The sequence below is a fragment of the Nocardia implantans genome (assembly GCF_035544775.1).
GTDB classification, from domain to species: Bacteria; Actinomycetota; Actinomycetes; order Mycobacteriales; family Mycobacteriaceae; genus Nocardia; species Nocardia implantans.
Window position 1 is genome coordinate 342,133 of the sequence record NZ_JAYKYQ010000007.1, and the last position, 81,031, is coordinate 423,163.

Genomic DNA, 81,031 nt, shown 5'->3' on the forward strand with positions numbered 1-81,031 from the left:
CGCCGTGGTCACCGTGGTCGTGCAGGCGATCCACCGGCCGGTCGGCGGCGAGACGACCGAGTACCACGCGGAATTCGGCGACGTCTTCGGACTGCAGCAGAACGCGGACGTGCGGCTGCGCGGCGTTCAGGTCGGCAAGGTGACCGGCATCTCGCTGACCGCCGATCATCGCGCCACCGTCCGCTTCACCCTGCTGTCGCGGTATCGGCTGCGCAGCACCGACCGTATCGCCGTCCGCTTCCAGAATCTCACCGGTCAGCGGTATCTGGCGGTCACCGCCGAGGGGCGAGGAGCGTTCCTCGACCCGGCCCAACCGGTGGTCGACACGGTCGACTCGTTCGACATCACCACCGTGTTCAACGGATTGCGCCCGCTGCTGCGTGAGGCCGATCCCCAGGTGTACAACAGGTTCGCCGCCCACCTCGTCGCGATGGTCGAGGGCAGCGACGGCGACATGGCTCCGCTGCTGCGCGATCTCGCCACGCTGACCGCCTACGCCGAGGACCGCACCACCGTCATCGCGACCATCGTCGCGAATCTCGACGCGCTGTCGCAGCGGCTGCGCGGACGCTCGGCCAATCTGGAGAACATCCTGCGCGTCTTCCACTCCATCTTCATGCCGGTCGCCAGCCGGATGGAGGAATTCCTGAGCCTGATGGACAAGGGTTCGGTCGAGATGACCGAGATCGTCCGCACCGCCGAGGCACTCGCGCGGCTGCTGCTCGGCGCCCGTGACAGCTCCGACGCGCTCACCGAACGCATCCACCAGGCCATCCCCGACACCACCGCCGCCGTGCGCGCGCTGTCGGCCCTGCCCGGCCTGCTGGAAGCGCTCAACGCGCTGATCCCCCGCTCCGAGCCCTCCCGGCACTGTTCGAACGGCACGGTCGCACTGCCGATCACGGCGGCCGTGCTGCTCCACGGCCGCCCCTTGACCGTTTGCGAAGGGAGTCGGTGATGCGATTGGTCCCGGCGCGTCCCGTCGTCTCGCTCGGGCCGGAAACCCCTTCTCCCCGAACGCAATTGACGTGGGCGCTGATCAGCGTCATCGCTGTCACACTGGCTTTCACGACGGTGGGCGTGCTGTATCTCCGCCCGCCGGACTCTGTGACCTATCGGCTGCACTTGCCGGAAACGGGTGGACTGACCACCGGCGACAGCGTACGGATCGCCGGCGTGAAGGTGGGCCGGGTGCTGTCGATCCGACTGGGCGAGGATCACGTCGAGGTCGAATTCATCGTGCGATCCGAACAACGTCTCGGTGACCGCACCGCCGTGGACGTGCGGATGCTCACCCCGGTGGGCGGGCTGTACCTGGCGCTGCTGCCAGCGGGCGCGCAGCCGTTGCGCGCGCCCATTCCGATGGAGCGCGCGCACCTGCCGTTCCTGGTGAACGAGCTGATGCCGGAAACCGTCAGGGTGACCGACCAGATCGACACCGAGTCGCTACGCAAGACGCTCGACGCCGCGGCGCACGCGCTCACCGACGCCCCCGGCGCGGTTCGCCAGGCGGTGTCCTCGCTCGGTGCGGTGGTCGGCGCGCTGGCCGAGCAGAAGGATCAGGTCCGAGGGCTGCTGGCCCTGTCCAACGAATACCTGGCGACCGCGCGGGACAACGAGATGCTGGCCACCGAGGTGATCCGCGCCTACGCCGTGCTCGGACCGCAGATCGTGGCGGCGCGATCCAAGGTCGAGATCTTCGCCGACAAAGTGACCGCCGTGGTCGGGCTGCTGTTCGACTTCCTCGCCGGTCCCTACGCCGAGAAGCTGGAACCGCTGTTCTTCCCACTGGAGCAGAGCCGCGATCTGAGCCGCGAGCTGCTGAGTTCGACGGACGCCGTCATCGCCGCGATGACCCACACCATGGAAGAACTCGCCGGACTGGCCGGACCGGAGGGTCGAGCGCTCATCGATCAGAGCGGCCTCACCGTGCGCCGCCCCGACGTCTGTCTTCCGGTCCCGGGAGCGGGGTGCTGATCATGTGGCCGATGCAGAGCGGACGACGCCGGGCGCCTGCGATCCTGATCGCGACCGCGGTGGCGGTGACCGCGGTGGCCGGCGCGGCGATCCACGACGCCGAGCGCCACACCCGTGCGGTGTGCGCCTTGTTCGACGACACCTTCGGGCTCTATCCGGACGCGCCCGTGACGATCCGCGGTGTCGCGGTCGGGAAGGTGCGAGCGCTCGTGCCCGACCACCGACACGTCCGGGTGGAGATGACCATCGGCGAGCGCCCGCTCTCGGCTCGTATGCGGGCCGTGGTGATGAATTCCTCGATACTCACCGACCGTCGCGTAGAACTGGTGGACACGCCGGTGCGGGATGGACCGGCGCTGCCCGCGGATCACTGCGTCGCGCCCGACCACACGGCCACGCCGGTGAGCGTCTCCGACGCGCTCGGCTCCTTCACCGGACTCCTCGACGATCTGACCCGTCCCGGACCGGACGGCGCGACGCCGTTGCGGGCCCTGCTCGACGGTACGGACCGCGAACTGCGCGGACTCGGCCCCGCCGTCGACCAGCAGCTGCGGCAGCTGTCCGACCTGCTCGCCGCGCCGGACGCGTTCCTGGCCCAGCTCGGCGAACTACTGGACAACTCCGCCGAGCTGAGCCGGTTCGTCGCCGCGGAATGGAGCGACATCAAGACCTCGCTGATCACCTTCGGGCCGGGGCTGGAACTGCTCGAACGCACGCTGGTGATCGTCAAGATCCTGGTCGGCAAGCTCGCGGCGGCGATCGGCCCGCTCGACCGGCTGTTCAACCACCACTTCCCCTACCTGATGGAGATCCTCGAATCCTCGGTGCCGATAGTGACGCTCGCGCGCACCAGAGCCGAGGAATCCCGTGATCTGCTCGCGGCCATACCGGGGGTCATGACGATGTTGCGCAGCATGATCGAAGACGGGTCCGGCCTCAGCTTCGACTATCGTCCGCCCGCCGTCGTTCTCGGCGCGGCCGATGCGACGGCGCTGTGCGCATCGGTGCCGGATCCGCCTACCTGTCAGGCGCTTTCGGCGCACGTGGCCCAGCTGCCGTTGCCACTGGCCGTTCTCGCGACCGTCGGAGGCGCACGATGAACGGATGGCGACGGCCGAGTGGTCCGCGGCTGCTGCTCGCGGGCATCGTCACCCTGCTGCTCACCGCCTGCGGCTGCGGTTTCGACCCCAGTGACCATGCCCTGCCCGGCACCGGCGTCGACGGACCCGCCTATGGCCTCGCGGTCGAGTTCGAGTCCGTGCTGAGCCTGCCCGCGGGCGCCCGGGTCAGCAGCGACGGCGCCGACGTGGGCCGGCTGCGGTCGATCGATCTCCTCCCGCACGCCGCGGTCGCGCACATCGACGTGCGTTCGGACGTGCGCCTGCCCGTGGGAACGCGCGCCGAACTGCGGCAGAACACCGTCCTCGGCGACATCTACCTCGCACTGCTGCCGCCGCCCGGCGACGCGGTCGCACTGCTGCGCGACGGGGACACCATTCCGTTGCGCGACACCGACACCGGCCCGCAGATCGAGCAGATACTCGAGCGGATGGCGGCGTTCGTCAACGGCGGCAGCGCCGCCAGGATGCAGGACGCCGTCGAACAACTCGACCGCGTCCTCCCCGCTGATCCGGCCGAGACCAGTGGACTGGCGGGCCGCGTAGCCACCGACCTCGGCGCCGCGGCCGACGGTGTCGGCGACATCGACCGGATCGTCGCCGCCACCGATCAATTGGCGCGGCGGCTGCACCAGATGCGCGAGGAGGTCGGATTCCTCTTCTCGGAAACGGCTGCGCGGCGGCTCGGCCGTGTCCCCGAATTCATGACCGCGGTGCTCAACGTCGTGATCGACGTCAACACGCTCACCACCGGGCTGGACTGGCTCATTCCCCGGCTGCCCCACCTCAACGACGCGCTGGAGCGAACGGCCGTGCTGTTGCGGGACCCGTCGCCCGATGCCGCCGTCTGGACCGGCAACGGCGCGCTGCTCGCGGAGTTGCTGTCCGGCAAAGTGGTTCCGTTCCTGGGCAATCCGGCGCTGGAACTGCGGCGGGTCGGACTCGCGGGCAGTCCAGACCGCGATGTGGACGCGCTGATCCTGCTCCGGCTGATCGGAGTCCTGCCATGACCAGGATTCCCGCCTGGCTGTCCGGCGTGGCGCTCGCGGTGGTCACCGCGCTCGGCAGTGGCTACCTGGTGCTCGGTGTCCTCGACCTGGAACCGATGGCCGCGCGCGACCATGTCACGGTCCGGATGGACCACGCCGCCGGCCTGCGCCCCGGCTCGGCCGTCGTCTACCGCGGCGTGGACATCGGCACCGTCGACGAGGTGCGCAGCGTGCCAGGAGGTGTCCGGCTGCGGCTGTCCTACGACCGTGCCCGCCCGATCCCGGTGAACAGCGTGATGAAGATCGAGAACCTCTCCGCGCTGGGCGAACCGGTCTTCGCCTTCCTACCGGGCGAGCCCGGCCGCGCCGGCTACCTGCGCGACGGCGACGAACTCGCCGGCTCGGTCGACACGCCCGCCACCGTGCCGGAACTGCTGGCGGCTTCGGCGCGGCTGCTCGACCAGGCCGACGCGGCCGCGATCAGCCGGTTGGTGGACACGTTCGCCGCGGCGGTCGAGCACGCCCCGCAGGTGGCTCCGGCGATCGAGCGGGCCGCCGGACTGCTCGCGGTCACGCTCGCTCGGCACGAGCCGTCCCTGGAAACGGTGTTGCGCAATCTGCTGCGGCTCATGCCCGACGCCGACTGGGTGCGGCCCGCGCTGACCGCGGCGCCGCCGCAACTCGACCGGTTCGGCGCGACGCTCGGCGTGTCCTACCAGTACCTGTTCGAGGGATCGGCCCTGCTGCGCGGCCGTGAAGTGCTCGGCTCGTGGCGGGAAGAGGAACAGCAGTTCGTCGACTTCCTGAGCCGGCTCGCGCCCGAACTCGGCGCGCTCGGGGTGGCGCTGCGGCCGGTGTCCTCAGCCGCCGGGCCCGCGCTCGGGGCGGTCGACATGGCCACCCTGCTCGACCGCGCCCTCAGCGCACTGCCCGGCGACCGCCTGCGGATCACCCTCCGGACAGCGCAGGCCGACGAAGGAGAACGATGAGCACCACGGACCGGATCCGCCGGACGACGCCGGACGGCACGACATCCGAAAGCGCCGCTGCCGACGATGCGGAACCGGCGGATACTTCCAGCGAACCCGCGGGACCACGAGTCGGGCGCATTCGCGGGATACGCGCACTCCGTCGATGGGCCCGTCCCACCGCCGCCGTGGTCGCGGCCGCCGTCGTGACCGCGGTGGCTTTCGCCGCCGGGCGGCTCAGCGCCGGTTCCGATGACGAACTGGCGTCGTTGCGCGCGCAGCTGGCCGTGGACGCCGCCGCCGAACAGGCCGCCTCGTCGTACGCGCTCAATGTCTCGCAGGTACGCCCGGGTGACATCGAGGGATGGCGCAAAGCCTTGCAGGCCGGCGTGAGTCAGCAACTCGCGCCGAAGCTCTCGGCTGCCGTCGACGTCGTCGGGCCGTGGTTGTCGCAGATGGAATACACCGCGACCGCGAAACTGCTCGCCGCGAAAGTCTCGCGCCGCGACGGCGATCTGTTCGTGGTCCAGGTGTTCGTCGACATGAATTCGCGCAGCAGACAGACCCCGGAGGGCGTCACCGCCACCGCCGCCTACACCGTCACGCTCAACCGCGCGGCCGCCTGGACCATCACCGACGTCGGCGGCGTGACTCCCGATCTGCCCGCACCGACCCCCGCGCCTGCACCGGCGCCCCGATGAAGCGCGATCCGCTTTCGCAGTCCATGAGACAGGAGAAGATGATGACCAGAGCCTCACGCGATTCCACCAGCACGATAGAAGCCGCGCGCCCCGGTGCGGCCGCCGCAAGGGTGGTGACGGTCGACGGAGAACCCATCGAACTGGTGTCGCCGGACTCCATGACCGCCGAAATGGTCGGCCATTGGACCTATCTGGTGGTCGAGGGCGCCGCGTTCGCGATGCAGGGGCTGCATCCGGTGATCCGCGATGTCGTCGACCGGTATTCCGTCGCCCGCACCGATCCGCTCGGCCGCGCTATCCGCTCGGTCGACTCGGTGTTGCGCTGGACCTACGGCGGCATGGAGGCCATCGACGAGGGCAAACGGCTGCGTTCCCTGCACGAGCCGCTGACCATGCGCAACGCGGAGGGCAGACATATCAGCGCCCTCAACCCCGAGGCGTACCAATGGGTCATCGCGACCGCTTACGTCACCACCGCCAAGGCGGGGCCGTTGCTGATCGGACGCGAGTTCACCGCGACGGAGCTGGACGATCTACTCGCCGACAACATCCGCATCGCGCGGATCCTGCGCGTGCCGATGAAGGGCTATCCGAAGACCAGGGCGGAATTCGACGCCTACTACGAGCACATGGTGTCGGATGTCCTGTGCGCCACCGACGACGTCCGGCAGCAGTTCGCCGACCTGCGCTCCGGTGACAGCGAGCAATTGCGGGCGCTGCCCTTCCCGGTCCGCTCCCTGGCGCGTGGGCTGGCTCGTCCCCTGCTGCGGTTCAACTATCTCTCGATCGTGGGAATGCTCGATCCGCGCCTGCGGGCCATGATCGGGGTGGAATGGAGCGAGCAGGAGCAACGACGACTCGAACGGATCTACGCGGTCATCCGCCTCGCCTACCGGGTGCTGCCGGAGCGACTCACCTACTTTCCCATCGCCTACCACGCCAGGAAGCACCACCGGTGCATCGAGCGGATGAAGCAGCGAGAACTGAAATCCGCGGCGTATCGCGTGCGTCCCAAGCAGTAGCCGCTGCCGGAACGGGCTAACCGCCGCCGGGATGCGGGAAAAGCAACGGGGCGAGGAAACGCCGGGCGAACTCCTTCGCCGCCGCGGTGTCGGCCAGCGGCAGCGCGCCGTGCGGGTTCGAGATGAACGACATGGTCAGGCGGACGAACAGCTCGGCGACCACCTCGGCATCGAAGACACCCAGTTCGCCGCGTTTCTGCCAGTGCACGATGAAGCGCGCGACCAATGTCCTTCCCTGCTCGATGAATTCGTCGCCGGTGAGGAAGCGGGTGAGTTCCCCTGCGGCGGACGAGACGCGGAGGCTGCGCGTCAGCAACCGTGGGGCCTTCGCCTCGCTCACGAACGCCGAGAACATCTCCGCCAGTGCGCTCACCGGCCCCGCCGAGCGCTGCACCGCCTCCGCCACGATGATCCCGACGCGTTGCGATTCGGCCATGAGGGCATAGCGGACCAGGGCCGATTTGGTGCCGAAACGGCGATAGACCGTGGCGACGCCGACGCCGGCCTGCTCGGCGATGCGGACCATCGTCGTCTCCTCGAAGCCGACCTCGGCGAAACAGTCGCGGGCGGCCTCGACGATGCGACGGGATCGGGCATCCAGCGCGGTGAGATCGGCCCACGCGTCGCCCACCGCGTTCAGGAACTCCGCGACCGCCTGTTCACCGCCGCGTCCCTGCGGGCGCACGGAGGCGTGCGGGCCGGCCGGGCCGACGTCATCCGCGGCCTTGTCCCGCCGGGTGCTCGCCTCGGGCTTGCTCGAATCGTTTCGCTGCGCCCTCATCGGCGTGAGCCTACCGCGCATCGTTCGCGTCACCTCGCCACCACCATCGGCTCTTCCACCGCCCCCGTCGCAGCGGATCTCGTCGTACCACTCCAGAAATGATAGTCTTGAAGCTATGTCACTATCACCCGTAGTTCAGAGGTGACCCATGGCAACGAACGCAGAGCTGCCCGTTGTTTCCGAGCCCGCCACCGCAGCGGCGCTGTCCGATCGGGTGCGCCCCGAGGTCATCGCCGAGTTCCGCAAACACACCGGCAGTGTGCTGTCGGGCGTGTTCGCCGGCGCCGCCTTCGATCAGGTCGCGCTCGTCCCCGTCGCCGCCGCCGTCGACCGCACCGGTCGCTTCGCCGCGAACTTCGCCGACCGGGGCGTGCGTTCGGGTTTCTCGGCGCTGCTGGCGATGTGGGGCGATCCGGCCGACCGGCTGGCCGAGGCCGAATGGCTCAAGCAGCGCCACCGTGACGTGCACGGCCGGGGCCGCGGCGACTATCGGGATGTCCGCTACAGCGCCCTCAATCCGCAGACGTGGATCTGGGTGGGGGTCAGCGGAATGTTCGTCGCGCTGAACACGTTCACCTACTGCACCGGGACGGTGCTGCGGCCGGAGGAGAAGGAAGCCGCCTATCAGCTGCTGCGGGAAGGGTTTTCCGGGCTGGAACTGGCCGCGCGGTCGGGCAAGCTGCCGCAGGACCTCGCGTCGGCGACCGAATACTACGACGCGATGGTGGAGCGGGAACTGGCCGCGAACCCGTTCCTGGTCGAGCAGTTCGCCGGCCTGACCCGGCTGCCGTTGCCGACCCTCGGGCTGCCGCCGCTGGCTCGTACCGTGCTCATGCCGTTGTGGCTGCTGCTGCGTCCTCTCGCCGGTCACGTGATCCAGGTGTGCTCGGCCGAGGTCATGCATCCCGGCGTCCGTGACATGGTCGGCTTCGAGCTGAAACAGCGCCATCACCGGGAGTTCGCGGTGTACGTCTGGTTGTTGCGGGCGGCGTGGCGGCTGCTGCCGGATCGCCTGCTGCTGCTCCCGCTGGCCTACAACCGCCTGCAGTACGAGAAACTGGTCCGCTACCACCGAAGGTTCGCGCTGGACTCCTTCGCGCCGCCCACGAGCACGGCGGGCGGCTGCCCGATCTGAGGCGGGGCCACCGCGCCGATGGCCTGATGATAGTCTCAGGAAATCTGACTATCGCTACGCTGAGCCGTCCCCAGCTGCGGCACCGCGGAAGCATACGGGCATGGTGTGCCTGCGTGGAACACGATGGTCCGCAACACAATCGGGCCCGTCCCGGTAGGAAGCCCCGGCGATTCAGCGGCTCGGGAGCGCCGCGTGGCGGGTAGCGTGTGCCGCTATGGCGACCCCTGTGGTGTACACGGCCACCTACTCCCATTCGGCCGAGGCGCTTCGCGCGGCGTTGTCCGACGAGCAGTACTGGAAAGACCGGGTCGATGAGGTCGGCGGAGTGCTCGTCGCCTTCGACGCCGCCGACGACCGTGTGCGCGTGCGCATGACGCAGACCGTCGCGGCGGCGGAGTTGCCCGGCGTCGTCACGGCGGTGCGACCGGAGGGCCTGGTCGTGACCCGCACCGAGATCTACGCCCGCGACGGCGGCAGTTTCGACGCTCGCGTCGAAGGAGTGCCCGCGCGGGTGAGCGGCACCGTCCGGCTCACCGAGTCCGGCACCGCCGCGGTGGCGATCGTGGACGGTGCGGCCGAGGTCGGCATCCCGCTGTTCGGCAGGAGGATCGAAGGCGCGGTCGTCGCCCGGCTCCGCGACGTGCTCGCCGCGGAAGCGGAATTCACCGATACCTGGATCACCGGCCACCGCCGCGTCGATCGGTGACCGTCACGCAAGCCCGCGGACACAACCGATCAAGCGGTCGCGGTCACCGCACCGGCGTCGTGCTCGGCTCCGGTCGTCGGCCGACGGCCCAGAGCGGGGGCGATCAGCTTCACGGTGTCGTGCAGGATCTGCTCGTAGTCGGCGCGTTGGAACTCGTACGGCAGTTCCAGCCGCAGCTCCGAGGTCTGCGCGAGCACCGGATCGGCGCGCAGCCGGTCGACGATCTCCACGGCGGGTCCGACCAGATCGGGCGCGAACAGGACGCGCCGCTCCCCCTGTGGCGCGAGGGTGCGCTCGTGCCTGCTCGCCGCGTATCGGCGGTACCGCTCGCGAGTGGCGCGGTCGGCGCTGTCGAACGGGACGATCACCCGCCCCACCGCTACCCGGGCGGGCCCGGCCGGATCCACCAGCCGGCGATACTCGGTGACCAGGCTCGACTGAGTAGTGGCGAAATCGTCGCTGTGCTCGCCGAAGACGATGTTCCCCGTCAGCAGGTTCAGGCCGTTCTCCCCCGCCCAGCGCACCGAACGGCCGCTGGCGCCGCCGTACCAGAGCCGGTCGATCAGGCCCGGATTGTGCGGCTGTAGCCGGGGCCGCTGAGTGTTGCCCGGGGAGTGGATCACCGTATCGGAGGCACCGAGGTAGTCGCCACGCAGGTTCTCGATCAGCCGGGCGATCCGCCCGTAGGACAGATCGTAGGTACGCCAGTCCCCGTCGAAGACCAGATCGCCGATCAAGTCGGCGTGCGGCGGTGTGCCCGCGCTGAATCCGGCCTGCAAACGGCCCCGCGACAGCACATCCGCCAGCGACAGATCCTCGGCCAGCCGGAACGGGCTTTCGTAGCCGATGGGAATCACAGCAGTGCCGAGCTCGATTCGACTCGTGCGCTGACCGGCGGCGGCCAAGAAGACCGCCGCCGACCCGACGCCGTGCTCGAGATGACGCTGCCGGATCCACGCACCGTCGTAACCGAGGCTTTCGCCGTACTCGAACAGCCGCAGTGTGTCCTCGAGCCCGGAGTAGGGGTCGTCATCGGGATAATTGCCCGGCGTCAGGAACGACAATGTCCTGATCCGGGGCGTCGTGTCGCTCATCGAACTCCGCCGCGTTCGTACGGCAGCTTCTCACCGGCTTCGATCGCGAGCGGGAGCCGGTTTTCCGCGGGCGGCAACGGGCAGGTCGCCAGATCGGTGTAGGCGCAGGGCAGGTTCGCGGCCCGATTGAAGTCGAGCCGCACCGATCCGTCGGCCTCCGGCGGCGACAGTTGCAGCACGCGGTTGGCGGCGTAGGTGGTGACCCCGGAGGTCTCGTCGGTGAAGAGCACGGTCAGGCCGCCCGGGTCTTTGCCGGGGAAGGCGGTCAGGCGCAGCGGCCGTCCGTCCAGCTCGAACTCCACCTGGCCCGGCGCCTCGTAGACATGTTCCAGTCCTTCGACAGCGGCGCCGACCGTGGTCGGCCGCGGCTGCGGGAAAGCGACATACCGCCCGGTGACCACCCACTCGGGATGTGGCGGGTACGCGGGCGTGCCGCGGAACGCCGTGCGCAGCGGGTTGCCGGGGTGCCGCGGGCGGACAATGTCGTGCCCGCCGCGCTTGGCGACCTCGATCACCGCGTCACCCCAAACGGCGTTCACCCCACCGCGTTCCGGGATGACCCCGAACACATGCCTGCCGCGCACGGGTGTGCCGTCGACCACCAGTTCGTCACCGTCGTCGAGAACCACCGTCACGCCATCGGCGCCGGTGGACCAAGCGCCCGGCGCGTCGGGGAATCGCTGCGGCGTCTCCGAAAGCCAGTGCAGATTCGTGATGGCCAGGAAACCGTGCGGGTCGGCCAGCCGCGCTTCTTGCCCGCGGTGCCAGTCCTGCCAGTCGGCCACGAAGGCGTCGGTCGGAGTTGCCGCGGCGGCCTGCGCTGTCATGTGGTGCTCCTCGTCTGCAGCCGTGCCCGTCCCCGGTCCGGTGCCGTTCACGATTCGAGCCGAAATGTCGTGGCACCACTGCGGACGGAGGTGATACCGGATTCAACCGCAGGCCGCGGCGCACCGACAGGATTGCGATCAGCGCGAACGCAACCGGCCCGCGCGCCGGTTCTCATCTCGTCGTGTGCGCGCCACCGTTGACGTGAATGGTCTGGCCCGTGATGTGCCTGGCGTGCGGCGAGGCCAGGAACTCGATCAGCCCGGCGACGTCATCCGGATCACCCGCGCGTTTGTCATGGGTGGCCTCGATCAACGAGGTGCGTCGTTGCTCGCTCAGCTGCCCCTGGAAGAAGTCGGTGTCCTCGATGTAGCCGGGCGCGACCGTGTTCACCGTGACGCCGCTGGGCGCCAGCTGCGCCGACAGCCCGGCCGACCATGCCGCCAGCGCCGCCTTCGCGGCGCCGTAGGACCCGGCGGCGTACTCGGCGCCGATCGAGCCGACGTTGATCACCGCCCCGCCGGGTCGCAGTCGCTCCCGCAGCGCCGAGGTCGTCAGGACCGCGCTCAGGAGGTTCGCCGACAGGTTCGCCGTCCATCGCTCGGCCACCTCCGCCAGCGACGCCGCATCGGCGCTTCCCGCGGCGAGATCGGTGTTCCCGCCGGCCATGTTCACCAGCACATCGACTTCGGGCCCGACCGACTCGGCGAAACGCTCCACCTCCGACGGAACCGCCGCGTCGCAGACGATCCCACGCGCTCCGAGCTCGCGTGCCGTCCGCTCGACCCGTTCCGGCGATCGCCCGGTGATCACCACGTCCGCCCCACTTGCGGCGAACCGCTGGGCCACCCGGCGGCCGATTCCCCCGCTGGCCCCGGTGACGACGACCGTTCCGCGCATTCTCGTCTCCTCTCGCTATATTTAGCACTAAATGTAACGAGGAGAGCGAATTCCGGCAATGACGTACGAAACACACGACGAGATACCGTCACCCGCACAGATCGCCTCCGCTTGGCGGCGCGAGCTGCCCGGCGCGCGGGTCGAGTCGATCGAGATCCTGACGCCGCTGTGGCGGGTAGCCAAGCTCCTCACCGACGAGCGCCAGCGCACCCTCCAGCGGCTCGGCATCGACGAATCGACCCTCGACCTGCTCAGCACCCTGCGCAGATCCGGGCCGCCCTACCAGCTGACCACCCGCCAGATCGCCGCCCGCAGCCTCGTCACCGCCGGCGCCATCTCCCAGCGCCTCGCCCGCGCCGAAGCGGCCGGGCTGATCATCCGCGAACCGACCTCGGCCACCCGGCGCGGCGTGCTGGTCACGCTCACGCCGGACGGCCATCGCCGCATCGAACGAGTCGTCCCCGCCCTGCTCGAGCACGAGACCGCGTTCACCGACCGGCTTGCCGCCGACGAACGCGCCGTGCTCACCGCGGCATTGCGCACGCTCGAGGCGGCGATCCGATCCGCCGAACCGGCCTAGGCCACCGTGGCGCGCCCGAACGGATCAGGTTCCGGACAGATCCGCGGACAGATCCCTGGCTTCCACACCCTCGGGCAGCCGCACTTCCGCCACCGGTTCCGGCCGGTCGTCGTATTCCAGGCGCAGCGCCCGGCAGATGGTGGCATGCATGTCGTAGAGAGTGGTGATGTAGGTGAACTCCATGATCTCCCTATCGGTCAGCTCGGCCCGCAACACCGCGAACACCTCGTCCGGAACGCGCCCTCCGTCGTAGACGAGAGCGTCGGTGTAGGCCAGCAAAGCTCGTTCCAGCGGGGAGAAGCAATCGCTGATCTGCCAGTGCGGGATCGCCGCGATCTTCTCCTCGGGCACGCCAAGCGATCGCATCTGCTTGCAGTGCTGAGAGAAGACGAACTGGCTGCCGCGGGCGTATCCGGCCCGGCTCTGCCCCAATTCGCGCAAGGCCGGATCGAGGGTCGCGTTGCGGTAGACGGCGAAACCGCGCACGGCGTGCCGGAATACCTCCGGCGATTGAGCGAACACCGTCCACCAGTCGCCGGGCGTGGCGTGGATCGTGCCGTGATCGACGGCTGGGTCCTTGTCGGGGCCGAACAGGCGGTCGTAGAAGAACAGGATCCGCTCGTCGGTGACTTCGGCGCGGGGCACTTCACGCAGTCGGGGCATGACGCTTCTTTCGGTTCAGCGCGACGCGGGGACGCGGCGGTCGGCGGCGGTCTTCGGCTCGTGGGAGACGTCGGCCTCGGTGAACGTCCGCGTCCAGCAGGCGAATTCGAGCAGCACGCCGTCGGGATCCTGGAAATAGAACGAACGCACGAACGTCCCCGGGTGCACGTCTCGCGACACACCGGCCGGACTGTCGTCGTGGTTGAGCACGCGGCTGACCTCGATGCCCTCCTCGCGCAGCCGCTGGTAGTACTCGTCGAACCGCTCCGGCGGAACGGCGAAGGCGACATGATTCATCGAGCCGACCGCGCTGAGGAGTTCCCCCGCGTCGGGCAGGCCCCTGGGCGCCGCCACGCCCGGTGCGGCGTCGGGGGCGTCGGCCAGCCAGAAGAAGGCCAGGGTGTTGCCGTTACCGCAGTCGAAGAAGAAGTGCTGCCCCAGATTTCCGGGCAGCTCGATGGTCTTGATCAACGGCATCCCCAGCATTCCGCTGTAGAAGTCGATCGTTCGGCGCATATCGGAGCACACCAGGGCCAGGTGATTGATTCCGCGCAGTTCGTATTTCGAATTGGGAGCGTTCATGGCAATCCTTCCGATGAGCGACAATGGTCGCCGACGCAACCGATCCGGCACCGATGGCCGGACAAAAGATGACTTGACAGTCATGTCATCTTCGGGAATAGTCTGTCTCGTGGCGAAGTCATCTGTCAATAGTTCCCCCGCCCCGGTGGACACGCTGACCCCGCGAGGACGCAAGACGCGCGACTCGCTGCTGGACGCGGCGCGGAAGGTCTTCGAAACAGTCGGTTTCCTCGACGCCAGGGTGGAGCACATCGCCCAGGAGGCCGGGGTCTCCTACGGCACCTTCTATCGCTACTTCGAATCGAAGGAAGATGTCTTCGGCGAGCTCAGCAATCGGCTTTTCGAGGACATGCACCGCCGCGAACCGGCGGAAGGCAATCTGTCGCCCGCCGAGAAATTGATCGCGTCCAACCGGTCGTATTACCGGGCATACCGGCGCAACGCGCTGATGATGGCGATCATCGAGCAGGTCGCGACCATCAACGACGACTTCCGCCTGCTGCGGCACGAGCATCGCCGCCAGCTGATCGACCGGACCGCGCGCGCGATCGCCCGCTGGCAGTCCGAAGGCCTGGTGCGCGCGAATCTCGACCCGGAGCTGGCCGCCCGCGCGATGGCCGCGATGGTCGATCACACCTTGTATCTGTGGTTGATCCAGGGCGACGACGCGAACGAAGAGGCGCTGCTGGAGACCCTCGACCAGATGTGCGTCGGCGCGCTCGGCCTCGATCAGGAGCGCTGACCGACCCTCGCTCTATCCAAGAACCCTTACTCGAGTGGGCTTTTCGGTGCCTGCGAGCCGACCGGCGCGTCGCTTGCCGCGACCGATCCCACCATGTCGCCATTCCCCGAGGAGGCATCATGACAACGGAGGCTCAGCCCGGCGCGGACGCGCCCCCCGGCGCGCTCGACGGGTACCGAGTGCTCGAGCTGGGAACCTTGATCGCCGGTCCGTACTGCGGCCGCCTCCTCGGTGATCTCGGCGCGGACGTCATCAAGATCGAAGCCCCCGACCGCCCCGATCCGCTCCGCGAGTGGGGGCAGGCCGCGGGCGGGCACCAGTACTTCTGGTCGGTGCACGCGCGCAACAAGCGGTGCGTCAGCCTGGATCTGCGCACCGAGGCCGGGCGCGAGGTCTTCCTGGAACTCGTGCGCACCGCGGACGTGGTGGTGGAAAGCTTCCGTCCGGGCACCTTGGAGCGCTGGGGGCTCGGCTACGACGTCTTGTCCGCGATCAGTCCCGGGCTGGTGCTCGCACGGGTATCGGGCTACGGGCAGACCGGCCCCTATGCGTCGCGACCGGGTTACGCCTCTGTCGCCGAGGGCGTCAGCGGGCTGCGGTACCTCAACGGCTTCCCGGGACAGGCGCCGCCGAGGATCGCGCTGTCCCTGGGTGACAGTCTCGCCGGGCTCTTCGCCTGCCAAGGCGTTCTCGCCGCGCTGCTGGTGCGGGAACGCACCGGGCGCGGGCAGATCGTCGACGCCGCCCTGACCGAGTCGTCGCTCGCCATTCAGGAATCCACCGTCCCCGACTATCACAAGACGGGACACGTCCGGCAGCCGTCGGGCACCCGGCTCGACCGGATCGCGCCCTCGAATCTGTACCGCTCCAAGGACGGATTGTGGGTCATCATCGCGGCCAACCAGGACACCGTGTTCGGGCGGCTGGCCGCGGCGATGGAGCGGCCGGAGCTGGCCACCGACCCCAGATACGCCAACCACACCGCGCGCGGCGAACATCAGGACGAACTCGACGAACTGATCGCGCAGTGGGCGGCGGGATTCACCGCCGCCGATCTCATCGACCTGCTCGCCCGCTTCGGTGTGGTCGCCGGTCCGGTCAACACCGTCGCCGAAGTGATGACCGATCCCCAGTTCATCGCCCGCGAGATCTTCGTCGACCATCGTGATCCCTCCGTCGGGCCCGCCGACGAGGAGTTCGATCCGGTCCCGGTGAAAGGAGTCGGGGTGGTCCCCAAACTCAGCGACACACCCGGCGGTGTGCGGTGGGGCGGTCCCAGCCGCCCTGGCACGCACACCGACGAGGTCCTCGCCGGGCTGCTCGGCTACGACCGGGACCGGCTCGCCGCGCTGCGCGCCCAAGGCACGATCGCGTGACCGCGCCCGCGCAGGTCGAGATCCGGGAGGTGGCGCCGCGCGACGGCCTGCAGATCGAAGCGCCCATCCCCGCCGAGGCCAAACTCCAGCTGATCGATGCGCTCGTCGCGACGGGCGTCGGCCGTATCGAGGTCACCTCCTTCGTCTCGCCCCGGGCGGTTCCGGCACTCGCCGATGCCGAGACCATCGCCGCCCAGCTGCATCGATGGCCCGGTGTCGTCTTCTCCGCGCTGGTGGCGGGGGTCGGCGGTGTCCGGCGAGCGCTCACGGCGGGCATGACGCGGCTCGAGTACGTAGTCTCGGCCTCGGACGGGCACAGCGTGGCGAATGTCGGTCGCACGAGCGAGGAATCGGTTGCGCTCATCGCGCCCATCGCCGATCTGGTCCACGCCGCGGGTGGCGAGCTGGAGGTGATCATCGCCATCGCTTTCGACTGCCCGTTCGACGGCCCCACCCCGCCGGAGCGAGTCGCCGCGATCGCCGCCCGCGCGATAGCCTCCGGCGCCGACAGCCTCTCCATCGCCGACACCGTCGGCACCGCCACCCCGCGCCGCACCGGCGCGGTGATCGATCTGGTGCGCGCGGCGGCCCCCGGCATCGACCTCGGTCTGCACCTGCACAACACCCGCGGCCAGAGTTCGGCCAACGCGTGGTCGGGCTACTTGCACGGCATCCGCCGGTTCGACTCGTCCGTAGGCGGTTTCGGTGGCTGCCCTTTCGCCCCGGCCGCCAGCGGGAACCTCGCCACCGAGGAACTGGTCTACCTGTTCGAAGACAGCGGCATCGCCACCGGCATCGACCTCGAGGCGACCCTCGACGCCGCGCGTCTGCTCTCCCGCCTGCTCGGCAAGCCCGCCGACAGCAACCTGCTGCGCGCGGGCGGACGCCTCGCCCCATCCTCCGCCGCCGGGCGCTGACCCGCGCGGCACGTGCTCGAAGAAGAGGACACCCCATGAATGAACTGGCCGATCGTTTCTTCGCCGCCGTCAGCGCAGGCGACGCGACGGCGCTGACCGACCTGTACGCGCCGGATGCCAGGATCTGGCACAACGACGACGGCACCGAACAGACCGTCGCCGAGAATCTGCGCGTGCTGCGCTGGCTGTCGCGCACCGTCGAGAATCTGCGCTACGAGGACATCCGCCGCTACGCGCTCCCCGACGGCTTCGCCCAGCAGCACGTTCTGCGTGGTCATCTGCCGGGCCACGGCGCGCTCGAGGTTCCGGCGAGCCTGTTCGTCCAGGTCCGGGACGGGCGCATCACCCGGATCGACGAATATGTCGACTCGGCCGCGACCCGGCCGCTGCGCGAGGTGTCCACCGCTGCCGGGGAGCGTCGCGCATGACCCACGACCGACCCGCGGGCCGAGTAGCCGAATTGGCCTCGCGGCTGCGTTCTTTCATCGATGACGAGGTCATCCCGCAGGAGGCCGTTCTCGCCGTGCCCGGCGCTGCCGCCGCGGCGGTGCTGGCACGGCTGCGAGAGCGGGCCAAGGAGCTCGGTCTGTGGGCGCTGGGCCATCCGGCGGAAGTCGGGGGCGGCGGCCTGCCGTTCCTCGATTTCGTCTACCTCAACGAGATCATCGGCCGTTCCGAGTTCGGCCAGCTCGCCGTCGGCTCGGTGTCCATGCAGGACACCCTCATGCTGCACCGGCACGGCAGCCGAGAGCAGCGCGACCGGTGGATCGAACCGATGGTGTCCGGGGACATCCTGCCATCGGTCGGATTGACCGAGCCGGATGCCGCCGGTTCCGACCCCACGCTGATCGAAACCCGCGCCGAACTCGACGGCGACAGCTGGGTGATCAACGGGCACAAGTGGTTCACCACGGCTGCCGAGCAGGCCGCGTTCTGCACCGTGTTCGCGCGAACCGAGCCCGGCACCGCGCCCAGGCACGAACGCATCAGCGCGATCATCGTTCCCACCGACACCCCCGGGTTCGAGATCGTGCGCGCCATCCCGACCATGGGGCACGACCCGAGCGATCATTACGAAGTCCGGCTGACCGACGTCCGGGTGCCAGCGGCGAACCTGCTGGGCGAACGCGGCAAGGGATTCGTGGTGGCGCAGGACCGCCTCGGCGCGGGCCGGATCTTCCACTGCATGCGCTGGCTCGGCCAGGCCCAGCGCGCCTACGAGCTGATGTGCGCCCGCGCGAACACCCGCTTCGCGCACGGGTCGGTGCTGGCGGAGAAGGGCGAGATCCACCGATACATCGCCGAGTCCGCAGCGCAGATCCACGCCGCGCGGCTGATGACCCTCGACGCGGCGCGCGCGATGGACGCCGGAGCCGACTACCGCGTCCGGGTGGGGCTGGTGAAGTTCTGGGGCGCCCGCATGCTGCACGACGTCATCGATCGCGCCATCCAGGTGCACGGCGCACTGGGCCTGACCGCCGATACGCCATTGGAACGTATGTACCGGCAGGCTCGCTACGCCCGCGTGTACGACGGTCCGGACGAGGTTCACCGCATGTCGACCGCGCGGCGGCTGCTGCGCGACCCCGGGGCCGCACCGTGGCTGTGACGACCTCCGCGGTGACCTTGGCCGACGGCGTGCGCGCTGTCCTGAGCGAGGCGACCGGCGCGCGCCTGGCCGCCGCCGAGGTACGCAGGCTCACCGGCGGCGCGAGCCGCGAGGTGTACGCGGTCCGCGCCACGGACGAGACCGGACGACAGCTCGCCGCGGTGCTGCGCCGTGATCCGCCGGGCCACGGCGACATCGGCCGGATGCGCGCCGAGGCGGCCTGCTTGCGGGCCACCGCGGCGGCCGGGGTCCCGGTACCCGAAGTCCTCGCCAGCGGCGACTCCGCACCGGGCATCGACGCGCCCTATCTGCTGATGAATATGATCGATGGCGAGTCGATCCCCCGGAAATTGCAGCGGAATACGGAGTTCGAGAACGTTCGCGGCCATATCGCCGAAGACTTCGGTTATGTGCTCGGCCTGATCCACCGCACTCCCGTCGACACGCTCACCATGCTCGACGATGCCGATCCCCTCGACGCCATCGAGCGGGTCTATCGCGATATCCGCGAACCCCGCCCCGCCGTGGAGATCGGCTTGCTCTGGTTGCGCGAACACCGCCCGCCGGGCCGGCCCGCAGGCTTGGTACACGGCGACTTCCGGCTCGGCAACCTGCTGATCGACCCCACCGGCATCCGGGGCGTCCTCGACTGGGAACTCGCCCATCTCGGCGACCCCATCGAGGACCTCGGCTGGCTGTGCGTCCGGGCCTGGCGCTTCGGCGCGCCCGCGCCCGTGGCCGGTCTCGGCACCCGCGAACAACTTCTCGACGGCTACCAGCGCGCCACCGGCGACCGTCCGTCGGACGCGGAACTGCACTGGTGGGAGGTGTTCGGCACGCTGAAGTGGTTGATCCTCAGCAGGTTTCAAGCCGAACGTCACCTCGGCGGCGCGGAGCGGTCACTCGAGCTGGCGGCGATCGGCCGCCGGGTCTGCGAATCCGAATACGACCTCATCGACGCGCTCGATCTGCTCGACACAACCGCTCACGGCAATCGCCCCGCGACTACCGAGGCCAGCGTCCACGACCGCCCCGGCGTGACGGAGATACTCGACCTGGTCGCGGAGACCTTGACCGATGACATCGGCCCGGCTCTGACCGAAGACCGCGAGCGGCAGCGCTATCTGTTGCGGATCTGCGTCTCCCTGTTGCGGATATCCGGCCGCGAACTACGCGACGCCGGCGCCACGTCCCGGGTGGCGGAGCTGCTGGATGGGCTACATTGCGCGTCGGAAGCGGAACTGGCCGAGAAACTGCGTGCCGGGGAACTGCCGTACCGGGCCGAGGCCGTTCGCCGGACGGTCTCGGCCGCCGTGCTCTCGCGTCTACGAGTCGCGAATCCGCAACACCACCGGACCCCTTCCGACGAGCTGCCTTCCGAGCGCTGACGCCGGCCAACTGCGCGACGGGGAAGAGGCGCGTACAGGTGGCGGAGGTACGGCGCGATCTCGCGGCGACCTCCACCACCGCGCCGCCTTCGATCCACCGATACGGCGGCCGGATCGCGGTGTCGCCGGTCGGCGAGGAAAACTCGCCGGCTTCCGGGGCGGCAACTGCCTACCGTGAGGCGATCGTCCAGACGAACTCCGACGCGGAGACGACGCGCATGGCCGTGAACGACAGCACCCGCACGCTGTGGCGTCCGACGAGACCGGATGAACCGGGGCACCTGGTCTCCGGAGGCGACAGATCCGATATCCGGCCCAGCACTCGACCGGCGGCTCCATCCCGGCGCGGATTACCCTCGGTTCGACCCGGACCGACTGCTCCTGGACTACGAGTCCACCAGGGACTCCGATGAATTCGTCCCGGGCCGACGACTTCGCCGCCCACCTGCACCGGGCTGCGGTCACGGACTCGGGAACGCCGAAAGCCGTTCGACCGGCTCGGAGGTACGCGAGGCAGTCCTCCGAGCCGGTCGAGCCGTCACGACCGATGCTCAGGCCGATTCACTCACACGGGACAACCGTTCGCGCAGTTCGCGTTTGAGGATCTTTCCGGTCACGTTCTTCGGCAGTGCGTCCACGAACTCGACGCGGCGGGGGACCTGGAACCCGGCCAGGTGCTCGCGGCAACCGGCGACGATATCCGCCGCTTCCGCGACGGCGCCGTCCCGCAGCACCACGACGGCGCAGACCACCTCGCCCCAGGTGTCGTCACGTACGCCGATCGCGGCAGCTTCGGCCACGGCGGGATTGCGATACAACGCCTGCTCCACCATGAGCGACGCGACGTTCTCGCCTCCGCTGATGATGAGGTCCTTCTTCCGGTCCACGATGTAGACGAAGCCCTCCTCGTCCTGCCGGACCAGGTCACCGGTGTGGAACCAACCGTCGGTGAACGCGTCCGCGGTCGCCTCCGGGTCATTCCAATAGCCGACGGTCACCTGATCACCGCGCACCACCATCTCACCCACCGTGCCGAGGGGGACATCGTTGCGGTCGTCGTCGACGACACGAATATCGGCCAGCCGCATGGGCTTTCCCGCCGACGCGAGCAGGCCCGTTTCCCCGGCCGCCGCGCGGCGATGGGCGGCGACATCGAGGTGCAGGACATTGCCGGACAGTTCCGTCATGCCCATGCCCTGATAGAAGTCGCATCCGAAACGCTCCAGTCCCTCCCGCAGCACGGCCGCCGGAATCGGCGCGGAGCCGTAGCCGATCGCTTGCAGCGATTCCAGCGCACGGGTGTCCAGCGCGGGATCCCGGAGCAGGAAGCTGATCATCGTCGGAGCGAGCCCGGTCTGCGTGACCTGCCATTCGCGTACCAGTCGCAGGAAGGTGGCGTTGTCGTAGGCCCGCAGGAAACCCACCGTCGCGCCGAGCAGATGGTTGAGCACCGTGACGTATCCGCCGACGTGGCACAGCGGGAAGCAGAACAAGAAGACCGTGTCTTCGGGCAGCTCCCAGTGCAACGCGGAGGAAGTGATCCCGGTGAGCAGGTTGCGATGACTGATCATCACTCCCTTGGGCATTCCGGTCGTCCCGCTCGTGTACACCAGCCAGGCGGTGTCATCCGCGTCCGGGCGCACCGCGGGAACCGAAGCCGGGGCGCCACCGGCGAATCCCTCCCATCCGAGCAGGCCTTCGGCGGCGCCGATGGAAACTATGGTGTGCACGCCGGGGATGCGATCGCGAATACGCCGCACCACGTCGGCGAATTCCGCCGCGACGATCAGCACGCTCGCGCCGGAGTGCTGGAGCAATGCCGCCACCTGATCCGGGTGTGAGCGGAAGTTCAGGATCGTGAGCACCATTCCGGCCATCGGAACGCCGTAATAGCAGTCGAAATACTCGGTGCAGTTGCCCGACAGGATCGCCACGCGGTCTCCCGGCGCGGCGACCTGCAGCAGAGCGTTCGCCAGGCGGCGGCTCCGATCGCGCAACTGCCGGTAATCGATCTGCTCGTCCTCGAAGCGAAGCGCGAGCCGATCCGGGTGCTTGCGCGCACCGTACTCGATGATGTCACCGACCAACATTCACATCACCCCTCCGGGTCCACACAACGGTCATCACTCGCCTCATCTGATCGCGAGGGGGTTGATCGGAGAGCCGACCCCGCGGGTGAACTGCAACGGTGGGCCCGCGTAGAAGAACTCGTAGCGGCCGTCGGCGGCGCACGCCTCGGCCAATGCCTCGAAGTCGAGCATTTCGGCGAGGGTCAGTCCCATGTCCCGGATCAGGACCATGTGCAATTCGAACGCTCCGCCGGGGTTCTCGCCCGGCATCACTTCGACCGCCCAGTTGTCCGAGCCGACCACCGCCACATCGCGCTCGCGCAACCAGGTGGCGCAGCTCAGGCCCAGTCCCGGCTCACCGGCCATGAACCCGGCCGCGTCGCGATCGGCGAGGAACTTCTTGCGCCATCCCGTCCTGATCAGCAGGATGTCTCCGGAGCCGACGGTGACCCCTTGGGCTTCGGCGACCGCGGTGAGCTCATCGGGACCGATCGCGGTCCCCGCCTCCAGCCAGTCCACCCCGCGCGCCCGCGCCACGTCGAGCAGGACGCCGCGACCGGCGATGCCGGCCGCCTGGGTGTGGATGCCGCATTTCTCCGCCCCCTTGACCGTGACGCCGGAGCCGGAGAAGCCGTTGTAGAGCTGATCGTCGTAGTGCACGTGGGCGAGCGAGTCGTATTGCGACCCCGCCTGCAGCGGCATGAAGACGTAATCGTCCGCCCACTTGAACCCGCCCGGCAGAACCTGTTCTTGCCCGTTCTCCGACATCAGCCGAATGGGGTTGATCCGCAGGCCGCCGGGTTGTGGACCGTCACCGTCGAGGGGAATGCCGAGATGGAAGACCTCACCGGTCCGGATCAATCCGGCCGCGGCTACCACCCGATCGGGCGTGATGAGATTCGTGGTCCCCCGCTCGTCGTCGCTCCCCCAGCGACCCCAGTTGCTCACTTCTCGCCCGAGCGTGCGCATATCGGGAACTGCAGGCACCGATGCCTCCTGACTAACTGATAATGACGTGACAGTCATGTCAACTTTCTTCGCAAAGTGTGATTGCTGACACGTCGCCTGTCAAGCCTCCATGTGCCGCACGGCCGGGGCTCCGCCTAGCGGAACCCCGGCCGTGCGGCACGCGGCGTCAGAGCGGGTGTCGCTCCGCCGCGCCGGCATGCCCGCGCCACGACGCCCGTGGCCCGATTCCGTGGAATCGCCCGCTCGGCGGCGAGTCGGCCAGCGCATCCTCGAGGCGGGAGTGAACGGGCCGAAGCGCGTGGAGGTCGAGGACGGCCACGACGCGGCCCACGACCAGCCGGTTACCGACGATCCGCAGACGGATGCCACGGCGCGAACACGCCTCGGCCTCCTCGGCCAAGACCACCAGCGAGCGGCCGGACATGAAGCGGAGGCCGGTGGTGTCGATCACCATCGGCCCCGGCGCCGCGGTGGTCGTCGTCGCCTCGCGTAGGAGTCGCCGCCACGCGGGCAGGGTGTAGGCGTCGACTTCACCATGGGCGTGGACGATGGTCGCGTCGCCGCGGTGTTCGAAGGTGGCGTCGAGTCCGAGGAGGGCGTCTTTCCACCCATCCGAGGACGTCGCGGCGCCGCCGTCGAGACCGTGCAATTCTGTGCTCATCTGGCACTCGATTCATTTCGCGCGTAGCGCGCTCGATACCGGGCCACCCTGCATCTTCAAGACAGACCCATCCCTCCTTGCTAACAGACGCATGCCCGTCTGTACAGCGGTGGCGCGATTCCCTTCCGCCGGAGGCTGTTTCAAATCCGCCACCGCGTCGGGTTCACGACACGTGCCCGCGCGGCGCGATCCGCCGGATCCGGTCGCAGCCACCCCGATCGACTCGCTGATACGTTGTGCGCCTTACCTTTTCGCATGCTTACACGGCCGGATACATCCGCGTTCGATATCGTAAGAGAAATACTCTCTCTTTATCTCAGGAGTTCCGTGATGCGTCCCCGGCTCGACTATCGCCGCAATCCGCTGTTCCGGGCGTTCCTACCCGCGATGGAGGCGGCTCACCGCATGATCGCCCAATCTTCACTGGAGGCGAAGACCCAGGAATTGGTGCGCATCCGAGTGAGCCAGATCAACGGTTGCTCGTTCTGCGTCGGATTGCACAGCCAGGACGCTCTGGCGGCAGGCGAGGATCCACAGCGGCTCCACCTACTGCCCGCGTGGCGGGAGGCGGCGGTCTACACCGACGCCGAACGCGCCGCCCTCGAACTGGCCGAAACCGCTACGCGGCTCGCCGACGGCGGGCGCGTCGATGACGAGACCTGGGAGCGCGCCCGCGCCCATTACGACGAAACGCAGCTCGCCGCGCTGATCTCACTCATCGCCGCGATGAACGCTTTCAATCGCATCAACGCCATGGTGCGCCAGCCCGCATCGCCGTGGACGCACCCCCGCCGCGAGCAGGCCTCTCGCGGCTGAGCCAGGCCCGGCACCCACCGGTTCCGCAGATCTATTGGCAGATCGCCAACTGGTGGCGGGAACCATATTGACAATCCGCCAACAGCAGTGGACATTTGTTGACGCAACGCCAACAAGGCGTGTGCAAGTCGCTGCGTGCGGCGAGGGGCGCCATCCGCTCCCCTCGCCCCGCGGTCCACCGGTACCTGCACACCATCTCGAGGGAAGTCATGCCCGAGGCCTATATCTACGACGCCATCCGGACCCCGCGCGGCCGCGGGAAGAAGACCGGCGCGCTCCACGGCGTCAAGCCGATCGACCTGGTGGTCGGCCTGATCGACGAGTTGAAGACGCGCAACCCCGACCTGGATCCCAAGACCGTCGACGACATCGTGCTCGGCGTGGTGTCCCCGGTCGGCGACCAAGGCGGCGATATCGCCAAGACCGCGGCGCTGGCCGCAGGACTGCCCGAGACGGTGGCAGGCGTACAGCTCAACCGCTTCTGCGCCTCCGGCCTCGAGGCCGTGAACACCGCCGCCCAGAAGGTCCGTTCGGGGTGGGACCAGCTCGTCATCGCGGGCGGCGTGGAATCCATGTCGCGGCTGCCGCTGGGCGCCGACGGCGGCGCGTGGCCGATGGACCCGGCGACCAACTACAGCACCTACTTCGTGCCGCAGGGCGTGTCGGCGGACCTGATCGCCACCGTCGAAGGCTTCTCCCGCGCCGACGTCGACGCCTACGCGGTCCGCTCCCAGCAGCGCGCCGCCGCCGCCTGGTCGGGCGGATACTTCGCCAAATCCGTTGTGCCGGTGAAGGACATCAACGGCGCGGTGATCCTCGACCACGACGAGCTGATGCGGCCGGACACCACGGTGGAGAGCCTGGCGAGCCTGCCGCCGTCGTTCGCCTTCATGGGCGAACAGGGCGGTTTCGACGCGGTCGCGCTGCAGCGCTACCACTGGGTGGAGAAGATCGACCACGTGCACCACGCCGGCAACTCCTCCGGCATCGTCGACGGGTCCGCGCTGGTGCTCATCGGCAGCGAAGAGGCGGGGCGCCGGGCCGGGCTCACTCCCCGCGCGCGCATCGTCGCGGGTGCAGTCAGCGGCGCGGACAGCACCATCATGCTCACCGGCCCCGTCCCCGCCACCGAGAAGGTGCTCGCCACCGCGGGATTGACGCTCGACGACATCGACTTGTTCGAGCTGAACGAGGCGTTCGCCTCCGTGGTGCTCAACTACCAGAAGAAGCTCGGCATCCCGGACGAGAAGATCAACGTCAACGGCGGCGCCATCGCCATGGGCCACCCACTCGGCGCGACCGGCGCGATGATCACCGGCACCATGGTCGACGAACTGGAGCGGCGCGGCGCCGACCGCGCGCTGATCACCCTGTGCGTCGGCGGCGGCATGGGCATCGCCACCATCATCGAGCGCGTCTGAGCATCCGGAAGTAGTAGAGGCGAAAAGCAATGAGCAACAACATGATTGCCTGGGAACTCGGTGCGGACCGGGTGCTGGTGCTGACCATCGACGATCCCACTCAGGCCACCAACACCATGACCGAGGCGTTCGCCCGGGATCTCACCGCCACCGTGGACCGGCTGGAAGCGGAGAAGGACAGCTACGACGGTGTCATCGTCACCTCCGGCAAGGACTCCTTCTTCGCCGGCGGCGACCTCAACCTGCTGATGAACGCCGGGCCGCAGGACGCGCCCACCATCGCGCTCGGCCTGGACACCTACAAGGCCGCGTTCCGCCGCCTGGAGACCCTCGGCAAGCCGGTGGTGGCCGCCATCAACGGCACCGCGCTCGGCGGCGGCTTCGAGCTCGCGCTCGCCTGCCACCGCAGGATCGCGCTGGACGTCAAGGGCTCGCAGCTCGGCCTGCCCGAAGTGACGCTCGGCGTGCTGCCGGGCGCGGGCGGCGTCACCCGTACCGTGCGGCTGCTCGGCATCACCGGCGCTGTGCTCAACGTGGTCGGCCAAGGGCAACGTATGAAGCCCGCGAAGGCGCTGCAGGTCGGCATCATTCACGAAGTCGTCGCGACCCGCGAGGAACTTTTCGACAACGCCCGCGCGTGGATCAAGGCCAACCCCGACGCTGTCCAGCCGTGGGACGTCAAGGGTTACAAGATCCCCGGCGGCACCCCGGCCAGCCCGTCGTTGGCGGCGAACCTGCCCGCGTTCCCGGCGAACGTGCGCAAGCAACTGAAGGGCGCGCCCATGCCCGCGCCGATCGCCGTGCTGACCACGGCCGTCGAGGGCGCGCAGGTCGACCTCGACACCGCGTTCAAGATCGAGACCCGGTACTGCACCAACCTCATCTGCGGCCAGATTTCCGCCAACATGATCAAGGCGTTCTTCTTCGACCTGGGCAGCATCAACAAGGGCGGCAGCCGCCCCGAGGGCTACCCGGTGCGCAAACCGGAGAAGGTGCTGGTGCTGGGCGCGGGCATGATGGGCGCGGCGATCGCCTACGTCCAGGCCCAGGCCGGAATGCGGGTGGTGCTCAAGGACGTCACCGTGGAGGCCGCCGAACGCGGCAAGGACTACTCGCGCAAGCTGCTGGACAAGGCGCTGGCCAAGGGCCGGATCACCCAGGACAAGCGCGATCAGGTACTGGACCGCATCCACCCGACCGCCGACCCGGCCGATGCCGCGGGCTGCGATTTCGTCGTCGAGGCCGTGTTCGAAGATCCGGAGCTGAAGAAGAAGGTCTTCGCCGAGATCGAGTCGGTCGTGAACGGCGACGCGCTGCTGGGCTCGAACACCTCGACCCTGCCGATCACCGATCTGGCCACCGGCGTCACCCGGCCGAAGGACTTCATCGGACTGCATTTCTTCTCCCCCGTCGACAAGATGCCGCTGGTGGAGATCATCGTCGGCGCGGAGACGAGCGACGAGGCCATCGCGCGGGCCATCGACTACACCCTCGCCATCAAGAAGACGCCGATCGTCGTCAACGACAGTCGCGGCTTCTTCACCAGCCGCGTCATCGGCCAGTTCATGGACGAGGCCGTCGCCTTGGTCGCCGAGGGCGTGCACCCGGCCACCGTCGAACAGGCCGCCACCCAGGCGGGCTACCCGGTCGGCGCGCTCGCGCTCAACGACGAGATCAATCTCGAGCTCGCGCAGAAGATCCGGCGCTCGCTGCGGGAGAACTTCCTCGCCGAGGGCAAGCGCTGGGTCGACTCCAACGCCTACCCGCTGGTCGACGCCATGGTCGAGGAGTACGACCGACCCGGCCGCTTGGCGGGCCGCGGCTTCTACGAGTACGACGAGCAGGGCAACAAGCTCGGCTTGTGGCCCGGCCTGGTGGAGAAGTACACCAAGGCCGACCACGGCATCCCGTTCCGCGACATGCAGGAGCGCATGCTGTTCTCCGAAGCCATCGACACCGTCCGCTGCTTCGACGAGGGCGTCCTGCGCACCGTCCCCGATGCCAACATCGGTTCCATCTTCGGCATCGGCTTCCCGGCCTGGACCGGCGGCGTGATCCAGTACATCAACCAGTACGAAGGCGGCACGGCCGGTTTCGTGGCACGCGCCGACGAGCTGCGTGCCCGCTACGGTGATCGGTTCGAGGTTCCGGATTCGTTGCGCGCCAAGGCCGCGGCCGGGGAAACCTACGCCTGAGCCCGGAGTGAACGCGGCGGGGGGGGGGGCGCCCCAGGGCCGCCCCCCCCCCCGGTGTTACAACAAAAGAAAAAACCCCTCCGCCTGCGCCCGGTTGGCCGGCGGGGTTCGGGCCCCCCCGCTGGCCCCCACCCGCCGCGTTTTTCACCTCAGTAGAAGACCGGACCGCGGACGCCCCCACCGTCCGCGACGGCGTCACCCGACGACGCCTCCCCACCGATGGATCTCCCGCACTCCCGGAGCGGGCGAGGCCGACGTGGCGGAGTCGGCGTTTCCCGAGGACACTGGGGAGATAGCACTCGACAAGCCCCAGGAGTACATGCGATGCCAACCAACGGGCCTTTCGGCATCGACCCGGAAGATTTCGAACGCGCACTGCGCGGGGCGGGAACCGAGCTGCGCGACCTGCTCGGGAAAGCAGGCGTATACCTGGACCGCGTAGATCACGCGAGCATCGGTTCACTGGCGTCGCTGCTCGGACAGTTCGTCCAACCGCAGCGGACGCGTCCACCGGAGCCCGAGGGCGACATCACCGGTGAGACCGGCAGCGGGGTATGGGTGATCTACCGCATCGACGACAGCGGCGAGGCCAGGGTGGACCAGGTCTTCCCGAGCGAGCTCGAGGCCTTGCGCGCGCATCGCGACAACACCGATGAGCGCCGGCGGGTGCGGTTCCTGCCGTATGGGGTTCCGGCAAGCGTGCTGGATGCGCCCTGACGACGCCGGCTCGCCGTACGAGTGGGTTGCCGCTCCCGCGGCACACGTGCTGAGCGCGCGGAGAGTCGCTGCGTGCGCCCGGCCGGATCGCTGATTCTCGCGTCATCTCGTCTCGGCATCGGTCAGGTCGCCGGGCGCTGCGGCTCGAGTTCTCGCACAGCGCGGCGAGTCAGCCGTTGCCGTAGACGCGATCCGGCGAGATCAACACCACCGCCCGGCGCTCGGCGGCCATCACCCGGTCGTACTCGTCCCAATCCTCGTGCGTGCCACCGGCCGCGGTGAACACTTCACGCAGCAGAAGACGCAACCGTTCGGCGTCGATGCCTGGAGCCGGGTCGTCGGGGCCGACGATCCACACGGGCCCCTCGGCTGCGAGCCATTCCCATCCGACGCGCACCACGATCGTCGCACGCGGCCGGGCACGCAGATTATCCAATTTGCGCGTACCGCCGCGCACCACCAGACCCACCGCATCCGCCCCGCGCTCGGGGTGTGGCAACACGCCCGCGTTGACCAGAGACGACTGGATCGTGTTATCGGCTCGAAGCGTGGAGACGACGCAGAGTCCATGGTCGCCGGCGATCAGCCGGGCGAAGTCCGCGAGATCGGTCATGCCGAGAGTCTAAGTACGCGAGTCGGCGAAGACCGCCCGGAACAGCGAATCACCTGGTCGGCCGCCGATGCCGGTGGATCGACGTCATTCGCAACGCAGCTGCTTGTCCAAGTGCATCGAGGACACCCGGTAGCCATTGCGGCGGTACAAGGCGATCGCCGCCGCGTTGTCGCCCACCACGTTCAAGCCGAGCCTGGTTCGCCCCTCACCGGCTATCAGTTCCTCCGCGGCGGCGAGGATCGCCGATCCGTAGCCGCGGCGGCGGAACGGCTCGTAGACGTTGATGTCGTACAGCCACGCCGACTCGGCCGTGCCGGTGGTATCCCGGGGGTCCGGGCCGATCCACGCGTTGCCGACGACCTCACCGGCCGCGTTCACGGCGACGACCAGATGATGACCTTCGGTGTCGCGCCCGGCCGGAAGGAATTGGGCCGTGCCGTTCCGCGCCCGCCTCCAAGCCTCTTCCTCTGACATGAATTTGCCGAGTTCGCGTGCCCCCGCCGCCTCGCGGTCCCGCCTAGCCTGCGTGTACTCCGCTTCCGTCATCCTCCGCAGAGTCACCTTCGACGATTCCATGCCGACCATCATCGGCCCGCTACCCGCGCACACAAACGTTTTCAGCTCCGCGGTGCCCGTTCGGGGCGAAACCCTCCGTGGGCCTGCCTGTCGTTATCCACGACTATCGGTGATGTCGAACCGCACGCCGGTGTGGAGCAGGTCGGTCACGGAGAGACCGAACGTGTGCCGGAAGGTGTCACTGAAGTGCGATGGTGAGGCGAAGCCCGCCTCGGCGGCGCTGCGGGTCACGTCGTGGCCCGATGCCAGACCGTGGACGGCCCGGCGCAGGCGGGCCCACTGCTGATAACGGCGGAATGTGGTGCCGGTACTGCGCTCGAACAAGCGCAGGAAATGCGAGGTGGACAAGCCGAGCCCGGCGGCGACCTCGTGCGCCCGGTATGCGCGCTCGGGCGCGGCCCGGATGGCGCCGGTCAGGCGGGTGATGCGCGGATCGGCGATGACGTCGGCGTGCAGCGCGGTACGGCGGGCGATCAGTTCGGGCGCGCCACCGTCGCGGCATGCCGCGGCGATCTCGGCTTCCCACCGATGTCCGACGCCGAAATGACCGACGGACCCGCGCATGGCGCCGGACACCGCGCGGCACGCGGGATCGGCGAACAGCAGCAAGACCCTTCCTTCGGGAGCCAGCACCCGGTGCGGAAGACGCGCAGGCGCGTAGACGCTGCGCACGCGCAGACGGCCGAGGCCGGGAGCTTCGAAGGTCAACGGCGCGTCGACCCCGATATTGAGCACGTCGACCGCGGCGGAATGGTGTTCGACTCGGATGTTGGGGCCGAGGTAGCCGGCGTGGTCCGGCCTGATCCACACCAGCGGCGGCGGTTGACCACCGCACGTTTTCGGAAGTCCGGCGGCGAGCACATCTGCGAGGCTAGCGGCACGGCGCGCAGGCGTCGAACCGCATCGGAAAGAGTGATGATCATGCTCCCTGTTCGCGCCCGTGAGGAAATTCGCGCACGCGCCGACCGCGTCTCCGAGACGGCTGGGGCGCTCCGGGTGTCCGCGGCGACGACGCTGCGCGCGCATGCGCAGTCCGGCTTCCCTGCCCGTGAGCTTCGCCTGTACCGCCCGTGGTACCCGGCATCCGGCTCCGCACTGCCCGAACGGATCTTGCTGAGCGTCAACGAATTCCGCCCGCACCGGTTCCGCGACGTGGTCCCGGTCGCCGTGATCTCGGCCCGATTGGAGCAGCAGGTGCTTCGGACCGACGGTGCGCTCGGCATCGTCACCGCCTATCAGCCGTGGGGCCGGATCACGTACTCGCTGTCCCTGTGGAGCGGCGAAGCGGCGCTCGAGGAGTTCACCGGCAGTCCGGAGCATGTAGCCGTGATGAACACCTACCGCTCACGCGGATACCTGCGCCACATCCACTGGTGGGGGCGGCACCACTCGATCGGCGCGTCGATGGCCGAGGCGCGCCGCCGCCACGACGCGGGGCAGGGACGACGCGCCGGTGCGCCCCGCGACGGGTGGGCCCGCTGGGACCGGCGGCGCTTGTCCGCCGCGTCCGCGCCGGATGATTCGCTGCGATGAAGGTCCTGGTGCTCGGCGGCTACGGTGCGGTCGGGCGGCATGTGGTCGCCGAACTTCGCCGCGGCGGGGCCACCGTGATCGCGGCTGGACGCGATCGCGTCCGCGCGGACGCGGTCGTCGACCTCGGCGACCCGATGCTCACGGGCTATCGCGCGGCGCTGTCCGGAGTCGATGTGGTCGTCAACGCCTCCGGCTCCGAGAATCCGGAATTGGCCGCCGTCGCCGGCGCGGACGGCTGCGCGTTCGTCGACATCACCGCGACGCCGGGCTACGTCGATGCGCTCCGTCGGCGGCCCGCGGCGGCGCCCATCCTGGTCGACGTGGGGCTCGCACCCGGCCTGACCAACCTGCTGGCCATCGCGGTTCATCAGGAGGCGCCAGGGCCGATCGACCTGGCCGTGCTGCTCGGCGCGGGTGAGCGCCACGGCGCTGCCGCCACGGAATGGTCCTACCGCCTGCTGGGCGCGCACTTCCACGAGGACGGCGAGCGCATCCGCAACTACAGCCGACCCGCACGATTCCTGCTACCGGGACACCGCGGGCGGCGGCTGTTGTTCCGGCTGGACTTCTCCGATCAGCACACTCTGCGCCGGGAACTGAATATCCCGGTCCGCACCTACTTCGGACTGGATTCCCGGCCCGCCACTATTGCACTGGCCGTCTTGACCTGGCTGCCGGGAGCAGCGAAAGCCCCACGCGGACTGCATATTCCGGGGACGGACCAGTGGATCGTGCTCGCTCGCGGTCACAACGGCACCACGCGCTGGGCGCGCGGGCGCAACCAGTCCCGCGCCACCGCCCTCGTCGCCGTCGCGGCGACCGAGCGAGCGCGGGGCGCCGCACCGGGCGTACACGCGCTGCACGATGTCCTCGGTCTCTCCGGCCTCTCGACAGACGAAATCGAGATCGGCCACACGACGGTATGACGCGGACCGAATACGAGACCAGCGGCGGAAAGCACCGACGACGAGCAGCACTCTGCCGCCGCGGTGCTTCCCGGCGACCACGCCATGCGACCGACTCCACGGGGAACACGACGGCTGATCGGGCAGCTCCGCACTCCGGCCGTCGCCGCAACCGACACCCGCCTTGTCCATGCCGCGAAGTGGGGACTTACAGCGCCTCGTAGACTGCCGCGACGAGGTCGTGGGCACGGGTGTCACCGTCGAGCCCGTCGCGGCGCAGGGCGGCGTGTCCTGCCGCCGCCCGGCCGTTTCGGCGCGTCCCGGTAACGACGGAGAACTGCGCCGGTCCCGCCGTTGACGGCAAGTGTGAACCGCATCTGGCCGGGTAGTGCCCTCGATATCGCCGCCGCACCGGTTGCTGGGCCGACGCTGGACCGGTCTCGTCTCCTAGGCAGCGAGCACTTGCGAAGACAGAGCAACCCGAAGGTTGGTGCCGTCATGGCGTCGCAGGAACTGGGAGCGCGTCTCCGATCGAGGGTCGCGGCGTGACCGCGCGCGGCTCGTCGCACTCGGTCGTCCACACCGACCGACCGGAGCGGTACGGCAAGCAATTGGTGTCGCACCTGGGGCGGCGCAACGGCGGCGAGTGGTCGTCGGAATCCTCGGCGGGCTGGATCGACCTGGACATCGGCCGAGCGACGGTCACCGCCCGTCCGGGCGAATTGCATCTGCGGATCGATGCGGCTGCCGAGGATCTGCCGCGGCTCGAGGACGTGCTCGCCAGGCACCTCGTCCGTTTCGGCGAGCGCGACCAGCTCGACGTGACCTGGCGGCGCGATCCCGCCACAACGGCCCCGGACGATCCGGCCGGTGATCGCCCGTCGGACAGCTGACGCCCACCGCGAGGAGACCCCCATGACCGGCCACAACGGCGACGAAGAACCGATCACCGACCTCCGATCCGCGCTCCGCAGGTTGGCGCGGCATCCTGGTCAGCTCCTCGAGACCGACCACCCGGTCGACCCGATCGGTGAGCTCGCCGGGGTCTATCGGCGGATCGGGGCGGGCGGCACGGTGCAGCGGCCGACCCGGCTCGGACCGGCGATGATCTTCGACAACGTCACCGGTTACCCCGACGCCCGCGTCTTGGTCGGCTTGATGGCCAGCCGCAAACGCGTGGGCATCCTGCTCGAATCCCCACCCGACCGGCTGACCCAGCGCATGTCCGAGGCCTATGACAAGGCCGTGGGACCGGTCGAGTTCCATGGCGGCGACGCGCCATGCCAGCAGGTGGTCCATCGCGCCGACGATCCCGGCTTCGATCTGCGCAAGGTGCTGCCCGCCCCGACCAACACCGATCAGGACGCGGGGCCGTACTTCTGTCTCGGCCTGGTACTCGGCAGCGATCCCGAGCTCGGCACCGACGTCACGATCCACCGGTTGTGCGTGCAGAGCCGCGACGAGATGACGATCTTCTTCGCTCCGGGACGCCACATCGACGCCTTCCGGCAACGAGCCGAGCAGGCGGGCCGCCGGTTCGAGATCACGGTCAACATGGGCCTCGACCCCGCCATTCACATAGGCGCCGAATTCGAGGCCCCGACGACACCGCTGGGCTACGACGAACTCGCCGTCGCCGGTGGCCTGCGCGGAAAGCCGGTGGAACTGGTTCGCGGGGTCACGGTGGCCGAAAAGGCCATCGCCGCCGCGGAGGTGGTGATCGAGGGCTATATCGTTCCCGGCGAGCGCCAGGCCGAGGACCAGAACACGCACACCGGGCACGCGATGCCGGAATTCCCCGGCTACGACGGCCCGGCCAACCCGGCGCTGCCGGTGATCAAGGTGACGGCGGTGACCACCCGCGAGCGGCCGATCCTGCAGACGCTCGTCGGGCCCGGCGAGGAACACGTGAGCTTGGCCGGTATCCCCACCGAGGCAAGCATCTTCCACGCCTTGCACGACGCGATGCCCGGCTTCGTCACGGAGGTCTACGCCCACAGCGCGGGCGGGGGGAAGTTCCTGGCGATCCTGAAATGCGCCAAGCAAAGCGCCTTCGACGACGGGCGAGCCCGCCAGGCCGCATTGCTGGCCTTCGGGGTGTACTCCGAGCTGAAGAACGTCGTCCTCGTCGACACGGACGTGGACATCTTCGACACCGACGACGTGCTGTGGGCGATGCAGACCCGCATGCAGGGCAATCGGGACATCATCACCGTGCCCGCGGTGGCCGGACACGTGCTCGATCCCAGTCAGCAGCCCGCCTACGACCCCAGCTTGCCGGCCAAGGGCACCACGTCGAAAACCATCTTCGACGCCACCGCGCCCTATCACCTGCGCGCGGAATTCACCCGCGCCCGCTTCCGCGACGTCGACCCCCGCCCGTACGCACCCGACCTGGATCTGGAGTACCCATGACGCCGACGCCCACCGACCGGATCGTCGTCGGAGTGACCGGCGCGACCGGGATCGTCTACGCCGTACGCGCGCTCGACGTACTGCGCACGGTGGGGATCGAGACCCACCTCGTCGTCACCAAGGCCGCCGACCTCACGCGCGCGTACGAGACCGACCTCAGCCGCCGCGACCTCACCGACCGCGCCGATCACGTGTGGGCGCTCTCGGACGTCGGCGCCCCGCTGTCGTCGGGATCGTTCCACACCCGCGGCATGCTGATCGCCCCGGCCTCCATGCGCAGCGTCGGCGAAATCGCCTCCGGCGTCACCTCTTCGCTGCTCACCAGGGCCGCCGACGTCACGCTCAAGGAGCGCCGCCCCCTCGTGCTGCTGGCCAGGGAAGCACCGCTCACCCTGATCCACCTGCGCAATATGGTGACGATCACCGAAGCGGGCGGCACGATCATGCCGCCGGTCCCCGCGTACTACTTCCGCCCACGGGGCCTCGAAGACGTCATCGACCACACCGTCGGCCGCGCCTTGGACCAGTTCGGCATCCACACGGACATCTTTCCCCGCTGGGACGACGAGCTGCGGCGCTCGGTGACACGCCCTGGTGAAGACCCGGTTCTCTGATTCGAAAGGAACATTCATGCGACGCAGGACCATGCTCGCCGCGCTGGCCGCAGCGACCGCGACCCCGCTGGTCGCCTCCGCCTGTGACTCGCAGGAGGACAAGGGGTCCGAATCCGGCACCTCGGACACGCTGCGCTTCGATCCCGAGAAGTTCACCACGGAGACCGCGACGGTCACCACTGCCGACGGCGAGCGGAAGATCACCTACCGCCAGTACAAGGGCATCGTCTATGTGGCGAAACCGGTGGACGAGCAATACCAGAGCCTGAACGTCAAGGTTCCGGTCGAGATCGATGGCGCCGCGGTGGACGCGAGTAAGGCGCCGATCCTGCTCAGCAACAACATCGCCGGATACCTGTCGGGCTCGGTGACCGGTACCGGCGGCATGCCCGGCGGCCTTCCGCCCGGGGCGACCCCGCCCAGCGGCACGGCGCCCGGCGGACCGGGCGGGTTCGACGACGGCGGGAACCGCACCAGCAATCCCGACCTCGCGCTGGCAGCTGGTTACGTTGTCGTCGAGGCGGGAGCCCGCGGCCGCGACCTGGTCGCCGCCGACGGCGTCTACTACGGGGTCGCGCCCGCGGCCATCGTGGATCTGAAAGCGGCGGTGCGGTACCTGCGCCACAACAGCGGGCGGGTGCCGGGCAACACCGACTGGATCGTCTCCACCGGTGTCAGCGCGGGCGGAGCGATGTCGGCGCTGCTGGGCGCGTCCGGAGACAGCGACCGCTACGACTCCTACCTCACCGATATCGGTGCGGCCGACGCCTCAGATGCCATCTTCGCCAGCGCCGACTACTGCCCCATCGCCGACCTCGAACACGCCGACATGGCTTACGAATGGAATTGGGGCGGCAATCCGCTGCAGTCCGGTGAACAGGTCGATCGAACGGTGTCGCGCGAACTGGCCGGAGCGTTCCCGGCCTACCAGGCATCGCTGAACCTGCGGGGACGCGACGGGTCGGCGCTCACCGCCGACAACTACGGCGAGCACCTGCTGCGCACCTACCTGCAACCTTCGGCCACCGAGTACCTGAAAGCCCTGCCGGACAGCGACCGCGACTCCTACCTGGCCGCCAACCCGTGGCTGCGCTTCGACAACGGCACCGCGACCTTCACCTGGGCCGACTACCTCGCGCATGTCGGCGCGCGCAAGAAGAACGTGCCCGCCTTCGACGCGTTCGACCTGTCTTCCGGGGAGAACAACGAATTCGGCAACGGCACCACCAAGGCACGCCACTTCACCCTCTACAGCCTGCGCCACGCCACCGGCGAGGCGAACGCGCAACTCGACAGCGACCTGCCGGGCAAGCTCGAGTTGATGAACCCGATGTACTTCCTCGACAACCAGACCCCGGGCCGGGCCGAGCACTGGTGGATCCGCGTCGGAACCAAGGATTCCGACACCTCCCTGACCGTCGTCGGCAATCTCGCCGCGAAGCTGGAGAACCTCGGCGCGAATGTCGACGCCGCCATGTATTGGGATGCCGGGCACGGCAGCAACGAAGACGCCGCGGATTTCATCACCTGGATCCGCGGCATCACCGGATACGGCCGTTGAACTCGGCCGGGTGACCCAGCCGGCCCGGAACCTACGGCGGAGTTCCTTTCGGGGCGGGAATGGTGAGCAGACCGAGGAACGCTCGCGCTTCCTCCGCGGTGGGCGCGGGCAGGCTGCCGCGACCGTGAATGAAGCCGATGCCCAGATACACCATCGCACCGGCGCGCAAACGCGCTTCGTCGGGAGCGAAGCCCAACTCCAGCATCGCCTTTCGCACCGTCTCGAAGACCTGCCGATCCAGGGCGCGCACCGTCGCGGCCACCTTCTCGTCGCTTCGCGCCCACTCGCGCACGGTGGCCTCGGTGGCCCAGGTGCCCTGGTCGATGAGATTGGCGGCCATATTGGCGATGCGCTGCTCGACCGGAACGGAGTCGATCGCCCCGAGTGCCCGGATGATCTCGGTTTGCCGCGCGCACCACCGATCGGCCATCGCCTCCATGAGTTGTTCGATGTCGTCGAAATGCCAGTAGAAGCTGCCTTTGGTGACGCCGAGTTCGTGGCACAGCCGCGGAATCCTGATGGCGGAGACGCCTTCACGAGCGAGCAGTGCCAGCGCACCGTCGACCCACGCCTCGTAGGAGAGCCGGGGCGCGCGGCCGCGGTGCTGTGCCGCCGCCTTGCGGGAACGCCGCGGCGACGACTCGGTGACGTCCACGCCGGAGGGCCCGCAGGCATCGGCGGCCTGCGGCCCGTCCGCCGTCATCGGCGCTGCCCCGCATCGGTGGAAATCACCTCTCGATCGTAGGTGACCACCCCGCGAGGTTCAGGCGCGGCGACCGTCCGCCGTCCCGGGCTGGCGGCTGCGCCGTCTCCCGCGACGTATCTCCATTCGAAGAGGTACCGATAACTATACCCAATGGTATGGTCACCGGCGTGGGTGCGCGCCGAAGCCGCCCCGAGAAGGGTTCGAAGATGAGACAGCGGATCTGCCGCGAGTTCCGCATGGTGTCGGCGCGGGCTTCGCCGGTTCGACCCTGGCCTGCGGCCATGCCGTCGGACCGATCCGCGGGAAATGCAGGCCGTCGGCGCCGCTCCGCATGCGTAGCTGATCGAACCGCCCCGTCTCACGCACTCCTCGGTCGACCAGTCCGAGGGCGTCGGGCAGATCATCACCGATTGCTCGACGCGAACTGGTGGGCTGAGCGGCCCCGCGACCGCATCGAAGAGTAGGAGCACCCATGTCAGTGGAAATTCCGCCTGCGGGCGCGGAGGCCGGCGACCAGCCACCGGTGAAGTGCCCCACCGCGTTCAGGTACTGGGAAGCGCGCCGCACGCCGAGGGTGCGACGGTTCGAGCGTCTCTTCACGAAAGTCACCGGGACACAGTTGTTTCCGACCGACGCGCAGGCCGTCGCTTTGTGCGAGGACCTGTTCACCGGTGATCCGGTCGCGGAACGGTTCGTCGCGGAGGTGATGCACGGTGAGATCGGCCCGCAGGCCGGGCGCCGGATGTTGGAAACCGCGCTCGCCGCTGGCATCGACGCCGTGCCGGACGCCCCGGAGTCGATGCGCGCCCTGTTCGAGGAATTCGAGACGGTGCCCGAATGGGTCGTGCCCGAGCTGGTCGAGCAAGGCGCGGCGATCTGGCGGCGGTGGGGAACGATGCTGTTCAGCTTCGCCGGCGCGGAAACACTCGAGATGTACACCGAGGCGGCGGTGGCGACACCGTTGTCGCTGGCCGGTGGGTACGCCGGGGACAGCGCGCTGCGTCGTTTCCTGGAGACCACCCGCTTCTGGATGGACGTCTCCGCGCCCGGTGCGCTGCTGACGCCGGGATCGGCCGGGCGGGCCACGGCGTTGAAGGTCCGCGTCATGCACGTCTCGGTCCGCGCGAAGGTCGCCGGGCATCCGGAATGGGACATGGACCGGTGGGGCCTGCCGATCAGCCAGACCTACCAGATGCTGACCCTGCTCGCCGGCAGCGTCACACCCGGGCTGGGCCTGTGGGCGCTCGGGTACCAGACGACCGCGTCGGAAATCCGGGCGCTGTTGCATTTCCAGAAGTACATGGGATACCTGCTCGGCGTGCGGCTGCGCTGGTATCCGGAAACCGTCCTCGACTCGTTGCGTGTGCTGGCCATGACCATCGCCTCGCGGTCCTACGACGCCGGTCACCACGGCGCGGAACTGATCGAGTCCTATCCGATGGCGTTCGCGCCGCGCGACGGCCATCGCGGTCTCACGAGGCTGCGCGAAGCGTACAACTTCCGCATCAACTCCGTGTACTCCGCGATGTACATGGCGCCCTTCACCCGGCGCCGCTACAACTTGCCCCCGGCCTTTCCCTGGATAGTCATTCCCCTCCTGCGCTTTCCGCTGATCACGGCGATGGAGATCCTGCGTAGAACGCTCCCGCCCTTCGCGCGGGCGCACGAGAAGCTCATGCTCTGGCATCGCGAGAATTGGTACCGCGCTCAGATGCACGGGCGGAAAGCGGCTTTCGACGCCAGCGGGGCGCTGCGCCGATGACATCCGCGTCGCGGCGGCCCTCTCACAGAACCGGTACTTCGATGCGCACCGGCTACGCCTTGCACGAGCTGGTCGCCCTGGCCTGAACCGGGCACAACCAGCTCGGTCCAACACCTTGCCAGATTGTTGCCATAATTATCGACAAAACGGTTGTCACATCGATCGGCAGGACGGTGTCAGTGTCGGAGACTCAGGGGCTCGAACGGGGAACCCAGGGAAAAGCCATCGCGATGGACCAGCTGCGCAGGGCCATCCGGCAGGGTGAGGTGGCGCCGGGGCAGCGGCTGGTGGAAGCGGAGCTGGTCGAGCAGTTCGGCGTCACCCGCGGCAGTGTGCGCGCCGCCATCGATGAACTGGTCGCCGAAGGGCTGGTCGAGCGGATCCACAATCGGGGCGCCCGGGTGCGCAAGGTGTCGCGTGGGGCGGCGATCGAGATACTGGAGTGTCGCAAGGTGCTCGAGGGGTTGATCGCGGCAAAGGCCGCCCAGCACGCCACCGCCGCCGACCGGGATCGGCTGCGCGAGTACGGCGAGCAGCTCACCGCGGCGGTGCGCGACGGCGAGCCGATGAAGTATTCGAGCCTCAATCACGAGCTGCACGCCGCCCTGCGCGACATCGCCGGGCAAGCGACCGCGGCCGATCTGATCGATCGGCTCAACGCACAGATCGTGCGCCATCAATTCCAGCTCTCGCTGCGGCCCGGTCGCCCACAGGTCTCGCTCCGAGAACACCTGGCCGTGGTGGAGGCGGTGGTCCGAGGTGATTCGGCCGGCGCGGAACAGGCGATGCGGAACCATCTGGACAGCGTCATCGCCGCTCTGGACGAGTGGGCTGAGCAGGCGCCGTAGCAGCCGCACCTATGCGTCAACGGAATTGTTGACAATTTTGTGAGCATCCACTTACCCTCGGTCACGGGCGCGCCGCCGCGCCCGTGACCCGTTCGGTGAGAACACGTGAGGTGAGGCGATGCCCGAGAACACATCCGAGTCGCTACTGGTGGTCAGCGCCCATGCCGGCGACTTCGTCTGGCGCGCCGGTGGCGCGATCGCGCTGGCCGCTTCGCGCGGCGAGCGCGCCACCGTGGTGTGCTTGAGCTACGGCGAGCGCGGCGAATCGGCCAAGGCGTGGCGCGAAGGCAAGCAGCTCGACGAGATCAAGGCGCTACGCCGCAGCGAAGCCGAGGCGGCAGCGGATGTGCTCGGAGCCGACATCCGTTTCCTCGACGCGGGCGACTACCCCCTGATCGAGTCGCGCCAGCTGACCGACCAGCTGGTGCACATCTACCGCGAGACCCGGCCGACGGTGGTTCTGACGCACACCTTGGTCGACCCCTACAACGGCGACCATCCGGCCGCGGCGCGCATGGCCTTGAACGCCAGAATCCTCGCGCAGGCGGTGGGATACGACGCGCCGGGCCAGCCGCTAGGTGCGCCGCCGGTGTTCAGCTTCGAGCCGCACCAGTCGGAGATGTCGGAATTCCGCCCCGACGTCCTGCTCGACATCACCGAGGTGTTCGAGCTCAAGCGCAAGGCCATGCGCTGCCTGGGCGCCCAGCAGCACATGTGGACCTACTACGAGGACCTCGCCGATCGCCGCGGCGTACAGCTCAAGCGCAATGCCGGGCCGAATCTCGGCCTGCCGCACGAGACCAAGGCCGAGGCGTTCGTACGCCACTACCCCCACGTGACCGACCGGTTGTCATGACCTCGCCGGTGCGGGTCGCCGTCCTGGGATTCGGGGAAGCCGGAGCCGAATTCGCTCGCGACCTGGTCGTCGCGGGCGCCGACGTGCGGGGATTCGACCCGGAAGTCCACGCCCCGCACGGTGTGGCGCAGCGGGCCGACGAAGCCGACGCGGTACGCGACGCCGAGCTGGTGTTCAGCCTGACCACCGCCGAACAGGCGGAGGCCGCGCTGCGCGCCGGCCTGCCCGCGCTGGCGGCGGGCACGCTGTGGGCGGAGGCCAACACCTGCGCACCGGCGCTGAAGGCGCGGCTCGCCGAACAGGCCGCCCGCGTCGACGCCGAGCTGGTCGACGTGGCGATCATGGCTCCGGTGCCCGGCACCGGCCTGCACACGCCGATGTCGGTTTCCGGGCCGGGAGCGCCACGTTTCGCCGAGCTGATGAGGGGCTTCGGCGTCACGGTGACGGTGGTGGCCGGCCCGGTCGGCGCCGCGAGTTCCCGCAAACTGCTGCGCAGCGTCGTATACAAAGGCCTCGCCGCGGCGGTGGTCGAGGGCCTGGCGGGAGCCGAGGCCGCGGGCTGCGCCGACTGGTTCCGCTCGCACATCGCCGCCGAATTGCGCGGCTTCGACGAGCAAACCCTGGACCGGCTGATCGACGGCACCTATCTGCACGCCGCCCGTCGCGCCGAGGAGATGGCGGCGGCCGCCGCCCAGCTCACCGACCTCGGTGTCACCCCGCACAGCGCCACCGCGACCCGCGACGCGCTGCGCGCGATCGCGAACGGGCCCGGCCCGGACAGTACTCGACCTTCAGGAGAGAAAAGATGAAATCGATTGTGGTCACCGGCCACCCCCGCGCGGCGCTCGAGGACGCGACTCGACTCGGCGAGTACGGTGTCGCGACCGTGCACGAGGCGGCAGGCCGGGTCGGCTACCTCGGCCCGCGGTTGCGGCCCGCCTGGCCGGGCGCCCGCATCGGCGGCACCGCCGTCACGGTCCTGTGCTGGCCGGGCGACAACCTGATGATCCACGTCGCCGTCGAGCAGTGCCGTCCGGGCGACGTGCTGGTCGTGGCGACGAACTCGCCCTCGACCGACGGACTGTTCGGCGAGCTGTTCGCCACCGCCTTGCAGCGGCGGGGCGTGCGCGGCGTCGTGCTCGGTTGCGGGGTGCGCGATGTCGCCGAGCTGCGCGAGATGAACTTTCCCGCCTGGTCGGCGGCGGTCAGCGCGCAGGGGTCGGTGAAGGCGACCGCCGGTGCGATCAACGTGCCGGTCGTCGTCGAAGGACAGGTGATCCATCCCGGGGACGTGATCGTCGCCGACGACGACGGCGTGACCTGTGTGCCGCGCGCGGATGTGCCCGATGTGCTGGCGGCCGCGGCCGCACGGCTGGCCAAGGAGGAAGCCTCCCGGGCGGCCTTCCAGGCGGGTGAGCTCGGCCTCGACCGCTACGGTCTGCGGGATCGCCTGGGCGATTTCGGCATCACCTACCTCTCCTACGAGGACTACCTGGCCGCGGGAGAACGGGCGTGACGGCGCCGGACGCGGGCGTTCCATGCGTGTGGATGCGGGGCGGCACATCCAAGGGCGCGTACTTCCGCGCCGACGATCTGCCCGCCGATCCCGCCGCCCGCGACGATCTGCTGCTCCGGATCATGGGCACGCCCGATCCACGGCAGATCGACGGCATCGGCGGCGCGACCTCACTGACCAGCAAAGTGGCCGTCGTGTCGCCGTCGGCCCGGCCCGACGTCGACGTCGACTACCTGTTCCTCCAGCTGGGCGTCGCCGAGGCGACCGTGTCCGACCGGCAGAATTGCGGCAACATCCTGGCCGGCGTCGGACAGTTCGCGGTCGAGTCCGGGATGGTGCGCGCGGTCGGTGACCAGTGCACGGTGCGCATCCACCTGGTCAACTCCGGCGCCACCGCCACCGCGACATTCCCGGTGCGCGACGGTCGCCCGATATACGCCGGTGACACCCGCATCGACGGCGTGCCCGGTACGGCTGCCGCAGTGTTGCTGGCTTTCCAGGACACCACGGGATCGGCCACGTCAGGGTTGTTTCCGACCGGTAGCCCGGCCGACACCGTCGACGGCGTGCAGGTAACCTGTGTCGACAACGGCATGCCGGTGATCGTCGCCGATGCCGAGAGTTTCGGCATCACCGGATACGAGTCGCAGGCCGAACTAGCCGATGACGACGCACTGCTGACCCGGATCGACCGCGTGCGCCGCCAGGCGGCGACGTTGATGGGCTTGGGCGATGTCGCGCGATCGTCGGTACCGAAGACGGTGCTGGTCGCTCCCGCCCGCGACGGCGGACAGGTGAGCGCGCGCTCGTTCATCCCGGTCCAGCCACACACCTCGATCGGCGTGTTCGCGGCGATCAGCGCGGTCACCGCGATGAGAACGCCGGGAGCGGTCGGTTACGACCTCACCGCGGACTGGCCCGCCGGTCCGCAACGGGTGGATGTCGAACATCCGTCCGGGCGGCTTCGAGTCGATGTCGACGTCGACACCAGCGTCTTCCCGCCGCTGGTGCGTCGCTCCGGGGTGGTCCGCACCGCTCGCAAATTGTTCACCGGTTCGGTTTTCCCCCGCACCTGAGGCGCCTGTTCGTCAAGGAGGACATCACCATGGCACCTGGCCACGACATCGCGCATCTGGCGCACGTGCAGCTGTTCACCCCGAAGCTCGACGAGAGCATCGCGTTCTTCGTCGACTTCCTCGGCCTGCGCGTCGTCGGCTCCGACGGCGACGACGTCTACCTGCATGCCTGGGACGACTATCAGCACCATACGGTCACGCTCAGCGCGCGCAAACGTTCCGGCATCGGGCGCACCTATCTGCGGGCGTCCAGCCCCGAGGCGCTGACGCGGCGGGTCGCGGCGCTGGAAGCGGCTGGCCGTGGCATCGGCTGGACCGACGGCGAACCCGGCTTCGGGCCCACCTATGTGTTCACCGATCCGGACGGGCACGAATTCGGCCTCTACTACGAGGCCGAGTGGCACCTGGCCGAGGAGGAGACCCGGCCCGCCCTGAAGAACCAGGCCCGCGCCTATCCAGGTGGCGGAGTTCCGGCGCGACGACTCGATCACGTCAACTTCCTCGGGCGCAGCCCGGCCGACAATCGCGACTTCCTGGTCGACACGCTCGGCGGCATGGTCACCGAGCAGATCGTGCTGGACGACGGCACCGTCGCGGGCAGCTGGACGACTTTCACCAACAAGAGTTACGACCTGGTCTACACCCGCGACCATCTGGGATTCTCGGGGCGGCTGCACCACATCGCGTTCGCGGCCGACAGCCGCGCCGACATCCTGCGGGCCTGTGACGTGGCCCTGGACCAGGGCGTGTTCATCGAGACCGGCCCGCACAAGCACGCCATCCAGCAGACGTTCTTCCTCTACGTCTACGAACCCGGCGGCAATCGCGTCGAGCTGTGCAACGCCGGCGCCCGGCTGATTCTCGCGCCGGACTGGAAGCGCGTCGACTGGACCGAGGCCGAGCGCCGTAAGGGGCAGGCGTGGGGCTTGAAGACCATCGAATCGTTCCACACGCACGGCACCCCGACGGCCGAGGAACTGGCCGCGGACCACTGACCGAAATAATTGTTAACAATTTCTTCAGCAATATTGTGCGCGACATCTCCAACGCTGTAGCGTGCGTCACATGAAGTACCCCATGGATGAAAGGGACGATGTTGTCCTCGACTGAACCGAACGGCCGCGCGGCTTCCGCCGGCGGCCGACTGTCGATCCGCGTGACGACGCTCTGCTGGTTTCTCGTCCTGCTGGACGGCCTGGATCTGTTCGTCTACGGCGCCACGCTGCCCGGTGTCCTCAAGGACGAAAGCTTCGGCCTGACACCCGCCATCGCGGGCGACATCGGCAGCCTCAACACCTTCGGCATGCTGCTGGGCGCCCTGGGTTCGGGCCTGATCACCGACCGCGTCGGCCGCCGCAAGATTATCGCCGCCGGCGTGCTGATCTTCACCGTCGCCGCGGCCGTCTGCGGCGCGGCGCCCAACGTCGAGATCTTCGGCGCGGCCCGCTTCTTCGCCGGCATCGGCCTCGGCGGCCTGCTGCCGACCGCCATCGCGCTGGTCATGGAATACGCTCCCGCGCATCGCAAGAACCTCAGCGTCACCGTGCTGATGACGGCCCATCAGGCAGGCGGCGCGATCGCGGGCGCCGTGGCGATGACGATCGTGGAATCCCTCGGCTGGCGCTCGGTCTACTGGTTCGGCGCTGCGCCGGTGGTGATCGCACTGCCCGCCATCCTGTTCCTGTTGCCGGAATCGCTGACCTACCTGCTGGCCTCGGGCAAACAGCAGAAGGCCGAGGCGATCGCGAACAGGTTCGGCGTCTCGTTGGCGGCGTTCGCACCGGAAGCAGGCTCACAGCAGCGGCGCGCGAAAGTCACCGCGCTGTTCACCCCGGCGCTGCGGGGAACGACGGCTTTGTTCTGGATCGCGTCGTTCGGCGGCCTGCTGCTGGTGTACGGCGTGAACACCTGGCTGCCGACCATGATGCGCGGCCACGGCTACAACCTCGGGTCGGCCATCAGCTTCCTGCTCGTGATCAATATCGGCGGCATCGTCGGCATGCTGGTCGCCGGACGCCTGGCCGATCTGTTCGGGCCGCGCCGGGTCACCGTCATCTGGTTCGCGATCACCTGTGTCGGCATCGGACTGCTCGCGGTCCACATGCCGCTGGTCGTCACCTACGTCAACGTATTCCTCACGGGCGGTTTCCTGTTCAGCGCGCAGACCCTGATCTACGCCAGCGTGGGCACCTACTACCCGCCCAGCATCCGGGCGACCGCGCTCGGCTGGGTCGCGGGCATCGGCCGCACCGGAGCCGTCTTCGGCCCATGGCTGGGTGGCGTCCTGGTCTCCCACCAGGTGTCGAACTGGGGTTTCGTGGTGTTCGCGCTCGCCGCTCTCATCGCGGCGGTGATGGTCGGTCTGGTGCGCGCGCGTCCGCTTACCGAGCCGGCACCCGATCGTGTCGCTCCAGCCGCGCCCCGAACCGTGGACCTGGCGTCCTGATCCTCCCGTGGCCGGCGACGTGCCGATGAAGCGCCAGGTCCGCTCCGCCGCGGGCCTGGCGCCCCCATCGCCTGCCGGAGTTTCTCCACGCGCCGCCCGGCGTCACCTTCGATCGAGTCTGCTCATCCGCGGGTGCGCCGACAGCTGCAATTGCCCGGTCCAGCTGTCGGTTTCATGGGCGATCACCTCGTTGACCCGGTAGGAGAAGTCCCGCAGCAGGCCCATCCTGCGGTCGATCTCTCCGTTCGAGTTCGCGGGCGCGCGCGAGACGGAAGCCCACTCGAGCTGGAAGTCGCACAGCATCGCGTTGATCGACTGGGCGCTGCGGAGGTCGCGCATCCACGCGGTGGACACGCCGAAGAGCCGGTCGCATGCCAGGCTTCCTGCGGCGCAGGCGAGCAGGATGTATCCCCAGCTCGGGTTGATGGCGTCGACGCCCGCGGTGGTCAGCAGCGGCACCAGGATTCCGAGTAGGCCGAGCACGATCAGCGCCGCGGTGAGGGCTAGGCTGGCCCGCCGCTTCGTCAGACCGTCCCGCGAATACCACTCGCGTGCGTCCATGGCATACGCCTCGACGCGTTGGAACAGCCGGGCAAGGGTCTCATCGGAACTCGACCAATCGGCGGAGCGGAGGTCCAGCGAACGCGGCACTCCGAGGTCCTGCGAGCGATCCCCGCCGAGGGGCGATCGGTGCTCTGTCACGGCCCGTACTGTATCTCCCCTGGCGCTCCCGAATCACCTTTCGCCCGTTTGCCGGTCGGGCCGAACGGTGCCGCGGACCTCGACGATGACGCGGGCGTAGTTCTTATCGATGCTGTTCGATTCAGCTTGCACTACAACACATTTCGAGACAGCGCCCAGTCGCGGACCGGGTCCGGTCGCGCCGTGCCCAAGGGTGCGGACGCGGTGGATTGCACGAAAGTTGCGACTTAGTAACGGATTCGGGCAGCTCGCGTCCCACGGCAAGGCGTCGGTCACAACCAGCGCCGGGACCGAAGAGACTTCCGACGGCACCGATGGACCCGTCCGACCGCGGGTACGTCGTCGCGACCTCTTCGGTAACCGCTTACTCGGAGGATTCAGAATCCCGTTGATCGCAATCATTTTCCGGCCATTGCGCAGCTCCTAGTGTTCGGAGAACCCTGCTGAGCACCGTGCCCGAGGACGACCGCAGCCGGGGATCGCCATGTCCGCCTCGGTTCCGCAGCGAACCGATCCTCGATTTCGGAGCGACGTGCAGCCAACTCCCTGGTCAGCGAAGGACTTTCGGCTCGAGCGAGTACCGGACGCGACGCCGGGACGGCTCGGCGCATCGCGCGCATCCCGGCCCGCGCTGCACGGCCACCGGGGCTATCTCGGCGCCGCGGCAGGCAGCCTCGTCACGCTGATCCTGCTGTTCCAGCCGTGGCTCATGGCGGCGGGCGCCGACGGCAGAGCCAGTGCGAATGCCTTCGGCCGGATCACCGCGACCACCTCGTATCTCAACGTCTGGTCGGCGACGCAACCGCCCACCGCGCGGATCAGCGGCGCCCTGGCGCTGCTGTCCGCGGGCGCGATCGTCATGACCGTCTGCGTGGTGGCGGTGAATCTCCGGCTGCGCACCGAGATCCTGGCGCGCGCGGCGACGGCGTGCGCGGTGACGACCGCGGCGCTGGTCGCGCTCACCGTGCTCTACGTCAACAGCAAGGCTCCCGAGCTGCGCGCCATGCTCGCGCGCTCCTCGGACTTCGGCGGGCAGGTCGGCATGGTGACCAGCTGGGCGTTCGGCAACGGCAGCCTGATCGCGCCGGGGGTGCGGCAGGTCTCCTACAACACCGCGGGACTCACCCACTGGCCCCTGCTCGCCGGGGTCACCTCGCTGGGCTCGGCCGTCGTCGCCGTCGCCCAATGGGCATACAACCGTCCGGCCACCTCACTGCGGCTGCCGCGACTCGCCGGTGCGCGTTCCGGCGAACCGGCCGGGCGCGTCGAGTGAGCGGGCCGGCACGCCACCCCGCGCTCCGCTGACTCCCCGCCGATCCGGGGTAGGACCAGCGCCGCACCCCCTGCGGCGGCACACCGTGACCGGCCGCGGTCGCCGGGCGATCCGCGCTGAACTACCGGACACCGAGGGACTCTCCGGTGCGGAAAGTAACCGGCGCAGCGGACTTTCGGCCCTACGGCCACGCCGCGCGCCGCGGGCACAGTCGTGCCAGGTGAGTCGGTGGGGCGAGAGCAGTGGAGGATGGGATGTCGCTGGTGTCGGAGGCGTGGTCGTCGACGTCGTTCCCGGAAGTCGCCGTGTTCGCCGCGGGCCGGGTGCCCGCACTCGAGCGGGAGCGCTTCGCCGGCACCGTGTGCCGTCTGCTGTCGCGCTTCCCTGCCGCGGGCAGCGCCCGCCTGCGGATCACGGGGCCCGATCACGACGACGGCCCGATGGTCGTCCAGGTGAATCTGTCCGTCGGCGGCACGCCGGCACGCATCCAGACACTGGCGCGACGCCGTGGTGACGCGTTGCCGACGCTGGTGCGGTTGGAACGGCAGATCAAGGCGTTGCAGAAGACGTGGGAGTCGCGTCCGTGGCCGGATCCGGGTCGTCGGCCGCTGGACGCCCCCGGTCCGGGCGAACTGGTCCGCCGCAAGGTCGTCGCGCTGATGACCTGCGGGTTGCCCGCGGCGGCGGCGATCATGGACGCGATGGATTACGACGCGCATCTGTTCACCGATGCCGAGACCGGAGAGGACGCCGTCGTCCACCGCGCAGGGCCGTTCGGGCTGCGGATGGCGCGCCAGCACAGCGTTCATACCCCGCCCTGGATCGCGGGCACTCCCGGACTGGTCACCATCAATCCCCGCCCGGCCCCGGAGCTGACCGAAACCCGAGCCGTGGCACGGGTATGCGAATACGGCTTGCCGTCGCTGTTCTACACCGACTCGGCGTCGGGACGCGGCCGTCTGATGTATCGCCGCTACGACGGCGGCCTGACGCTCGTCGCACCCGCCGACCGCATCGACACCGTCACCGCCTGAACAACCGCACTCCCCCGGCGCTGCCCGTCCGGCACCGGTCGTCGCCGGTCACGCCCGGACCGAGCCGTTATCGATCACCTCTCCTTCCGAACCATGCGCAAAAGAAAGGCGGACACGACGTTGGCGCGTGATCTGACACAGCTGGAGATTCTCACCGAACTGGAACAATTCGCGGGCGCCGCGTTGGACCGCCACCTGTCCATGGTCAAGGAGTGGCATCCCCACGACTACGTGCCGTGGGACGCGGGACACAACTTCGCGATGCTGGGCGGAATCGATTGGGACCCGAGCCAATCGCGACTGTCGGACGTGGCGAAGGCGGCTTTGATCACGAATCTGCTCACCGAGGACAATCTTCCCTCCTATCACCGCGAGATCAGCGCGAACTTCTCCCGAGACGGCGCGTGGGGCTCGTGGGTGGGACGATGGACCGCCGAGGAGGCCCGCCACAGCATCGTCCTGCGCGACTACCTCGTCGTCACCCGGGCTGTCGACCCGGTCGCCTTGGAGAACGACCGTATGGCGCACATGTCCCACGGTTTCGCCGCGCCGATGGAGCGCACGGACACCTCCGGTGACGGCGGATTCCTGTTCTCGGTGGCTTACGTGTCCTTTCAAGAGTTGGCGACCCGCATCAGCCATCGCAACACGGCGGCCGTCTGCGACGATCCGGTCGCCGACCGCATGCTGCAACGCATCGCCGCCGACGAGAACCTGCACATGATCTTCTACCGCGGCATGTGCGCCGCGGCCCTGGATCTGGTGCCCGATCAGGCCATCGAAGCGATCGACCTGATCGTGCGCAATTTCCGGATGCCCGGCACCGGCATGCCCAACTTTCGGCGCAACGGCGTCCTCATGGCCAAACACGGCATCTACGATCTGCGCCAGCATTCGGAAGAAGTGCTGCAACCGGTCATCCGGCAGTGGAACGTATTCGAGCGCGACGACTTCGGTCCGCGCGGCGAGCAAGCCAGGGAACGACTCGCCGCCTTCCTGGACGACCTCGAGCACGTGCGCATTCCCCGGTTCGAGGAACAACGCGACCGCGCCCTCGCGCGGGAAGCGCGCCGGGGTGTCGGCACCGTGGCGGGATAGTGGCACCGGAGGGATCCTGGCCGGCGAAACGGGCGTCAGCCCACATAGCGCCGCGCGGCGGAATGGCGCTGGGATTCTTCCAGCAGAACGAGCCCCGCCTCCACTCGCGGCGGCAGGACTTTTCGTTCGCGCAGCACCCACGGCATCCCGCGCAGCGTGTCGAGAACGGCCGCCGCGGTCGTCAGGTCGGCCGGGGCCGATCTGAGCACCACGGCGGTCCGCCGCGCGGCGCTGCGGGCCGGGCGGCGCAACCACAGCGTCCACAGCGTGTTCCGGATGCCGAGGCGGCGACGATGGGTCGGGTCCCGGGTGGTGGACGGCTCGTGGTGGATCACGATGTCCTCCACCCAGCACATCCACCAGCCGTACGCCGCGAGGTCGAGCGCGAGCAGTTCCTCTTCCCCACCGAACCACAGGCGCCGGGAGAACCCGCCGACCTGACGGAACGCGCTGACCCGGAAGGCGGACAGCGCCGCCATCACGCCGAGCAGGGCGGGGCCTGGCAGCCAGTCGGGCCCGGCGACCGGCGAGTAGCGCAGTTCCGGCGTGATCGGGTCTTCGCGGAGGTCGGGGGCGACCAGGCAGCGTCCCGTCACCGAGCCGAGGCCCGGATACCGGTCGAGTAGATCGGCCGCGCGGGTCAACGCGCCCGGCTGCCAGCGGGTGTCGTCGTCGCAGAACGCCACGTACGGCGTGACCACCCGCTCGACCGCGATGTTCCTGGCCACCGCGCCCAGGTTGTCCGCCGAGCGGATGAGCTGCACGGAAGGGAACGCCGCGGCGACCGCGTCGGCCGTTCCGTCGGTGGAATCGTTGTCGACAAGGATGATCGGGGCCGCGTCGGCGAGCGCGGTCATGTGGGCGAGGGTGTGCAGCAGTTGCTCGCGCCGGTTGCGGGTGATGATGACGACCGTCATCCGTTCCGTTGGCATCCGTCACTTCCTTCCGTGGGCGAGTTCCAGAGTTCTGGCCCTGCGCTCGATCTCCGGCGGCAGCCTGCGCCGCTGCGCCAGCGCCCTGGGCAGGCGGCGCACGATCCCGGCGAACGCCAGCACCGTTCCCGGGTCGCGCACCGTCCGGCACAGCAGGCTCGCGGACTCGGCCGCGCACCGCCGCAGCGGCCTGCGCATCCAGGCGATCAACGCGTTGTTGCGCTGTTCGGCCCGTCTGCGCCACGCCTGCGGCGGCCGCCGCGCCGAGGGGTGGTGATGGGCGCGCACCCGCGCCACGTAACAGAGGTCCCAGCCGCACGCCGCCATGTCGAGTGACAGCAACCGTTCTTCGGCGCCGAAATGCAGGAGCGGGCTGAACCCGGACGCCTGTAGATACGCGTCTTTGCGCACGATCGCCGCGCAGGCGAGAAAGCCGAGAACCAACGGGCCCGGCAGCCCGGGGGGATGCCCGAGCGGGCTGGTCGCCATCAGTTCGTTGACCGGATCGTCACGGTGGTCGGCGCCGACGAGCGTGCGTCCCGCGACCAGGCCCAGCCGTGGATGGGCGTCCAGCACCCGCTCGGCTTCCCCGAGCGCGTCCTCGGCCCACCACGAGTCGTCGTCGCTGAACGCGACGTAGGGCGTCCGGGCCAGCGCGACGCCGAGGTTGCGCGCCGCGGCGCCGAGATTGCGGGGCAGCCGGACAACGCGCACCCCGGGGAACGCCTCCGCCACGTCGGCCGTGTCGTCGACCGAAGCGTTGTCCAGCACCACGATCGCGGGTGCCGGGCGCAGTGCGCGCAGTTCGGTCAAGGTTCGGCACAGTTCGGCGGCGCGATTGCGGGTGGCGATGACGACGGTGGTCTTCGCCACCGCCGGCGCGCTCACGCCGGCCGTCCCGCGAGCAGTTCCTCGAGCAGGTCGCTGGTGAGGGTGTCGGCGACGGGGAACTCCCGCCGCCGCGCCCGTTCGCGCCCCGCGGGCGCCAGGCACCAGCGCCACCACTGATCGAACGCGCCTGTGTCGGCGGTCTGCTCGGCGCCGACCAGCGCGGGCCAGTCCAGCGCCTTCGCCTGCGCGGTGACTTTTCCGCCGCCCGCGACGGGATCCACCGCCAGCACCGGGATACCGGCGCGCAGTCCCAGCACCATGCCGTGCAGCCGCGTGGTGATCACCGCGTCCAGGCGAGCGAACACCGACGCGAGCTGGTCGGGCGTGCGGCACAGCCGCCAGTCGTCGGAGGTCAATCTGGTGTCGAGCGGCAGTCGCGCGCAGTCGAGTTCGCGCAGCCACCGCAGCAGCGCGCGATGCACCGAGCGGTGCCTGCGGGCCATGCCGTATTCGGCTTGGCCCGGGGCGAAGACGACACCCACCACCGGGACGCTCACCGTGGACGCCCCGACCGCGATGTCCGGTCGCGCCACGGACGGACTGTCGCGCGGCAAGATGCGGTGGAACCCGGTGACCGCGGCATCGGCCGGATCGAGGATGGAGACGCCCACCGCGATGCGCCTGCAGTTCGCGTACCGCTCGTGCAGGAACCGGACCTGCTCACCGTGCGCGGGCCCGCAGACGAAAACGAGGTGCGAATAGCGTCCGGAGTCCGCGTCGTCCAGATGCATCGCGTCGGAACGAAACCCCGGGCTCCACGCCGTGTCGTGCGGGATCGCGGCGGAGGCCAGAGCGTCACACACTCGGCTCATGCTCAACACGTCCCCGGCCGTCGCTTCCCCGTGCAGGAAGCTGGGCCACCCGGTGACAAGTACCCGCATGTCTGTGCCCATACCCGCCGCACCCCAGGTCAATCAGCCGTGTCTTGGTTCGGTGACCGCGAACTTCGCACATCGCGGGCCGGTGGCCTAGCTCGGGGCCGCGCGCAGGTGCACGACCTTCGTCTGGGTCATCTCGTCCAGCAATTCCGGCCCGTAGCCGAAGCCGGATCCGCTGGCGCGCCGCGGGTGCGCCGCTCCGCCGGGCGCGCCGCCGAAGACGGAGTTGATCTTCACCGTGCCCACCGGCAGTTCCCGCCACGCGAGCTGGGCATGGGCCATCGAAGGCGTCAACACGGTGGCCGCGAGACCGTAGTCGTCGGTGGCGGCCTCCTCGATGCCGTGCTCGAACGTGTCCACCACTCGCACCGGCGCGACCGGACCGAAGGTTTCCTCCCGCATGATCCGCATGGCCGGATCGCACTGTGCCAGCACGGTGGCCGGATAGTGCGCACCGGCGCCGTCCGGCAGCACACCGCCGGTCAACAGCTCGGCGCCGTGCTCGACCGCGTCGCGGACCTGCGCGTGGACCTGCTCGCGGTGGCGCCGGTCGACCAGCGGGGCCGGCTTCCACGACTCGGCCTCGGCCACCAAGGCCGCCAGGAATGATTCCGCGACGTCCCGGTGTACGAAGATCCGCTCGACCGACACGCAGATCTGACCGGAGTTCGCGAACGCGCCGAGGGCCGCCTGGCCGGCCGCCCAGACGGGATCCACTCCGGCGTCGACCACGAGCGCGTCGTTGCCGCCGTTCTCCAGCAGTGCCTTCGCGCCCGTGTTCGCCACGCTCCGCGCGATCGACCGTCCCGTGGCCGTGCTGCCGACATGCGCGACGACGTCCACATCCAGCCGCGCGGCCAGCAGCGCGCCCACCCTTCCGTCGCCTTGCACCGTCTGCAGAACGCCCTCGGGAAGCGTGCCGGCCAGCAACTCACCGAGCAGACCTCCGGTATGCGGCGCGCGTTCGCTCGGCTTGTACACGACGGTGTTTCCGGTGACCAGTGCCGCGCCGAGCAAACCGCAGGACACCGCAACGGGATCGTTCCACGGTGTCAGGGCGACGACGACGCCGCGCGGTTCCCACACCATGAGATCGGTCGCTTCGAAAGCCCCCTGCAGGCTTCTGCCTCGGTGCAGCGGTCCCAGTTCGGCATATTGCTCCAGCGTCGCGGCACCCGCCAGCACCCCCTCCTTGCTCTCCGACCGCGGACGTCCGGTTTCGAGCCGGTTGAGTTCGGCCAACTCGTCGGCGCGCTCGCGCAGCAGAGCGGCGCCGGCACGGACGGCGGCGGCCCGCTCGGCCGCCGGAGTACGCGCCCACGCGGATTGCGCGCGATTTGCCATACCCACTTGCCGATCGATCTGCGCGAGATCAGTCATCGGCACCTTGCCGACGGCGGCTCCGCTGGCGGGATCGACGATCTCGATCGTTTCGGTCGCGCGGAGTCCGGTGGCGGACGGGGCAGCGTTGGGTGCGCTCATGTCGCGGCCATTGCCTGGCTTCCGCGGTTCAAACCGGTCGTGCCACAGCCGTGTCGATATCGCCGCACGGCACGTTCACCAGGCTCGATAGCTGAGAGGTTGCTGCCGTGCCGCGCCGACCAGGTTTGATCCGGCGGTAATAGGCAAGAGCTACCGGCATGGCCGAAAAGACCGAGCGGCTCACGGTGCTGCTGTGGCACGTGCACGGCTCATGGACGACGTCGTTCGTCCAAGGGCGGCACCGTTATCTGCTGCCCGTGCTGGCAGGCGGCGGACCGTGGGGCCGTGGACGGTGCGGTCGCGACTGGCCTTCGGCGGCGGAAGTGCCCGCGGATCGCTTGCGCGAAACCGAGCCGGACGTGGTCGTGCTGCAGCGCCCGGAGGAAATCGATCTCACCGGACGCTGGCTCGGTCGTCGCCCCGGGGCCGATATTCCCGCCGTCTACGTCGAGCACAACGCCCCGCGTCCCAGCGCGGCCACCACCAGCCATCCCCTGTCCGATCGCGCCGACATCCCGCTCGTGCACGTCACCCACTTCAATAACTTGATGTGGGACAACGGACGCGCGCCCACCCGGGTGGTGCCGCACGGAATCGTCGACCCCGGCGCGCTCTACACCGGTGAACTGCCCCATGGCGTGGCGCTGATCAACGAACCGACGCGGCGCGGGCGGATCACCGGAAGCGATCTGCTGCCGGACTTCGCGATGGCGGGACCGATCGACCTGTACGGCATCGGCGCGGCCGATTACACGGCCGACAGATCCACCGGCCACCCGATCCGCGGCGTCGGGGATCTGCGGCAGTCGGCGTTGCATCCGGAAATGGCGCGCAGAAGGGTGTATCTGCACACCGCGCGCTGGACCTCGCTCGGATTGTCCCTGCTGGAAGCCATGCACTTGGCCATGCCGGTGGTGGCCATCGCCACCACCGAGGCCGTCATGGCCGTGCCGCCGGAAGCCGGTGCGATCTCCACCGACGTCGCGGCGCTCACCGCGAAGTTCCACGAATTCCTCCACGAACCCGATCTCGCGGCGCTCGCGGGCAAGTCGGGACGGCAGTTCGCGCTGGAGCACTACGGCCTCGGGGTCTTCCTGCGCCGGTGGGATGCCCTGCTCGCCGAGGTCACCGAATGAAGGCAGTGTCCCGGAGAGAGAAGGCGGAATCATGAAGATCGCGATGGTGTCCGAACACGCCAGCCCGCTCGCCGTGCTGGGCGGGGTCGATGCCGGCGGGCAGAACGTGCATGTCGCCGAGCTGTCCGCGGCCCTGTGCGGGCAGGGGCACGAGGTCACCGTCTACACGCGCAGGGAGGACGCCGACGCGCCGGACACGGTCACCGCCGAACAGGGTTACCGCGTGGTTCACGTTCCGGCCGGTCCCGCTCGTGTGCTGCCGAAGGACGAGTTGCTGCCGCATATGGTCGAATTCGGTGTCTTCCTGCGCGAGCAGTGGCGCGACGTCCGGCCGGATGTGGTGCACGCGCATTTCTGGATGTCCGGGCTCGCGGCCTTGTCGGGGGCACGCCCCACCGGCGTTCCCGTGGTCCAGACATTTCACGCGCTGGGCGTGGTGAAGCGCCGCCACCAAGGCGCCGACGACACCAGTCCGGCCGACCGGGTGCGCCTGGAGCGGCTGATCGCCGAACAAACCGACCGCATCATCGCCACCTGCACCGACGAGGTGTTCGAACTCGCCAGGTTCGGCGTGCCCCGGTCCAGGACCTCGGTGATCCCGTGCGGCGTGGATCTCGCGCAGTTCACACCCGACGGACCGGCGGAACCGAAGTCGGCCGAGCACCGGATGATCAGCGTCGGAAGATTGGTGCCGCGAAAAGGTTTCGACACCGCGATCACCGCGCTCACCAGCCTGCGCGACACCGAGCTGGTGCTGGTCGGCGGCCCGGACGACGCCGAACTCGCCGACGACCCGGAGGGCAAGCGGCTGCTGACGCTGGCGGAGGAGCTGGGCGTGCGCGACCGGGTGCACATGCTGGGGCGGGTGCCGCGGACCCGGATAGCTCCGCTGCTGAGATCGGCGGACGTCGCGGTGTGCACACCGTGGTACGAACCGTTCGGGATGACGCCGCTGGAAGCGATGGCATGCGGCATTCCCGTGGTGGCCACCGCGGTGGGTGGTCTCATCGATACCGTCGTCGACGGTGTGACCGGCAGGTTGGTCCCTGCGCGCGAGCCGGCGGAACTGGCCGACGCGGTAGGCGATCTGCTGACCACGCCCGGGCTCAGGGAGCGCTGCGGCCGCGCCGGGCGCGAGCGCGTCGAAGCGCGTTATTCATGGGACCGGATCGCCACGGAGACCCTCCACGCCTACCACCGGGTGATCGCATCCGGCGCCCGCCGCGGGAGCGGGCCCACCGATGGCGGTGCGGTCGACGTCGCGGAGCTTCCTCCCGAGGCGCCGTCGACTGACCACGGTGTGCGCGCGAGCGGTCAAGGATAGGCGGCGTCATGTCCGAACCCCGCGAACGTGCGTTGGTCACCGGCGGCTGCGGATTCGTCGGATCACACCTGTGCGAGCAGTTGCTCGACGCGGGCACCACGGTGGTCGCGCTCGACAACTTCGCCACGTCCACACCGGACAATGTCGCCCGGCTGCTGGACCGCCCCGGATTCGAACTCGTTCAGCACGATGTCACCGAGCCATTGCCCGCGATGGGCGTTTTCGACGTCGTCTTCCATCTCGCCTCGGCCGCATCGCCGCCGGACTACCTGCGCCTGCCGATCGAGACATTGCGGGCGGGCGCTCTCGGCACCGCCAACGCCATCGACGCGGCCGAGCGGAATCGGGCTCGTTTCGTGCTCGCGTCGACGAGTGAGGTCTACGGCGACCCCGCTGTCCACCCGCAGCCCGAGCATTACTGGGGTCACGTCAATCCGGTCGGCCCGCGCAGCGTCTACGACGAGGCGAAGCGGTACGCCGAGGCCTTCACGATGGCCTTCCGCCGGGAACGCGGGGTGAATACGGGAATCGCCCGGATCTTCAACACCTACGGCCCCCGCATGCGTACCGACGACGGCCGGATGGTGCCCACCTTCATCGCCCAGGCGTTGTCGGACGCGCCGCTCACCGTCGCGGGCACCGGCGAGCAGACCCGCTCACTGTGCTATGTCGACGACACGGTGCGCGGCCTGCTCGCGCTGGCCTCGACCGACCATCCGGGCCCGGTCAACATCGGCAATCCGCACGAGACCTCCGTGCGCCGCCTCGCCGAGGAGATCCGGGCGGCGATCGGCAGCCGTTCCATCGTGACGTATGTCGACGGCGCCATCGATGATCCGCAGCGGCGCTGCCCGGACATCTCGCTGGCCCGGCGTGCGTTGGGCTGGTGGCCGTTGGTCGACAGGGAGGAGGGCCTGCGGCGCACGATCGATTGGTTCGCCGGTCGAACGACCGAGCCGGCCGAAGAATCCGTGCGCTGACCGGGGCCGGACGGCGAAGCGGTTTAGTCGTGACTTCAGCGGGTAGCGCCCCCCTTGTATGCCAGCGGGCGAACCGACAGGTCCCGCGCGTCTCGAAGTCTCGAACAGAAAGGCGGCCCGGTGCGCATTCTCGGAATCAACGCGATTTTTCATGATCCTGCTGCGGCTCTGATCGTGGACGGCGAGATCGTCGCGGCCGCCGAGGAAGAGCGGTTCACCCGTCGCAAGCACGGCAAGCGCCCGGTTCCGTTCTCCGCGTGGGAACTGCCCGAACAGGCGGCCGCCTGGTGTCTGGAGCGAGCGGGGTTGCGTCCCGATCAGCTCGACGCCGTCGGCTACTCCTACGACCCGCGACTGGTCGACCATTCGCTCGGCGGTCTGGATCGCAAAAGCGAGGCGACCAGAACGGACTACGCGTTCCGAGCGCCGGCTTTCCTCGCGGCCGCGTTGCCCGGACTCGATCCCACGATCGTGCGTTTCGTGCGGCATCACTTGGCGCATGCCGCGTCCGCGGCTCTGGCGGCCCCCTCCGGCGACTCGGCGGTGCTGGTGGCCGACGGACGCGGGGAGAGCCAGTCCTATCTGGCCGGAGAATACCGAGACGGCAAGTTCGTCGAGCTGGCGGCGCAGCAGCTGCCGCACTCGCTCGGATTGATGTACGAGGATCTCACCGCGCATCTGGGATTCACCAGATCCAGCGACGAATACAAGGTCATGGCACTGGCCTCCTACGGAACGCCCCGGTTCCTCGATCGGTTCCGCGAACTGGTGTACGCCACCGGCGACGGCGGTTTCCGCACCGAGCCCGTGCGCTGGCCGGACTTCGCGCCCGCGGTCACCGACGGCGAGTTCGGTCGCGATCACGCCGACCTCGCCGCGAGCGTCCAGCGACGACTCGAGGACGTACTGCTGGAGTTGACCTCCTGGCTGCATCGCCAGACCGGGCAGCGAACCCTGACCCTGGCCGGTGGTATCGCGCTGAACTGCGTGGCCAACAGTCGTCTGCACGCCGAAGGCCCCTACGAACGGATCTGGGTGCAACCCGCGGCGGGCGACGCAGGCACCGCGCTGGGCGCCGCGCTGCAATTGGCGGCGGAATTCGGGGAGCGCGTGACCCCGATGCCGGGGGCCGACCTCGGACGCGAGTGGACGGACGCGGAACTGGAAACCGTTCTCCGCACGGCCGAGGTCCGCTACACCAAATCCGACGACATCGCGGCGGAAGTAGCGCAGGCGCTCGCGCAAGATCAGGTCGTCGCCTGGTTCCAGGGCCGGGCCGAATTCGGCCCGCGCGCACTCGGTCACCGTTCACTGCTGGCGCATCCGGGCCGATCGGAGAATCTCGAACGCCTCAACGACGTGAAAGGGCGCGAGCAGTTCCGGCCCCTGGCACCGATGGTGCTCGCCGACCGGGCGTCCGAGATCTTCACCCGCGGACCGCTGCCCAGCCCGTACATGCTGTTCGTGCACGACGTCGCGCCGCGGTGGCGGGAGCGGATTCCGGCCGTGACCCATGTGGACGGCACGGCGCGGGTGCAGACCGTCGATCCCGCGGACAAGCCGGTCCTGGCGCGGATGCTGGCGGAGTTCGAGCGGCGCACGGGTCTGCCGGTGGTGATCAACACGAGCCTGAACACGGCGGGCAGGCCGATGGTCGATTCCCCGCGCGACGCCCTCGAATGCTTCGGTTCGGCGCCCATCGATCTGCTCGCCATCGGGTCGTTCGTGGTCCGCCGCCCATGAACGGCCACACCGTGGACTACAGCATCGTGATCCCGACCATGGGCCGGGAAAGTCTTCGCGTGCTGCTCGCGTCGCTGGCCACCGCGTCGGGTCCGAAGCCACGGGAGATCATCGTGGTGGACGACCGGCCCCGCGAGGGGGACCTCCCGCTGCCCGCGACGGCGCCATCGGTTCAGGTCATCCGCTCGGGTGGACGCGGACCCGCCGCGGCCAGGAACGCGGGATGGCGGCACGCGTCCGGCACCTGGATCGCTTTCCTGGACGACGACGTGCTCACCGCGCCGGATTGGCCTGCCCGCTTGGCCGAGGATCTGCACGGTCTCGACGACGACACGGCGGCTTCCACGGCCCGCATCGAGGTTCCGCTGCCGAAGCACCGCAGGCCGACCGACGCGGAGCGCGGGATCGCACGGCTGGCCACGGCGCGCTGGATCACGGCGGACATGGCCTACCGCAGGTCAGCGCTGGTCGCGGTCGGCGGCTTCGACGAACGATTCCCGCGCGCCTTCCGTGAGGACGCCGATCTGGCGCTGCGGGTCTGTCTGGCGGGCTACGCCATCGCCGAGGGCCGGCGCGTCACTCGTCACCCACTGCGCGAATCGGGCCCCATGGCCAGTGTCCGAGCACAACGCGGCAACGCCGACAACGCCTTGCTGCGCCGGAAGTACGGCGCTCGATGGCGGGCCCGGATCGGCGAAGAGGCCGGGCTCCTGCGCCGCCACGCGCTCACCACGGCCGCAGGCGCCGGGGCCATGGCGCTGGGCCTCGCGGGCCGCGAACGCCCTGCTCTCGCGGCCGCGGCGGTGTGGCTGGCGCTGACCGGTGACTTCGCCGCGCGCCGCATCGCACCCGGCCCTCGCACGGCCGCCGAGATCGGCCGAATGACACTGAGCAGCGCGCTGATACCACCGGCGGCATGCTGGCACCGGCTGCGCGGCGAGCTGCGCCACCGCGACGCGACCCACGCCTCGCCCCTGGCATTGCTGTTCGACCGCGACGACACCCTCATCGTCGACGTCCCTTACCTCGCCGACCCCACCGAGGTCCGGCCGGTGCCCGGAGCCGTCGAGGCGCTGCGCAGAGTCCGCGCGGCAGGCATCCAGGTCGGCGTCGTGAGCAACCAGTCCGGCGTGGCGCGCGGGTTGATCAGCCGCGAACAGCTGGCGGCGGTGAACTCCCGGGTCGATGAGGTGCTCGGGCCGTTCGGGACGTGGCAGGTATGTGTGCACGGCGAAGGCGACGGCTGCGGGTGCCGCAAACCCGAGCCGGGCCTGATCCGGCAGGCCGCGGCGGATCTCGGCGTCGACATCGGCAGGTGCGTGGTCATCGGCGACACCGGCGCCGACGTCGCCGCCGCGCAGTCCGCGGGCGCACGCGCGATCCTGGTGCCGACGGCGCGAACCCTTCCCGACGAGGTGCGGCACGCCCGTCGCGAAGCGACCGTGGCGCGGGATCTGACCGAAGCCGTCCGGCTGGCGATGGCGGGTGTGCCGTGACCGGCCGGGCGCTGGTGGCGCGCATGGACAATTTCGGCGATGTGCTGCTGGCGGGGCCGTGCGTGCGAGCGGTGGCGGCACACGCCGATTCGGTGACGCTGCTGGCCGGCCCGCGCGGCCGGGCCGCCGCGGAGCTCTTGCCCGGTGTCGACCAGGTGGTGACCTGGCGCGCGCCGTGGATCGATCTGGAGCCGCCCGCGGTCACGCCGGCGGGCATCGACGCTTTCGTCGAGCGGATCCGCGCGCTCGAGGTGGACGTTGCGTTGATTCTCACGTCTTTCCACCAGTCCCCACTGCCGCTGGCGCTGTTGCTGCGGATGGCCGGTGTTCCGTGGATCGGGGCGATCTCGGAGGACTACCCCGGTTCGTTGCTGGATCTGCGCCATCACGTCGAGGGCGATCCGCCCGAAGCCGAACGCGCGCTGTCGCTGGCCGCAGCGGCCGGTTTCCGGCTGCCGCCCGGTGACGACGGGAAACTCGCCGTCCGGCAGCCGTTGCCGAAAGTCGGCGGGCTCACCGGCGAACCGGGTTACGTGGTCGTGCATCCCGCCGCGTCGGTGCCTGCGCGGCAGCCCTCATCGTCCCGGTCGGCGGCCATCGTCGCCGCGCTGACCGGCGCCGGTCATCGGGTGATCGTGACCGGCGCACCCTCCGACCGGCCGCTCACCGGCGCGGTCGCGGGCAGGCACGGCCTCGATCTCGGCGGAGCGACCACCTTGCCCGAGCTGGCCGCGGTGCTGCGCGACGCGAGCGTCGTGGTGGCGCCCAACACGGGCCCTGCGCATCTGGCCGCGGCCGTCGGGACCCCCGTGGTCTCGCTGTTCGCGCCGGTCGTGCCCGCCGAACGGTGGGCGCCCTACGGCGTGCCGGTGGCCATGCTCGGTGACCAACGCGCGCCGTGCCGCGGCAGCAGAGCCAGGATCTGCCCGGTGGCGGGCCACCCGTGCCTCGACTCGATCGCCCCCGAGCAGGTCGTCACGGTAGCCGAAGAACTGGGTGCGGGCAGAGCTGCGCGTCCGCGGACAGGAGGTGCGCGGTGATCGAGGAGCATTTCGCGGCGTTGCATGCGGCGCTGGACCGCACCAGCTGCTTCGCACCCGATATCCGCAGATGGGGACGGCATCTGGCGGTCGTGCTCGACAACGGCGGGCGACTGCTCGCCTGCGGCAACGGCGGCAGCGCCGCCGAAGCCCAGCACCTGACCGGTGAACTGGTCGGCCGCTTCCGCCACGAGCGCCGTCCGTTCTCGGCGATCGCCCTGCACGCCGACACCTCGGCCGGCACCGCGATCGTCAACGACTACGGCGAAACCGAACTGTTCGCCCGGCAGGTCCGCGCGCACGGCAGACCCGACGACATCCTGATCTTGCTGTCCACCAGCGGCACCAGCCAGAACGTGGTGGCCGCGGCGAAAGCCGCGCACGACATCGGTGTCACCACATGGGCCATGACCGGGCCCGCGCCCAATCCGCTCGCCGCACTGTGCGACGACGCCCTTGCCGTCGACGCGCCCACCACGGCCACTGTGCAGGAAGTGCATCTGGTCCTGGTGCACGCCCTGTGCTCGGCCCTGGACGACGCACTGGGGGTACCGACATGAAACCGTTGGTCGTGATCGGCGACAGCATGCTGGACGTCGACATCGAAGGGGTCGCCGAGCGGTTGTCGCCCGAAGCGCCCGTGCCCGTGGTCGACGTGGAACGCCAGTGGACGCGCCCCGGCGGCGCCGGATTGGCCGCCGCGCTGGCCGCGCAGTCGGTCGCCGAGGTCTCGCTCATCACGGCGACCGCCGACGACCACGACGGCCGCACCCTCACCAGACTCCTCGAGCAGCATGTCCGAGTCGTTCCGATCACGTTGCGCGGCAAGACGATACGCAAGACGCGGGTGCGCGCCGCAGGGCAGTCGCTGCTGCGACTGGACACCGGCGACGGCACCGCCGACGGCGGCTCGCTGAGCGCTTCGGTCACCAGGACACTGCGGGCGGCGGGCGCGATTCTCGTCGCGGACTACGGCCGAGGTGTCGCCGCGCACCCGCGGATCAGGAGCCTGCTGACCGAACTTGCCCGGTCCGTACCGGTGGTGTGGGATCCGCATCCGCGTGGCCCCGCGCCGACACCCGGGACGCAGCTGGTCTCGCCGAACCTGAAGGAGGCGCGGCAGTTCGCTCCGGGATACGTCGAGCCCGACGAGCTGGCGAAGGTGCTCCGGGACGAGTGGGCAGCGGATTCCGTCGCGGTCACCACCGGTCCGGGTGGTGCTGTCCTGGCCAACGGGAAGCGGCTCACCGTCGTTCCGGTCCCCGCCGGAGTTCGTCTCGCCGGCCATTCCGGCACCGACACCTGCGGAGCTGGTGACCGATTCGCCTCGGCCGCGACCGCCGCGCTCTTCGACGGCTGCACGGTGGCCGACGCCGTGTCGCACGCCGTCGACGCGGCGGCCAGGTTCGTCGCGGCGGGCGGCGCGGCCACGTTGTCCACGTGCGACAGCGCGGCCGTCGCCACGACGGGCGCGACCGAGCCGAACGAGTCGGCATTCGAGGTGGCGGCGCGGATCAGGGCGCGCGGCGGCAGGCTGGTCGCCACCGGCGGCTGTTTCGACCTGCTGCACCCCGGCCACGTGAGTTTGCTGCGCCAAGCGCGCGCCATGGGTGACGCCTTGGTGGTCTGCCTCAATTCCGATGCGTCGGTGCGGCGCCTGAAAGGGCCGCACCGTCCGATCGTCACGGCGCGCGACCGTGCCCGGCTGCTGGCCGAATTGTCTTCGGTGGACGCCGTCGTCGTCTTCGACGAGCCGTCGCCGAGCGCGTTGCTGGACCGCCTTCGCCCCGATGTCTGGGTCAAGGGCGGCGATTACTCCGGCGTCGATCTGCCCGAGGCCGCGGTCGTTCGCGGTTACGGCGGCGAGATCGCGCTGATTCCCACTGTTCCCGGTTACTCGACAACACAACTGGTCGCCGCGAGCCGGGCAGGCGCGGGCGACCCGAGAACGTAAGGAGCACGATGCGCACCCTCGGCAATGTCCTGATCACCGGCGGCGCTTCCGGGCTCGGCGCGGCCGTCACCGCCGCCGTCCGCGCACACGGGGGCCGCCCCTACGTGATCGACCGGGTGGAGCCGCAGAGCCCCGTCGATTTCGTGCGTGCCGATCTCGCCGATACCGTCGCCGCCGAACAAGCCGTGCACGAGATCATCGAGCGCACGGGCGGCCGGATCGACGGCGTGTTCACCGCGGCGGGGACCGACGCGTGCGGGCCGCTGGACGTAGTGCCGACGAAGAAGTGGGAATACGTCGTCCAGGTCAACCTGTTCGGCACCGCCGCCGTCATCCGTGCCGCCCTTCCGGCCCTGCGGGAGACCAAGGGCACGGTGGTGACGTGCGCTTCCACCCTGGGCATCAAGGCGGTCGGGCACGCGACCGCCTACTGCGCGTCGAAATTCGGCGTCGTGGGCTTCACCAGGGCGCTGGCCGCCGAGACGGCGGGCAGCGTGGGGGTGACCCTGCTGATTCCGGGCGGCATGCACACGGCGTTCTTCGACGACCGCGACGAGCAGTACAAGCCGCCGCCCGACGCGAAACTCAACCAGCCTCAGGACGTCGCCGAGGCGGTGATCTTCGCGCTCCGGCAGCCGCCGGGCTGCGAGGTCAGGGAGATGGTCGTGTGCGCATCGGAAGAGGGATCGTGGCCCTGAGGCGCACGATCCTGGTGCTGCGCGCGCTGGGGCTGGGCGACCTGCTGACCGTCGTGCCCGCCTTACGCGGGATCAGGAACGCCTACCCCGACGACCGGGTGGTCCTCGCCGCGCCGCAAGCGCTGCGTGACATCGTCGACCTGATCGATGCAGTCGACGAACTCCTGCCGACCGCCGGGCTCGGTGCGCTCCGATGGCTCGGGGTCCCACCGAGATTCGCGGTCAATCTGCACGGCAAAGGGCCGGAGAGCATCCGTGATCTGCTGACGGCGCGTCCGGACGCATTCCTGACCCATCGCCATCCGGACTTCCCCGACCTGCCCGGCCCCGGCTGGCGCGACGACGTGCACGAAGTGGAGCGCTGGTGCCGGCTGCTGGAATACGGCGGGATCGACGCCGATCCCACCGCGCTGCTGCTACCGGCTCCCCTGCGGCCCTCCCCCGAGTCGAACGCGGTCGTGATCCATCCCGGCGCGGCCTATCCCGCGCGTCGCTGGCCGTCCGAACGTTTCGCGCGGGTGGCGCGTGAGCTCTGCGCCGAAGGTCATCGCGTCGTGGTCACCGGGAGCCGGGACGAAGTGCGCTTGGCGAACGCGGTGGCCGAGAAGGCCGGGCTCGCGCCAACGGCGGTGTACGCCGGGCGCACCGATCTGACCGAACTCGCCGCGCTGGTCGCCGACGCGGCGCTGGTCGTGTGCGGCGACACCGGCGTCGGGCATCTCGCCACCGCGTTCGGCACCCCGTCGGTGGTGCTGTTCGGGCCGACGCCGCCGCAGCGGTGGGGGCCGCCGGCGGACGCCGAACACCACATCGCCCTGTGGGCCGGAACCGTCGGCGATCCGCACGCCGATCATCCCGATCCCGGCCTGCTGATGGTGCGGCCCGAACACGTGCTCACCGTCGCGGCCGGGTTGCTCGGACAGCGGGTCCGCCATGGGTAGTCGCGTCGGTGTGGTCGGCGCCGGTTACGTGGGGCTCACCAGCGCCGCGTGCCTGGCCCACCTGGGACACCACGTGATCTGCGTCGACAACGACGAGGCCAAGGTCGCGGCGCTGCGCGCGGGGTCGGTGGCGATCGTCGAACCCGGCTTGCCGGAGCTGGTTCGCGAAGGGCTGCAGGAGAATCGACTCGTCTTCACCTCGGACCCGGCGGCGCTGCACGAATGCGAAGTGGTGCTGCTGTGTCTTCCCACGCCCATGGGCAGCGGAGGTACGGCCGACCTCGGTGTGCTGGAGGACGCGCTGAAGCGGCTGGCCACCGTCCTGTCGCCGGACTGCGTGCTCGTCACCAAATCCACCGTCCCGGTGGGAACGGCGGCGCGCATTCCCGCCCTGTCCGGCCTCGCGGGCACGGCGGTGGTCAGCAATCCCGAGTTTCTCCGGGAAGGCCACGCGGTCGAGGACTTCCTGCGCCCGGATCGGATCGTGCTCGGTACGACCGAGCGGAATCGCGAATCGGCCGACCGTGTCGCGGCGCTCTACGCCGGAACGGGCGCACCGGTGCTGCGCTCCGACGCGGCCAGCGCCGAGCTGGCCAAGTACGCCAGCAACGCGTTTCTCGCGGTCAAGCTCTCGTTCGTCAACACGCTGGCCGAACTGTGCGAACGGGTCGGCGCCGACATCTCCGAGGTCACCGGCGCGATGGGCATGGACGACCGGATCGGCCCCGCCTTCCTCGCGCCGGGCCCCGGCTGGGGCGGCTCGTGCCTGCCGAAGGACACCCGTGCGCTGTTGCGTGCCGCGGAAGCGTGGGGCGTGGACTTCGCCGTGCTCAGGGACGCTCTGCAGGCCAACGATCGGCAACAGGCGATGATGCTGCGCAAGATCCGCCGCGCGGTCACCGACGCGGTCGACGGCTCGCTGGCCGGAACCCGGATCGGCGTGCTCGGCTTGGCGTTCAAAGCCGGCACCGGCGACCTGCGCGACTCCCCCGCCGTCGCGGTCGCGCGGCAACTGTCCCGGCACGACGCCACGGTCACCGCCTACGACCCGTGTGTCCCACCTGGCACCCCCGGCCTCGACGGCATCCGCGTGGTGGACGACCCGTATCTGGTGGCGAAAGACGCGGGCGCGCTGGTGATCCTCACCGAATGGCCCGAATTCCGTTCGCTGGACTGGGCGAAACTCGCCACCGACGTCGACCGGGCCGTGATCGTCGACACCCGCAACCTGCTCGACGAACACCTGCTCAGCGGCACCGGCTTCACCTTGCTCGGCAACGGCACCGCCGAATCGTCCGACGCCGCACGGACCTGACGGCTCTGGGGCAGTCACCGAGACCGGCCGGGTCGGACCGGCGCCGTGCCGAGGTGGCGGGCGTAGATCCGGGACGAGTCCTCGACCTCGAACCAGGGCACGTCGCCGGCGCCACGCGCGATTCCGGCGACCGAGACGAGTGATCCCCGCGGCTGACGATCACACGGAAGTCCGTGCGCGACAACCGATCCGGGACAGGAACCCGTCGACGAGGTCGGCGGTGCCCGCGGCGCTGCTCGACCCGTAGAGATGGAAGTCGGGGCGGATGAGGACCGTGTCCGCGCCGAGTTCGTCGAACCAGGCGCGGTAGGTGCCGTCGACATCGTCGACGACGGCGCAAGCGCCCGCGGGGCCGGACAACGCGACCAGGTTCACGCCCAGAGCGCGCAGCGACGCCCGCGCGGCGGCCGGGATCGCCGTGAGGGCGTCCGCCGTACGGGTGATCACCGCGCCGGGGCCGCCGAGCGCGTCGTCGAAGAGCACCACGTCATCGCCGCCGACGCGGACCCGCCCTTGGCGCGCGAGCATTCCGCCGGTCGCGCCGACGTGCAGGCCGTCGCCGAGGCCGGGCCGCGGCGGCGCGGGCGGTTTCCGGCTTGCTTCCCATTCCGCGATCATCCGGGCATCGCGGGCCGCCGCCTCCGCCGGATCGGTGATGCAGATGACCTGCCCCAGCGAGGTCGAGAATCGCACGAACGCCACAGCGTGATGGATGCGTTCGCTGCCGTAGGTGTCGATGAGACTCTCGTCGGCCGCGCCTCGCAGGACCGCGTCGAGCTTCCACGCCAGGTTCATGGCGTCGCGCAGACCGGCGCCGAGGCCCTGCCCCGCGAACGGCGGCATGAGATGCGCGGCGTCACCGGCGAGCACGACCCGCCCTTTGCGCCACTCGGTGGCCCAGCAGGACTGGAATGTGTACACCGAATGCCGTTCGAGGTCCGCGTTGCCCGGCGTGAGGCCGTACGGGGCCAGCAGTTCCCACGCCTTCTCGGCGCGGTTGAGCTCGGCGGGCGTCTCGTATGGCAGCCGCATGAACTCCCAGCGCCTGCGTCCAGGACCACCGGGCACCATGGTCGAGGGTCGCCGCACATCGCAACTCTGCCTGGCCACGTGCGGGAACTCCGATCCCGGCCGTGGCTTCACGTCCACGACCAGCCAGTCGAAGAAGTAACCGTCGTCGTGCCAATCCATGCCCGCCCAGCCGCGGATCCTGCTGTTGGCGCCGTCGGCGCCGATGACCCAGTCCGCCGTCACCGACCGCTGTTCTCCGGTCGCGCCGCAACGAATGACCACGGTGGCATCGTCGGACCGCTGCGACAGCGCGATCGCCTCCCAGCCGCGCAGCACCCGCACGGTCTCCAGGCCCGCGATGATCCGGTCGAAGGCGTCCTCCAGGTCGGGCTGGTTGAAGAAATACGTGTTGTACCAGCCGGATTCCCCGCGTCCGCTCCAGTCGACCTCGACCAGCGTCTGCCCGTCGCCGTTGCGCCAGCAGTACATGTCGTCGTAGGGCTCGGTGATGTGCGGGATGGTGTCGGGAGCGAGACCGACGGATTGCAGGATCCGGGCGACGTCCGAGCAGTGGGTCACCGCGCGGGGCAGCGGATAACCCGCCTCGTTGCGGTCGACCACCACGACGGTGTGGCCTTGCCTGCCCAGCTTGACGGCCAGCAGCTTTCCCACTGGGCCGAATCCGACGATCAGCACTTCGGCGGTCGTCCGAAGCGGGGTGGCGGGACTGGTGTTCATGGCAGGTCCGTTCTGGCTCGTGATCAAAGGCTGCTGCGCGCGAGTGATTAGAAGGATGCGAGCCGGTGTGCCGCCGGTCACGGCCTGCGTCCCGTATTCCGGGACAGAACGTCGGATCGCGACGGCGGGTCCCGGCGGCGCGGTTGGTGTCCCGGAATCCGGGACTGGCGGGTTACCCAGGTCACAGTCGTCCGTCCAGTATGTCGTGCGTCACTCGCCGAGCCGGTTCGCGCCGCTCGCCAGACTGGAGACTGCTATGCAACTGACCACTTCGCCCGGGACCCCTGCAACTCCGGAAACCCGATCGCATCCCTGGGTCATCGTCCTGTGCATGTTCATCACCGTGATCGAGGGCTTCAATCTCATCGTGTACGGCTCGGTGGTTCCGCTGCTGTTGGAAGACACCACGCTGGGGCTGACCGACCAGGCGACCGGCTTGGTCGGCGGCCTCGTCTACATCGGAGCGATCCTCGGATCGGTGACGGCTCCTTGGGTGGCCGATCGGGTCGGCCGCAAGCGGGTGCTGCTGATCGCGATCGGTCTGTTCGCCCTGGGCGCGCTCCTGACCGGATCGGCGCTGAACGTGGTCGTGCTCGCGTTCGCGCGGTTCGTCACCGGTTTCGGCGTCGGCGGGTCGCTGACCACCGCCATGACGGCGGCCCGCAACAGCTCCGCCGCGAAGCACGCGTCGGTGGTCGTCACGATCACGATGGCCGGCATCCCGCTCGGCGGCGTCGCGGCGGCGCTGCTGGCCATCCCGATCCTGCCCGCCTACGGCTGGCGCCCGATGTTCTTCGTCGGGGCCGGCACCGCGCTGGCCATCATGATCGCCGTCGCGGCCATGACGATCCCGACCGACACCCCGCAGGAAGTGGCGGGCCGGCTCTGGTCGACCCGGCGCAAACTGCGCGTCATGTTCGCCGGGCGCGGCGCGGTGGCCACCGCGATCATCGCCGGGTGCGCGGTCGCGAACATGGTGGCCTGGCAGGGTCTCAACGTGTGGGCGACCCAAGCCATGGTCGACCTCGGTTACTCCCTCTCGGTGGCGTTGCTCATCACGTTCACGCTGACCGGAGCGGCGGTGGCGGGCTCGTTCGGCACGGCGCTGGCCGCCGACCGCCGTGGCGCGGCGCTGATCGGCATCCTCACCAGCGCCTGCACGGTGAGCGGGCTGGTGGGCATCCTGGTCTTGCCGCTGTCCACGGTGACCACGATCGGGTGCGTGGCGTTGATGGGCATCGGCGGCCACTCGACGATGAATCTGGTCCACACCACTACCGCGGACATCTTCCCGCTCCCCGTCCGCGCCACCGCACTGGGCTGGTCCAACAGCACGTCGTTCGTCGGCGCGTTTCTCGGGCCGGTGGTCGGCGGCAGCGCGATCGCGGCGGGCGGAGCCCACGGCGTCTTCTCCCTGTTCGCCGCGTCGGCGGCGGTATGCCTGATCGCGGTGGTGGGCCTCTACCTCGCGGACCGCACCGCACGCGGGCGATTCGGCCGGGCCGGCGACGATCCGCTGGCGGTGCCGACGGTATCGGCGGCAACGGCCTGAGTTGGTCCGTGAGATTCAGAGCCGGCGATCCGGGAGTGCCCCCGATCGCCGGTTCCGGGCGTTCGCAGTCGCGGCGACGAGAGGAAGGATCAGCGCCACGGCGTCGTCCCGGACGCGACCACCGCGGGATTGACCCGGCCGAGAGCCTCGATCGCATGGTCCCGTTTCTCGGTGAAGCGAGCTGTGGGCATGACGACGGAAACCGCTTGCAGCGCACCGGTCGGGCCGAGGAAGCCCGTCGCGACCGCGCAGATACCGAGGTCGTGCTCTTCCTGATCGATCGCGATATGCGACCGACGGACCTGCTCCAGACGCTCCATGATGCGCGCACGGTCGGTCACGGTCTTCGCCGTGAACCGGGTCAGCGGCGCGGACAGCAGGTCGCGGACCCGCTCGTCGGGCAGGTGCGCCAGCAGAGCCATGCCGAGACAGCTCGCGTGCAGGGAGAAACTCTTGCCCACCTTCGTGACGCCACGGAGGCGATCCGGTGACGCCAATTGATCGACCACGACGACCTCGCGGCCGCTGAACACGGCGAGCTCGACGTTCTCGTTGATCTCCCTGGCCAGCCGCGCCAACCGGGGCCGATTGCCCGACAGCAGTCGCAGGTGCGCGTTCATGCCGAATTTGAGCAGACCCGGTCCGAGGCTGTAGCCGTGACGATCGGCGACCCGCACGACGTACAACTCGCGTTCGAGGGCCTGCACGATCCGATGGACCGTCGACCGGGGCAAGCCGGTGCGACCGGCCAGTTCGGTCAGGGTGAGCGGACCGCGCCCCTCGGCGATGGCATCGAGGATCACCGTGGCGCGGCCGATGTCCGCCATCGCCTCAGCCCCTCGTCCACGTCCTGGTCACGGTCAGTTCGGTGAAGGTCCAGTCTCCGGAGTCCACCACCAGCGTGTACTCACCCAGGGTGTGCAAGACAGGTTCCGGCTCGAAGATCCACCGCGTGTAGTGAGCGTGCGCGCGCCACCGGTGCTGCTCGACCGGCGACACCCGCAGGTTGGTGACATCATGCCGGTGCGCCGATGGGAGCGCCCACAGGTTCGTGAAGAACTCGCGCGCATCCGCCGGTGCGTCGTAGCCGCCCGCAGGGAACCGCACGCGCGCCGATCCGAGCAACTCGACCGCCGCCTCGACGTCCTTGCGGTCGGCGATGTCGACGTAACGGTGCAGCAGTTCGGCGATGTGGTGACGGGCGACCTCGCCCGCCACCGCAGGGTGGTTCCGCGTCACGGGTGTTCCTGCTGCCACTGCCGTAGGTAGGCCCGACCGTAGTCGTTGCCGTGCGGGATACGCAGGACGGTGTGGACGTGGAAAGGCTTCGGGGTGTCGTAGTCGAGGAACACTCCGCAGTGGTGGTCGAGTTCGGCGATGATCACCGGCGACTGGATGCGGTAGTAGAAGACGTCACCCGGCTGGTGACCGCCGATCCAGCAGAACCAGGTCTCGGACAGGAAGTCGCGGACCTCGCGCATCCTCGCCGCCCGCGGGCCCTCCGGCAGCAGGCCGACGAACTGCTCGACGATCGCGAACACCAGCTCCTGCGCCTGCGAGGACAATTCGGCGACGCGCACGCCCTCGAACGGGATCTGCCGGTTGTCCTGGAAGGCGCCGGCGAGGTGACGCTCGTCGCCGGGATGGACCCGGCCGGGCGGCATCGCGGGATCGACCATCTGCTCGAAGACCGTGGCGGCGGCCCGCTGTTCCGGCGAGAGCGCGGCCATCAACCGCACACCGAGCTCGATCCGCGGGTTGAACGCTTCCACCCCGGCATGCTCGCCCGCATCGATCTCGTTCGGCTCGGCGCCGAGGAAGGCAGGGCCGATGACCATGCGACCGCCGACCACCAGGCAGTTCACCGCCATGTGGTGTCCGAAGATCTGCCAACCCCACGGCTGGACCGGATGCGGGGTGCCGTAGATGGCCACGTTGTAGCTGAACTCGTTGAGGATGCTCTCCAACCCGACGACTTCACCGAGGAAGCCGTTGATCAGCATCATGTTGTGCGCCAGTTCGTAGCCTTCCGGGCTCAACGACGCACGCATCAACGCCAAAGCCTTCTGCTGCACGTCCACGGGCTGGAACTCCAGGCGCAACCCGGTGTCGAACTGCATGAACTCCGGATTCGCCCAGGTCTGCCACTCCGGCGCGTCGACCGGATAGCGGATGCGCTCGCGTGCGTCGTCGTCGAGCGCGGCGAGCAGGGCCTGCGCCGCGGTCACCATCGCCGCGACGGGCGCTTCCTCGCCCGGCCGCGGCGGCTGGAATCGATGGACGTCCGCGCGCAGGTTCCCGTCCTCGGTGACGCCGCGGAACTCGTTGAGATACAACGGCGTCCAGCCCGCCACCAGATCACCGGTGAAGGTTCCCTGCTGCCTGGCGGCCTTGCGGTAGGTGTAGGCGTCCATGCCGCGCACGTCGGCCAGGCGCGGATGATCGTGGTCGAACAGGTAGCGGCGGAATTCTCCGGCCATCGCGGGTTCCTCTCACACGGTGGTGTCGTTGTGCCGGGTGACGACCTCGCGCACGGCGGGTTCGTCGCCCGAGGCAATGGCGGCGACCAGATCGACATGGATCTGGTACCGCTGGCGCCGGTAGGAGTCGGCATCACGGTCTTCGATGCGCGGTGAAGTCGTGTTCAGGTGGCCGAGCGTGCCGACGTAGACCGCGCGCGCCATCTCGTTCGGACAGATCGCCGCGATGCGCTCGTGCAGGGCCCAGTTCGCGTGCACGAAGTCGTCCCACGTCGGCGCGATCTCCAGCGCGCCGAGACGCTCTTCCAGTTCGGCGACATCTCGCGCGGTGCGATGCCGCGCGGCCGCGACATCGATCAGCACCTCGAGGTGATCCCGCAGCTCGATGGCGTCGGCGATCGCCGACGGCTCGTCGGTGACGTCGAGCAGCGTGCGGCGCATCCGCACGACGGGGCCGATATCGGCGACGAACAGGCCACCGTTGCGGCCGGGGCGGATCTCGAGCACCCCGCGATCCCGCAGCAACCGGACCGCCTCGCTGACCGTCGAGTACGCGAAGCCGGTTTCGGCACGCAGCGATTCCAGCGTGCCGATCGGCTCCCCCGGCGCCAGTCCGCCGCTGCGGATGCGCTCGTCCAACGCGGCGGCCAGCTGCTCGGCGCGCGTGCGCTGGGCGAACGCTCCGGCACGCGACTCGAAGACTTTCGACGGGGCGGCGTGCACCCCTTGCTTCCGCGGTGACCGTTCGGGCATAGTCACCATAGAACCATAAACCTACGAAGGTTTAAAAGGGTTTAGTTGTTTTTGCGGCATACAGGAGCAAGTGGACATGAGACTCGTCGGGATCAAACGCCAGGGCACCAGCAACATCGAGGTGGCCGACCTGTCCGCCGACGGCGAGTTCGTCACGGTGGTCGCCGGTCTGACCGAGTTCTGGGCGGATGCCGCGGGCTTCATGGCACGCGGCGGCACCGAAGTCATCGCGCGTGATCAGGTGACCCTGGTGCCGCCGGTTCTGCCCGACGCGCGTGTCGTCTGCATCGGCCTCAACTACCTGAAACACGTCGCCGAGGGCAGTTTCCGCGCCGAGCCCCTCCCCGAGTACCCGACGCTGTTCGCCCGCTGGCCCGCGTCACTGACCGTCGACGGCGACGAGATTCCCGTGCCCGCCGACGAGGCCGGTCTCGACTGGGAAGGCGAGGTGATGGCCTGGGTCGGCAGTCGGCTGGCCGACGCCACACCCGAGCAGGCCCTCGCCGCGGTCGTCGGCTACTCCACGTTCAACGATGTCACCGCGCGCCGTGCGCAGAAACTCACCTCGCAGTGGATCCTGGGCAAGAACGCCGACCGATCCGGCCCGCTCGGCCCCCTCGTCCCCGCCGCCGAAGTGGGCGATCTGCGCGACGGCTTGCACATCACCACCCGGGTGAACGGCGAAACCGTCCAGGACGCCCATACCGACGAGATGGTCTACACCGTCGGGGACACGCTCGCCCATATTTCCCGCACCTTCACCCTGCGACCGGGCGATCTGCTGGCTACCGGAACGCCGTCGGGCGTCGGCTACGCCCGCACCCCCGCCTGGCTGTTGCAGCCCGGCGACACGGTCGAGGTGGAGGTCGAACGGCTCGGCATCTTGCGCAACACCATCGTCGGCAACGAGGGCCGTACGGCCGACCGGTGACGATCGACCGGCTTCCGTCGTCCGGCACGTATCGCCGCCGACGGCGGATCTCTCCGTCACCCGTGTTCCGCGGGAACGGTGAGCGTCCCGGCACCGCGCCGACTGCCGGGCGGCGCGGTGCCCGCGGCGGAACACGCCGCGGGCGTCGACTCGTTCGGCTCCGGCGGCGAAACCAGGACCGCGACGACCGCGGCCCACACAACTGGCCGACCCCCGATGCCGCAGACTGCTCCCATGACGACCCCCGAATCGCGGACGGGATCGATGTTCCGGTGGACTCCGGTCGCCACCGGCGCTGTGATCGCGCCCGACGAGCGATTGACCTGGCCCCGCACGATCGGGATCGGAGTGCAGCACGTGGTGGCGATGTTCGGCGCCACCTTCCTCGTTCCGGTGCTCACCGGGTTCCCGCCGTCGACGACGCTGCTGTTCTCCGGGGTCGGCACCCTGTTGTTCCTCGTGATCACCCGTAACCGGCTGCCGAGCTATCTGGGTTCCAGCTTCGCGATCATCGCTCCGGTCCTCGCGGCCGGCGCGTCCGGCGGAATGGGCGCCGCCCTCGGCGGGATCGTCGTGGTGGGCGCCCTGCTGATCGTCATCGGCGTGGTGGTGCACTTCGCCGGCGCGCGTTGGATCGAAGCGCTGATGCCCCCGGTGGTCACCGGCGCCATCGTCGCACTGATCGGCCTCAATCTGGCGCCGACCGCCAAGACGAATTTCGAGCAGGACGCGATCACCGCGACGGTCGTGCTCGTCTCGATGATTCTGTGTCTGGTGCTCTTGCGCGGGCTGCTCGGCCGGTTGGCGATCGTCACCAGTGTCGTGCTCGGCTATCTGCTCGCGCTCGCGCGCGGCGAGGTCGACACCGCGGCGATCGGGCGGGCGGCCTGGGTGGGATTGCCCGACTTCCACGCCCCGAGCTTCCATCTCGCGGTGATCCCGATGTTCCTGCCGGTGGTCCTGGTGCTGGTGGTCGAGAACATCGGGCACGTCAAGTCGATCACCACGATGACCGGCATCGACTACGACCGGCGCATGGGCCGCGCGCTGGCGGCCGACGGTCTGGCCACGGTGCTCGCCGGTAGCGGCGGCGGCTCGGCGACCACTACGTATGCGGAGAACATCGGCGTGATGGCCGCGACCAAGGTGTACTCCACCGCGGCGTACTGGGTCGCGGGGGCCGCGGCCGTCGCGTTGAGCCTGTCGCCGAAGGTGGGAGCGGTGATCGCCGCCATCCCGGCCGGGGTGCTGGGTGGCGTGACGACCGCGCTCTACGGCCTGGTCGGAATTCTCGGCGTGCACATCTGGGTGAGCAATCGGGTGGACTTCGGCAAGCCGATCAACCAGTTCACCGCGGCCGTCCCGCTGGTCATCGGCATCGCCGACTTCACATGGGTGATGGGAGATCTCGACTTCGGCGGGATCACCCTCGGCGCCGTCGCCGCGCTGCTGATCTACCACGCGATGCGGCTGATCGGGGGATGGCGCGGGACGGCCGCGCCCGACGCCGTGGCGAGGCCGGAGGAACCGACGGTCCGGTGACGGGCGGCCGGATTCTCCGCACCGCTGATTGACGCTCCACGATCCGGGTAGGCGGGAGTCGAACATCTGTTCTGTCGAGTGTGAGGAGCGACGATGGTGCAGCCGAAGCCGGAGAAGGATCCGGACGAGTGGACCACCGGCGACGAGCCGATGACCGGCCCGCAGGACTCCTACCTACACACCCTGGCCCAGGAAGCGGGTGCGCAGGTGCCGGAGGGACTGACCAAGGCGGAGGCGTCACAGCTGATCGATGAACTCCAGCGACGCACCGGCCGCGGCTCCTGACCGCCTGCGGCCCTCCCGCCGAACCGGCGGGAGGCGCTGTGCGCCGGCCGGGCGCGCACTCCGTCGACGCCCCGCAACGTAGGCGGGTCACGGTCCGGCAAGCGAGCGGGTGGGGGTGATGGTCCGGATGTGCAGGAGCACGTCGAACCAGTCACCCAGGCCCGCGCCGGCGATGTGGTGGTCGGTGTCGCGCTCGGGACGGTAGGTGCCGATGACGAGGCGGAGCCTGGCGGGCCGATGCAGCCAGCTCCGGACCGCGCCCGCGGGTGCGGTCCGGAGATCGAGCAGGTAGTCGCCGAGTTCGGGCTGATCGAGCACGGCGTCGGCGAAGCCCGCCGCCGGGGCGGGCACGGCCAGGTCGGCACGGACATTGCCATGATGGAAGGTGAGCGCGACCGAGAGATATCCGCTTCCGAAGTGGTCACGCAGCACCGAGCCCGTACTCGGAAACCGTTGTGACATAGCGGCGACGGTGAGTTCTCGCGCGACGGCGGTGTTGGACACGCCTTCCCAGTACACGATCCGGTGCCCCGTGCGATCGTGCCAGTCCACGATGCGGCGAGCGGCATCGAGCGATTCGGCGGCGAAGTCACGCCGGCCCGAGGCGGTGCTGTTGTCGTGGTATCGCACGATGAGGCGAGCCGCGTCCAGGACTTCGGGCGCGTCGGCGGCAGCGGGCAGCGACGCGACCAGCGCCAACGCGTCTTCGGCATGGTCGGCGAACGGGCGCCCCGGGTGGGTGCCGTTCGCGCGCTGGATGTGCTCGCCCAGCCGATGGGCCGTCACGATCGGATCGTAATGCGATCTCAGCTCCGCGAGCCGTTGCGGTGCGGCACGTTCCACGAAGCGAGTCACCCGCTCGTAGTGCGACGGTTTGGCGGTCTCGGCAGCCAGGCCGACCAGGCGCACCGGGTCGTGCGGATGCGCCGCGTTGAATTCCCGCGCCCACCGCAGAACCGCGAGCGTCTCAGCCGTACGCCACGGCACCCACGCCTGACCCAGGATCGCCCGCGCGTCCCCGGCGCCCGTGCGCGCGTATGCGTCCATGGCCGCCACCACCGATTCGTCATCGAGCAAGGCGAGCGCCCGGAACCCCAGCTTTTCCACGAACAACCGCAGGATGCGGTGTGCGGTTACGGAGAGTTCGTGCCCCGCTCGGGTGGTTGTGCCGACTCCGACGACTACAGCGCCGTCGGCCCGGTCGGCCAACGCCGCGAGGTCGGCGAGTGATCCATCGGCCTCGACCTGCACAAGCGGGTGCGCGAAGTCGCGGATCCAGCGCGCCACATGCGCGGCGTCGTGCGTCTCATCCGACATGATCTGCTCCTGAGAGAACTGATTCGCCGAACCCCGCGCGGGCCACGGAGAACAACGGAAAGTATCTTTGCACTCAAACGTATTTATATTTGATCGCAAAGGTACTTTCGGCAGGGCACGGTGTCAATCGCCCCCCTGGCCCGCTCCCCATGACGCGCCGATGCCAGCCGTGCGAGCAGGGTGGAGGTACTTCACGCGACGTGGCGCGACGGACCCCGCAGCTCTCGACGCCAGCGCGTACAGGCGCAACGCGGACCGGTCACCGCGACGAGGCGGCACACCGAGGAGATCCCGCGCTCGCGGGTGTTGGATAGCGCGCACCACCGAGTCCGGCAGCGCCCGTGGTATCCACGCGTCCGGCCGCAGCACCTGCGGCGCAAGCTGCGCCGCGGCCGGACTCGTGCGCAGCGTGGTCGCACAGGCATCCTCGAGGTAGTCACGGAACTGCGGCAGTGTGCGCGGCATGTACCGGGCCGAAATGCCGTACCGGCCATACCATTCGACGCATTCGCGATAGAGCCGGTCGCTCTCTTCCGGCGTCAGCGGGCGAATGAATGTGTTGATCGCGAAGAAGAGCGTGTCGACATACGTCGCATGCTGGAAGAAGAACACGTCCGGCCGAAGCGCGTGATAGCGGGCGCCCGAATCGTCACCACCCTGCACGTGGGCGTGCCCCGCGTGGATCAGTGAGCGCAGATCCCGGTCGGAATAGGCGATCTGCACCATCGCGTTGACGGTGCGGCGCTTGTGCAACCACAGCCGGTAGGTCACATGCTCGGTGAGCGCCGCCGCGATCGCGGGATGCAGTATCTGCAGGGCCACCGCCCGGGGAAGCGCCAGCGCGAATCGCCGGTCGCCGAGGTACTTCCGCAGCAACGATCCGGGACCGCCGACCGAGACCGCGCGGTTCACACGACTGGAGGCGGTCTGCATATCGGCTTCCGGGGCGCACGCCGCCCGCAGATGCCCTGCGGACAGGTGCCGAGCATCGCTGCGGCCGAGCAGGTCGGAGTCGCGCGGCCACGCAGGAGTGCTCGACAGCCGCGCTGCCGGTTCGGATTCGGACATGCCCAGCTCCAACGATATGTTGATAGAGAATTCACTTTATCCTCTCATCAAGCCTCCGCGGCGGCAATCGCCCACCCCCTCGCTCCAGCGGGTCGAATCGGCATTTATGTGAATGATGATTCTTCTCTCGAGGTAGGCTTCATCGCCGGAGAGCCGCATCGACGGGGCGGCTCGGCGGCTGGGTTCGATCGCCGATCGGCTCACTGGAGGTGTTGGATGACCATGACGTTGCGCTCCCCCCTCGTGGCGCTGCGGTCGGTGGCCGACCTGGTCTCGGCGGCCGCCGTGCTGGCCAGGCGCGGGGTGGTCGATCCGGCGCGGCCGGCGGAGACGATTCGCGTGATGCGTGAAGCCTCCGTGTACGGCCCGTTCGTCACCACGCTGGCTCATGCCACCCGCACCCACGGGGCAGCACCCGCGATCGTCGACGAACGCGGAACACTCACGTTCGATCAGCTCGACGAGCAGTCCAACGCGCTCACCCGCGGGCTCGCCGCCGCCGGAATCGGCTCCGGCACAGTGCTCGCCGCACTCTGCCGCGACCACCGTGGAATGGTCCTGACCCTGCTGGCCGCCGGGAAACTGGGCGCCCGCGTGGTCCTGATGAACACCGGCTTCGCCAAGCCGCAGCTCGCCGAGGTCGCCGCCAGAGAGAACGTCGGCGCGATCCTGCTCGACAGCGAATTCCTCGAACTGCTCGGCGCGGTGCCTGGACGGGTGCCGCGCATTCTGAGCTGGGTGGACGAGAGCGACGCCGTCGAGCCGGGCACACCGACGATCGACTCGCTCATCGCCGCCAACTCGTCCGCGCCGCTGCCGCCACCGCAACGCCCCGGCGGCATCGTCATTCTGACCAGCGGAACAACCGGCACTCCCAAAGGCGCCCCGCGCGAGAAGGTCTCGCCTTTGCAGTCCGCGCAGTTCCTGCACCGAGTGCCGTTTCCCCGCGACGACACGGTCGTGATGGCGGCCCCCATCTTCCACGGCACCGGCCTGTCGCAGTTCACTCTCGGCTGGGCATTGGGCAACAAGATCGTCTTCCAGCAGCGCAGATTCGATCCGCGCCGGACGCTGGCCAACGTCGCCGAGCACCGCGCCGCCACCTTGGTGGTGGTACCGACCATGCTGCAGCGCATCCTCGACCTCGGACCCGCCGTCCTCGAGCAGTTCGACACGAGCGCACTGCGGGTGATCTTCACCGCGGGAGCGCCCGTCTCGCCGGACCTGAGCCGGCGCACGGCCGCCGCCTTCGGTGATGTGCTGTACAACCTCTACGCCTCGACCGAGGTCGCGGTCGCCGCCGTGGCCACCCCGCACGACATGCGCGTGGCGCCGGGCACCGTCGGCAGACCCCCGGTCGGCTGCCGGGTCGCGATCTACGACGCGCAGCGCAACAGGATCACCACGCCCGGCGAGGTGGGCACGATCTTCGTCTCCAGCGGGCTCAGCTTCTCCGGCTACACCGACGGACGCAACAAGGAAATGGTCGACGGATTGCTGTCCAGCGGCGACGTCGGCCACTTCGACGCCGACGGCCGGTTGTTCATCGACGGCCGTGACGACGACATGATCGTCTCCGGTGGCGAGAACGTCTACCCGCTGGAGGTGGAGAACCTCTTGGCCGACCGTCCCGACGTCCTCGAAGCCGCGGTCGTCGGCGTGGAGGATCGCGACTTCGGTAAACGGTTGCGCGCGTTCGTCGTGCCCGCCGAAAACGCCACGCGCGACCCGCAGGAGATCAAGGACTACGTCAAAGCGAACCTGGCCCGCCACAAGGTGCCTCGCGACGTGGTGTTCGTCGACGAATTGCCGCGCAACGCCACCGGCAAGCTGATGCGCCGCAAGCTGGAGGAAGCCGACATCTGACCGGAGTTCGCTGTTGCGCTGCCGGACGGCGGACGCGGTCCGGCAGCACGTTCGCTCCCGCTACCGTGCCGCGCCATCCCCCAGCGTCGTCATGTTGCCGCTGTTGTAGGCCATCACCTGCGTATCGTCGTTGTCGGCAAGTGATTCCCGGATCGCGACCTGCGCGGCATGCGGCAACGTGTGCATGATCTCGCGCACCCGCTCCTTCCGCCGCAACACCGCC

General features: G+C 69.3%; 78 protein-coding genes (1 of these 78 cut by a window edge). 53 read left to right on the forward strand and 25 right to left on the reverse strand.

Annotation, left to right across the window (positions count from 1 at the left end; all coding sequences use genetic code 11):
- The 7 genes in view from U3653_RS19090 to U3653_RS19120 are tightly spaced (at most 41 nt apart) and all read left to right on the forward strand, a layout consistent with a single transcriptional unit that may run on beyond the window.
- Positions 1–958: the 3' portion of an MlaD family protein gene (locus U3653_RS19090; RefSeq protein ID WP_195081125.1), read on the forward strand. 56 nt of this gene lie to the left of the window's left edge; the window shows 958 of its 1,014 coding nt (coding positions 57–1,014); the start codon falls outside the window, past its left edge; it ends in the stop codon at positions 956–958.
- Entirely contained in the window at positions 958–1,977 is a 1,020-nt protein-coding gene (locus U3653_RS19095; protein WP_195081124.1) for an MlaD family protein, read from the forward strand. The genes U3653_RS19090 and U3653_RS19095 overlap by 1 nt, the downstream gene beginning before the upstream one ends.
- An 11-nt stretch (positions 1,978–1,988) precedes the next feature.
- Positions 1,989–3,077: an MlaD family protein gene (locus U3653_RS19100; RefSeq protein WP_195081123.1), complete on the forward strand. Its 1,089-nt coding sequence runs from the start codon at positions 1,989–1,991 to the stop codon at positions 3,075–3,077.
- Entirely contained in the window at positions 3,074–4,105 is a 1,032-nt protein-coding gene (locus tag U3653_RS19105) for an MlaD family protein (RefSeq protein ID WP_195081122.1), read from the forward strand. Before U3653_RS19100 ends, U3653_RS19105 begins: the two co-directional genes overlap by 4 nt.
- The gene (locus tag U3653_RS19110; protein ID WP_195081121.1) at positions 4,102–5,073 is read left to right on the forward strand and encodes an MlaD family protein; all 972 of its coding nucleotides are present in this window, start codon (positions 4,102–4,104) and stop codon (positions 5,071–5,073) included. The genes U3653_RS19105 and U3653_RS19110 overlap by 4 nt, the downstream gene beginning before the upstream one ends.
- Positions 5,070–5,753, forward strand: a complete 684-nt coding sequence (locus U3653_RS19115; protein WP_195081120.1) for a hypothetical protein — start codon at positions 5,070–5,072, stop codon at positions 5,751–5,753. The genes U3653_RS19110 and U3653_RS19115 overlap by 4 nt, the downstream gene beginning before the upstream one ends.
- A gap of 41 nt (positions 5,754–5,794) precedes the next feature.
- Positions 5,795–6,775: an oxygenase MpaB family protein gene (locus tag U3653_RS19120; RefSeq protein WP_195081119.1), complete on the forward strand. Its 981-nt coding sequence runs from the start codon at positions 5,795–5,797 to the stop codon at positions 6,773–6,775.
- 16 nt (positions 6,776–6,791) lie between these two features.
- Here U3653_RS19120 and U3653_RS19125 read toward each other — a convergent pair whose 3' ends face one another.
- A complete protein-coding gene (locus U3653_RS19125; RefSeq protein ID WP_195081118.1) occupies positions 6,792–7,556 on the reverse strand; it encodes a TetR/AcrR family transcriptional regulator in 765 nt (254 codons plus the stop codon).
- 148 nt (positions 7,557–7,704) lie between these two features.
- On the opposite strand from U3653_RS19125, the gene U3653_RS19130 reads away from it, so the two are divergent.
- Entirely contained in the window at positions 7,705–8,691 is a 987-nt protein-coding gene (locus tag U3653_RS19130; protein ID WP_195081117.1) for an oxygenase MpaB family protein, read from the forward strand.
- Positions 8,692–8,905: 214 nt separating this feature from the next.
- On the forward strand, positions 8,906–9,397 hold the full coding sequence (locus U3653_RS19135; RefSeq protein WP_195081116.1) for a DUF2505 domain-containing protein: 492 nt from the start codon (positions 8,906–8,908) through the stop codon (positions 9,395–9,397).
- A 29-nt stretch (positions 9,398–9,426) separates the two neighbouring features.
- On the opposite strand, the gene U3653_RS19140 is transcribed toward U3653_RS19135, so the two are convergent.
- From U3653_RS19140 to U3653_RS19150, 3 genes are all read right to left on the reverse strand, one after another.
- Complete coding sequence (locus U3653_RS19140; protein ID WP_195081115.1) at positions 9,427–10,491, reverse strand: LLM class flavin-dependent oxidoreductase; 1,065 nt, start codon at positions 10,489–10,491, stop codon at positions 9,427–9,429.
- Positions 10,488–11,318 carry a DUF1684 domain-containing protein gene (locus U3653_RS19145; protein WP_195081114.1) on the reverse strand — a complete coding sequence of 277 codons (831 nt, stop codon included), beginning with the start codon at positions 11,316–11,318 and terminating at the stop codon, positions 10,488–10,490. The genes U3653_RS19140 and U3653_RS19145 overlap by 4 nt, the downstream gene beginning before the upstream one ends.
- Before the next feature lie 172 nt (positions 11,319–11,490).
- Positions 11,491–12,216 (reverse strand): SDR family NAD(P)-dependent oxidoreductase, encoded by a 726-nt coding sequence (locus U3653_RS19150; protein WP_195081113.1) that lies wholly within the window; start codon positions 12,214–12,216, stop codon positions 11,491–11,493.
- 58 nt (positions 12,217–12,274) lie between these two features.
- Here U3653_RS19150 and U3653_RS19155 point away from each other — a divergent pair, with 58 nt between their 5' ends.
- Entirely contained in the window at positions 12,275–12,796 is a 522-nt protein-coding gene (locus U3653_RS19155; RefSeq protein WP_195081112.1) for a MarR family winged helix-turn-helix transcriptional regulator, read from the forward strand.
- Between the two features lie 24 nt (positions 12,797–12,820).
- Here the strand turns inward: U3653_RS19155 and U3653_RS19160 are convergent, their stop codons facing one another.
- Both U3653_RS19160 and U3653_RS19165 read right to left on the reverse strand, forming a co-directional pair.
- On the reverse strand, positions 12,821–13,459 hold the full coding sequence (locus U3653_RS19160; RefSeq protein WP_195081111.1) for a carboxymuconolactone decarboxylase family protein: 639 nt from the start codon (positions 13,457–13,459) through the stop codon (positions 12,821–12,823).
- Between the two features lie 15 nt (positions 13,460–13,474).
- Positions 13,475–14,041 carry a VOC family protein gene (locus U3653_RS19165; protein ID WP_195081110.1) on the reverse strand — a complete coding sequence of 189 codons (567 nt, stop codon included), beginning with the start codon at positions 14,039–14,041 and terminating at the stop codon, positions 13,475–13,477.
- A gap of 109 nt (positions 14,042–14,150) precedes the next feature.
- On the opposite strand from U3653_RS19165, the gene U3653_RS19170 reads away from it, so the two are divergent.
- From U3653_RS19170 to U3653_RS19195, 6 genes are all read left to right on the forward strand, one after another.
- The gene (locus U3653_RS19170) at positions 14,151–14,783 is read left to right on the forward strand and encodes a TetR/AcrR family transcriptional regulator (RefSeq protein WP_195081109.1); all 633 of its coding nucleotides are present in this window, start codon (positions 14,151–14,153) and stop codon (positions 14,781–14,783) included.
- Between the two features lie 119 nt (positions 14,784–14,902).
- Complete coding sequence (locus U3653_RS19175; RefSeq protein ID WP_195081108.1) at positions 14,903–16,159, forward strand: CaiB/BaiF CoA transferase family protein; 1,257 nt, start codon at positions 14,903–14,905, stop codon at positions 16,157–16,159.
- Entirely contained in the window at positions 16,156–17,076 is a 921-nt protein-coding gene (locus tag U3653_RS19180) for a hydroxymethylglutaryl-CoA lyase (protein WP_195081107.1), read from the forward strand. Before U3653_RS19175 ends, U3653_RS19180 begins: the two co-directional genes overlap by 4 nt.
- A gap of 35 nt (positions 17,077–17,111) precedes the next feature.
- Entirely contained in the window at positions 17,112–17,504 is a 393-nt protein-coding gene (locus U3653_RS19185; RefSeq protein ID WP_195081106.1) for a nuclear transport factor 2 family protein, read from the forward strand.
- Positions 17,501–18,685 carry an acyl-CoA dehydrogenase family protein gene (locus U3653_RS19190; RefSeq protein WP_195081105.1) on the forward strand — a complete coding sequence of 395 codons (1,185 nt, stop codon included), beginning with the start codon at positions 17,501–17,503 and terminating at the stop codon, positions 18,683–18,685. Before U3653_RS19185 ends, U3653_RS19190 begins: the two co-directional genes overlap by 4 nt.
- On the forward strand, positions 18,682–20,073 hold the full coding sequence (locus tag U3653_RS19195) for a phosphotransferase (protein WP_195081410.1): 1,392 nt from the start codon (positions 18,682–18,684) through the stop codon (positions 20,071–20,073). Before U3653_RS19190 ends, U3653_RS19195 begins: the two co-directional genes overlap by 4 nt.
- 551 nt (positions 20,074–20,624) lie before the next feature.
- Here the strand turns inward: U3653_RS19195 and U3653_RS19200 are convergent.
- From U3653_RS19200 to U3653_RS19210, 3 genes are all read right to left on the reverse strand, one after another.
- Complete coding sequence (locus tag U3653_RS19200; protein ID WP_195081104.1) at positions 20,625–22,163, reverse strand: long-chain-fatty-acid--CoA ligase; 1,539 nt, start codon at positions 22,161–22,163, stop codon at positions 20,625–20,627.
- A gap of 42 nt (positions 22,164–22,205) precedes the next feature.
- The gene (locus U3653_RS19205; RefSeq protein WP_195081409.1) at positions 22,206–23,111 is read right to left on the reverse strand and encodes a cyclase family protein; all 906 of its coding nucleotides are present in this window, start codon (positions 23,109–23,111) and stop codon (positions 22,206–22,208) included.
- Between the two features lie 166 nt (positions 23,112–23,277).
- Complete coding sequence (locus U3653_RS19210; protein WP_195081103.1) at positions 23,278–23,772, reverse strand: anti-sigma factor antagonist; 495 nt, start codon at positions 23,770–23,772, stop codon at positions 23,278–23,280.
- Positions 23,773–24,102: 330 nt separating this feature from the next.
- Here U3653_RS19210 and U3653_RS19215 point away from each other — a divergent pair, with 330 nt between their 5' ends.
- The 4 genes from U3653_RS19215 (at position 24,103) to U3653_RS19230 (ending at position 28,921) form a co-directional block, all read left to right on the forward strand.
- A complete protein-coding gene (locus U3653_RS19215) occupies positions 24,103–24,588 on the forward strand; it encodes a carboxymuconolactone decarboxylase family protein (protein WP_195081102.1) in 486 nt (161 codons plus the stop codon).
- Positions 24,589–24,797: 209 nt separating this feature from the next.
- Entirely contained in the window at positions 24,798–26,009 is a 1,212-nt protein-coding gene (locus U3653_RS19220) for an acetyl-CoA C-acetyltransferase (RefSeq protein ID WP_195081101.1), read from the forward strand.
- A 29-nt stretch (positions 26,010–26,038) separates the two neighbouring features.
- A complete protein-coding gene (locus U3653_RS19225; RefSeq protein WP_195081100.1) occupies positions 26,039–28,204 on the forward strand; it encodes a 3-hydroxyacyl-CoA dehydrogenase NAD-binding domain-containing protein in 2,166 nt (721 codons plus the stop codon).
- Between the two features lie 324 nt (positions 28,205–28,528).
- Entirely contained in the window at positions 28,529–28,921 is a 393-nt protein-coding gene (locus tag U3653_RS19230; protein ID WP_195044655.1) for an Rv0313 family protein, read from the forward strand.
- 169 nt (positions 28,922–29,090) lie between these two features.
- Here the strand turns inward: U3653_RS19230 and U3653_RS19235 are convergent, their stop codons facing one another.
- The 3 genes from U3653_RS19235 to U3653_RS19245 form a co-directional block, all read right to left on the reverse strand.
- Positions 29,091–29,534: a TIGR03618 family F420-dependent PPOX class oxidoreductase gene (locus U3653_RS19235; RefSeq protein ID WP_195081099.1), complete on the reverse strand. Its 444-nt coding sequence runs from the start codon at positions 29,532–29,534 to the stop codon at positions 29,091–29,093.
- 84 nt (positions 29,535–29,618) lie between these two features.
- The gene (locus U3653_RS19240) at positions 29,619–30,080 is read right to left on the reverse strand and encodes a GNAT family N-acetyltransferase (RefSeq protein WP_323124280.1); all 462 of its coding nucleotides are present in this window, start codon (positions 30,078–30,080) and stop codon (positions 29,619–29,621) included.
- Positions 30,081–30,203: 123 nt separating this feature from the next.
- Positions 30,204–30,971 carry a helix-turn-helix transcriptional regulator gene (locus U3653_RS19245; RefSeq protein ID WP_195081097.1) on the reverse strand — a complete coding sequence of 256 codons (768 nt, stop codon included), beginning with the start codon at positions 30,969–30,971 and terminating at the stop codon, positions 30,204–30,206.
- Between the two features lie 60 nt (positions 30,972–31,031).
- Here U3653_RS19245 and U3653_RS19250 point away from each other — a divergent pair, with 60 nt between their 5' ends.
- The 6 genes from U3653_RS19250 (at position 31,032) to U3653_RS19275 (ending at position 37,138) form a co-directional block, all read left to right on the forward strand.
- Positions 31,032–31,643: a hypothetical protein gene (locus tag U3653_RS19250; protein WP_195081096.1), complete on the forward strand. Its 612-nt coding sequence runs from the start codon at positions 31,032–31,034 to the stop codon at positions 31,641–31,643.
- Entirely contained in the window at positions 31,640–32,569 is a 930-nt protein-coding gene (locus U3653_RS19255) for a saccharopine dehydrogenase (protein WP_195081095.1), read from the forward strand. The genes U3653_RS19250 and U3653_RS19255 overlap by 4 nt, the downstream gene beginning before the upstream one ends.
- Before the next feature lie 524 nt (positions 32,570–33,093).
- A complete protein-coding gene (locus tag U3653_RS19260) occupies positions 33,094–33,441 on the forward strand; it encodes a DUF2218 domain-containing protein (protein WP_195081094.1) in 348 nt (115 codons plus the stop codon).
- Between the two features lie 22 nt (positions 33,442–33,463).
- Positions 33,464–34,963, forward strand: coding sequence for a UbiD family decarboxylase (locus U3653_RS19265; RefSeq protein ID WP_195081093.1), 1,500 nt, complete (start codon positions 33,464–33,466; stop codon positions 34,961–34,963).
- Positions 34,960–35,577 carry a UbiX family flavin prenyltransferase gene (locus tag U3653_RS19270; protein WP_195081092.1) on the forward strand — a complete coding sequence of 206 codons (618 nt, stop codon included), beginning with the start codon at positions 34,960–34,962 and terminating at the stop codon, positions 35,575–35,577. Before U3653_RS19265 ends, U3653_RS19270 begins: the two co-directional genes overlap by 4 nt.
- A 16-nt stretch (positions 35,578–35,593) precedes the next feature.
- The gene (locus U3653_RS19275) at positions 35,594–37,138 is read left to right on the forward strand and encodes a subtype B tannase (RefSeq protein ID WP_195081091.1); all 1,545 of its coding nucleotides are present in this window, start codon (positions 35,594–35,596) and stop codon (positions 37,136–37,138) included.
- Between the two features lie 31 nt (positions 37,139–37,169).
- Here the strand turns inward: U3653_RS19275 and U3653_RS19280 are convergent, their stop codons facing one another.
- A complete protein-coding gene (locus U3653_RS19280; protein ID WP_195081090.1) occupies positions 37,170–37,841 on the reverse strand; it encodes a TetR/AcrR family transcriptional regulator in 672 nt (223 codons plus the stop codon).
- A gap of 475 nt (positions 37,842–38,316) precedes the next feature.
- On the opposite strand from U3653_RS19280, the gene U3653_RS19285 reads away from it, so the two are divergent.
- From U3653_RS19285 to U3653_RS19320, 8 genes are all read left to right on the forward strand, one after another.
- Positions 38,317–39,606, forward strand: a complete 1,290-nt coding sequence (locus U3653_RS19285; protein ID WP_195081089.1) for an oxygenase MpaB family protein — start codon at positions 38,317–38,319, stop codon at positions 39,604–39,606.
- Positions 39,607–39,785: 179 nt separating this feature from the next.
- Entirely contained in the window at positions 39,786–40,454 is a 669-nt protein-coding gene (locus U3653_RS19290) for a GntR family transcriptional regulator (RefSeq protein WP_323124281.1), read from the forward strand.
- A 118-nt stretch (positions 40,455–40,572) separates the two neighbouring features.
- A complete protein-coding gene (locus tag U3653_RS19295; RefSeq protein ID WP_195081088.1) occupies positions 40,573–41,310 on the forward strand; it encodes a PIG-L deacetylase family protein in 738 nt (245 codons plus the stop codon).
- Positions 41,307–42,119, forward strand: coding sequence for a DUF1932 domain-containing protein (locus U3653_RS19300; RefSeq protein ID WP_195081087.1), 813 nt, complete (start codon positions 41,307–41,309; stop codon positions 42,117–42,119). Before U3653_RS19295 ends, U3653_RS19300 begins: the two co-directional genes overlap by 4 nt.
- Positions 42,116–42,826, forward strand: a complete 711-nt coding sequence (locus U3653_RS19305) for a 4-carboxy-4-hydroxy-2-oxoadipate aldolase/oxaloacetate decarboxylase (protein WP_195081086.1) — start codon at positions 42,116–42,118, stop codon at positions 42,824–42,826. Before U3653_RS19300 ends, U3653_RS19305 begins: the two co-directional genes overlap by 4 nt.
- A complete protein-coding gene (locus U3653_RS19310; protein ID WP_323124282.1) occupies positions 42,823–43,902 on the forward strand; it encodes a 4-oxalomesaconate tautomerase in 1,080 nt (359 codons plus the stop codon). The genes U3653_RS19305 and U3653_RS19310 overlap by 4 nt, the downstream gene beginning before the upstream one ends.
- A gap of 29 nt (positions 43,903–43,931) precedes the next feature.
- Positions 43,932–44,897 carry a VOC family protein gene (locus U3653_RS19315; RefSeq protein WP_195081084.1) on the forward strand — a complete coding sequence of 322 codons (966 nt, stop codon included), beginning with the start codon at positions 43,932–43,934 and terminating at the stop codon, positions 44,895–44,897.
- A 161-nt stretch (positions 44,898–45,058) separates the two neighbouring features.
- The gene (locus U3653_RS19320; RefSeq protein WP_323124283.1) at positions 45,059–46,348 is read left to right on the forward strand and encodes an MFS transporter; all 1,290 of its coding nucleotides are present in this window, start codon (positions 45,059–45,061) and stop codon (positions 46,346–46,348) included.
- A 102-nt stretch (positions 46,349–46,450) separates the two neighbouring features.
- Here the strand turns inward: U3653_RS19320 and U3653_RS19325 are convergent, their stop codons facing one another.
- Complete coding sequence (locus U3653_RS19325) at positions 46,451–47,050, reverse strand: SLATT domain-containing protein (protein WP_195081082.1); 600 nt, start codon at positions 47,048–47,050, stop codon at positions 46,451–46,453.
- 532 nt (positions 47,051–47,582) lie between these two features.
- Here U3653_RS19325 and U3653_RS19330 point away from each other — a divergent pair.
- The 3 genes from U3653_RS19330 (at position 47,583) to U3653_RS19340 (ending at position 50,455) form a co-directional block, all read left to right on the forward strand.
- Positions 47,583–48,323, forward strand: coding sequence for a hypothetical protein (locus U3653_RS19330; RefSeq protein ID WP_195081081.1), 741 nt, complete (start codon positions 47,583–47,585; stop codon positions 48,321–48,323).
- Positions 48,324–48,577: 254 nt separating this feature from the next.
- The gene (locus U3653_RS19335) at positions 48,578–49,357 is read left to right on the forward strand and encodes a sigma 54 modulation/S30EA ribosomal C-terminal domain-containing protein (RefSeq protein ID WP_195081080.1); all 780 of its coding nucleotides are present in this window, start codon (positions 48,578–48,580) and stop codon (positions 49,355–49,357) included.
- 120 nt (positions 49,358–49,477) lie between these two features.
- Positions 49,478–50,455, forward strand: a complete 978-nt coding sequence (locus U3653_RS19340) for an acyl-ACP desaturase (RefSeq protein WP_195081407.1) — start codon at positions 49,478–49,480, stop codon at positions 50,453–50,455.
- Positions 50,456–50,490: 35 nt separating this feature from the next.
- Here the strand turns inward: U3653_RS19340 and U3653_RS19345 are convergent, their stop codons facing one another.
- The 4 genes from U3653_RS19345 to U3653_RS19360 all read right to left on the reverse strand — a co-directional run bounded on the left by U3653_RS19345 (position 50,491) and on the right by U3653_RS19360 (position 54,638).
- Complete coding sequence (locus U3653_RS19345) at positions 50,491–51,387, reverse strand: glycosyltransferase family 2 protein (protein WP_195081079.1); 897 nt, start codon at positions 51,385–51,387, stop codon at positions 50,491–50,493.
- Positions 51,388–51,390: 3 nt separating this feature from the next.
- Entirely contained in the window at positions 51,391–52,275 is an 885-nt protein-coding gene (locus U3653_RS19350; RefSeq protein WP_323124284.1) for a glycosyltransferase family 2 protein, read from the reverse strand.
- Positions 52,272–53,171, reverse strand: coding sequence for a polysaccharide pyruvyl transferase family protein (locus U3653_RS19355; protein ID WP_324722411.1), 900 nt, complete (start codon positions 53,169–53,171; stop codon positions 52,272–52,274). Before U3653_RS19355 ends, U3653_RS19350 begins: the two co-directional genes overlap by 4 nt.
- A gap of 75 nt (positions 53,172–53,246) precedes the next feature.
- The gene (locus U3653_RS19360; RefSeq protein ID WP_195081078.1) at positions 53,247–54,638 is read right to left on the reverse strand and encodes an aldehyde dehydrogenase family protein; all 1,392 of its coding nucleotides are present in this window, start codon (positions 54,636–54,638) and stop codon (positions 53,247–53,249) included.
- A gap of 158 nt (positions 54,639–54,796) precedes the next feature.
- Between U3653_RS19360 and U3653_RS19365 the strand changes: the two genes are divergently transcribed.
- The 11 genes from U3653_RS19365 to U3653_RS19415 all read left to right on the forward strand — a co-directional run bounded on the left by U3653_RS19365 (position 54,797) and on the right by U3653_RS19415 (position 67,265).
- Positions 54,797–55,774, forward strand: coding sequence for a glycosyltransferase (locus U3653_RS19365; protein WP_195081077.1), 978 nt, complete (start codon positions 54,797–54,799; stop codon positions 55,772–55,774).
- Between the two features lie 31 nt (positions 55,775–55,805).
- Positions 55,806–57,098, forward strand: a complete 1,293-nt coding sequence (locus tag U3653_RS19370) for a glycosyltransferase (protein WP_195081076.1) — start codon at positions 55,806–55,808, stop codon at positions 57,096–57,098.
- 8 nt (positions 57,099–57,106) lie between these two features.
- Positions 57,107–58,078 (forward strand): NAD-dependent epimerase/dehydratase family protein, encoded by a 972-nt coding sequence (locus U3653_RS19375; RefSeq protein WP_195081075.1) that lies wholly within the window; start codon positions 57,107–57,109, stop codon positions 58,076–58,078.
- 120 nt (positions 58,079–58,198) lie between these two features.
- Entirely contained in the window at positions 58,199–59,821 is a 1,623-nt protein-coding gene (locus tag U3653_RS19380; RefSeq protein ID WP_195081074.1) for a carbamoyltransferase family protein, read from the forward strand.
- Entirely contained in the window at positions 59,818–61,317 is a 1,500-nt protein-coding gene (locus U3653_RS19385; protein WP_195081073.1) for an HAD-IIIA family hydrolase, read from the forward strand. The genes U3653_RS19380 and U3653_RS19385 overlap by 4 nt, the downstream gene beginning before the upstream one ends.
- Positions 61,314–62,357: a glycosyltransferase family 9 protein gene (locus tag U3653_RS19390; RefSeq protein WP_195081072.1), complete on the forward strand. Its 1,044-nt coding sequence runs from the start codon at positions 61,314–61,316 to the stop codon at positions 62,355–62,357. Before U3653_RS19385 ends, U3653_RS19390 begins: the two co-directional genes overlap by 4 nt.
- Positions 62,354–62,917: a D-sedoheptulose-7-phosphate isomerase gene (locus U3653_RS19395; RefSeq protein ID WP_195081071.1), complete on the forward strand. Its 564-nt coding sequence runs from the start codon at positions 62,354–62,356 to the stop codon at positions 62,915–62,917. The genes U3653_RS19390 and U3653_RS19395 overlap by 4 nt, the downstream gene beginning before the upstream one ends.
- Positions 62,914–64,311 carry a D-glycero-beta-D-manno-heptose 1-phosphate adenylyltransferase gene (gene rfaE2, locus U3653_RS19400; protein ID WP_195081070.1) on the forward strand — a complete coding sequence of 466 codons (1,398 nt, stop codon included), beginning with the start codon at positions 62,914–62,916 and terminating at the stop codon, positions 64,309–64,311. The genes U3653_RS19395 and rfaE2 overlap by 4 nt, the downstream gene beginning before the upstream one ends.
- An 8-nt stretch (positions 64,312–64,319) precedes the next feature.
- Positions 64,320–65,009, forward strand: a complete 690-nt coding sequence (locus U3653_RS19405; RefSeq protein WP_195081069.1) for an SDR family oxidoreductase — start codon at positions 64,320–64,322, stop codon at positions 65,007–65,009.
- The gene (locus U3653_RS19410) at positions 65,000–65,950 is read left to right on the forward strand and encodes a glycosyltransferase family 9 protein (protein WP_195081068.1); all 951 of its coding nucleotides are present in this window, start codon (positions 65,000–65,002) and stop codon (positions 65,948–65,950) included. Before U3653_RS19405 ends, U3653_RS19410 begins: the two co-directional genes overlap by 10 nt.
- Entirely contained in the window at positions 65,943–67,265 is a 1,323-nt protein-coding gene (locus tag U3653_RS19415; protein ID WP_195081067.1) for a UDP-glucose dehydrogenase family protein, read from the forward strand. Before U3653_RS19410 ends, U3653_RS19415 begins: the two co-directional genes overlap by 8 nt.
- A 159-nt stretch (positions 67,266–67,424) precedes the next feature.
- Here U3653_RS19415 and mhpA read toward each other — a convergent pair whose 3' ends face one another.
- Positions 67,425–69,014: a bifunctional 3-(3-hydroxy-phenyl)propionate/3-hydroxycinnamic acid hydroxylase MhpA gene (gene mhpA / locus U3653_RS19420; protein WP_195081066.1), complete on the reverse strand. Its 1,590-nt coding sequence runs from the start codon at positions 69,012–69,014 to the stop codon at positions 67,425–67,427.
- Positions 69,015–69,345: 331 nt separating this feature from the next.
- Here mhpA and U3653_RS19425 point away from each other — a divergent pair, with 331 nt between their 5' ends.
- Positions 69,346–70,566 carry an MFS transporter gene (locus U3653_RS19425; protein ID WP_195081065.1) on the forward strand — a complete coding sequence of 407 codons (1,221 nt, stop codon included), beginning with the start codon at positions 69,346–69,348 and terminating at the stop codon, positions 70,564–70,566.
- A gap of 89 nt (positions 70,567–70,655) precedes the next feature.
- Here the strand turns inward: U3653_RS19425 and U3653_RS19430 are convergent, their stop codons facing one another.
- The 4 genes from U3653_RS19430 to U3653_RS19445 are packed head-to-tail and all read right to left on the reverse strand — an operon-like array spanning position 70,656 to position 73,799.
- Positions 70,656–71,393, reverse strand: coding sequence for an IclR family transcriptional regulator (locus U3653_RS19430; RefSeq protein ID WP_195081064.1), 738 nt, complete (start codon positions 71,391–71,393; stop codon positions 70,656–70,658).
- 4 nt (positions 71,394–71,397) lie between these two features.
- Positions 71,398–71,805, reverse strand: coding sequence for a nuclear transport factor 2 family protein (locus U3653_RS19435; protein WP_323124285.1), 408 nt, complete (start codon positions 71,803–71,805; stop codon positions 71,398–71,400).
- On the reverse strand, positions 71,802–73,046 hold the full coding sequence (locus tag U3653_RS19440; RefSeq protein WP_195081063.1) for a DUF3500 domain-containing protein: 1,245 nt from the start codon (positions 73,044–73,046) through the stop codon (positions 71,802–71,804). The genes U3653_RS19435 and U3653_RS19440 overlap by 4 nt, the downstream gene beginning before the upstream one ends.
- A 12-nt stretch (positions 73,047–73,058) precedes the next feature.
- Complete coding sequence (locus tag U3653_RS19445) at positions 73,059–73,799, reverse strand: FadR/GntR family transcriptional regulator (protein ID WP_195081403.1); 741 nt, start codon at positions 73,797–73,799, stop codon at positions 73,059–73,061.
- A 76-nt stretch (positions 73,800–73,875) separates the two neighbouring features.
- Here U3653_RS19445 and U3653_RS19450 point away from each other — a divergent pair, with 76 nt between their 5' ends.
- The 3 genes from U3653_RS19450 (at position 73,876) to U3653_RS19460 (ending at position 76,557) form a co-directional block, all read left to right on the forward strand.
- Entirely contained in the window at positions 73,876–74,730 is an 855-nt protein-coding gene (locus tag U3653_RS19450) for a fumarylacetoacetate hydrolase family protein (protein WP_195081062.1), read from the forward strand.
- Positions 74,731–74,964: 234 nt separating this feature from the next.
- Positions 74,965–76,272, forward strand: a complete 1,308-nt coding sequence (locus tag U3653_RS19455; RefSeq protein WP_397070671.1) for a uracil-xanthine permease family protein — start codon at positions 74,965–74,967, stop codon at positions 76,270–76,272.
- 93 nt (positions 76,273–76,365) lie between these two features.
- A complete protein-coding gene (locus U3653_RS19460) occupies positions 76,366–76,557 on the forward strand; it encodes a DUF3072 domain-containing protein (RefSeq protein ID WP_195081061.1) in 192 nt (63 codons plus the stop codon).
- 87 nt (positions 76,558–76,644) lie between these two features.
- Here the strand turns inward: U3653_RS19460 and U3653_RS19465 are convergent, their stop codons facing one another.
- Complete coding sequence (locus U3653_RS19465) at positions 76,645–77,874, reverse strand: erythromycin esterase family protein (protein WP_195081060.1); 1,230 nt, start codon at positions 77,872–77,874, stop codon at positions 76,645–76,647.
- A 123-nt stretch (positions 77,875–77,997) separates the two neighbouring features.
- Positions 77,998–78,942, reverse strand: coding sequence for an oxygenase MpaB family protein (locus U3653_RS19470; protein ID WP_323124286.1), 945 nt, complete (start codon positions 78,940–78,942; stop codon positions 77,998–78,000).
- A 216-nt stretch (positions 78,943–79,158) separates the two neighbouring features.
- Here U3653_RS19470 and U3653_RS19475 point away from each other — a divergent pair, with 216 nt between their 5' ends.
- Complete coding sequence (locus U3653_RS19475; protein ID WP_323124287.1) at positions 79,159–80,808, forward strand: acyl-CoA synthetase; 1,650 nt, start codon at positions 79,159–79,161, stop codon at positions 80,806–80,808.
- The last annotated feature ends 223 nt before the right edge of the window (positions 80,809–81,031 follow it).

Bases quoted from the DNA above. Each gene is read 5' to 3' on its own strand.
- U3653_RS19095 (WP_195081124.1), top strand. From the start codon at position 958: ATGCGATTGGTCCCGGCGCGTCCCGTCGTCTCGCTCGGGCCGGAAACC.
- U3653_RS19100 (WP_195081123.1), top strand. From the start codon at position 1,989: ATGCAGAGCGGACGACGCCGGGCGCCTGCGATCCTGATCGCGACCGCG.
- U3653_RS19105 (WP_195081122.1), top strand. From the start codon at position 3,074: ATGAACGGATGGCGACGGCCGAGTGGTCCGCGGCTGCTGCTCGCGGGC.
- U3653_RS19110 (WP_195081121.1), top strand. From the start codon at position 4,102: ATGACCAGGATTCCCGCCTGGCTGTCCGGCGTGGCGCTCGCGGTGGTC.
- U3653_RS19115 (WP_195081120.1), top strand. From the start codon at position 5,070: ATGAGCACCACGGACCGGATCCGCCGGACGACGCCGGACGGCACGACA.
- U3653_RS19120 (WP_195081119.1), top strand. From the start codon at position 5,795: ATGACCAGAGCCTCACGCGATTCCACCAGCACGATAGAAGCCGCGCGC.
- U3653_RS19125 (WP_195081118.1), bottom strand. From the start codon at position 7,556: ATGAGGGCGCAGCGAAACGATTCGAGCAAGCCCGAGGCGAGCACCCGG.
- U3653_RS19130 (WP_195081117.1), top strand. From the start codon at position 7,705: ATGGCAACGAACGCAGAGCTGCCCGTTGTTTCCGAGCCCGCCACCGCA.
- U3653_RS19135 (WP_195081116.1), top strand. From the start codon at position 8,906: ATGGCGACCCCTGTGGTGTACACGGCCACCTACTCCCATTCGGCCGAG.
- U3653_RS19140 (WP_195081115.1), bottom strand. From the start codon at position 10,491: ATGAGCGACACGACGCCCCGGATCAGGACATTGTCGTTCCTGACGCCG.
- U3653_RS19145 (WP_195081114.1), bottom strand. From the start codon at position 11,318: ATGACAGCGCAGGCCGCCGCGGCAACTCCGACCGACGCCTTCGTGGCC.
- U3653_RS19150 (WP_195081113.1), bottom strand. From the start codon at position 12,216: ATGCGCGGAACGGTCGTCGTCACCGGGGCCAGCGGGGGAATCGGCCGC.
- U3653_RS19155 (WP_195081112.1), top strand. From the start codon at position 12,275: ATGACGTACGAAACACACGACGAGATACCGTCACCCGCACAGATCGCC.
- U3653_RS19160 (WP_195081111.1), bottom strand. From the start codon at position 13,459: ATGCCCCGACTGCGTGAAGTGCCCCGCGCCGAAGTCACCGACGAGCGG.
- U3653_RS19165 (WP_195081110.1), bottom strand. From the start codon at position 14,041: ATGAACGCTCCCAATTCGAAATACGAACTGCGCGGAATCAATCACCTG.
- U3653_RS19175 (WP_195081108.1), top strand. From the start codon at position 14,903: ATGACAACGGAGGCTCAGCCCGGCGCGGACGCGCCCCCCGGCGCGCTC.
- U3653_RS19185 (WP_195081106.1), top strand. From the start codon at position 17,112: ATGAATGAACTGGCCGATCGTTTCTTCGCCGCCGTCAGCGCAGGCGAC.
- U3653_RS19190 (WP_195081105.1), top strand. From the start codon at position 17,501: ATGACCCACGACCGACCCGCGGGCCGAGTAGCCGAATTGGCCTCGCGG.
- U3653_RS19200 (WP_195081104.1), bottom strand. From the start codon at position 22,163: ATGTTGGTCGGTGACATCATCGAGTACGGTGCGCGCAAGCACCCGGAT.
- U3653_RS19205 (WP_195081409.1), bottom strand. From the start codon at position 23,111: ATGCGCACGCTCGGGCGAGAAGTGAGCAACTGGGGTCGCTGGGGGAGC.
- U3653_RS19210 (WP_195081103.1), bottom strand. From the start codon at position 23,772: ATGAGCACAGAATTGCACGGTCTCGACGGCGGCGCCGCGACGTCCTCG.
- U3653_RS19215 (WP_195081102.1), top strand. From the start codon at position 24,103: ATGCGTCCCCGGCTCGACTATCGCCGCAATCCGCTGTTCCGGGCGTTC.
- U3653_RS19220 (WP_195081101.1), top strand. From the start codon at position 24,798: ATGCCCGAGGCCTATATCTACGACGCCATCCGGACCCCGCGCGGCCGC.
- U3653_RS19225 (WP_195081100.1), top strand. From the start codon at position 26,039: ATGAGCAACAACATGATTGCCTGGGAACTCGGTGCGGACCGGGTGCTG.
- U3653_RS19230 (WP_195044655.1), top strand. From the start codon at position 28,529: ATGCCAACCAACGGGCCTTTCGGCATCGACCCGGAAGATTTCGAACGC.
- U3653_RS19235 (WP_195081099.1), bottom strand. From the start codon at position 29,534: ATGACCGATCTCGCGGACTTCGCCCGGCTGATCGCCGGCGACCATGGA.
- U3653_RS19240 (WP_323124280.1), bottom strand. From the start codon at position 30,080: ATGACGGAAGCGGAGTACACGCAGGCTAGGCGGGACCGCGAGGCGGCG.
- U3653_RS19250 (WP_195081096.1), top strand. From the start codon at position 31,032: ATGCTCCCTGTTCGCGCCCGTGAGGAAATTCGCGCACGCGCCGACCGC.
- U3653_RS19255 (WP_195081095.1), top strand. From the start codon at position 31,640: ATGAAGGTCCTGGTGCTCGGCGGCTACGGTGCGGTCGGGCGGCATGTG.
- U3653_RS19265 (WP_195081093.1), top strand. From the start codon at position 33,464: ATGACCGGCCACAACGGCGACGAAGAACCGATCACCGACCTCCGATCC.
- U3653_RS19270 (WP_195081092.1), top strand. From the start codon at position 34,960: ATGACGCCGACGCCCACCGACCGGATCGTCGTCGGAGTGACCGGCGCG.
- U3653_RS19275 (WP_195081091.1), top strand. From the start codon at position 35,594: ATGCGACGCAGGACCATGCTCGCCGCGCTGGCCGCAGCGACCGCGACC.
- U3653_RS19280 (WP_195081090.1), bottom strand. From the start codon at position 37,841: ATGACGGCGGACGGGCCGCAGGCCGCCGATGCCTGCGGGCCCTCCGGC.
- U3653_RS19285 (WP_195081089.1), top strand. From the start codon at position 38,317: ATGTCAGTGGAAATTCCGCCTGCGGGCGCGGAGGCCGGCGACCAGCCA.
- U3653_RS19295 (WP_195081088.1), top strand. From the start codon at position 40,573: ATGCCCGAGAACACATCCGAGTCGCTACTGGTGGTCAGCGCCCATGCC.
- U3653_RS19300 (WP_195081087.1), top strand. From the start codon at position 41,307: ATGACCTCGCCGGTGCGGGTCGCCGTCCTGGGATTCGGGGAAGCCGGA.
- U3653_RS19305 (WP_195081086.1), top strand. From the start codon at position 42,116: ATGAAATCGATTGTGGTCACCGGCCACCCCCGCGCGGCGCTCGAGGAC.
- U3653_RS19315 (WP_195081084.1), top strand. From the start codon at position 43,932: ATGGCACCTGGCCACGACATCGCGCATCTGGCGCACGTGCAGCTGTTC.
- U3653_RS19335 (WP_195081080.1), top strand. From the start codon at position 48,578: ATGTCGCTGGTGTCGGAGGCGTGGTCGTCGACGTCGTTCCCGGAAGTC.
- U3653_RS19345 (WP_195081079.1), bottom strand. From the start codon at position 51,387: ATGCCAACGGAACGGATGACGGTCGTCATCATCACCCGCAACCGGCGC.
- U3653_RS19355 (WP_324722411.1), bottom strand. From the start codon at position 53,171: ATGGGCACAGACATGCGGGTACTTGTCACCGGGTGGCCCAGCTTCCTG.
- U3653_RS19360 (WP_195081078.1), bottom strand. From the start codon at position 54,638: ATGAGCGCACCCAACGCTGCCCCGTCCGCCACCGGACTCCGCGCGACC.
- U3653_RS19365 (WP_195081077.1), top strand. From the start codon at position 54,797: ATGGCCGAAAAGACCGAGCGGCTCACGGTGCTGCTGTGGCACGTGCAC.
- U3653_RS19370 (WP_195081076.1), top strand. From the start codon at position 55,806: ATGAAGATCGCGATGGTGTCCGAACACGCCAGCCCGCTCGCCGTGCTG.
- U3653_RS19375 (WP_195081075.1), top strand. From the start codon at position 57,107: ATGTCCGAACCCCGCGAACGTGCGTTGGTCACCGGCGGCTGCGGATTC.
- U3653_RS19385 (WP_195081073.1), top strand. From the start codon at position 59,818: ATGAACGGCCACACCGTGGACTACAGCATCGTGATCCCGACCATGGGC.
- rfaE2 (WP_195081070.1), top strand. From the start codon at position 62,914: ATGAAACCGTTGGTCGTGATCGGCGACAGCATGCTGGACGTCGACATC.
- U3653_RS19405 (WP_195081069.1), top strand. From the start codon at position 64,320: ATGCGCACCCTCGGCAATGTCCTGATCACCGGCGGCGCTTCCGGGCTC.
- U3653_RS19415 (WP_195081067.1), top strand. From the start codon at position 65,943: ATGGGTAGTCGCGTCGGTGTGGTCGGCGCCGGTTACGTGGGGCTCACC.
- mhpA (WP_195081066.1), bottom strand. From the start codon at position 69,014: ATGAACACCAGTCCCGCCACCCCGCTTCGGACGACCGCCGAAGTGCTG.
- U3653_RS19425 (WP_195081065.1), top strand. From the start codon at position 69,346: ATGTTCATCACCGTGATCGAGGGCTTCAATCTCATCGTGTACGGCTCG.
- U3653_RS19430 (WP_195081064.1), bottom strand. From the start codon at position 71,393: ATGGCGGACATCGGCCGCGCCACGGTGATCCTCGATGCCATCGCCGAG.
- U3653_RS19440 (WP_195081063.1), bottom strand. From the start codon at position 73,046: ATGGCCGGAGAATTCCGCCGCTACCTGTTCGACCACGATCATCCGCGC.
- U3653_RS19445 (WP_195081403.1), bottom strand. From the start codon at position 73,799: ATGCCCGAACGGTCACCGCGGAAGCAAGGGGTGCACGCCGCCCCGTCG.
- U3653_RS19450 (WP_195081062.1), top strand. From the start codon at position 73,876: ATGAGACTCGTCGGGATCAAACGCCAGGGCACCAGCAACATCGAGGTG.
- U3653_RS19455 (WP_397070671.1), top strand. From the start codon at position 74,965: ATGACGACCCCCGAATCGCGGACGGGATCGATGTTCCGGTGGACTCCG.
- U3653_RS19460 (WP_195081061.1), top strand. From the start codon at position 76,366: ATGGTGCAGCCGAAGCCGGAGAAGGATCCGGACGAGTGGACCACCGGC.
- U3653_RS19465 (WP_195081060.1), bottom strand. From the start codon at position 77,874: ATGTCGGATGAGACGCACGACGCCGCGCATGTGGCGCGCTGGATCCGC.
- U3653_RS19470 (WP_323124286.1), bottom strand. From the start codon at position 78,942: ATGTCCGAATCCGAACCGGCAGCGCGGCTGTCGAGCACTCCTGCGTGG.
- U3653_RS19475 (WP_323124287.1), top strand. From the start codon at position 79,159: ATGACCATGACGTTGCGCTCCCCCCTCGTGGCGCTGCGGTCGGTGGCC.